Below are 103,013 nucleotides of genomic sequence, written 5' to 3'. Positions count from 1 at the left end.
GCTGGTTTTTTGTTCTGTGAGTGTGGGGGGGGGGTTTCCAGCACGTTCCCCCTCTCACCGGGGTATGGGGGGCGGGGGGGACCTCCGCGGCCAGCCACGTATTGCCTGCACATGACCACCGGCCGTGGCCGGGCCCGCCACCCGGGGTCTGGGGCGGAGCCCCAGTTTCGGGAAGGGGCGGGGAGGGGAGAGGCCCCGCGCAGCGGACCCCCACCCACCCCCGCACGGCTACTTTTCGTTCGGGTTCGGCTCCTCCGGTTCCTCCCGGGCCGGCGGGGACACCGGGTGGTGGGACGGGTAGGACGGGAACGTCGGGGTGCGGCGCGTGCGGCGCGGGGTCAGGCGCGGGGACAGTACGTGGCGCCAGAGCAAGTAGACGAGCGCCAGTGTCGCGGCGAACGGCGCCACCGCCCCCACCACCATCGCGATCCACCTGACCGTCGTCAGAAACGCCTGCCAGCCGCCGTCCAGCGCGTCCAGGAATCCCGGCTCGTCATCCACCGGCGGCGGAGTCGGCTTCTTCTTCGGCGGGGTCTCCGAGATGACCAGCGTGATCGTCGCCATGCCGGTGCGGTCCTTCAGCGAGGCCTGCTGGGCCAGCAGGGAGTCCAACTCCGACTGGCGGGTGGCCAGTTCCGCCTCCAGGGACACCACGTCCGTCAGCTTCGTCGCGCGGTTCATGAACTCCTGGACCCGCGCCACACTCACCCGCTGCGACTTGATGCGGCTGTCGATGTCCACCACCTCACTGGTGACGTCCTTCGCGTCCGCCTTCCGGGCGAGGAGCTTCCCGCCGCTGTTCTCCAGAGTGGTGAGCGTCTCCGAGTACTTGTCCTGGGGGACGCGCAGCGTGATGCGCGAGTAGACGTGGCCGGTCGAGTCGCGTTCGGTGGACTCGTTGCCGACCAGGCCGCCCGCCGTCTCCGCCGTCGTACGCGCCCTGGCGAGCGCCTGCGTCGCGTTGGACACCTGGATCTGGAGCTCCGCGGTGCGGATGACGTGGAGTTGGGGCTGGGAGGGGGCCTTGGGAGCGTTCGGAGCGTTCGGAGCGTTCGGGGCGTTCGGCTGTTGGGGCTTTTGGGCTTCGGCTCCCTCGTTGCCGGGCTTGGCCTTGTCGGCGGCGCCCGCGCCCGCTCCCGGGTTCGGTGCCGCGGCGCCCTCCGGGCGTTTGGCGGCGGAGTCGCTGCTGGTGGCCCTGTCACCGCTCGCCCCGCACCCGCCGATCGCGAGCGTGGCCGCCACCACCGCCGCGCCCACGTAGGAAATGCGCCGTCGGCGTCCTGCCGTACGGGCTGTTGTACGTACTGCTGCACGCATTTCGGTCCCCCCGAAAGTGGTGAAGGATGTTGCAGGTTCGACGTACGGGACGGGGGCGCGGGTTGCCCTTTTCCGGTTCCGAAGCGGCTCCGAAGCGGTCACGGTCGGGATACGCATGCGCGTTTGAGACAGTGGGGGTATGAACCACGGTACGGACAGCACGCCGCCCCACGTCGTCGTCATCGGCGGCGGCATCTCCGGTCTCGCCGCCGCTCACCGGCTGGTCGTCGCGGGCGGGGTCCGGGTGACCGTCCTGGAGGCCACGGACCGGCTCGGCGGCAAGCTCCAGGCAGGCGAAATCGCCGGTGCGCCGGTGGACTTCGGGGCCGAGTCGATGCTCGCCAGACGGCCCGAGGCGGTGGCGCTGGCGAAGGCGGTCGGGCTCGGGGAGCGGATGGCGCCGCCGTCCACCGCCTCCGCCTCGCTGTGGAACCGGGACGTGCTGACCCCGATGCCCAAGGGGCATGTGATGGGGGTTCCCGGTGATCCGGGTGTGTTGAGTGGGGTGCTGTCAGAGGGCGGGCTCGCGCGGGTCTCGATGGATCGGGAGCTGCCTCGTACCGACGTCGGCGACGACATGGCGATCGGGGAGTACGTCGCCGCCAGGCTGGGGCGGGAGGTCGTCGACCGGCTCGTGGAACCGCTGCTCGGCGGGGTGTACGCCGGGGACGTCTACCGGACCTCGATGCGGGCCGCCGTACCGGCGCTGTACGAGGTGGCGGCCTCGTACGACTCCCTCCTGGAGGGTGTGCGCGAGGTGCAGCGGCGGGCTGCCGCCAACCAGCAGGACGGGCCCGTGTTCATGGGCATCGACGGGGGGATCGGCACCCTTCCCGACGCCGTCGCCGCAGCCGTACGGGCCGGGGGCGGGCGCATCCTCACCGAGACGCCCGTGCTCGGGATGGCCAGGAGCGGGGACGAGGGAAGCGGGGACGAGGGCGGGGGCGGGTGCTGGCGCATCCGTACCGACGAAGGGGTGGTGGAGGCCGCCGGGGTCGTGCTCGCCGCGCCCGCCTGGTCCGCGTCCGCCCTGCTCGCCGACGAGGCGCCGGTCGCCTCGGCCGAGCTCTCCTCGGTCGAGTACGCGTCCATGGCCCTGGTGACCATGGCCTTCGCCCGCAAGGACGTGGACGCCGTACTGCCGGACGGGTCGGGGTTCCTGGTGCCGCCCGTGGACGGGCACACCATCAAGGCGTCCACCTTCTCCACCCGCAAGTGGGGGTGGGTCGACCGGCACGCCCCTGATCTCTTCGTGCTGCGGACCTCGGTCGGGCGTTACGGCGAGGAGGAGCACCTGCACCGGGACGACCACGACCTCGTCGACGTCTCGCTGCGGGACCTCGGGGCCGCCACCGGGCTCGCCGCCAAGCCCGTCGAGACCCGGGTGACCCGGTGGATCGGCGGACTGCCGCAGTACCCCGTCGGCCACCTCGGCCGTGTCGCGCGGGTCCGCGAGGCCGTCGCGAAGCTGCCCGGACTGCGGGTCTGCGGGGCCGCGTACGACGGTGTCGGGATCCCCGCCTGCGTCGGCAGCGGCGAGCGCGCCGCCACGGAGATCATCGAGGAGATTTTGGCCACGCCCACCCTGGTGGAGGGCACGGCGAAGGGCACGGGACAATAGCCACATGACTGCTCAGGAGAACGCCGCCACCGAGGCTGCCGCCGGCGCCCCCGCCAAGGCCCCGAACGCGGGCAAGAAGGCCAAGGACCTCAACGAGGTCATCCGCTACACCCTGTGGTCCGTCTTCAAACTGCGCGACGTGCTGCCGGAGGACCGCGACGGCTACGCCGACGAGGTCCAGGCGCTCTTCGACAAGCTGGCCGCCGAGGACGTCACCGTCCGCGGTACGTACGACGTCTCCGGGCTGCGCGCCGACGCCGACGTGATGATCTGGTGGCACGCCGAGACCTCCGACGAGCTCCAGACCGCGTACAACCTCTTCCGTCGTACGAAGCTCGGGCGTGCGCTGGAGCCGGTCTGGTCGAACATGGCGCTGCACCGGCCCGCCGAGTTCAACAAGTCCCACATCCCGGCCTTCCTGGCCGACGAGACGCCGCGCGACTACGTCTCGGTGTACCCCTTCGTGCGGTCGTACGACTGGTACCTGCTGCCCGACGAGGACCGTCGCCGCATGCTCAAGGACCACGGCATGATGGCCCGCGGCTACCCCGATGTGCGCGCCAACACCGTCGCCTCGTTCTCGCTCGGCGACTACGAGTGGCTGCTCGCCTTCGAGGCCGACGAGCTCTACCGCATCGTCGACCTCATGCGTCACCTGCGCGCCTCCGAGGCCCGCATGCACGTCCGCGAGGAGGTGCCCTTCTACACCGGGCGCCGCAAGAGCGTCGCGGACCTGGTGGCGGGGCTGGCGTAAGCACGCCCCCGCGTACGGGTTTCCCGTACGGCTCGTACGGTGACACGTACGGAAATGACTTGGTGGCGGGGACGAGGACCATGGGTGCGTGGTCCCGACGTCTCCCGCCACCCCAGCCCGGAAGATCAGACGACGGCCGGAATCCCCTCGGGGAGGGCCCTGTCGTCCAGCGACACCGGGTTCGGCTCCCGGTGCGGCGCGCACGCAGCGCGCCGCACCGGTGTTTCACCGGTCAGCAGGTACTTCTCCATGTGGCCGTTGACGCAGGCGTTCGCGCCGCCGCCGATGCCGTGCGTACCGGCGTCCTCCTCGGTGACCACGACCGCGCCGGGCAGCCGCTTCCGCAGCTCCAGGGCGCCCTTGTACGGGGTCGCCGCATCACGCTCGGCGGCCAGGATCAGGATCGGCGGCAGCGCCCCCTTCGCGGCCCGCACGTCCACCGGCTCCTGCTGGGGCTGCGTCCAGTACGCGCACGGCAGGTTCATCCAGACGTTGTCCCAGGTCTCGAACGGGGCGCGCTTCGCGAGCCGGGTGTTGTCCCGGTCCCAGGTGGCGAAGTCGGTGGGCCAGCGGGCGTCGTTGCACTCCACGGCTGTGTAGACGGCATTGCCGTTCTCGTCGTCCTTGGCCGCTTCGGGGCGCGGTGCGGCCTGGTCGATCAGCGGCTTCCGGTTGCCCTTGAGGAACTCGGAGAGCGCGGTGGCGCGCATCGGCCACACGTCGTCGTAGTAGCCCGTCTTGAGGTACGCCGCCTGGAGCTGGCCGGGGCCCACGGTTCCGCCGGCCGGCTTGTGGGTCAGCTCGGCGCGCACCCTCGCGTAGCTGTGCGCGACCTCCTCGGGGGTGGAGCCCAGGCCGTACACCTTGTCGTGCTTGGCGACCCAGGTGCGGAAGTCCTCCCAGCGCTGCTCGAAGGCGGCCGACTGGTCGAGGTTGTTGCGGTACCAGATCTGGCTCGGGTCGGGGTTGACCACCGAGTCGAAGACCATGCGGCGCACGTGCGAGGGGTAGAGCGTCGCGTAGAGCGCGCCGAAGTAGGTGCCGTACGAGGCGCCCATGAAGTTGAGCTTGCGCTCGCCGAGGGCGGCGCGCAGGACTTCGAGGTCGCGGACGTTGTTGAGCGAGTGGTAGTGGCGCAGCGCCTTGCCCGCCTTGCGTGCACAGCCCTGCGCATAGGTCTTCGCGCGGGCGATCCGCTCCTTCTTGTACGCCTCGGAGGGGTGCGTGGGCGCCTGGCTGGGGGCCTCGGCGAAGTCCTTGGGGTCCATGCAGGACAGCGGGGCGGAGCGGGCCACTCCGCGCGGTGAGTAGCCGACCGTGTCGTACGCCGCCGCGATCCGCTTCCACTCCTGGAGGCGCGAGACCAGGGGGAAGTACATGCTGGAGGCGCCGGGGCCGCCGGGGTTGAAGATCAGGGCGCCCTGGCGGGGGACGGGCTTGTTCTTGTTCTTGTTCTTGTCCTTGGTGCCGCCGGTGGTGCCGCCGGTGGTGCCGCCGGTTGATGTGCCCGTCGCCTTCAGGCGGCTGACGGTCAGTTCGATCTGCTTGCCGTGCGGGGCGGCGTAGTCGAGCGGGACCTTGACCGTGCCGCACTGGATCGGGGCGGGCAGGTCCTCCGAGGCAGGGCACTCGCCGAACTTGATGCCGGAGCGCAGGGCCCGCTCGGCGGCGAGCGCGGTGCCGCGCGCCTCGGGGGAATCCCGGAGCGACGGGGGAGTGCCTGTCACGCTGCCCGCAGGGGCCGCGGCGAGGGCGGTCAGAACCAGGGAGCCGAGGGTGGTGGCGGCTCCGTACAGCGCAAGTGCTCTCATCGCGATCCCTTGGTCTTGTGCGGTGACAACTGCTGCGGATGATCTCCGTAGCGGACAATAGGGATACTTGGCAAGGTAGTTGACGATGTAAAGCACCTGTGTGCGGTGTCGGGGTCATTGACTCCGATGCGCGACGGGGCGGGCGGTGCGGGGGCGCGCGAGGGCGGTGCGCAGCTCGGGGTCGGGTATCGCGCGGATGCCGGAGAGGGCCACGGCGGTCAGGAGGGCCTGGTCGGGGTGGGGGCCCGAGTCCGTGGTCAGGTCTTCCGGCAGGGTGCGGAGCAGTTGTCTGCCCGAGGCGGAGGCCCAGCGGGTGTACGGGTGGACCTCCATGCGCGCGACGGCGAGGGTGCCGAGCGTCAGCAGCAGCGGCAGGGTGAACCAGAGGGCGACCCGGCCGCGTTCGGCGGGTTCCTGCGTGAGGCCGAGGGCCGCGAAGGTGCCGAGCAGCAGGACGAGGACGCTCGCGTTGCGCACCGCCCGGACGCCGCCCGCCATCGCGTGCCTGGTCCGCGCCGGGACGGCGAGGCCCGTGGCGACCAGCCGGTCCGAGAGGGCCCGCACCGTGTCGGAGCCCGCCACCGCGGAACGTACCGCTGTCGTACGGGACTGGCCCTCGGGTCCGGCGGCCGCGATCGCGGCCCGGTCGAGGGCGTCCTCGCCGTGCGGGGCGACGACGGTGGTCCAGCCGGTGTGGGCGAGCAGCACCAGGCGGCGGGCGTGCAGCGACAGCAGGGTCAGGTCGGCCACCCGGCCGGGGCCGCCGCTGAGGAAGGCGGCCTCGGGGAGCGTCAGTGCGCCCACGTGGGGCGGTGCGTCGGGAACGGCCGTGTCGGCGGCGTCGACCGAGGCGGCGGCGACGCACAGCCGGGCGCAGGAGGCGATGGCCGCGACCCAGGAGAGCAGCAGGAACAGGACCCAGAACATGTCGGAGTTCTATGCGAGGCGAGTGGCGGGGCGCCATGGCATGTGCATGGTGTGGGCGGAGTGTTGTGGAGCTGTGACCGAGGGTCGAGGGAAGTGGGGGGCAGTGGGCGTTTTGCGAGGTCAGAAGCCTCCGCCGCCTCCGCCGCCGCCTCCTCCACAACCGCCGCCTCCGCCGCAGCTCGACCCTCCGCCGCCTCCGCCCCCACCGCCGCCGCAGCTCGACCCTCCGCCCGAGCCGCCGCAGCCACCCCCGCCCCCGCCTCCTCCGCCGGAGCAAGTGCCTCCGCTGCCACCGGTGTTGCCGGCGCACCCCGACGAGGTGCCACAACCCGTGCCTCCGTCACCCCCGCCACCTCCGCCATCGCCCGCGGCCGCACCGGAGCACCAGGTGACCGGGAACAGGTAGGGCGTGTTGTTCGACGGCGTGTGGCCGGGCGTCGGACGGTGGCCGACGGCTGCGCGGAGCTGGTCCCGGAGTTCGGTGTCGAGCAGGACCCGGATGCCGCCGATGGCCACCTGCTGGGCAGGGGTGACGGCGTTCGCCGGGTCGCCGCGGTACGTACGGATGGCCTGTCGGCCCTGGGCGGTGACGCGGCGTTTGGCGCGGGCGTACATGACGAATCCGGTCACCGCGCCGATCAGGAGAACGGGCAGCACCCGCAGGACGAAGGGAGTCGACGGGAAGAATTCCCAGGTGTCCGCGTACCGGTAGCGCGACTCGGAGACCCGGTAGACGAAGGTGAGCGCGATGGCGGGGGGCAGCGCGACCAGGCAGCCGATCCCCTGGATCAGACCCCAGCGGCGCCAGTTGCGGGTCGCCTGCGGCTCCAGGAGCAGTCCGCGCGCCGCGAGCCCGTCGCCGATCTCCTGTACGGCGGGACTGCGCATCGCCGCCAGACGGAGGCTGTGCAGGGCCCCGTTGGGCGCGGCGTCGTACTCGTGGAGCACCGCCCGCTCCACGGTGTCGCGGGCCGTCCTGCTCCGTACGACGATGATGCCGGGGCCGCCGATGGTCAGCCGTCCGTCCGTGTGCAGGGCGGTCAGCGCGGTGTCCACGGTGCGCGCGGGGCCGCCGATCAGGAACGCCGCGTCCATGAGGTCGTGCAGGGTGGCGTGTCCCCGGCCCCGGCGGCGGTCGGTGACGGTGTGGGTGAGGACGAGGAGGAAGGCGGAGCCGCCGACGAGGACGTTGACGACGACGGTGAGGTCTGCCGAGTTCATGCCGGGTGCACCTCCCCGGTGGCCCGGGCGCGCCGCCGGGGCTTCGCCCGGGTCGCCGCCGCCCGGGCCGCGCGCAGGAGCCGGGTGGTGCGGGTCGGGGGCCGGGCGGAGGCGCGGTCCTCCCACCAGTGGGTGAGCGCGCGGCGGGCCGCCGGGTCCAGGGTGCCGTGTACGAGGGTGTGTTCGGCGAAGTCGAGGGCGTCGCGGCGGTAGCCGGAGCGGAGCGGGCGGGTCAGGGCGTACGCGAAGAAGGTCCGGCGGAAGTCGTCACCGAGGAGGGCGGGGAGCTCCGGGGCGACCTTGGCGACGATGTCGGCGCGCTTGCCGGTGAGCGCGCGGGTCTGGACGCGGAGCCGCGGCCCGTCGAATCCCTCGGGCACGGGCCCGGCGGCGACGAGGGCATCGAGGAGGGCGGCCTGGGCGAGGGCGAGGCGTTGGCGGGCGGCGGGGTCGGAGGAGAGGGCAGGACCGGCGGAAGGGCCGGCGGCAGGGGGTTCAGTGAGTGCGGGGCGCCCGTCGTGGGTGCTCACCGTCGTGCGGATCAGGTCGAGTTCGGCGGCGAGGGTTGCCGGGGGTGGGAAGTTCTCGTCCCGTTCCAGCAGGACGCCCGGCGGGGTCACCCGGGAGCGGAGTTCGGACAGGACGTTCAGTACGGGCTGGGTCACCGGGTGGGCGTGCGTGTCGTGCCAGACGCCGTCCTTCTCGATTCCGCCCGCCACGTGGACGTACGCGATGGCCTCCACCGGGAGCTCGTCCAGGGCCTTGGCGGGGTCCTCGCCGCGGTTGACGTGGTTCGTGTGGAGGTTGGCCACGTCGATGAGGAGGTGGACACCGGTGCGCTCGACCAGTTCCGCGAGGAACTGGCCCTCGGTCAGTTCCTCGCCCGGCCAGTTGATCAGGGCCGCGATGTTCTCCAGGGCCAGCGGGACCGGCAGCTGGTCCTGGGCGATGCGCACGTTCTCGCACAGCACGCGCAGGGCGTCCCAGGTGCGCGGGACGGGGAGCAGGTGGCCCGCCTCCAGGAGCGGGGACGCCGTCTGCGTGCCGCCCGCGCGGACGAACGCGATGTGTTCGGTGATCAGCGGTGCGCCCAGCGCCTGCGCCCGTGCCGCCAGGTCCGCCAGCCGCGCCGGGTCCGGGCGGTCCGCGCCGCCGATGCCCAGCGAGACGCCGTGCGGGATCACCTTCGTACCCCTGGCGCGCAGCCGGACGAGGGAGTCGGGGAGGTGGCCGGGGCAGATGTTCTCCGCGACCACCTCCACCCAGTCGACGCCGGGCAGTGCCTCGATGGTGTCGGCGATCTCGGGCCGCCAGCCGATTCCCACGCCGAGGCGCGGCAGCCGCCCGGTGGCTGTGGTCGGCCGGGCGTCGGGCAGTCGTGTGCGCTGATTCATGTTCGTCCCCCTACTGGTGCTGTGCAGGGGTCATGGCCCCGGCAGGTGGCGCTGAATCCACCGAGGGGGACGTTCAGAGGTTGATTTGAGGTTCCGCGAGTCCCTCGGACGGCGGAACTACGGCTGTGTGGCGGGGCTGCCGATCTCACCGGACGCGGGCACGGCGGGCGCCGAGGGCAGTGACGTGAAGTCCTGGGTGCCGGTCGGCGCGGCCGGTACCGGCACCGGGACCCGGACGCCGGGGACCGGCGCGGGCGGGCCCGTGGGGCTGGCCGTCGCGCCGCCCGCCGCCTCGTTGGCGATGGCGTCGAAGTCGACCAGACCGGTCGCCTCCAGCATGGTGATGTGGTCCAGGACGGTCTGGTTCGAGGCGTCCGCGAGCTGGCGGATCAGTGCGTTGCGGGTGCTGTTGCGGACCTGGGCGATCACGGCGAACACCTTGCCGTGCGCCCGCCGGAGCAGGTTCGCGAAGAGCCGTTCGTACGTGGTCCCGGAGGCGGCCGTCAGCTGCCGCAGCCAGCCCTGCTGTTCGTCGGTCGGCTGGTTCGGCAGCTCGATGCCCAGCTGGGAGGCGACCGAACGGGCCCGGGCGTCCAGGTCCGTGTGGCCGACCACGAGGTGGTCGCCGGCCGCCTTGACCGACTGGCTCGGCGCCCGCTCGATGGCCTGCTGCCCGGCCGGGAGCTCCCACAGCCCGGCCAGCCGTACCTTCACCAGGAGGTCCCGGTCGGCGGCCGACAGCGGCCCCCACTTGGTGCTGACCGTGGACGCGGCCAGATTGGCCTGGCCGGTGCCGGAGCGGTCGGCGTACGACCAGACCGGGAAGGCGAGCGCGGCCAGGGTGGCCACCAGCGCCGTGATGACGAGTGCGGTGCCGTTGACGCGCCGTAACAGTGCGAAGGCGGTGCTGGACATGGAGGTGGAGATGGACAAGTTCGCTCCCGGGCCCTGTGCGTCGTACCAGTCGTGCGGTTCGTACGGGACGACTCCATCGCCAAGTGCCTTGATCCTTCAGGCGCTTGGCCGCATTCATGGGTACGTGTGACGCACCTGACGTGTTCAGCCCGGGACTGGAGTTCCGCTAGGGGTGCGGTGTGCCCACCCGGTGGTGACCCTCGACCGCGACCGTCTTCCCCGGTGCGATCTCGGTGAACCCCGCATCCCGCACGACCGGCAGCCCCGGGTCCGCGGCGAGCTCCCGCCACTTCTCTGCCGAAGCCGTCCGTACGGACAGCGGGAAGCCCGTCGCGCGCCAGGCGTCGCGCTCCGCGTCCGAGAGCTCCCACCAGCCGAGCTGTGCACCGTGCCCGGCCTGGGCCATCGTCTTGCCCGCCGACATGTCGAGCTCCGGGTTCACCCACAGCACCGGGTGCGCCGGGTCCGGCTCGCCCGGCTCCTCGGGGTCGTCCAGGTCCGTCCCCGACACCTGGAGCTTGGCCAGCTCCTTGGGCCAGCCGTCCAGCGGCACCGGCGGGAAGACCCGTACCTCGGCCTCCTTGCCGGTCACCGTGATGCCCGGCAGCGCCGACGCCTTGCGCCACTCCGCACCGCGCGCCCGCCGCACCACCTTGCGGATCCGCGCGTCCTGCCAGTTCCGTACCGCCTCGGCCCATTCGCCGTCACCCAGCGAACGCTCGTCGGACAGCATCACGAGGACCGCGCGGGCCGCCGTCTCCAGCGCGTCGGTACGGGCCGGCGGGTCCGCCTTCTCGATGTGGACCACCAGGGGCAGGACGAACTGGGGGGCCGCGTCGCGCTCGTCCGAAAGGTCCGCGGGGGTGTCTTGGCTGCTCATCCGGACAAGTTTGCCAGGGCTCGACAGGGATCCCGTCGGGTACCGCACTTGTGGTACCGAATCATCCCTTGCCAGGATGTTCGGCATGAAGAGTGACCTGTTCGCAGCGGAAAACATGGCCCAGCCGGCGGCTGCGCCCGGCATGACCCTCCAGAACGCCAAGTCGGTGAAGTACGCGGTCAACGGTGAGATGCACGCCCGGCAGGGCGCCATGATCGCCTACCGGGGCAACCTCCAGTTCGAGCGCAAGAGCCAGGGCATCGGCGGCATGCTCAAGCGGGCCGTCACCGGCGAGGGACTGCCGCTGATGGCCGTGCGCGGGCAGGGCGAGGCATGGTTCGCGCACGAGGCGCAGAACTGCTTCATCATCGACATCGAGCAGGGCGACGCCCTCACCGTCAACGGCCGCAACGTGCTGTGCTTCGACGCGACGCTCACCTACGAGATCAAGATGGTCAAGGGCGCCGGCATGACCGGCGGCGGTCTCTTCAACAGCCTCTTCACCGGGTACGGCAAGCTGGCCGTCGTGTGCGAGGGCAACCCCCTGATCATTCCGGTCACCGGCCAGGCCCCAGTGTACGTCGACACGGACGCGGTCGTCGGCTGGAGCGCCCAGCTCAGCACCTCGCTGCACCGCTCGCAGTCGGCGGGCTCGATGATCCGGGGCGGCTCGGGCGAAGCGGTCCAACTGATGCTCCAGGGCGAGGGGTTCGTGATCGTACGGCCCAGCGAGCTGACCGCGCAGAAGGCGGCGAACTGAAACTCGACCGAGTAGGACGACGTTACGGACTCAGCGGGGCGTGGGTGCTCCGCCGGGTCGACCTGGAACTCCCGCCGGGCGCCCTGGTCCGCTTCCGGGGCGCCAACGGGTCGGGAAAGTCAACCCTGTTGAGGGTCGTCGCCGGGATCGACACCCCGAGCGAGGGCCGGGTGGAGGGCCGCCCGGCCCGCGTCGCCTACGTCCCCGAACGCTTCCCCGGCGCCCTTCCCTTCACCGCCCTGGGCTATCTGACGCACCTCGGCCGCATCCACGGTCTCGGGCGCGCGGAGGCGAAGGCGCGGGCGGGGGAGTGGCTGGAGCGGTTCGGGGCCGGGGGACACGCCCGTACGCCCGTCTCGGAACTCTCCAAGGGCACCGCGCAGAAGGTCGCGGTTGCCCAAGCGCTGCTGGCCGCACCGGAGTTGCTCGTACTCGACGAGGCCTGGACCGGACTCGACGAGGCGGCCAGGGGAGAGCTGGACCGCGCGGTGGCCGAGCGGGTCGCGGCGGGCGCGAGGGTGGCCTTCGTGGACCACGACCCACGACGGCTCGCGGAGGTCGTGGACGTGGCCTACCTGGTGGACGGTACGCAGGTCGTTCCCGTCAACTCCTCTGATGCTGAGGCGGATTCGGGTCCTCGCGTACGCATCGTCGCGGTCGGTCCGCACGGCGCGGCGGTCCCTGCGGGGCTGCCCGGCGCGCCGAAGGCCGAGGCGGAGCCCGACGGGGCCACGGCGCTGACGGTGGCGGCGGTGCACTCCGACGGGGTGCTGCGCGGCCTGCTCGGCGCGCGCCCGCCGTGGCACGTGCGGGCAGTATCGACGTACCAGGACCAGGACCAGGTGCGACAGGACGACCGGGAACAGCAGGGACAGGAACACGTGTGAACGCTCTTCTGCGCTATCAACTCGCCCTGCTCGCAAGGTCGCAGCGATGGCTCGCCCCCGTACTCCTCTACGCGGCCTTCCTCGCCGTCGGAGTGCAGAGCGGTCAGCCCGTTCTCGACTCGCTCGGGTACGGGTCCGCCGCCCTGCTGCCCGTCGCCGTCTGGCTCGTGCGGGTCTGCGTCAGCAACGAGCCCCCGGCCGCCCGGCACTGTGCCTCGGCCGCCACCTCGCCCTCGCGCACGCACCTCGCCGCGCTGCTCACCGCGTTCGGGTGCACGGCGGCGCTGGGGGTGCTGGCCACCGCCTTCGTCATGCTGGTCAGCAAGTGGGCCGACACCGAGGGGCAGGTACGGATCTCTCCGTGGGCCGCCGCCGGAGCGGGTCTCTTCGCGGCTCTCACCTGCGCCCTGCTGGGCACGGCGGTGGGCGCCCTGTGCAGCCGTCCGGTGCTGCACGGCACCGGCTGGGGCATCGCCCTCTCGGCGGCGGGCGCCCTGCTGGCCCTCGTCGCCGTGGGCTCCCCGGCCCGGACGGCCGTGGCTGCCCTGGTCGGCGGCTCGCACACGGGAGCGGTGACCGTACCGCTGCTGCCGTTCGCCGTGGCGGTGGTGCTGGCATGCGGGGTGGGGGCGGTGGTGTGCGGACTGAGCGGCCGCCGAGCGGGTTAGGCCCCCTCACTCCACACACCCGTTCCCTCAGCGCCGCCCGATCAGCTCCGACACCTTCACGAAGCGGTAGCCCTTCTTCCGCAGCTCCGGCACGATCCGCCGGATCGCCCGCTCCGTCGTCGGCGCCGCACTGCGCGTGCAGTGCATGACGACGAGCGAGCCGGGCCGCACCCCGGCGAGCACCTGTTCCGCCACCGCGTCCGCGTCCGTGGCGAAGGCGTCCCCGCTGACCACGTCCCACTGGACGGCCGTCACCTTGGCGGGCCCGAGGTTGCGCAGCGCCCGGTCGTCGTAACACCCGCCGGGGAAGCGGAAGTACGGCACCACGTTGCGCGCCCCGGCCTTGCGGAACGCGCCGAACGCCCGGTCCACGTCCGCGCGCATCTCCTTCGGCGCGACGGTCGGCAGGCCGTAGCAGTCGGACTTGAAGGCGTGGTGGCTGTAGGAGTGGTTGGCGATCTCGAAGTTCGGGTCGGTGCCGATCGAACGCGCCTGGTCCGGGTACTCCTCGGCCCACCGGCCGGTCATGAAGACGGTCGAGGGCACCTTGGCCCGGCGCAGTGCGTCGATCAGCCCCGGATTGTCGAACCGTTCGCCGCGTGCCGCGCGCGGCCCCTGGTCGGCGGTCATGTCCGCGTCGAAGGTGAGCGCGACGACCTTCTCCCGGGTCCCCTTCGGGGCCCGCTCGAAGACCGGCGTCAGCCCACCGGGCCCGGCGGCGACGGTCGGCGGAGCGGTCGGAGCGGAGGCCGGAGGGGGAGGAGTGGCACCGGTGGCACCGGTGGACTTCGACGGTACGGAGCCGGCGGGCGTGCGGCGCGCCTCGGCGCCACCCTCGCCGCCCCGGTTCTCCGTTCCGCACCCCGCCAGGGCCGCCCCCACCACCGCCACCGCGAGCATTCTTCGTACAAAAGTGGTCACTGACGGAAAGTATCCGATCAAGTGCGAAGGGTCGGACAGCGGCGCGGCCTCCGTCCGGTGAGTAATACTCTCCTGGTGACCTCAGTTATTACCGTCCGCCGTGCCACCGCCCGCGACGCCAAGCGCCTCACCCGTATCGTCCGCACCTCGCGTGCGTACGAGGCACCGTACGAGTCGATGGTGGCGGGCTACCGGGTCGGCCCGGACTACATCGAGGCCCACGAGGTGTACGTGGCCGTCGACCCGGCGGACGACCCGGCCGACGACACGGTCCTGGGCTTCTACTCCCTCCTGCTCGACCCGCCGGAACTGGACCTCCTCTTCGTCGCCGACGCCGCCCAGGGCCGGGGCATCGGCCGCCACCTGATCACCCACCTCACCTCCCGCGCCCGTGAGGCGGGCATCGCATCGGTTCGGGTGGTCTCCCACCCGCCGTCGGAGGGCTTCTACCGCAGCGTCGGCGCCGAGCCGGTCGGCACGGTCCGGGCGACCCCGCCCGCAGTCGCCTGGGACCGCCCGGAACTGGCACTTCCGATTCACTGAGCCCCGGCTGCCGGGAGCGGGGCCCCGGGGCTCAGCCCTGCCCGAGCCCGGTCCACGGGCGGAGCTTCTCCGGGTTGCGCACGGCCCAGATGCGGGTGACGCGGCCGTCGTCGGTGAGGTCGAAGGCCGCCACCGTCACGGTCACGCCGGTGTGCTGGGCGACCAGGCCGGGACGGCCGTTGACCGTACGCTCCAGGAGGGTGAGGCCGGGGGCCTTGTCGGCTATGTGGACGAGGTACGCGGCGATGTTCTCGTGGCCCTCGACCGGGTGGAGGACGGTGCCGACCAGTCCGCCGCCGTCGGCGACCATGGTGGCCTCCGGGTCCAGGAGACCGACCAGCGCCTGGATGTCCTTGGCCTCCCAAGCCTGCTTGAACTCCCGTACGAGAACGGCCTGTCTGGCCTGTCCGGCCTGCCCTGCCTGTCCGGGTGCCGGGGCGGGCGGTACCTTCGCGGCGTCCACGCGGCGGCGGGCCGAGGTGGCCAGCTGTCGGCAGGCCGCGGCCGTACGTCCGACGATCTCCGCGATCTCGGGGAAGGGGTAGCGGAAGACGTCGTGCAGCACGAACGCCACGCGCTCCGCCGGAGTCATTGATTCCAGTACGACGAGGAACGCCATGTTCACCGACTCGTCCAGGGTGACCCGGTCGGCCGGGTCCACGGCATCGGTCCTGCCGCCGCCCGCCCACCCGCCTGCCCACTCCCTGCTGTCGGGCAGCGGCTCGGGCAGCCACGTGCCCACGTAACGCTCGCGCCGGGCGCGCGCCGAGCCGAGCTGGTCCAGACAGATCCGCCCGGCCACCGTCGTCAGCCACGCACCGGGCGACGCGATGGCCGCCTGCTGCCGCGACGACATCGCGTACCAGCGGGCGTACGTCTCCTGTACGGCGTCCTCGGCCTCGGCCAGTGAACCGAGCAGCCGGTAGGCGAGGTTGATCAGCCTCCGGCGCTCGCCGACGACCACACCGGGCTCCGGCTCCGTTCCCGACAGCGTGCTCATGCTGGTGATCGCCCCCCGATTCCCCGACGTCCGGCCTCACACTTCGCGGGCCTGCGTCGTCAAGCTGCCGAGACAGTACCGACCCACCGCCGCGAGGCAGAACAGGGGACCACGGCATGGCCACCCAGACGATGACAGAGCACCGCAAGATCACCTTCGTACAGGTCGCGACAGCCCTGCAGACCCTGTCCCTCTTCTTCCAGGCGACCACCGCGGGGGTGCTCCTGACCTCGCCCACCGGCGCGATGCTGCACGACGTCGGATCGCGGGTGATGTACGGCGCGGCGATGCTGTACGTCCTCGCCGCGGTCCTCGCGTGGCGGCCGGGCGGCGGGTCGCCCCGCCCGATCCTGTACGCGAGCGGGTTCCTGGTGCTGGCGTCGGTGCAGGTGGTGCTCGGCATCGCGCACGTACCGGCGCTGCACGTGCCCCTGGGCATCCTGATGTTCGGCCTGAGCCTGCTGGTGCTGTGGCGCCCGGGCCGCCGGAACTGACCGGGTCCCGTCCCCTTGCCCTGTCCGGCTCCTCAGGGGCTGTTCAGCAGCCTCCTCCTGCACTCCTCGACGTCGAAGCCGGCCTTCGGGTACTGCGGGTCGAGGGCCTCCAGGTGCTCGTGGAGGAGACTGCTGATGGCCCAGTTGCGGTACCACTTGCGGTCGGCGGGGACCAGGTACCAGGGGGCGGCGGGCGTCGAGCAGCGCTGGAGGGCGATCTCGTACGCCTCCTGGTAGGCGGGCCACAGGGCGCGCTCGTCGATGTCGCCCGGGTTGAACTTCCAGTGCTTCTCGGGGTTGTCGAGCCGTTCGAGCAGTCGGCGCTTCTGCTGCTCGTAACTGATGTGCAGGAAGACCTTGACGATCGTGACGCCACTGTCGGTGAGCGACTTCTCGAAGTTGTTGATGTGCTCGTAGCGGCGTTCGATCTCGTCCGGCGGGGCCAGCTCGCGGACCCGGCCGATCAGTACGTCCTCGTAGTGCGAACGGTCGAAGATGCCGATCTCACCGGCCTCGGGCAGGGCCTTGGTGATGCGCCAGAGGAAGGAGTGGCTGAGCTCTTCCTCGGTCGGCGCCTTGAAGGCGCGGATCCGGCAGCCGGACGGATTGAACTGCCCGATGACGTGCTTGACGGTGCCGCCCTTGCCGCTGGTGTCCATGCCTTGCAGGACGAGCAGTACGCGCCGGGGGTCGCCGGCGGTGCTCGCGGCGTACAGGCGTTCCTGGAGGTTGCCGAGGGCGGGGGCGAGGGCGGCGGTGGCGGCCACGCCGGTGAGTTTTTCGCGGGGGCCGAGGGGGGTGGAGTCGGCGGGGTGGTCGGAGAGGCGGACGGGCTCACCGGGAGGCAGCCGAAGCCCTTCGCGCACGGAAGCGCGCCCCTTGGATTTCTGCTCAGCGTGCCGCTTGGCCACAACGCACCCCATCCCACTAGCCCGAACCAACCCCCCGATACTCCCCCCTCTCCCCCCAACCCGCGACCCCTCAACCCTCTGTGCCCTAGCCCCCTTGGGCGGCGCCCCCGCCCCCACCCGTTGCCCCGCCTCCTTGGGCGGCGGGGCCGCCCCCCGGGGGCGGGACGGGCGGGCAAGGGGGCGGCCCCCGGCGGAGCCGAACCCTCCGGGCCGTGCCACCTCCGCCTCCGTACCGCTTCAGCGCACTTCAGGGGCCTGCCGTACTGGCTCGCCGGGGTGGGCCGGGAGCGAGGCAGTGGGGCGGGGTCGGGGGGCCGCCCCCCTTGCCCACCCGTTCCGCCCCCGGGGGGCGGCCCCGGTGCCCAAGGGAGGCGGCGGCGGGGGTAGCGCCCCCGTGCTCAAGGGAAGCGGCGGGGGCGGGGGCGGGGGCAGCGCCCCCGTGCCCGAGGGGTTAGTCGGTCCAGGGGCCGGTGATGGCGAAGGTGGTGCCTGGGGTGTAGCAGTTGAGGTACATCGTCGACTCGTCCGGCGAGAAGGTGACTCCCGCGAACTCGCCCCACTCCGGCTCCTCCGGAGTACCGATGTTCTGCCGCCCCCGCGCCATCTCGTACACCTTCCCCCGCCGGCTCAGCCCATAGACGTGCTGCGCCCCGTCCCCGTCCTCGCACACCATCAGCCCCCCGCTCGGCGCGAGACAGATGTTGTCCGGGGACTCGCCCGGCAGCTGGATGTCGGTCGCAGGCCCGAAGACCACGACCAGCGTCAGCCGCCGGCGCCTCGGCTCGTACTTCCACACCTGGCCGAAGTGGTCCCGCGCGGACCCCTCCTTGGAGCGGGCGAAGCTGGAGACGAAGTACACGGCGTCGTCGCCCCAGTAGCAGCCCTCCAGCTTCTGGGCGTGGGTGATGCCCTTGGGCCCGAAGTCCTGGAGCCGGATGGGGGTCTGCTTGGCGAGCGGGTCGGGAACCGGCACCCACTCCACCCCGCCGAAGCTCTTCCCGGTCTCGTGCACGGCGGACAGGTCCGGCACCCCCGGCACCCGCATCGCCTCCAGCTCGCCCCCGGCGCGCAGCGAACCGACGCCGCCGTGCGGCTTCTCGGGCAGGAAGCGGTAGAAGAGGCCGAAGGGGCGCTGGAACGCGTCCTCCGTCTCGTACACGATCCCGCTCCTGGGGTCGATGGCGATCGCCTCGTGCTGGAAGCGGCCCATCGCGGTCAGCGGGACCGCGCCGGTGCGGTGCGGGTCGGCCGGGTCGACCTCGAAGATGAAGCCGTGGTCCTTGGTGTAGCCGCCCGTGCCGGCCTTGTCCTCGTTCTCCTCGCAGGTGAGCCAGGTGCCCCAAGGGGTGGGCCCGCCAGCGCAGTTGACGGCCGTACCGGCGATCCCGACACGCTCCTGAAGGACGTTGTTGCGGCCGTCCAGGGTGAGGGCGGTGCAGCCGCCCTTGGCCGCCGGGTCGTAGGTGAGGCCCTCGACCGTCGGGACGCCCAGCTTGGCGGACATCCGGTTCTCGTGGTTACGGACGAGGTGGACGCGGCCGCGCCTGCCTCTGAGGGCGGTCATGCCGTCGTGGTTGCTCGGTACGGGGCCCTCGCCGGAGCGCAGCGGATCGCCCTCGCGGGAGAGGACCTTGTAGCGGAACCCCCGGGGGAGGTCCAGGAGGCCCTTGGGGTCGGGCACCAGCGGCCCGTACCCGGCATTGCCGTGGCCCCCACCGCGCTGCGCGGCCAGCGCCGTACCCGCGAAGATCTCGGAGAGCGCGCCGGTGAAGGCGATCCCCGCGCCCAACGCACCCGTACGGGCGAGGACTTGACGCCTGGAGGCGCCGTCGGGGGAGGAACTGTGCGAAGACGTGTCGGACGTGTCGATCGAAGACGAAGACATGGGGAACTCCCTGCTGGCGGACAGGAACGCGACCCGCACGTGTGTAGCACGCAACCGGTGACACGTGAACCGGTCGCGCACGAAACATGCGGGTCAACGCACCTCAGCAGGTACCAACCAGCCCCGAAATCAGGAGGATTCGACCGTCAGTGTGATGGTCGTGCCCGTCAGTGCCTGGCTCACCGGGCAGTTCTTCTTGGCGTCCTCGGCAGCCGCCTCGAAGCCCGCCGCGTCCAGGCCGGGGACCTCGCCGCGCACGGTGAGGTGGATGCCGGTGATGCCCTCGCCGGGCTGGAAGGTGACGTCCGCCTTGGTCTCCAGACGGGTGGGCGGGGTGCCCGCGCCGGTCAGCCCGTGCGACAGCGCCATCGAGAAGCAGCTGGAGTGCGCGGCGGCGATCAGCTCCTCGGGGCTGGTCCTCCCGTTCGCGGCCTCGGCGCGCGAGGGCCAGGAGACGGCCTGGTCGGCGATGCCGGAGGAGTCGAAGGAAACGGTGCCGGAGCCCTTGAGGAGCTCGCCTTCCCAGACGGTGTGCGCGGTACGGACGGTGGCCATGACAGCGGTCCCTTCATGCAGGCAGCTCGGTATCGCCACCCAACCTACTGCGCCACCAAACCCTTCGCGTCCCGTGCGAGTGCCGTCAGCCGGGAGATGGCGCGGAAGTACTTCTTGCGGTAGCCGCCGTTCAGCATCTCGTCACTGAAGAGCTCGTCGAACGGCAGTCCGGACGCGAGCACCGGCACCTCGCGGTCGTACAGCCGGTCCGCGAGGACCACGAGCCGCAGTGCCGTCGACTGGTCGGGCACCGCCGTCACCCCGGTCAGGCAGACCGCCGCCAGATCGTCGGTGAGCGCCCCGTACCGGCTCGGATGGACCTTCGCGAGGTGGGCGAGCAGCGCGGGGAACGCGTCCAGGCTGGCGCCGGGCGTCGCGTGCGCCGCCCGCTCGACCTGCTCGTCGCTGTACGGAGGCGGAGCTTCCGGCAGCCCCCGGTGGCGGTAGTCCTCGCCGTCGATGCGCAGCGGCCGGAAGTGGGCGGACAGGCCCTGGATCTCGCGCAGGAAGTCGGCGGAGGCGAACCGGCCCTCGCCCAGCTTGCCGGGCAGCGTGTTGGAGGTCGCGGCCAGTGCCACGCCCGCCTCGACCAGCCTGCTGAGCAGCGAGGACACCAGCACCGTGTCACCCGGGTCGTCGAGCTCGAACTCGTCGATGCACAGCAGCCGGTGCCCGCTGAGGGTGGCCACCGTCTGCTGGAAGCCCAGCGCGCCGACCAGATTGGTCAGCTCCACGAACGTGCCGAAGGCCTTGAGCGAGGGCTCGGCGGGCGTCGCGTGCCAGAGCGAGGCGAGCAGGTGGGTCTTGCCGACGCCGTAACCGCCGTCGAGGTAGACCCCGCGCGGCCCGGCCGGCTTCTTCTCGGGCTTCTTGGCGAACCAGCGGCGCTTCCCGGCGTCGGCGGGGGCGCCGAGTCCGGCGGCGAAGCCGCTGAGCACCCGTACCGCTTCGGGCTGGCTGGGCTGGTTCGGGTCCGGGATGTACGTGTCGAAGCGCACGGCGTCGAAACGCGGCGGCGGCACCATCTCGGCGACCAGACGGTCGGCGGGGACGTGCGGCTCGCGGGCGCACAGGGACAGCGGAGCCGCTTCGGATATGGGGCTGGGCCCCTGAGCAGCGGTGGAGGACGACACAACGGTCCACCATAAGGGCCGTGCCAGACTGCCTTCCATGCGACGCCTGTTCCCTGTGACCGAAGAGACATCCGCAGCCGGTGCCCGCGAGTGGGGGCTCGACGAGCTGGCAGAGGCCTATGCGTACCCCTCGGACGCCGAGGTCTGGGTACGCGCCAACATGGTTTCCTCACTGGACGGGGCGGCCCAGCACGACGGTCGTTCCCAGCCGATTTCCAGCGACACCGACATGCGCGTCTTCGGCACCCTGCGGGGCCTCGCCGACGTGGTCGTGGTCGGTGCGGAAACGGTACGCCTGGAGGGCTACCGCCCGGCACGCGCGCGTGAGGCGTTCGCGGAGCGGCGCAGGGCGGCGGGGCAGGCCCCGGCACCCGCCATCGCCGTCGTCAGCGCGAGCCTGGACCTGGATTTCTCGCTTCCGCTTTTCGTCTCGCCCCTCGTGCCGACGCTGCTCCTGACCGGCGCCACGGCGCCGCTGGAGCGCATCCGCGCGGCCAGGGAGGCCGGGGCCGAGGTGCTGATCGCCGGGGACGGCGGCCGGGTGGAGATGGGCAAGGCGGTACGGGCGCTGGCGGAGCGGGGCCTGACCAGGCAGCTCACCGAGGGCGGGCCGAGGCTGCTGGCCCAGTTCATCGCGGACCGGGCGCTCGACGAGCTGTGCCTGACGGTGTCCCCGGTGCTCACCGCGGGGCGGGCCCAGCGGATCACGGACGGACCGGGGCTCACGGTTCCGGATCGCTTCTCCCTGGCCTCCGTACTGGAAGAGGCCGGGTTCCTGTTCACCCAGTACCGTCGGAATTGACCCGGTAGTGGATCATTCGACACTGTAAGTCCGAGGTTGCTGGGTGACGGCAAAAGGCGGAATTTGTCGTTCCGCTTAGCTTCCGCTGGGCACACTTACCTCGCGGTCCCCGTGCGCGCACGGCGTGCGGGCACGGGGAAGGATGGTTTCCGCAACGTTTCGCGGCGGCCGGAACGCACAGGTGTTCCGGTCAGGGATCGGGGCGTGCAGACGTACCGGTCAGAGAATGGAGAAAGGGCGCCCGACGTGTTCACGAGCGTATTGATGATCGAGAAGCCCCTCACTGCGGCCGACGTGGAGTTCGTGACGACCCTGCACGGCGATGAGGCCGTCTCGTTCGTGGTGCTGATGCAGCCGCGCGGCGACCAGGCGGACGTACTGCTGAGAGCCATCGACGACGTGGCCATGGGGGAGCTGGAAGAGGCGGTGCACGAGGGCGACGAACCCGAGGGCGCCCAGGCCAGGCTGCCGGCCGAGCAGTCGCTCGCGGTGTCGCTGACGGCGCTGCGCCAGGCGGGCAGCGAGGCGGTGGGCCGGGTCGTCGAGGAGCACCCGCTCGACGTCCTGAAGTCGGTGGTCGACGAGACCGGCGCGGACGAGGTGATCGTCCTGACGGCGCCGCACTACGTCGAGGAGTTCTTCCACCGCGACTGGGCCTCGCGGGCGCGCCACAAGGTCGGCGTACCGGTGCTCAAGCTCTTCTCCCACAGCGAATAGGCTGGGCACTCCTTACCAGCCGCACCACCTGGGAGACAGACGAATGGCACCCGGTATCCCCACCGCCATGGACCGACCGCACTTCATCGGCATCGGCGGGGCCGGAATGTCGGGCATCGCCAAGATCCTCGCCCAGCGGGGTGCGAAGGTCGCGGGCAGCGACGCGAAGGAGTCCGGCACCGCCGAGTCGCTGCGCGCCCTGGGCGCCACGGTCCACATCGGGCACGCGGCGGGCAACCTCGCGGACGACGCCACCAGTGTCGTGGTGTCGTCCGCGATCCGCGCCGACAACCCGGAGCTGGTCCGCGCCGCCGAGCTGGACATCCCGGTCGTCCACCGCTCCGACGCCCTCGCCTCCCTGATGGACGGCACGCGCGCCATCGCGGTGGCCGGCACCCACGGCAAGACCACGACCACCTCGATGCTGGCCGTGGCCCTGACCGAGCTGGACCTGGACCCCTCGTACGCGATCGGCGGCGACCTCGCGGGCCCCGGCACCAACGCCCTGCACGGCGAGGGCGACATCTTCGTCGCCGAGGCCGACGAGAGCGACCGCAGCTTCCAGAAGTACGACCCCCAGGTCGCCATCGTCCTCAACGTCGAGCTGGACCACCACGCCAACTACGCCTCGATGGACGAGATCTACGAGTCCTTCGAGACCTTCGCGGGCAAGATCGTCCCCGGCGGCACCCTGGTGATCAACGCCGACCAGGCGGGCGCGGTCGAACTCGCCACCCGGCTGTGCTGCAACGAGATGCTCAACATCGTCACCTACGGCGACTCCGCCCAGGCCGACGTACGCGTCCACAAGATCACCCCGCGCGGTCTGACCAGCGAGGTGACGGTCCTGCTCAACGGCAAGTTCCTCACCTTCACGGTCTCGGTCCCCGGCGCCCACTACGCGCACAACGCGGTCGCCGCCCTGGCCGCGGGCGTGGCTCTCGGCCTGCCGGCCCACAACCTCGCGTCCGCCCTCGGCAAGTACACCGGCGTCAAGCGCCGCCTCCAGCTCAAGGGCGAGGAGCAGGGCGTCCAGGTGATCGACTCCTACGCCCACCACCCCACCGAGATGACCGCCGACCTGGAGGCCATGCGCGGAGCGGTCCCCGGCGAGGCCCGCCTCCTGGTCGTCTTCCAGCCCCACCTCTTCTCCCGCACCCAGGAACTCGGCAAGGAGATGGGCGACGCCCTCGCCCTCGCGGACGCCTCGGTCGTCCTCGACATCTACCCGGCCCGCGAGGACCCGATCCCGGGCATCACCAGCGCCCTGATCATCGACGCGGCGAAGGCCGCGGGCGCGGACGTCACCCCGGTCCCGGACAAGTCGGCGATCCCCGAGGTGATCGCGGGAATGTCCCGCCCCGGCGACCTGGTTCTCACCATGGGCGCGGGCGACGTGACGGACCTGGGCCCCCACATCTTGAAGAAGCTCAGCCTGACCCGCCTCGCTCAGAAGTAGGTCCAGAAGCAAGGGGACACCTTCCATGCCGTACGACATCGAAAAGCCCGACGAGCAGTGGCGCGAGGAACTGACCCCGGCCGAGTACGCGGTACTCCGCCAGGCCGGTACCGAGCCCGCCTTCGTCGGCGAATACACCGACACCAAGACGACGGGCGTCTACTCCTGCCGCGCCTGCGACGCGGAGCTGTTCCGCTCGGACACGAAGTTCGAGTCGCACTGCGGCTGGCCGTCCTTCTACGACCCCAAGGACACCGACGCCGTCGAGCTGATCTCCGACACCTCCCACGGCATGGTCCGCACGGAGGTCCGCTGCGCGAAGTGCGGCTCGCACCTGGGCCACGTCTTCGAGGGCGAGGGCTACCCGACGCCGACGGACCAGCGGTACTGCATCAACTCGATCTCGTTGCGGCTGACGCCGGACGAGAAGTGAGACTCAGAGGTTCACGGAGCGGTGCCCCGCACGCGGAATGCGTGCGGGGCACCGGCGGTTTCGTGTGCGCCGGTACGGTCAGGCCGCGCTTTGTACGACGGACCAGGGCCAGGGCCCGCGGGGCGGGATGCTTCCGGTCCGGCGGACCGTGGAGCCGTCCTGCGCGGTCAGTTCGTCCTGGCTCTCGTGGACTTCGGAGAGCAGCAGGGCCACCTCCTGGTCGCGGTACGGGCCGTCGGCTCCTTGCGGGAGAGTGATCCAGACAGGTCCGTCGTCCCGCGTGTCCCCGATGGCGTGGCCACGGAAATCCGGGTCGTGGACCGGGTGCTCGACGATGTGCGCGTCGCAGTAGTCGATCAGCTCCTGGACGGAGGGCACGGATTGCGGCATCGCGTACTCGCGTCCCTGGGCCAGGAACTCGGCCAGCGCGGAGCGGAGTTGTCCGGCCTCGTCGAACGTCAGGGAGACGTGCGCGCGTTGCTGACTTGAGCCGACTGTGATGTCGATCTGCGGCCACTGGGAGTACGGCATGTGTTCCATTCCCATGTCGATGGTCGTGGACTCGTCCCCGTACCGGGTCCGCTGCATACGGTGCAGTCCGAGGTTGATGCTCTCCTCCTCGGTGGCATGGAAGTACTCGGACAGCAGCCCCGTGGGTGTGTGGGCGTCGCCCGCCGGCCGGTATTGGCACCAGGGCGGGCAGGGGGCGACGAGCTCAAGGGGATGGGTCGGTGACGGGCGGGCATCGACGGACTCGGCGGCGCCACCGGCGATGACGCTGCCGTACCGGTGACGCAGGCCACGAAGGCGCAGGCTGAAGCTCTCCAGCCCGTCGATGAGTTCGCTGAGAGCAGGGATGCCGAGTTCGGCGGCATCGTCGGCTCCCGCGAGCCAGAGACGCGGCAGCTCGCCGCGGGATTGCTCCTCGTAGCTCAGCGCGAGCTGGACGGTGAGGAACGGTACATCGGGCGTCGGCTCCAGACCGCTCGGGGCCGTGAGTGCGACAGGCGTGCTGATGTGGCTGCCGGTCGCCTCGGCATGCGGTTCACGAGCACACCAGGCCGGGCAGTCCTGGGTGGCGGCCTGGCGGGGCAGAACGGTTGCGTTGGACATGATCTCTCCTTGGGTCGGAGTGGTGTCTTGTCCGGCAGTTTGTGTCTGTCCGGTTCACCCGCGGACCTACACTCCCGTTTCGGGCATTGCGCCCCGGATGCAGTGCCGGGCTGGAGCCCATGACCTGGTGTGCGAGGGACTCGGGACCAGGTGGGCGGCAGCCATCGGGAAGCGGCTTGAACCTTCGTAATACGCGTCTTACGATGGCGGTATGGCGAAGACGCGGATCAGTATCAGCCTGGAGCGGGAGCAGGCTGAGTGCATCAAGCATCACGCGGAGCGGGCGGGGATGGATGTCTCGGCCTATCTGGTGCATGCGGCCACCCGCCAGATGGCTGAGAGCGACGCCATAGAGGCGCAGTTCGCCGAGGTGGACACCTTGATCGCACGTGCCGAGGCAGAGGCCGGTGCGCTCCACGACGACCCTGCCGGGGCGGGCCCGGAGCTGACGGAGCAGGAGCGGCGGGACGTGGAAGCAGCGCTCGGCCTGGTGCTCGGCGAGGACCAGCAGGGGCATCGCCCTGGTTTTGCCGCGTGAGCGTACGGGTGCCGGTCTACGACACCGGCATGCTGATCGCGCTCGCCGACCGCAAGGCGAAGGCGGTCGCCCTGCACGAGGGGCTGCGGGCCGCGCCACACCGGGCGCTGGTGCTCGGCCCGGTCCTGGCCCAGGTCTGGCGTCCGAACCCCGCGCTGGTGCATGCGCTGTCCGGTGCACTCAAGGACTGTACGGTGCCTCAGGCGCGCTCGGCCGAGCCGCAGATGCGGGAGACCAAGGCGGGGCGCCCGGAGTGCCTGGCCTGCGCGACGGGCCCCGATCTGGCCGACTGGCGCCGGATCGGCACCGCCCTCGGGCGGGCGGCGCTGCCGGCCAAGAAGCGGCCGGACGCGGTGGATGCCTGGGTGGCCCTGGCCGCAGCCCGGCACGGCAGCGCGGTGATCTTTACGAGCGATCCCGGCGACATCGAGGCTTACCTCGCCGTGCTGTCACCGGCGGACGTGCACGTGGTCGCCGTCTGAGGGGGTAGCCCCTGGGCCATGGCGGAGTGCACATCTTGTGGCTGGAGTGACTGGCGATGCTGAAGTCATGCAGGGAGCTGCGCCTGACGCCGGACGCGGACTGAAGGGGCCTGGCCCCGGGCCGAGAGCGTCAACCGTTGCCGGATGGAAGCAGCCGGGACAGATCCTCCACGAGCAGGTCCGCCACTTGTTCCTCCAGGACCGCGGTCCGGTGCTTCGCGAGAGCCGGGGCGAGCCCGGCGTCCCAAGGAGCGTCGGTGATGCGGCCCGGATCAGGGCCGGTGGCGGAAGAGGCGTGGGCGGCAAGGTAGTCGGCCGTCGACATGCGCCAGAGGCCGGCACCCGTGGTGGTCCGTACGTACGCCGCGATACGCAGCCCCTCGCCGTCGAAGTCGCCGTGGTAGCGGAGGGCAGCACCGGTCGAGGCGAGCAGGCGCAGCAGCAGGATGGCCGCGCTGTTGGGCCAGCCCGCCGTGCAGACGAGGGGAGGGCAACGGGGGCCGAGACGTTGTACCGCGAGCGCGAGGATGCTCGGGTTCTCCGTGATGTGGACGGGGTACACGGGGCCTGGTTCGGGCAGGAACTCGCCCGGGGCGCGGAGTTGGGCGAGCGTGAGGTGCGAGGCGTGCCCCGCCACGGTGAGGGTGGTCAGGGCGCGGGCCACCGCACCGGTGCCGCCGGGACGCAGCCCGGCGGTCAGCACCGTCGAGGAGAGGGCATCGTCGGCGACTCCGGCGAGGGCCCACAGACCGCGCCGGTCCTCCGCGGAGGCGGGCGGACCGGAGTCGTACAGCACGGCCAGCGCGCGCAGCACCGTACCGGAGAGACGGGTGCCGTCGTCGAGGGCATGCGAGTCGCCGAAGAGGCTGTGGGCGAATACGGGGAGGGGCTTGTTCTGGGCCGGGAGCGCCGCGAGGACCTTCAGTGCGTCGTCGAGGAAGCTTCGGGTGGCGGGAACGGAACCCTGGAGCAGTCCGGCTCGGCGCAGTTGAACAGTCCAGGGGGCGAGGGCGGGCCGGCCGGTGAGTACGGGGTGTGTCTCCAGCCATCCCCACAGCGCTGCCCGCTCGGCCTCGGCGCTCTCGCGTGCCGCCGCGCGGTTGCCCAGCGGGCCGACGACGGCTTCGGTGACGGTGTGGGCGTCCTGGCCGACGCTGTCGCGCAGCGCTTCGTCGAGACGGGCGAGCGCGAGGGTCGTACGGGTGGCGGGCAGCCGGGCCAGGCCGAGCAGGTCGGCCAGTGCTTCGCGCGAGGCGTCGGACAGGGGGCCGAGCGTGATCCGGGAGACGGGGCGGCCGGAGGAGAGGCGGGTGTGCAACTCGCCCCACAGTGGAGCCAGTTCGGGGCGATCCAGGGGATGGCGGGCTGTCACTGCGGGGCGTCCTCCTCGGCGAGCAGGCCTGTGCCGTCCCAGACGAACCGGGCGGTGGTTATGGCGTCGTCGTCCCCGTCGGCGATGAGCTGGTGGACGGCGATGCCGTCCAGCTCGCGGTAGGTGCACCACTCGTGGTCGGAGGTGAGGAGCAGATCGAGGTCGAGCGAGGCGAGGAGGGCGAACACCTGGCCCCTGTTGGTGCTGTCCACGCCGACGAAGACCTCGTCGAGCAGGATCAGGCGGGGAGCCTCCGGGACCGAGTGGTAGTGCGAGGCGACCGCGGCGAACAGGGGGAGGTGGAGGGCGATGGCCTTCTCGCCGCCGGAGAGCGCGCCGTGCAGCTTCTTCGTCAGCAGCTTCCAGCCCTGACCGTCGGCCCGGTCGAGCTTCACCACGAACTGGTGCCATGCCGTGTAGTCCAGTACCTGTGCCAACTGCTCCTCCCAACTACCGGCGAGGCGACCCTCCTTGGCCTCCTCGATACGGGTGCGGAAGAACTGGTGCAGTGCCTCGTGGTCGGAGTCGGTCAGGCGCACCGGGTCCTTGAGGAGGAGGTCGCGTGCGGCCCGGGTGCCTGCAGGGAGGGCGGAGTCGACCTGCCACACCAGGCGGACGGCGACCCGGGAAGCGGTGCGTACCCTCTCCAGCCGGGCGTTCATGGCGTCGACGAGTTCGGTGGCCTGGCGGATGCGGGAGGCGAGGTGGCGGCGGGTGTCGCCGGTCAGGATGCGGTCGAACAGGCCGCGTTCGGATGCGGTGATGTCGTCGCGGCTGTGGTCCCGTTCCTCGCGGAGGGCGGTCAGCAGTTGGCCTGCGCCGAGCGAGGTGCCGTCCATGGTGGCGGTCAGGACCTGTAGGTCGTCGTCGGCGTCGGGGGAAGGTTCGAGGGAGAGGTCGGCGCGATCGCTCAGCGCCTGGCGGGTGACGTGCGCGGTTTCGGCGAGCCGGTTCAGCGCGTCGGCGATGTTCTTCGCGGAGTACGGCAGGGTCGGCCAGCGGGACGCGAGGGCGCGTGCCGTCTCCAGGGTCGCGGTGACTCCGGAGTCCTCGGGTAGGACGGGGCTGTCGGGGTGGGCGGTGCCCTTGGTGGCACCGAGGCCGGATTCGGACCTGGCCTCGGTGCCGGTTCCGGTTTCGCGTCCGACCCCGGCCTCGTCGGCGAATCCCAGGTGTAGGCAGCGGCGCAGCCGCCCGGCGGCGAGGTCTCGTTGTTCGACGGCCCGGGTGTGCTTCTTGGCGGCCTCGGTCAGTCTGGCTTCCAACGAGCCGACCTTGGTGGAGAGTTCGGTCAGGTCCTTGCGGAGCGACCGCACGGTCTGCTCGGCACTGTCCCGGTCGGCGCGCAGCTCCGTGATCCGGTTCAGTACGTCCCGGTAGGAGACACCGATGGTGGCCTCGGCCTCTGCCAGGGCCGCCGCGGCGGTACGCAGCGAGGTTTCGGACGTTCTGGCGTCCGCCTCGCGGTCCCCGGCCGTATGTCCCGCCCGGTCCGCGCGTCGGCGGGCCTCGGCCGCCCCCGCGCGGCTGGCGGCGCTCCGTACCGAGGCCATGACCCAGTGGCTCGCCGCCTCCCGGAAGGCCTCGGTGTGCTCTACGAGCCGACCCAGCGCGGCCTCTTCGGTCGGAAGGCCGTGTTCCGCGGCCAGTGCGTCCAGCGCGTCCAGGGCCCTGGCGACGTCCTCCTCCCGGAGGCCGAGCGCGGTCACGGCGCCGCGTACGGCGTCGTCGCGGGTCGCCGTATCGGCCTCGGCCCGGTCCAGGGTGCGCTGCGCCATCGCCACGGGGGAGTGGGCGGGCCTGCTGCGCAGGTCGAGGCGGAGGGCGCGGCGGCGCTCGTCGAGCGTGCCGAGCGCGGTGTCGCACTCGCGGATGCCGATGTCCAACTCGGCCACACGATCGGCCAGTTCGGCGATGCGCCGAATGCGGGCGCGCTGCCGGGCGGACGCTCCGATGTGTGCCGATTCCGGCTTCGACCAGCTTCCCCTGGCGGCGGCGAGCCTCCAGGTGCCGTCCGCTCCCACGGCCGCAACGCCTTCCGCGGGCAGCGTGCCGCCGTACGCGACGGCCGCCAGCAGCTGAGTGATCCGCTCGGCGGGGACGGGCGAACCGGGCTCGGGCCGCAGCACGTCCGCGAGCGTGCGGTCGGGCCGGGGTGCGGGTGGCCCGCCGGGCGAACCCCCGAACGACCCTCCGGCCTCGGCGAAGGTGTCGTGCCCCTGGTGCAGCGGCAGGCCGGGCAGTGGTCCTTCTTCCGGTCCCATCCAGGCGTCGAGCAGCCCCGAGGCCTCCAACGCGGCTTCGACCGCGGCCTGTTCGGCAGCGGGCACCGTGTCCTGGAAGGCGATCAGCTTCCACAGCGGGGCGCCGGGTAGCGCGCTCCGGTCGCTCGTGCGGGTGTGCGGCGGCCGCGGCGGAATCTCTTCGGCGCGCTCCAATCGGCCGGCCTCGGCCACCGCCTCGCCCCGGTCCGCCACCAGCGCCAGGCGTTGCTGCTTGGTCACGGTCTCCGCCGTGGTCAGTTCGTGCTCCACCGGCCGGCTGTGTGCTTCGGCGAGGGCCAGTACCTCGGTCTCGTCGGCGGCCTGCGCAGCCAGTTCCTCGACGGCCTCGGCGTCGAAGTGCAACTCCGTGCAGTCCCGTGCCCAGGTGCGCAGCCGCGTCGACTGCGCGTCGACCGCCGCCGCGGAGTCGGCCGCCGCCCGGTCGCGCTTGCCGATGGCCTCGGTCAGTCGCGTACGGGCCTCCTCCAGCGTGGTCTCGGCCCCGGTGCGCGCGTGCACGGCGACACGGTGGTCAGCGAGTGCGCTCCGCACCCCGGCGACCTGGCGGAGCCGGCTCCGTACCGCTGCGGACACCAACTGCCGGGCCTGCTTCTCGTCGCCTGCCCCTATCGCGGCCGACGCCTCCGAACAGACCGAAGTCAGCCGGGCCGTACGGGCCGTCGACCACGTGTCGTCCTCCGCCGACCGGGCCTGCTCCGCCAGGTCGGCGGCCTCCGTCTCCGCTTCGGCGGCCTGGGCGGCGTCCTGCTCGGCGTCCTGGCGGGCCTCGTCGGCCGTGGTACGCAGCCCCTCGGCCCTGCGACGTGCCTCGGCGACCTTCGTGCGCAGCCGGTCGAGCTCCTTGCCCTCGCGGTACTCCTCGGAATCGGCCAGCGCCTCGATCTGCGCGGCCCGCTCCGCACCGAGGGTCTCTGCCGCCGTCTGTCGTTCCTCCGCGGCGGCCCTCTCCGCGAGGGCGACGCTGTGCGCCTCCTCGGTCTCCCGGGCGGCACGGGTGGTGTTGTCCGTCTCCGTGGTCGCGGTGATCAGGATCCCGGCGCGGGATCGTAACACCCGTTGGGCATAGGTGCGTTGCCGGGCTGCGAGGGATTCCGCCGACCGCACCCGCTCGTCCATCAGCGCCAGGTCCTCGCGCTGACGGTCCAACCGCTCGAAGCCGTCCGCCAGTTCGGAGATCTCGCCCCGGTCCAGCGGAGGCAGCGCGCGGGAGAGCAGGTTGGACAGGAGGGACGGGTCGAGCCGCTCCGACAGCTTGGGGGTACGGAGCTGGAGCAGGGCGGTGATCAACGCCTCGTACCGCTGTGCGGTCAGCCCCGGGAACAGCGTCTGGCGCACGACGGCCTTGTAGTCGGCGGCTGTCGCGTACACCTCGCCGCGTCCCGCGAGCACCTCGGTCAGGGCCGCGCGGGTCAACGGCTGCCCCGTCTCACCGACCAGCGGGATCCGGGGGGCGCCTCCTGTGGCGCCCTCGGCGTCGGCTCCGGCCGCCACTCGTCCTCGTACGGTGAAGAAGTCGGCACCCACCGACGTGGTGCGGGAGGTGGCCTGGAGGCGCGAACCGATCGTGAACCACTCCACGGATGCACCCCGCCCGATGCGGAACTCCAGCCAGACGTAACCGACCCGGGTGACTCCGGTGGCGCCCTCGCCCATCAGGTTCCAGTGCATGGTGCGTTCGTTGCCGCCGAAGGTGGAGAGCCGGTTGGGTTTGAGGCTCGCGTCGAGCAGGAACGGCAGCAGCACTTCCAGGGCCTTCGACTTGCCCGTGCCGTTGGCGCCGCGCAGTAGCAGCCGGCCCCGGTGGAAGGTGAACACCTCGTCGTAGTACCGCCATACGTTGAGGACACCGGCCCGGGACGGGACCCAGCGGTCCGGCCCCGCCGAGCTTTCGGCCGCGGGCGTCCCGTCGAAGGACGTCTCCAGCGGGGTCGCCTCGGCAGCGGTCGCCTCGGTCACAGGGTGTTCCTCTCTTGCGCGGAACCGTGCTGGACGGCGACGGCCTCGGTGATGCGGTAGCGGGCGGCGGCGGGCCGTGCGGTGATCAGGTGGTTGTGGTGCCGTACCAGACCGAAGGCGACCAGCACCCGCAGTGCGTCCTCGGCCAGCCTGGCAGCCCCGTCGTCCGAGCGGTACGCCTTGCCCCAGGCGGGGAAGCGCCCGAGGATCCCTCCCGCTTCGGCGGTGAGCTGCTCGGGCGTGCAGCCGTCGGCGGCGCCGGTCACCGTGTCGAGCAGCAACAGCGCGGCGATCTTGGCGTGCGAGGAATCGTCGGGGAACTTCTCGTCGGTGGCCAGGGCCTCCGGGTCGGCCAGCAGCCAGCCGTCCGCACGTTCCTCCAGTACGAATCCGGCCTGGTCGGCGGCGCGCCGCATGACCTGTCGCCCGGTGAGGGAGGAGAGGTAGCCGAGCTGGGCCCCGGTGAGGTCCGCACGGTGCACCACCGGATCGTCGAAGAGCCGGCGCAGCACCGAGTGGCGCAGCCAGAGATTCCGTTGGGCCGAGGGAATGTCGTCGTCGGTCCCCGTGCCGTACCGCCGTTCCGTCACGAGGGCGGCGAGCAGCGCGTCGAACGCCCCCGCCACACCCTCCGACGTGAGCGACGCCTCGGCGGCGATACGGGACGCGCCGACCGGCGCCGCCGACAGCCGCAGCAGCACACCGGGCTGCACCCGGTACAGCACCTTGGCCTCCGCGGACTCGGCGAACGACTCCGTCGCTCCGTCCAAGGTGGTCAGCACCCCGTACGACTCCAGGAGCCGCAGTACGTCCACGAAGGCGGTTCTGGCAGCACGCTGCGTGGTGTCGAACGGAGGCAGCGCACCGTCGGCGGCCACGGCCCGCGCCACCCGGTCGGCGAGCAGGCCCACCGTGGTTACCGGCACGGACAGCAGCTCGGCGCAGCTCACGCAGAACAGTACGTAGCGCAGGCGGTCCAGCGGTGCGCGGCCGGAGCGGAGCCGACGGGCGGGCCGGTCCCCGCTCTCTCCCGTGCCGTAGGCGCGCACCTTGGTCAGGCGTGCGTACCCCTGGCGCGGTTCGACGACCAAGGACCAGCCGAGGGTGTAGTCGAACCAGCTTGTCAACGGCTCGCGCCGGCGCCGCACCAACTCGAACGCCACCGGGTCGTGCCGCTCGGTGAGCAACGGACGGGCCAGCAGGGTGCGGATGCCGCGCGCGACCTCCTCCCGCTCGGCGACGACCAGCTGATTGGCGAGATTGCTCATCGGGACACCGCCCCTCCCGCAGGGCGGATCTCCACCTGATAGTCCGGTGCGGTCAACAATCCCCGGGGCGTACGGAGTCGGGCCCGCGCTCCCGTTGGCCCCGCCGCGCCCAGCAGCACCTCCACCCGGCCGTCCCCGGTGACCGCACGCCGCAGCCCCGCTGTGTCGGGCCGCACTGCCAGCGCCCGGCCGAGCAGATCGAGGAGCCGCTCGAACACCTCGTGGTCGAGCGTCCCAAAGTCGGACAGCCGCACCGGCGCCCCGGTCCGCAGCAGATCCCACGCGGCCTCCAGCTCCGCCCGCTCCTTCCTCGCGCGCTCCGCCCTCGCCGCCTTGACGGCGCCCACGTCCCGCACCCGCCCGGTCCGCGTGAACCGCTCCGCACGACCGCTGCTGCGCAGCAGGGGCGACACCTCCACCGGTGGTGCCTCCCGCCAGCTGTCGGACGCCGGAACCGTCTCCGGGTCCGGATGCACCAGGTGGGCGTGGCGGGCGGACGCCAGTCCGAAGGCGGTGGCCCACAGCCGGTGCATGTCCTCCTGGGAGGGCGCGGCGGAAAACCAGCGCGCCAGCTCCCGGAAGTCCTCGGCGGCACTCGACGACTTCCGGCGGGCCTCGGTGATCCGGTCGAGGGCCTGGAGCAGCGTGACGATCGCCCGCCGCGCCACGTCGTGCAGCTGCTCCACCCTGGCGGGCGAGCCGTCCTCGGGCAGGAACCAGACCCGCAGCCCTTCCCAGCGCGCCCGCCGCACCCGCAGCCACTCGGGCCCCGGATCGCCGCCCCCCAGCGGCGGCAGCTCGGCGCCGGCGAGCGCCCGGGACCACAGCCCCGCCACGCCCAGTTCCTCCACCCGGGCCACCGCGCCCGCGATGGTGTGCGCCCGCTGGTCGAGATGGCTGAGGAACTCCTGGAGGTAGGCGACGGTGGCCGCCTTCACCTCCCGGAAGACGGCCAGGCCCGTCCCCTCGGCAAGCATCAGGCGCTGAAGTTCGCCGTTGAACTGCTTGGTGTTCGCGCGCAGCGAGTCGAGGTGCCCCTCCAATTCCTGGAGCGTGCTGAAGATCCGGCGGTCCGCCGTCCCCGGCTCGGCGAGCAACGAGGCGAGGGCGGAAAGCCGGTCGGCTATCGCGTCCAGCACCGCGGTCTGCAACGCCCCCGACGAGGCGAGCACCGACAGCGCGTGCTGCACTCCCGCAAAGGCGGCTTCGCCCCGCCGGGTCAGGGAGTACTGGAGGTTGCGCCGCTCGTACTCCTGGGCCGTGCGGTAGTTCCCCGCGTGGTTTTGCACGGCGTCCAGCAGCTGCCAGTCCCGCAGCTGCCCGAGCACCGCCACCAGGTCGCTGTCCGGGAGCGCGTCGAACCACCCCTCCCCGCGCAGCCGCTCCCGCACCTCGTCCAGCGACAGGGCGGTCACCAGCCGCTCGTTGGCCTCGCCGAAGGCGCGCAGGATCGCCCCGTACAACGGTGCACGCTCACCGATGGTGAACCGGAACATGTCCGCCGGCACCCGCCATGTCTGCTCCACCACCCAGGCCTCCTCCGCCCATCCCGGAATTGCCGCAATCGGACGATTTTCGACTCTGCCCAGAGTAAGGGGCACCACTGACAGCCCGAGCGGGAACGGCAGGACGGGGCGGTTCGGCAGCGGCACCGAGCGGCTCGCACCCGGGCCACGTCTTCGGGGGCGACGGCCGGCCGATGGGCGAGTAGGTTGCCGGGACATGGCCGATGAGCGTGCTCGTACGCCGCGCGAGGAGACGACCCTGGAGCGGGCTGACCGCAACTACGGTGAGTTGCTCCAGGAGTTGAGGATCGTCCAGGCGGGTGTCCAGATCCTGTTCGCGTTCCTGCTGACGATAGCCTTCACCGCCCGGTTCCCCTCGCTGGATACGGTGCAGCGGTCGACGTATGTCACGACGCTGCTGCTGACGGTGGTGGCGGCGGCTCTGTTCGCCGCACCGGCCGCTTTACATCGCGTGCTCTTCCAGAGCGGTTCCAAGCCGGAGATCGTACGCACGTCGGCACGGCTGGCCGGGGCGGGCATGGCGCTTCTGGTACTGATCCTCAGCGGTTCTGTGCTGCTGGTGGTCGACGTGGTGCTCGGGCGGGTGGAAGGGGCCGTCGCCGGGGGCGCGACGCTGCTGGTGTGCGGCGGGCTGTGGGTGCTGCTGCCGCAGCTCGTCCGACGGCATGTGGGGCGGGCGAGGGACGGGGCGGGGTCCAAGCGCTGATCGAACCGGTCCGTCCGGCGCCGGTACCGGCGTTCGCCGCCGGCTCCCCGTGCGGGAGACAGACACTGCTCTGCAGGCCTGGCGGCGAGCATGGGCACCACGTCCTGGTGGGGTGGCGGGGTGCCGGTTCTTGGAGCCGGGTGAGGGGCGCCCGGAGGGGCGCCCCCTCATTTGAGTGCCGTCGGCAGTCCGGTGGCCGGTCTGCGGCGGGTGTTCACATCCGCAGCAGTTGTTCCGTGGAGTCCTGGTACTGGCGCAGGGCGAGCCGCAGTTCCTCGGTCTGCGCGTCGGTGTCCTGGTCCTGCCAGCTCGCGCGCAGGGTGCGGCGGCGTTCGGCAAGGGTCTCGGTGAGTTGGGTGACGGCCTCGTCGAAGACGCTGTCGGCTTCCCGGACCGATTTGCCGGGGTCGGCGACGAAGGTGTTGAGGGCCTGCTGGAGGCGCAGGGTGAGCTCGTCCCGGTCGCCCTGCGGGAGCAGTACCGAGCTCTGGGCGCGGCCTGCGGGGCCGGGAGAGCCGTCTGTGGGGACTGGGGCTGCCGGGTCTCGGGGGGCGTGTGCCGGGTCGGTTCCGGGTGCGCCGGGCGGGGTACCGGGGGCCTGCGGGGCTCGCTGTTGTACGGCGCCCGGAGGGCCGGCGTGGGGCTGTTGTGCGCGTTCCTGGTCGTAGTGCATCAGGTGCTGCTTCCCGTCGGGTGGTGCGGGTCGGTGTCGTGGGATCGCGGGGCGAGGAGCGCGTCGAAGAGGCCCTGCGCCTGGAGGAGGGCATCGCGCAACTCCTCGGTGCTGCCCCGGGTGCGTACCGCTGTGTGCAGGGTGCGGTATCCGCGTACGTGGGGGGCGTGGTGGACGGAGAGCGCGGCCGTCTGCTCCTCGAAGCGCGCGCCCTGGTCCCTGCTGGGGAAGCCGCGCTCCCCGGCGAGCTGGGCAAGCAGGGCGTCGGCCTGGGCGACCGCCTTCTGCGGCGAGGCGACGAACTGGTCCTGGATGTCGGCCCATTGGGCCGTGTAGTGCGCGCGGGTCTCGGGTGTGAGCGGTTGCTGCCCGAGCGAGTCGTACCGCTGGACGCGTGTGCCGAGTGCGCGGTCGGTGGCCCTGGTGTCCCCGTCGTGGTCGGCGAGGGCCCGCTCGTACTCGGGCCCGAAGCGTTGCTTCAGACCGCGCCCGCCGGCTGATCCGCCCCGGGCCTTCCCGCGTCGTGCGAGGAAGAAGGCGGCGCATGCCGCGAGGACGAGTACGGCGATGACGGCGACGGCGATCATGGCGTACCGCTTCGGCCCGGTGTGTGTGGTGCTTGGTGCTGCTGCATGCTCCTCGACCCTTCGGTCTGGTCGTTCCGTCTCGGTCAGGTGTGGTCGGTCGGGCGTTGTTCCGGTTCGGGCGCCCGGTCGCACGGTCGGTGCGGCTTTCCACGCTCATGGCTTCTCTGTACGTCGACGGAGAGGGGAGCTACCTGCTGCTGTGCGTGCGACTGCGACTGCGACTGCGACTGCGACTGCGACCGCGACCGCGGCCGAACCGAAGTCCGCGTGTGCCGCCAGAACGTCCGCTGCCGCCGCGTCCCCGTACGAAGAAGCCGACGAGCCAGACGGCCAACAGGACGGCTGCGACCCACCACAGGATCTGCGAGGCGAAGCCGAACCCGAAAATCACCAGGATCAGCAGAAGGAGAAGGATCCACAACATCGCCGGGCCTCCGGATCGCGGAAGTGTTCCTGTTATCCGCGGGGTCAGGGCGAAGCGGGAAGGCGGAATGTGCCGCCCGGAACGTCCGGAGCGGCGATGCCCACGCCGTGATGTCAGTCAACGCCCGGCGATCCCGTCTGTCAACGCCCCCTGATGGCCAGGAGGTTGAACGTTCACTGGCGGGCCAAGGAGGTAGGCGGAGGGGCCGCCGGGCGACGACGAAACCACCCGGCAGGGCTACGCTGGCCGCAGGCCCGAGACCCCGGCATCGGCATGGTGTCGGCACCCCACGCCGACACTCCGACCCGCCAGAGTCCAGGAGGTGTCTGTCATGCAGAGGGCAGAAGGCAGTACGCGCGAAGAGCGGTGGAACGTGACCGCCGAGGTCATCTGGGGAACTCTCCCACCGGAACCCGGCGTCGCCGAACTCCGCGCCGAGAACGACCATCTGCGCCGGGTAATGGCTGGGCGAGCCGTGGTCGACCAGGCATGCGGCATGGTCATGGCGCTGGCCCCGTGCCGGCGGGGAGCCGCACGAGCCCTGCTGGTGGACATCTCCCGGCAGTGTGACGTCACACTCCGAGAGGTCGCGGCGGCACTGGTCGCTACCTCGGAGGGCAAAGCCTTCCCGCTGTCGATGCGGCAGCCACTGCGCCGCGCACTGGAACGGATGTACACAACTCAGCCCCGCTGAAAGCTCCCAGGAGACTCAAGTCGCCCAAGAAGCCACCTTCAGCCCTGCCCTTTCCATCCGGCTCCGGCTACTCGGGGCGTTGGGTCCGGTCGTCGTGGGTGAGACCGTCCCGGGCGCTCGGCCGTGCGTCCGCCGAGGGTTTCGGTGATCGCGCAGACGTGCCCGGACGCGGTGCGCTGCTCCGGGTTCTGCGGCAGCGGCCCGTCGAATCCCGGCTGCTGCACGGTTTCCGCCAGCCGGTGCAGGAATTCCTCCAGGCGGTGGAAGTCCTCTCCCGGCGGGCCGGAGGAGACTCGACGTAGAGGTCCGCGAGGTCCTCCCGCAGTTCCTCGGCCTGCCATCGGTTCAGCCTGCGCAGCCGTACGGCGTCCAGCGCGGACGGACGTTCGGCCGGAAGTGCGGGCTGGATGTGGGTGGTCTGCGGTTCTTGGGGGTGCTTAGCGGCGAGGCCGATCACCCCTGCTCGTTTTCGAGGGAGTTGAGGGGGCCCAGGCCGAGAACGGTGGCTTTGGGTTCGAGGTCGAGGTCGACGACGAGGTTGTTGAAGTCGGCTGGGCCCAGGCCGTCACTGCAGGTGAAGCGGTGCGAGGTGGGGCTGGGGGAGGTCAGGGTGAAGCCCGCGTTGCCGGTCCAGGAATGGCGTACTCCGCGCTCGTCGCGCCAGCAGTTCCAGACGAGCAGGGTCGAGGCAGCGGTCGGGGCCTTGAGGAGTTCCAGGTGGACGAGCGGGGGTGTGGTGTCGGCCCACAGGGTGATCCCGGACGCCTGGAGTCCGTTGACCAGGAGATCGCCCTCCGACATGTCCAGGCAGAATCCCTGGACCGGGCGCTTGATCGAGGAGACGAAGCGAAGGGCCACCCGCGCCGAGGTCCACTTGACGGGGATGCCGAAGGAGAGGTGAACCGTCTGGCCGTCCACCACGATGGGACGGCCGTTCGTCGTCCGGAATTCCTGCTCGAAGTTGGGCGGAAGGTGAGGGCTGTGCAGCATCTGCTTCTCCTCGGGGGTGCGTGCTGCGGGGAGCCGTCGGTGGGACGGCGGCCATCTGTCACCGGCAGGCGGGTTTCAACGGGCCGTGTCCGGGCGTCACGTATCCACCGAGCCACAGGACGAACAGGACGGCGGCGAAGTGCCGGAGGGACTGCCGCACGGCGAAGCCGAATCCGAAGGTGATCAGAGCGGCGGCGGGGAGGAGCAGGATCCACAACGGCACGGCCGGACCTCCAGCAGGCGAACGGGGCGTTCCTGGCTTCCGCGGGGTCCGGGCGAAGCGGACAGGGGCGGTGCACCGCACCGTGACGCTCCTGCGGTGGGGCACAGCCCTTTGCCGTACTGCCAGTGAACGCCTGGCGTCACCGACTGTCAACGAACGGCCGCAGCACCGGAGGCGGGGGAGTCCGGCCGCTTCCCGACCGGCGAGGTCCGCGCGTCCACGCCGGGGGATTCGTCAGGGCGGGCTGTCGGAAGCATCAGGTCCTCCCAGGGGCTGCCATGCGCACGTCAGTGCTGTCTGCCTCCTCTGGCCGGAGGGCAAGGAGCGCTGCGCACAGGGAAGTAGCCATCGCACGGCGACACTGTCGCAATGGTCGGAACGGGGCTACGTTGGTGAGGACAAGGCCCTGGCCCCCGGCTGTGTGCACTTCTTCGCTTCTGGTGGGCTGTCATGGCGCTTCTCCTCCTCCTTTTCGCCGTTCTCTTCGGCCTGGGATTCCTGAACTCGCTCTGGTGGGTGGCCGCTGCCGTCCTGGCCTTCGGCCTCGCGCACTACGGGCGCAGCGGGCGCCGCCACAGCCGTGGCGGCTACCGGCACTACGAGGAGTACCGGGACGACAGGGAGCGCGAGGACCGCTGGGGCCGCCGGTACAACAGGCAGCATCGCGGATGGCGGACACGCCGCGACCATGATCACTGGCGCTGAGTCCGCCCGACGTTCATATCGTGTCAGTGCGACGCGTGGAGTGCGTTGACACCCGGCGAGCGGAAGCTGTGCTGACGGACGAAGTCCGCTTCGAGGGGTCATGGTGCCGAGGTCCGGAAGCGTGCCCGGTAGGCCGAGGGGGTCACGCCGAGGTGGCGCAGGAATACCCGGCGCAGGGTTTCGTCGCTGCCGAGGCCGCTGCGGCGGGCTGCGGAGGTGACGGTCTCGCCCGTGTCGAGGAGGGCCTGGGCGGCTTCGAGGCGGACCGATTCCACGTAGCCGCCGGGGGTATCGCGGATCTCCTCGTTGAACAGCCGGGTGAGATGGCGGGCGCTGAGGCCGGCCCGGCGGGCGAGCTCCGGCAGGGAGTGGTCCGCCGCCGGGTCCGCGGAGATCGATCTGAGCAGTGCGGCGAGCGAGTGGTGGCGTGGCGCGGGAGTGCGCGCGGCGACGGAGAACTGCGACTGCCCACCGGGGCGTTGCAGGAAGACCACCAGGTCACGCGCCACTTCCCGGGCCAGGTCCGACCCTTCGTCGGCCTCGACGAGAGCCAGGGAGAGGTCGAGCCCGGCGCTCACGCCTGCCGAGGTGTAGATCCGCCCGTCCCGTACGAAGATCGCGTCGTCGTGCACGTCGATGTCCGGGTGGTGCCGGGTCAGCGTCGCCGCGTACCGCCAGTGTGTGGTGGCGCGTCGGCCTCGCAGCAGTCCCGCCTCGGCGAGGGCGAACGCGCCCGTGCAGACGGATGCGGTGCGCCAGGACGAGGAGTGCAGGGTGCGGACGGTGTCGACGAGGCCGGCCGGCCGCTGCTGCGGGAGGGCGGGAGAGCCGGGCACGATCAGGGTGTGCACGCGTCCGGCCAGGCTGTCGACGGGGTCCGTGAGCAGCCGGGTCCCGGCCGAGGTGGTGACAGGCCCGCCGTGCGGGGACAGCAGTACCACCGAGTAGCGGGCGCCCAGCGAGGCCGCGGTGCTGAACACCTCCAGAGGGGCGGTGACATCGAGCAGACGGACGCCGTCGTAGGCGAGTACGGCGATGGTCCGCGAGGGGGTGTGCCGAGGTCTGCTCATACCCCCAGGTTAGCGGTGTGCGATGTCCAGATGTGTGGGATTCCTGTCTGGATGGACATGGGGGAGGTGGGGGCTCGGATGGGAGGTTGAAGGCCATGCGGCAACCGGCACCGGCCGGACCGCGGCAATGGCAGAGGAGCCGACCATGTCCACGCGCATCGCCGATGTCGAGATTCCCGACAGCGCACTCGCCAGGGAGGCGACCGAGCTCGTCCGCGACACCGCGGGCCCGCTCCTGTACGAGCATTCGCGCCGTGTCTTCCTCTTCGGGGCATTGCGCGGCCGTCGTCGCGACCTCGGCTTCGACCCGGAACTCCTTTATGTGGCAGCCCTGTTCCACGACCTCGGGCTCACACCGAAGTACGCCACCTCCGCACAGCGCTTCGAGATCGACGGCGCGGACGCGGCTCGTGACTTCCTTCTGCGGCACGGCCTGACGTCCGAGCGCGCACGGATCGCCTGGACGGCGATCGCCCTGCACACCACTCCTGGGATCCCGTACCGGATGGAGCCGGAAGTGGCCCTGGTCACCGCGGGAGTCGAAGTCGACGTCCTCGGCCTCGGGTTCGACGAGGTGGACGAAGCACAGCGCGCCGCCGTCGTGGCCGCGCACCCCCGGCCCGATTTCAAGCGCCGGATCCTTGAGGCGTTCACCGAGGGCATCGCGCACCGTCCCGACAGTGCGTTCGGCAACGTCAAGTCCGATGTGCTCGCCCACTTCTCCCCGGGCTTCGTCCGTACCGACTTCGTGACGGTCATCGAGAACTCGGGGTGGGAGGAATGAGCGCCATGCGAGGAATGAGTGCCACCGGGGACGCGCTGATGCGTCCGAGCAGCCAAGTCCGCCTTCCCGTACCGCCGTTCACCGAAGCAGACGCACTGGCCAAGGTGCAGGCCGCCGAGGATGCGTGGAACACCCGTGACCCCGACCGCGTTGCGCTCGCGTACACACGGGACTCCGTGTGGCGCAATCGCGACACCTTCCTGAAGGGGAGGGAGGAGATCCGTGCGTTCCTCGCCGCGAAGTGGCGCAGGGAGCTCGACTACGCACTGCGCAAGGAGCTGTGGTCCTTCGGCGACGACAGGATCGCCGTCCGGTTCCAGTACGAATGGCGGGACGCGGACGGCGGGCACTGGCGTTCCTACGGAAACGAGCTGTGGGAGTTCGACGCCCACGGCCTGATGAAGCGGCGCGAGGCCAGTATCAACGACATACCCATCCGCGAGGAGGAGCGGCGCATCCTCGGCCCCCGCAGCGGGCGTCCGGGGCCGGGTCCGGGGCCGGCCCCGGGCCCGTCAGGAGCCGATGCCGGAGAGGAAGGTGTGCAGGTGCGGGTTGACCTCATCGGGGTGGGTGAAGCTGAGGAAGTGGGCACCGCCTTCGATGACTACGGCGGGCCGGGCACCGGGAACGAGTGAGGCTATCTGCTCCGCGTGCGCCACGGGATAGGCGGCGTCCTCGGTGCCGTGGAGAACCAGCGTGGGGCAGGTGATCTCAGGGAGCCGGGAGACGATGTCGTCCCGGCCGACCAGCGCGTCGGTGGCCGCGCGGGCACGCTCGCCGGAGGTGGCCCGCCACTTGGCGCGCCACTCCGGGGCTGCCCTGCCGCCCAGGCAGATGGCGGCCGTGGCGTCCAGGAGTTCGTCGCTCGGGCCGTGGGCGACCCAGCTGTCGGTCGACTGGCTGTAGGCGGCGGCTACTTGCGGGTCTTCCGCGGCAGCCGACGTGCCCATCACCGCGAGGGCGGTGATCCGCTCAGGGGCGAGCAGCGCCATGCGCATCGCGATGAAGCCGCCCTGGCTGGTGCCGACCACCGCGGCCCGGGGCAGGCCCAGCTCCTTGAGGAGGGCCAGGGCGTCGCGCGCCACGTCCCAGTAGTCGAAGGGGGACTCCGCCGGGGTCCCGCCGTGGGCGCGCTCGTCCATCGTGATGAGCCTGAACTCGCTGCCGAGTTCCTTGAGTTGCGGGGCGAACATGTCGCCGTCCATGAAGTAGCTGTGCAGCAGCAGCACAGCCGGTCCTTCGCCCCCGTGGTCGACGTACCGGATGAGCTGACCGTGTTCCGTGGTCATCGTGGGCATGAGAGGCATGGCTCCTTCGACTGCTTGGCAGGGGCTCATCAAATCCCGGCTCCTGTGGGATGTCCACCGAAAGGTCGCTCAGCCGGGGCAGGTCCCGTTCTTCCCCTGGTGCGTCAGGTATGCCTGCGGCGGGCGGTAGCCCTTCGGGCGGGGGTATTCGACCACCGGGACCGGCTTGCAGACGGGCCAGTTGCCGTTGCCCGCGATGAAGCCGAAGTTGCCGCTCGCACCCCTCACGCAGCCCTGGCACTTGTTGCCCGGCAGGATGCGCATGTTCCTGATCGTGTTGGTGATGTCGTGGGTGGAGGGCACGCGCCGTTCGGGGAGGCCCTGCCGGGCCTTGGCGAGGGATTCGGAGAGGACCTGGAAGGCGTCGTAGTGCATGATCGCGTAACCGTCGTCCAGGGCGGTGCCGTCGAGCCCGGCCACCTTGCTCACGGAATCGGCGAACGGGGCGAACTGGGAGGGCGCGCCCTGGCCCGCCCGCCACGAAGGGCCGTCCGTGGGCGCCGCGTTGAGGATGACGACCCTGGCCTGCTCAAGCTGCTTGCGGGTTTCGTCGGTGAGGATCCGCGAGGTCAGCCCGGTGGCCACGCGCAGGATCCGGATGACGGCCTTCCCCTCGCGCTCCTGGCACTCGGGTTCGTTGGCGATCGCCTCCACCAGGTACGGCAGGTCCCAGTCCCGGCCCGCCAGGAACACCGTGTCCGAGCCCGTCTTGCAGATGCCCTCGGCGGCGGTGTCCACGGTGTGCGTCGCGCCCTCGTAGGGGCCCATGGTGCCGACGTACGAGCTCTGGCGGATGTCCAGCCGGTAGGTCTTGCCGAACCGCGCCTCGATCTCCGCCTTGGTGTTGGTGACGTAGTTGTCCTTGGCGCGTGAGTCCCAGACCAGATAGCCCTGTTTCCTGCCCGGGTTGACCTGGAGGTACTCGGCGAGGGCGGTGACGGAGTTGCGGTTGTTGGGGGCCGTCTTGAAGAGGGTGTCCGCCTGGATGTCGGGGGAGCTGAGCACCCCGCTGACGGCCGGGATGCCCGCGGCGCTCAGGGCGTTCGCCGCGTCCTGGGTGTCCTGTTCGCTGTTGGGCAGGCCCATCGCGCCGACCAGCGGCGTGTCGCTGTCCTTCGGCTCCTGGACCTGCGCGAGTTCCACCGCCCTGGTCACGGCGGGACGCCACAGCGAGAGGTCCGTGCCGATGTTGCCGAGCAGCAGCTGGAAGTTGATGCCGGTGTGTCCGCTGTTGGCCTTGAGCTGCGCGGTGAGGGCGCCCGCCAGACTGTGCTCGATGAGTTCGGCGGCCATCGCCCCGGACTCGGAGGCGTTGAACGGAAGCAGCAGGGCGACCTTCACGTAGGGCCTCTTGCGGGCTTCGTTCTCAGGGTGCTCCCAGGCGTCGCGCACCCGCCGGTTCTCCTCGGCGACGGCTGCCACCAAGCGGGAGAACCGCGGATCGGGGCCCTTCGCGCCGGGCTTGAAGGACGGTGCCGAGGCCGTGGCGTCCAGCAGGCCCACACACTCGTTCTCCTGCTCCTCCAGACCCTGCGCGCAGTCGTCGCTGGTGATCCACCGCACCACGAAGAACACCGCGACGGCCAGCAGGACGAGGGCCAGTAAGCCCGCCACGGCCTTGTCCACCGTCCCTGGCGGCCGGCGGAAGAGACGGAAGAAGGGCCGCTCGAAGAGCAGCGCGCCCAGCCCCCGGCCTCGGCGGGCGAAGGACTCAGTGGTTTTCATCGCGGCTCCCTTCGGGGCCCGGGGACGGTGCTGCGGAGGGCGGGGTGCGCAGTTCACGCAGTTCGTCGTGCCACTCCTGGGCGGCGTCGTAGAGCGTCCCCGCACCCGTGGAGTGCTCCGCCGACAGGAGCTGGAGCTCCCACTTGATCCGCCCGCACAGCGCCTCGTCCGGCGCGGTCAGCGGGTCGGCCGCCAGCCACACCGCATGCAGCAGACGGTGTACGGACCGCTGTACGGAGTCCCGGTGTACGGAGTCCCCGGCGAGCTCCGTCCCCGGCATCCCCATCGCGACCGACCGGCACTCGCCCGCCCAGCCGAAGCGCGGCGGATGCGGGGCGGACGCCACCTGCCACAGGACACGCAGCCACTCCCGCGCGGAGGCGGGCGGCCGGAACAGTTCCGCCAGCCGCAGCGCCACCTGCTCGGCCCGGTCGTTCGCGAGCGCGTGGTGCAGGGCGTCCGTCCACTGCCCCTTGCTCTCGTGGTGCCGGGTCAGCAGGGCGTGTACGTCGGACCAGGACCAGGTCTGCGGCGGATGCGAGGACTCCGCCCCGCGGCGGCGCAGTTCGTGGACGAGCACGGCCCGCAGGAACGGGTCGGCGACGAACGGCTTCGGCGCCGGTACCTCGTACTCGGAACGCAGGAAACCGTACTCGGAGCGCAGGAAGCCGTACGCGGTCTCGACCGCCGCCCGGTCGGCGTCGGAAGCCAGATAGCGGTCCGCCAGGGCGCGTGCCGCCGCGCCGTCCCTGGCCACCGAGAGCAGCACCAGGTTGCGGCGCAGCCGCGGGTCAGGCACGAGCTGGGACGCGATCTGATGGGTCACTGACTGCCCGGCCAGTTGCAGCGACCCCACGTCCTGCCCGGTCGTGGACGCGGCACGCGGATCGGCCACCACGGCGTCCCGGATCAGCCCGCACCCCAACGGGGAGCCATGGGTGAACCGGCGTACGGAACGCGGCAGTTCGGACCTCGGGGGCGGATCGACGGACATCATCATCGATACGATGTCGGCGCGCTCCAGCGGTGGCAGCGGCAGCGCGATGAGCCCCGCGGACGCGGACCCGCCGGACGGCCGCTGCCAGTCGCCCGCACCGCCCGCGACCTGCGCCGGCGTACGTATCGCCGCGTCGGGCCCGGCCCGGTGGCGGACGTCGCCGCGCGCGGTGGCCACCACGATCAGCGGGTCCCGGGCACCCTCCGCCCGGCAGTCCAGCAACTGCCCGAGCAGCCGGGAGCCCGGTGCGGCGTGCACGTTGTCGAGCAGCAGCAGCGGCCTGGGGTCGCGGTTGCGGCGCGCCCAGCCGCTGTAGTGGGACCGCAGGTCCGCCAGGAGCGCCGCCGCGAGCGACGCCTCGGACTCCTCCCGCAGATCGTCCCCCAGGTGGAAGGAGCGGCACAGCTCGTTCCACGGCTCCGCGCCCCGGTCGGGCCCGAGCCGGTCCGCGTAGAAGGCGTGCGCGTCCTGGGCCTCCCGATGCTTCAGATGGCGTGCGGTGAACAGCTCGACGGAGGCCCTGGCGACCGGAGCGAGCTCCCCCTGGTCGCCCACGGGCAGCCGCTCGTTGACGTCCCGCACCCAGTGGTCCGCGTCGGCGGAACCCTCGGGGACCAGGCCGCACCGGGTGAGCAGCAGCCGCATCCGGACCTGGGCGACCCGCTGCTCCTGCTCGTCGCCGCGGTGCCAGGAGGAGACGGCCGCGAGGCCGGTCCACAGCCGGGGCAGCCGCACCCGCCGGTACGCGGTGATCCGGGCGCAGAGCCCGCACGCCACCTCGGTCAGGAGCCCGGCGCCCGGTGAGGTGTTGGACACCCTCGCCTCGTGGGCGACAGGGGCCACGTTCCGCGCACAGTTCACCTCGGCCACCGGCAGCCGCTTGTGGTACGTGTCGAACAGGGCGTCCAGGACGGCGGTGCGGCCACTGCCGTGCGGCCCGGTCAGCAGAAGAGCGGGCGGGTCGGCGGGGTGCGCCTGCCGCAGCAGCTTCGGCCCCGTGGCGTCGAGGCCCACCAGGCGCGGCACCAGATCGTGCAGAAGGACGTCCCGGCCGTACAGTCTGCTCACATTCTCCCTCCCCGCTCCGCAAACGTCCCGTTCAGCCTGTGGACGCACGAACCTACCCCCGATGCCGGGCATTCCCAAGAGGCATATGGGGAGAGGGCTTTGACTTTCCGTCAGTCATCTTTCAGTGGGTGGCTCCTTCGGGGACGCGCAGGTCCGTTTCCGTCGACAGGGCGGCTGTGACGATTGCCCGCAGGCCGTCCGCCATCGACGCGACCGGAAGCGAGGGGAGGGCTCGGGAGGTGACCTGTTCCGGGGCGTAAGGGACGTGGACGAAGCCCCCGCGCAGGGCGGGGAATTCGGTGGCGGCGAGGTGCGCCAGGCCGTAGAAGACGTGGTTGCAGACGAAGGTCCCGGCGGTCTGCGAGACCGAGGCGGGCAGGCCGATCTCCCGTACGGCCGCGACGCACGCCTTGACCGGGAGCGGGGCGAAGTAGGCGGCCGGGCCGTTCGGGGCGATCGGCTCGTCGACGGGCTGGTTGCCCGCGTTGTCGGGGATGCGGGCGTCGTCGATGTTCACCGCGACGCGCTCGACGGTGAGGTCGGGGCGGCCGCCCGCCTGGCCCACGCAGAGGACCAGGTCGGGGGCGAAGTCCCGTACCGCTTCCCGGAGTTCCTCGTTGGCGCGGCCGAAGACGCAGCTGAGGCGTACGGCCCGGAGTTCGACGCCCTCCGGCGGGGCGTCCCGTACGAGGGAGACCGCCTGCCAGGAGGGGTTCACCTCCTCGCCGCCGAAGGGCTCGAAGCCGGTGAGCAGGACGCGGGGGAGGGGCTGGGCGTGGGAGAGGGGGGACATGGTGGAGTCCTGTCAGAAGGCGAAGAGCGAGATGATCGCGATGTTGCAGACCAGCAGCGCGCCCGCCGTGGGGATCTGGGCCTTGATCGGGCCGTACTGGTCCTTGAGTTCGAGGAGCGCGGCCGGCACCAGGTTGAAGTTGGCCGCCATCGGCGTGCACAGCGTGCCGCAGAAGCCCGACAGCATGCCGAGGGCCAGGACCACCGCGGGGTCGCCGCCGCCCGACTGGATCAGGACCGGCCAGCCGATGGCTGCCGTCATCACCGGGAAGGCCGCGAAGGCGTTGCCCATGATGATCGTGAAGAGCGCCATGCCCAGGCAGTAGACGAGGACCGAGACGTGGATCATGCCGCTCGGCAGCACGGCCTCGGTGATCTTGCCGACCTGCGCGCCGACGCCCGTCTTCTGGAAGATCGAGCCGAGTACGGCGAGGAGCTGGGGCAGCAGCATGGCCCAGCCCATGGTCTCCAGCATGTTGCGGCCCGCGTGCACGGGGACACTGATCTTCTTCTCGCGGAGCAGGATCATCCCGACGGCGAGCGCGACCAGTGCGCCGATGCCGAGGCCGAGGATGGTTTCGCTGCCCTCCTGGAAGAGGGGCCCGCCGTTGAGGTGGATGTTCTTCAGCAGCGTCGCGCACAGCATCGCCACCACCGGGATCGTCAGCGCCGGGATGAAGAGCCTGCTGCCGTAGCGGACGGCCGAGGCGGTGCGCTGCTCGGGCGTGGTGGTGCTGACCTTGCCGCGTCCGGTGAAGCAGAAGCCCGCCAGGACGATCATGATCAGGACCAGGGCGCCGAGGGGCTCGGCGGGTGCCGACTTGTCGACCACCCAGCTGCTGTAGACGAAGCCGACGCCGAGCAGGCCCCAGAAGGAGGCGGTGCCGAACCGCTTGGGGTTCGTACGGTCGACGAGCATCTGCGCGGCCATCACGAGGAAGATCGCGCCGATCAGCCAGTAGAACCACTCTGCCTTGATCACTTGGCCGTCTCCTTGTCGGTGTCGGTGCCGGTTCCGATGGCAGAGGCGGCCGGGAGGGGCTTGAGTTCGCGGGCCATCTGGTGGTCGAGGCGCAGCAGCCGCGCGCCGTGGATGAAGAAGGCGCAGACGGCGGTCGGGATCGCCCACAGGGCCAGGTGCAGCGGTTCGAGGTGCTGGTTGTACGTGGTGTTCACGAAGCCCGTGATGAGGAGGATCGAGCCGATGGCGAGGAAGCAGTCCTCGCCGAAGAAGAGGCCGACGGTGTCGGAGCCCGAGGAGTGCGAACGGACCTTCTCCCGCCACTTCTCCGGCAGCGGCCCGTACTTCTTCTCCGCCGCGGCCTCTGCCATCGGCGCGACCAGCGGGCGCACGGTCTGCGCAGGGCCGCCGAGGCTGACGAGGCCGAGCGCGGCGGTGAGCTGGCGCAGCCCGAGGTAGAGGGTGAGGAAGCGGCCCGTGGTGAGCTTGGCGAAGCGGGATATGAGGCGGCGGGCCTGCTCCTGGAGCCCGTACCGCTCCAGGAGGCCGATCACCGGCAGTGTGATCACGAAGATCGTCACGGAACGGCTGGAGGCGAAGCCCTCGCCGAACGAGGCGAGCACCTCGCGCGGCGACAGGCCGCCGAGCAGGCCGGTGGCTATGCCGGCCACGCCCACCACCAGCAGGGGGTTGCGTCGAGTGGCGAATCCCGCGATCACCACGACGACGCCGAGAAGGACGATCATGCGTCGCACGCCTTCCGGTCGGTCGGTCTCGGTCCGGGCCGGCTGAGCAGCAGGCTTACGGACTAGCGGATTCCGGCGACAGTAAGGTATTGCTCAACAATCCCACAATGGTTTCCGTCATACGGACTTTCGGCGGATGGCCGAGAGTGGTCGGTGACAGCCGATGGCGGCGGGGGAACGGCGAGCGATTCAGGAGGGGCCTTGAGGTTTGGTGAGGGCGGAGACGGCGGCGCCGGGACCGGGACCGCGCAGCGTGTCGCCGAGTCCCTGCGGGACCGCATCGCCGACGGCGGCCTGCGGCCCGGCGAGCAGCTGCCCGAGGCGGCGCTCGCCCAGGAGTACGGGGTCTCGCGCAACACGGTGCGCGAGGCGTTCCGGCTGTTGGTGCACGAGCGGCTGGTGGTGCACGAGTTCAACCGGGGTGTGTTCGTACGGGTCCCGGGCCCGGCCGACATCGTCGACATCTACGCGGTGCGGTTCGCGCTGGAGACGGCGGGCGTACGAGCGGCGGGCACGGCGGCGCCCCGGCTGGTCGCCGACGTGCTCAGGGCCGTCGAGGACGGCGAGCGGGCGGCCGACGCCGACGACTGGCCGCGCGTCGCGGACGCGGGCATCCACTTCCACCGCGCCCTCGCCGCACTCGCGGGCAGCCCGCGCACCGACTCCTACATGAGCGCGATCCTCGCCGAACTCCGCCTGGTCTTCCAGGCGATGCCGTCCCCGGCGCACCTCCACACGCCCTTCGTGGGCCGCAACCGGGTGATCGCGGAGAAGGTCCAGGGCGGCGAACTGGCAACAGCGGAAGCCGACTTGAGGAACTACCTCGCCGATTCCCGGCAACTGATCCTCGACACACTCACGTCCCAGGCGGAGGTATGAGCATGAGTACGAACAGGACGCAGGCCGAGCCCCGGGCCGAGGCTGCCGTCATCGACCTCAACGCCGACCTCGGCGAAGGCTTCGGACGCTGGACACTCACCGACGACGAGGCCCTGCTGTCCGTCGTGACCAGCGCGAACGTCGCCTGTGGCTTCCACGCGGGCGACCCGGTGACCATGCGCCGGGTGTGCGAGCTGGCCGCCGAGCGCGGCGTACGGATCGGCGCCCAGGTCTCGTACCGCGACCTGGCGGGCTTCGGGCGGCGCGCGATGGACGTTCCGCCGGACGAGTTGGCGGCCGAAGTCGCGTACCAGATCGGCGCGTTGGAGGTCTTCGCACGGGCGGCGGGTTCCCGGGTCTCGTACGTGAAGCCGCACGGCGCGCTCTACAACCGCACGGTCGACGACGCGGAGCAGGCTGCGGCGGTCGTCGCGGGCGTACGGATGGCGGGCGGAGACCTGCCCGTCCTCGGGCTCGCGGGTTCGGAGCTGCTCGCGGAGGCGGAGCTGGCCCAACTCACCCCAGTGGCGGAGGCGTTCGCGGACCGGGCGTACACCGTGCACGGCACCCTCGTGTCCCGCCGGGAGCCGGGTGCGGTGATCCACGACCCCGACGCGGTGGTCGCCCGCTCGGTCGAGATGGTCACGCAGGGCGGGGCGACGGCGCTGACCGGCGAGCTGATCCCGGTCGAAGCGCGCTCCCTCTGTCTGCACGGCGACACCCCGGGCGCGGCGGAACTCGCCGCACGTGTACGGGCCGAACTGCTGCGCGCGGGAGTCAAGTTGGAGGCGTTCGCGTGAGTCCCCGCATGCGCACGGCTGTGACGGTGCCGACCGGGTGCGCACGGGGTCGGGCCCTTGCGCCCGGCCGCCGCCGCACGGAGGCAGCAGCCCCACCGATCCCCTCGCACGTACTGTCGGAGGTCATCGCATGAGCACCACTGATGCCGCAGCCCCACCCTCCTCCCTGCGCACCCGCCCCATGGGCCGTCACGCCCTCCTCGTCGAGTTCGACGGGCTCCCCGAGGCCCAGGCCTTCCACGCCGAGCTCCTCCGGCGCCGTGCCGCCGCCGATGCTGCCCACGATGCCGACGCCCTGCCCGCCGTCCGCGACATCGTTCCCGCCGCCAGGACCGTCCTCCTCGACGGGCTCGCCGAGCCGCAGGCCCTCGCCGCCGAGCTCCGCACCTGGGAGATCCCGCCGCTCACCGCCGACGACGGCCCGCTGATCGAGATCCCGGTGCGTTACGACGGGCCCGACCTCGCCGAGGTGGCCGCCCTCTGGGGCATGCCCGCCGACCGCATCCCCACCACCCTCGGCGCGCTCGAACTCCGCGTCGCCTTCTGCGGGTTCGCCCCCGGCTTCGGCTATCTCACCGGTCTGCCGCCCGCCCTCCACCTGCCCCGCCGGGCCACCCCGCGCACTGCCGTACCCGCCGGATCGGTGGCCCTCGCGGGTGAGTACGCGGGCGTCTACCCCCGCTCGTCCCCCGGCGGCTGGCAGCTCATCGGCACCACCAACGCCACTCTGTGGGACCCGCGTCGCGACCCCGCCGCCCTGCTCGCCCCCGGCACCCGGGTGCGTTTCACCGAGGAGCCCCGCACGTGATGACCGTGGACACCCCGACCGAGGTGCCCGAAGCGCTCGAAGCTCTCGAAGTCGTACGGCCCGGAGCCCTCACCACCGTCCAGGACGAGGGCCGCCCCGGCCACGCCCACCTGGGCGTTCCCCGCTCCGGCGCCCTCGACGCGCACGCCCACCGGCTGGCCAACCGCCTCGTCGGCAACCCCTCCGACGCGGCCACCCTGGAGACCACCCTCGACGGCGTCACCCTCCGCGCCCTCACCCCGGTGACGGTCGCGGTCACCGGCGCCCCGTGCCCGGTACGGGTCGACGGCCGGCCCGTCGCGTGGGCATCCCCGGTACACGTACCGGCGGGCGCACTCCTCGACATCGGCCGCCCAACTGCCGGACTGCGTACGTATGTTGCCGTCTCCGGCGGCATCGCTGTCGAACCCGTACTCGGCAGCCGCTCCACCGACCTCCTCTCCGGCCTCGGCCCCGACCCGCTCGCCTCCGGCACGCTGCTCCCCGTCGGCACTCCGCAGCCGCTCCCGCCCGCCGTGGACACGGTGCCCTGGCAGGCCCCGCCCGCCGAGCTGGTCCTGCCGCTGCTCCTCGGCCCCCGCGACGACTGGTTCACCGCCGAGGCGCTCCGCGTACTGGCCGCCCCCGGCTACCGGGTCTCCCCGGCCGCCAACCGCATCGGCCTGCGTACCGAGGGCCCTGCGCTCACCCGTACGAACAACGACGAACTCCCCAGCGAGGGAATGGTGTTGGGTGCGGTCCAGGTGCCCCCGGACGGCCTCCCGGTGGTTTTCCTCGCCGACCACCCGGTGACCGGCGGCTACCCGGTGATCGGCGTGGTCCCCGAAGAACACCTCCCGGCGGCGGCCCAGGCGGTACCGGGCACACCGATCCGGTTCGCGGTGCGGACCTCTGCGGGTACGGGGCTCAGGCGCGTGTGGAGTAGGTGAGGAAGTCGGTCCAGGCGGTGGGGGAGAGGGCGAGCTCGGGGCTGTCGGTGAGCTTGGAGTCGCGGACGTGGATGGTGGTGGGGCAGGTGGCTACCTCGACGCAGTCGCCGTCACCGCCGCTGCTGTAGCTGGACTTGCGCCAGGAGAGGGCGACTTCCACGCAGCTGTCGCCCTGGCTGCTGCTGTAGCTGCTCTTGAACCACGCCAGTTCGGTGGTGCTCATGTTTCTCCTCGCGTCATCCGCTGCATCAAGCTCAGAGAGTCCTGGGCAGTCAGAGCCTGTGAGGTCATCCTGGCATACCGCAACTTGAGAGTGCTGACCACTTTGGAGTCGGTGAGCATGAGACCGCTCGCCTGTCCCTCCACGTATCCGAGCCACTTGTTGTCAGGTGTCTCCAGTAGGTGCAAGGACCCCTGGAGGCCCGCATGTTCGCCCTGTGCGAGCGGCATGATCTGGATCGTGATATTCCGCCGCCGGGCCAGCTGGATGAGGTGCGTGAGCAGTTCCTGCCGCGCCTCCTCTCCGCCCAGGCCCCGAAGGAACAGGTGCTCCTCCAGAATGAAGGCGAAGGTCGTGTTCGGCCGCTCCTGGAGTAGTTGCTGACGTTCAGTACGCGCCCTCTGCTGGTCTTCGATCTGCTCGTCGCTCAGCGGTGGCAAGTGCTCCGAGTGCAACGCTTTGCTGTACTTCTCGGTCTGCAACAGGCCCGGGATGACACGGCATTCGTACGTGTAGAGAGTGATCGCCCCTTTCTCCAACTCCGCCCACTGCCGGAACCAGCTCGCCAACCCCGGCTTCCGCGACAAGTGCTTCGCGGCACCCCTGATCGTCCCGAACGCATCCAGCACCTCCTCCGCCCGCTCTACGAACGACCCGGACGGAAACCTCCGCCCCTGCTCGATCGAAGCGACCGTCGGGACCGAGTACCCGACCACATGGGCAAACTCCTCCTGCGTCAGATTGGCCCGTTTCCGGAAGGCCTTGACGACTTCGCCGAACGCCTTGAGGCTGTCCGTGGTCTCCGGTTCCGCCCCGCCGTTGCCCGCCGCACCGTCCGTGTCGTACGTCATTCCGCTCACCTCTCGCGCCGTACGTCTCCCCGCGCACCACCAACACGCCCATGGTTACGGCCTGTTACTGATCGTGTCTACGGTGCGTACCCGTACGCTGCCGCAGCGTACGGGTCGGCAATCTGGTGAACAGCCTCTGGTCAGCGTCACATTGGCCACATGACGCCACCCCTGACCCAGCAGAACGCCGTCACCGTACGTACGTTCTCCCAACTGCTCAGCCCGACCGAGCGAGGTGCACGCCTCGCCCGGCAACTCGCGGTCCACCAGTGCCACGAGTGGGGAATCCCGTACGGGAGCGAGCCCTCCGACACCGTCGCGCAGATCGTCGCGGAACTGGCCGCGAACGCCGTGACCCACGGCCGCGTCAGAGGCCGCGACTTCGAGCTCCGCCTCGTACACCTCGACCGCGCACACGAAACAGGCGCCGTCCTGCGAATCGAGGTCTCCGACGCACGCGGCGAGCGCTGGCCCCCGGAGCCCGGAAAGCTTCCCGAGCCCGGACTCGACGATGCGTCCGGTCGAGGCCTGCTCCTGGTCGAGGCACTGGCCGACCGGTGGTCCGTACGGGACCGGGAGCCCGGCGGGAAGACGGTCCGCGCCGAGATCGACCGGGTGTAGCTCCCGGCCCGTGCGGGCGGGGGTGCGGTGCGATGCGGTCAGTTCTCGGTGGGGAGGAGGAAGTCCTGGGGCGGATTGTTGTCGATGATCAGCGAGGCGAGGTCGATGATCCGCATCTGGTGACGGCGGGCGTAGGAGCGCAGTGCGTCGAAGGCGGAGTCGAGTTCGAGCGCGTGGCGTTCCGCGAGGATGCCCTTGGCCTGCTCGATGGCGATCCGGGAGTGCAGGGCGCTCTGCAGCTGGGCGCGTTCGACGTCGCCTCGGGCGATGGTGCGATGCTGGAGGATCGCGATGGTGGCGACGTCCGCGAGGGCCTGGCCGACGGTGAGGTCCTGGGTGCTGATGTCCTGCCGGCGGGTGCCGAAGAGGTTGAGGGCGCCGATGACCTGTTCGCGCAGCCGCAGGGGCAGCGCGTGCGTGCTGGTGAACCCGCGTTCGCGGGCCCGGCCGGCGAAGGGGCTGAAGGCGGCGGTGACGACGGGCGAGGTGAGGTCGATGTTCAGCTGGGCGTTGCCGGTGCGGTAGCAGGCGACGCACGGGCCCTGCTCGTGCTGGAGCGCGAAGAGCTCCAGCAACCGGGTGCGCTCGTCGGAGGCGGCGATCAGCTGGAGCTGCCCGAACTCGTCGACGAGCAGGACGCCCGCCGCTTCCACGTCGAGGAGTTCCACGCACCGGCTGCTGAGCCGGTGCAGGAAGTCGATCAGATCGAAGTCGGCGGTGAGCGTGTCCACGGCTTCGACCAGGATGTCCATCACACGTTGTTGGCTGATCATCGCCGTCATCTCTCTGTCCCGGACGGCGATGCCGTCCCCTCGTAAGTGTCCCGGAAATGCAGTCGGCGTGCCACCACGTCCCCCGCCACGTCCCCCAGCGGCCGCTCCTTGCGGTACGCGTGGGCACGCAGCAGGGCCAGCGCCTGGTCCAGCGGAATCGAAGCCTGAGCACTGATCATTCCGGTGGCCTGGTGGACCGCCGCCCGGTGCAGCCCGCCCGCGGTGCCGTCCTGCTGGACGAAGGGCTGGTCCGGTCCCGTACCCGCGGTCAGGACCGCGGTGAGCGAGGCGGCGATGATCAGCGCGTCGTCGGTCTGCGCGGGTGTCAACGGGCCGGGGGCAGCCCGCTGTGCGGTGAACACTCCCAGCGAAGCACCCCCGATCCGCAAGGGGAAGCAGAACAGCGCCCGCACCCCCTCCTCCTGCACGGCCGGGAGCAGCAGCGGCCACCGGCCGGCCGGGACCTCGGAGAGGTCGGGGATCAGGACGAGCGAGCGGGAGCGGGCGGCGTCCGCCGCCGGTCCCTCGCCGAGCGTGTACTGGATGTCCTCCAGCCGGGTACTGGGCCCCGGGCTCGACCACACCCGCTCGAACCGGTCGGTGTCCGTGAGGACCGACACCGCGACCCCGTCCACTCCCAGCACCGTCGCGCACATTTGCGGGTCCCCGCCCACCAGGTCGAGGTGAGCGGGCGAGCCCAGGGCGGCCAGTACGGCGGCCAGTCGTGCGTCCTGCCCCACCGTGTCACCGCTTCCCAGGCCGCCGAGCGCCCCGCTCCCATCGAGCAGCCCGCACCACGACCCTACCGCCCCCTGCACCTACTTGACCGGTTTCGGCGGCTTGCTGTGGAAGGCGTTGGTGACCCGTACCAGCGAGTCAGCGTCCTCCTTCACCCGTACCACCCCGTCCGTCGCACCGCCCCCGGTGCCCGCGTCCGAGTCGTGGGTCGTCACCTTGGCCCCGTGCGGTACGGGGGTCTCCCTGGCCGAGCAGACGGAGCCCGCCGGGACGATGAAGGTGTGGCTGCGGCCGGGGGCGAGGGTGAAGCGCCGGTCGAGGAGGGGCGTCCGCGTGCCCGGCTTCGTACAGACCGCGTGGAAGCTGAACGGGCCCGCGCCGTGGCCCACCACCTGCTTGGCCACGGTGAAGCGGCCCGGCTTCGGCGGCTTCGGGGTGAAGCTGTTGGTGGCGGTGATGGTGACGGCGGGATCGTCCTTGCCGCCGACCGTGACCGCCGTCGCCGGGCTGCTGTGGTCGATGGTGGTGCTGGTCGCTCCGCCGTTGTCCGGCTCCGTCGCCCAGCAGCGGGTGCCCTTGGGGAGCGGGAAGCCGAGGTCGTCGACCGGGCGGGAGTCCGCCGCCGCGAAGGTGTAGCGGCGCCGGTCGACCACGGTCAGGTCCCGGCCGTCCTTGGTGCGCAGGATGCAGGAGAGGGCGAGGACGAAGGGGCGGCCGGAGGGGCGGCCGACGACCTTCTTGGCGAGGCGGAGGGTGCCCGACTCGTACGAGTTCTTGGCGGTGATGGACACCTTGGGGGCGTCCTTCGTCACGACGACCGCGCTGCCGTGACTGCCGTGGTCGATGTCCGTGTGGGTGGCTCCGCCGTCGCTCATCTCCTCCGCCCAGCAGCGGGCCCCGATCGGCAGGTCGCCCGGCACGTTCAGGGTTTCGCCCGCCTTGACGGTGTAGCGCTTGCGGATCACGAAGGCGACCACCGGGTCACCGTCCGCGCTCTCCGCCTCGCGGATGCAGGTGACGCGGAAGACGTAGTCCTTGGCGTACGGGGCGTCGGCAGGCGCGCCCTCGATCTCCTTGCTGAGCGTGAGGCTGCCGAGGGAGAAGGTGTTGGTGAATTCGACGGCGGCCGTGGGCGTCGGGCCGCCCTTGGTGATGGTGATCGGGCCGACCGGCGGCGGAGTGCCGTCCGCGCCCGCCGGGTCGATCTCCTCGACCGTGCACTCGGCGCCGACCGGGATGCCGTCGATCTGGCCGGTGAGGGACGGGGCACGGGCCGTGACCGTACGGGAGACGACCTCCTTGCGGCCGTTGAAGTCGCACAGGACCTGGAAGCGGAAGGTCCGGTCCGCGTAGGCGGTGCCCTCGCCACGGACCTGCTTGAGCACCCGCAGCGAGCCGGTCGGGAAGTCGTTGGTGACGGTCAGACCGGCCGTCCTGCCCGTGACCGAGCCGATCACGGCGACGTCGGTCTCGGACGAGTCCGTCGCCGTCACCTCCACCGAGGCCGCGCCGCCCCGGTCCGGTTCGGTGGCCGTGCAGCGGGCGCCCGCGGGCAGGCCGTCGACGGGGAGCTCGCCGTCACCTTCGAAGGTGAGGTCCTTGGGGAAGCCGGGCAGCTGGGTGTCCCGGAACGCACAGTCGACCCGCACCGTGAACGGCCCCTTGCCGAACTCCGCCGCCGCCGCGCCCGTGGTCCTCTTCCGGACCTTCAGCGACGCGTCCACATAGGTGTTGGTGATGTCGATGTGCTCGCCGCGCTCGTCGGGCGAGGCCGGAGTGATGATCACGACCTGGGCGTTGGGAGCACCGAAGCTGCTGCTCACCGCGCCCTTGGAGTCGATCTCCCAGACCTCGCAGCGGGCCCCGGCGGGCACGCCCACCAGTGCCATCGGGGTGTACGGGGAGAACTCGAAGACACCCTCGCGCACCACCTGCGGCGTACCGCCGTCCGGAGTGACCGTGCAGCGGTAACCCGCCTTGTAGAGGCCGACGGGGACGCCCTCCGGCGGGTTCACCTCGATCTTGTCGACGCGCAGGTTGCCGAACCGCATGCCGATGCCGACCTTGGGCGGTTCGGTGACCGGCAGGTCGTGCTTGCTGCCGTTCTGGATGACGGTCTCGGAGTGCGCGAAGGAGTTCCAGGCGACGGCGGGGTCGGCGGGCTGGTCGAGGTCGACCGGCGAGGACATCGGCATCTCGATGAACACCTCGCCACCGGGCGGCAGTTCGGTGTTGAAGGTGACGCGCATCTCGACGCCGGTGGCCTCGGCGGTGTGCCCGGCCCGCCAGTCGGCCTTGGCGCAGTTGCGGCGCGGGGTGGCGATCAGGTCCGAGCAGGGGTTGGTGACCGTGGCGTACTTGGTGTCCAGGGTGCCGGGACCGGTCAGCACGGGCGGCCCGGACAGCCGGGGGCGCGGGCTCCACTTGGTGTCGCGGCTCTGGTTGCCGAGCAGCACCCCGGTGTCACCCTGATAGGGGAACACGTCCAGGAGCCGGATCTCGGTGGTCGGATCGGTACCGGAGTTGACGGCCCGCAGCAGGTACCGGAAGCTGTCGCCCGGCTTGACGAGCGCGATGCACGGGTACTGGGTGTAGCTGCGCCCGCCCTGCTTCAGCATCGGGCAGGCCGGCGAGTCCAGCCCCACGTACTTCTTCGTCACCGTGTTGTAGAAGCCGAGGCCCGGGTCACCGGTGACCCACTTGCTGGCCTCGAACGCGGTGCCGGGCAGGGTGGTGATCTCGGCCCGGGAGGTGCAGTAGCGGCCCGCGCCGAAGTCCGTCAGGTCGTCGACGCGCTCGCCGTCGCGCGGCGAGTTGTTGAGGCACTCCAGGTCCTTGTCGACCTCGGACCCGGCGCCGAACACGTTCTGGATGACGGAGTCGCCCGGTACCCCCGGCGCCAGCTTCACCTGGAACGTCAGCTTGACCTCGGCGCCCGGCAGCATCACCCAGTCGGGGAAGCGCCAGCGGACGTGCGTGACGCGCCCGTCGGGCCCGCGCGTCGGCTCGTACACCGGGGCGGGCGGCTCCGGCGTACCGGCGGGGACCTTGAACGTCATCCGGAACGGCAGCCCGCCGTCACCCGCGTACGACTCGTCGAAGCGCAGCAGCTCCGGGATCGGGTCGGCGAGCACCAGCGCATTGACGCCGCCGGTGCCGCTGTTGCGGACGGTCAGCGTGAACGGGGCGCTCTCGCCGGGCCCGATGCGCGAGTCGGGGCCCTTGGCCACGTCCAGCTTGCCGCGCCCGTCCTGCACCTTGAGGGTCGCGGTGCTGTCCCCGAACGGGAACGTGCTGCCCGGCGTCTGGAGCCTGCTCTCGCCCGCCGCGGACGCCGTGTCCTCCAGGGTGTCGGGGATCCGGGTGCCGGGCGCCGAGCGCAGATCCTGCCGCGCCGCCACCTTGAAGCAGACGATGGTCGGGCAGGCGCCCCGGCGGACCGGCGCGCCGGGCGTCAGCACGTAACCGCCGCTGGAGTGCGAGAAAGTGAAGCGCACCCCGCGTACATCGGCCGCGTTGACACCGGCCGGCAGGCCCGGGGTGGCGGAGCTGACCGTCGTGCCGTTGACGAAGACCGGCGGGGTGCTCGTGCACCCGTCCGTACAGGCGTCGACGCGGACCTGGTTGGCGCCCGGCGGGAAGGTGACGCCGGTGACGCGGACGAAGTCGGCCGCGTCGAAGAAGTCGGCGTCGATGTCCGTGACGACCATTTCCCTGAGGTTGATGTTGCCGGTGTTGCGGGCCTCGATGCGTACGTCGGGCTCCTGGCGGGGGACGCCCGGCAGGGTCCTGGCGACCAGCGCCGGCGAGATCGTCTTCTGTACGGAGCCGCCGCTGCGGGCGGGCTTGGTGACGTTCTCCTCGCCCGTACAGACCTTGTCCTGGACGACCCGGCTGCCCGAGGTGATCTGCGCGCAGTTGCGGAAGGTCACGTCGTCGGCGACCCCGGCCCGGCGCTCCACCACCACATCGACCATGATCCGCCCGTTCGGCGGCAGGCTGCCGCCCGCGAGCCGGGCCCTGACCCCCTTGGCGCGGGTCAGCAGTGCCGTGTCGGCGGCGTCGTACGCGACCCAGGCAGAGGCCGTCGGGTCGTACACCTCAAGCAGTACGGGCAGACCGGACGGCTCGCGGTAGCGGAGCTTCAGCTCGGTGAGGCGTACGACGTCGAAGGGGTTGCCCGCGGCCCTCGGGTCCGCCGGGTCGGTGATGGCGGGCCGGTCGAGCGGGGTGGTACCGGCGTTGGCCAGGTCGAGGGTGAAGGTCACCGGGGTGCCGGGCGGGACCTCCTGCTGGTCCACGGACTTCGAGGTGCGGATGTCGTCGACCGGGTTGGCCGGGCGCAGGCTCTGGCAGGCGGTGCCGGAGCCGGACCCGGAGCCGTCCACCGGGTTGGTGGCGGAGACGTCCGCACAGTTGGAGATCCCGTCGGTGGCGTCGGCGGCGACGGCCTTGCTGTTGAGCGTGCCGTGCACGGAGAGCTTGCCCACCGCGTTGGGGACGATGGTGCCGCTGCCCTTGGCGTCGGTGCCCCGGAAGGTGACGGAGACGCTCTTGGCGGGGCTGCCGGGCGGGCAGCCGGTGTCGGGGAAGTCCTGGAGGGCCGGGGTCGGGGACAGCTGGCGCGGCGCCGGGGTGGAGCCGTCCCGGCAGACCACGGTGAGGGTGGCCGAGGCGGCGCCCTGGGGGAACTCCACCCGCATCCTGGACGCGTCGAACTTGTCGAACTCGCTGGTGGCGGTCGTCGAAGGCTCGGTGATGGTCAGCGTGGCCACCGGGAAGGAGGCGGTGTTGCGGGCGCCGATGACCATGGAGACGGGCGCCTTGGTGCCGATGATGGCCGTGCCGTCGGCGCGGTAGTTGCCGTCGGTGTCGGAGAAGTAGGACTTGGTGCCCTGCACGGACGCGATGTTCGGCAGGATGTCGTACGTGGCACAGGCCTGCGGGCCGGTGACCGTACCCGCGACGGTGTCCTTGGCGCTCACCGTCGAGCAGTTGCGCACCTGCTGGCGGGTGGTCGGATCCAGCGGTGCACCGCTCGACCGGACGGTGTCGCGCAGCTTGACGCCCAGGGCGACCGCGCCGCCGGTCGGGTCGTACGGGAGTTTCGCGCCGGAAGCGGCGGTGAACTCGAACTTCACCCCGGTGATCCGGCCCGGGTCGATTCCGGGCGGCAGCGCCACCGCCGGGCCGGGACCGACCGGGCCGACCGTGAACTCACCGTCCGCACATGGGGAGTTGATCGGCTTGGTGCACACCAGTACCCGTACCCGGTCGGCGCCGGCCGGGAAGCGGGAGACCGGCCCGACACCCGTCACGTCGAAGTTCTCGTAGGTGGCCGGGGTGGTGTCGCCGACGGTGAGCGAGGTGACCTCGGCGGAGGTGGAGGAGCCGTTGCGCACCCCAAGGGTGAGGGTGGAGGTGGCCTGGGACTGGGCGACGGCGGAGGTCTGCGACCACTTCTTGGTGGTGACGGGGCGCACCACGCGCGGGATGCGGACGGTCACCTCGGCGGTGGAGCTCTCCGGGTCCGCGTTGTCGGCGTCGATGCTCGCCGTGTTCGGGACCTTCGCCCCGTCGGTGAGCGTCGTCTCGGCGGGCACCCGCATGCCGATCGACACCTGGCGGCTGACCCCGGCGGGCAGCCCGGCCGCCCCCGGCTCGGCGGGCGGACTCGGCAGCGACTCGGTGAACCGGATCGTCAGCTTCCGGGTGGCGGCGTCATAGGTGACGGTGCGGGTGTCGGTCGACTTGGGCAGCGAGGTGATGTCGAATTCGGCCGGCAGCACGTCCTCGACCACCGGGTTCACACAGGCCGTCGTCAGCGACGAACAGGAGGCGGTGAGGTTGTACGAGAAGGTCTTGCCGGGTTCGAGCGGCATCGTCGCCCCGGTGACCTCCTTCGTGATGCCCACCTCGGCCTCGGCGGCCAGCGCGGCGGCGCCCGGGGCCGCTGCGAGCAGCCCCGCCAGGGAGGACAGCAGCAGGGCCGTGGCCACGCCGCTCCGCATGATCCGTGCTCGCAACTCTGCTCCCTGGGCCGCTCCGGTCTACAGCGGCCCAAGGTCTCATCCGTAACGCCCGAAAGTATGCTTATTGGGCGCGAGTGGGGCGGATTCTGACTAAATGGGTCAAGGGTGATGTCGGCCGAGTGGGCCGGGCGGGTGGGGTCACCGCCGCCCGAAGCGGCGCGCCAGCCTGCCGAAGGTGCCGCCCCCCGGCCGGTGCCAGGCCCGGAAGTCCGCCGCGTGCGTGCCGCCCGCCCGCTCCAAGTGGTCCGTCACCGCGCCGATCTCACGGCTCGTCAGATGCTGGAGCGCGGTCCGCAGCACCTCCTCCAGGAGTGCGGCCCGCACCTCGTCCCACGGCCTGCTCGCGCCCGGGTGCGAGGTCCAGGCGGTGAAGCAGTCGGCCAGATAGGAGGGGGTGGTGCGGATCCGGTCCTGGAGCGTGGCGGTGCGGGCGGTGGCGTCGTACGCGGCCAGCAGGTCGGGGTCGGCGGAGCGGGCCAGCGCGTTGAGCTCGCCCAGGGGGCGCTGCTCGGACAGCAGGTCCCGGGAGAGCAGGCCGAAGACGCGTTGCAGGACCGTCGGCTCCACCGGGTGCGCCGCCGACCGCAGTGTCAGCGCGGTGGCCACCGGACCCGCGCCCGCGCGGCCCTCGGCCAGCGACTCCGCGAACTCCAGCATCCGCAGCGCCCCCAGCTGGCGGGCGTCGATCTCGTGCGGGAAGCAGCGGATCAGATCGGCGGCCAGCGGGGTCACGTCCGGGTCGTCCGCCGGGCCCTCCAGGGCGGCCCGGATCAGCTCCGGGTAGGTGCCTGCCGTGCGGTGCGCGTCGGAGCCCGTCTCGCCGAGGATCCAGCGGGCCTCCTGCGGGGTGGGCAGGGCGGTGTCGGGCCAGACCAGCCGGAACCCGGTGCGCAGGACCAGCGGCTCGACCATCGGGGAGACCCCGGCGGCGCGCAGCACGGTGTGCAGGGTGGACTCCCGGTCGGCGCCGCCCGCCGCCGCGCCCGGCTGCGGGTACGCGGCGCACATCCGCAGATGCGGCAGCCCCTCCGGCTCGCCCGGAATCAGGTCCGCCGTGTGCAGCAGCCGTACCAGCGAGAAGGGATTGTCCGGCGCCAGCTCATCGAGGTGTACGAGGAGTTGGGCGTGCAGCGCCGAGTGCTGGGCGAGTGCCTCGCGGACGGCGGCACTGCGGGCCCGCTCCGGGTCGGCCAGGAGTTCGTGGGCGAGCTGGCGGGCCAGCTCGGGGACGGCGGCGGGGTTGTCGTCCTCAGCGGCCAGCAGGGCGGCCAGCGGGGCCAGCACCTCGGCGGGCACCTTGCCGTCGATGCGGACGGCCAGCCGCTCCAGGGCGTCGAGTTCACCGTCCGGGCGGGAGCCGGGGACCGGGGCGCAGAGCGCGCCCAGGAGGGCGGGCCAGTCGCCCGCGCTCAGCCCGTCGGCGTGCTCCTCGGCCCAGGCGGCGGCTGCCGTACGGCCGTGGGAGTCGAGCGGCACGCCCGCGCCGAGTGCGGTCGCGGCGAGCGGGCCTGCCTCGAACTCACCCCCGGACAGGGTGGGTTGGGCCGCAGCCCGCTTGAAGAGCTCGGGGCGTCCGGCCAGCCAGATCTGTGCGGCGACCCCGGCCCAGGAGTCGGCGTGCGCCGCGGTCCTTGCCGAAGCCGCCCCGTGCACCCGGAAGTCCGCCGCCGGGAACACCACGTCCGGCGAGGTCCCCACGATCTGCTGGAGCGCATGCTCCGGGCGCTCCGCGTACGTGGTGAAGGTCAGCCCGTGCGCGTGCTCGCGGGGGAGTGCGGCGCCGACGACCGCGACCCAGCGCGCGATGTCCGCCGGGTCCTCCTCGATCAGGACGACCTGCTCCGCCCCCGGGTCCTCGCAGAGCCTGCGCACATCGGCCAGCACGCCCGCGAGCCGCGATCCGCACGCCGTGGCGAACTCCGCGAGCCCGTCCCGGTCGAAGAAGCCCGCCGCCGGGGTCAGGATCTCCAGCGCGGCGAGGGGCTCGCCCGGCGCCGGGGGCACCTGTGTCCAGCGCGGGGAGTCCCACGCGGTGACCGGCAGCGCACCGCCAGGCAGTCTGGTCCCGGCGGGCAGGTGGACGGCGTGGGTGTACGCGCCGCCGGTCTCCGGGTCCGTGGTCGTACGGCTCAACAGGCGGCTGCCGTCGGAGAGTTGGCTCAGCGAGAAGGCGGTGGCGGGGAAGGCGGCGAGCACTTCCTCCGCCTCGTCGAGCAGCTCGGGCGGCACGTCGGGGCCGACCGCCGTGAACCCGGCGGCCGAGGTGTAGTGAAGCTGGGCCAGGCTCATCGGTTCGTTCGCTCCCTATGGTGCGTGGTGCGGTGGGTGGGGCGACAGGGATGCCGTGCCCGCTTCAGCTCGTACCCCGTCTCCGGTCTGTTCAAGATCACTATTCCCTGCGACGGACCCCATACCAGCAGATCCAGGCGCGATGTGCTGCGCTTTGCGGGATTTTCATGCCCGGAAGAGGGGGTGAACCGGGTCGCCCCGGCCCTTGTGGGCGCCCCCGCACCCGCTTATCGTTTGGACTCAAATGGATATGCGGTGCGACCCGCTCGTTCCGGAGGTGCCCACGGTGGACATTTCATACGAAGGCTGGCTGCTGCGGGTCAAGGACCTCCGGTATCCGGCCTCCCATCACATCGACGGCCGCGAGGAGCCGGGCGGGGGCGAGGGGTTCGCGGTCGTGTCTCCGCGCGACGGACAGCAGTTGACGCGTGTCGCCGACGCGGGTGCCGCTGAGATCGACCTTGCCGTGGCCGCCGCCCGCCGTGCCTTCGACCACGGACCGTGGCCCCGCCTCGCCCCCGCCGACCGGGGCCGCGTCCTGCTCCGGATCGCGGATCTGATCGAGGAGCGGCGCGCCGACCTCGCGCTGACCCTCAGCCTGGAGATGGGCAAGACGATCTCGGACGCGTACGGCATCGAACTGCGCGCCCTCGTCAGCACCTTCCGCTACTACGGCGCGCTCGCCGACAAGCTCACCGACGAGTCCCCGCACACCTCGCCCGACGCCCTCGCCCTGGTCACCCGCGAGCCCGCCGGGGTCGTCGGCGCCGTCGTCCCGTGGAACTTCCCGCTCACCCTGGCGGGCTGGAAGATCGCCCCGGCGCTGGCCGCCGGCTGCACCGTCGTACTCAAGCCGTCCGAACTCTCCCCCCTGTCCGCCCTGTTGCTCGGCCGGCTCGGCACGGAGGCCGGGCTGCCGGACGGGGCGCTCAACGTGGTCGCCGGGGACGGGCCCACGGCAGGGCGGGCGCTCGGGCTGCACCCGGACGTCGACGTCCTCGCGTTCACCGGATCGGCCGCCGTCGGCCGCCACTTCCTGCACTACGCCGCCGACTCCAACCTCAAGCGGGTCTGGCTGGAACTGGGCGGCAAGTCGCCCAACATCGTGCTCCCCGACGCCCCCGACCTGGCGCAGGCCGCCGCGACCGCCGCCTGGGGCATCTTCTTCAACCAGGGCGAGATGTGCACCGCCCCCTCCCGGCTGCTGGTGCACTCCTCGGTCGCCGAACAGGTGGTGGACGCGGTCGTCGCACGGGCCGAGGAGATCAAGGTGGGCGACCCGCTCGACCCGGCCACCGAAATGGGCGCGCTCGTGGGAGAGCCGCACCTCGCCCGGGTGACGGAACACGTGGCGGCGGGCGAGGCGGGCGGCGCCCGGCTGCGGACCGGCGGCACCCGCATCCACCCCAAACCCGGCGGGAGTTACTTCGCCCCGACCGTCTTCGACCGGGTGGCCGAGGACTCGCGGCTGGCCCGCGAGGAGATCTTCGGCCCCGTACTGTCCGTCTTCACCTTCGACACCGTCGAGGAGGCGGTACGCCTGGCCAACGACACCGAGTACGGCCTCGCCGCCGGACTCTGGACCGCCGACCTGACCACCGCCCACCGCGTCTCGCGCCTCCTCAGGGCGGGCACGGTGTGGGTCAACTGCTACGAGGAGGGCGACCTCACCGTCCCCTTCGGCGGAATGAAGCAGTCCGGCAACGGGCGGGACAAATCGGCGCACGCGATGGAGAAGTACACCGAGTTGAAGACGACCTGGATGCAGCTGTGAGTGCTTCGGTGGAGCCCGTGAGCACCTCTGACGAATCCGCCGAATCCGCCGAATCCGCCGAATCCGCCGCATCCGCTGCATCCGCGCGCTTCGCCGCCGCGCCGCCCCGTCCGCTGATCGCCCTGCCCAACCGCTTCGCCGCCTCGACCTCCGCACTGCGCTACGCGGCCGAGGTGACGGCCCGCGCCCTGGTGGACGCCGTCTGGCGGGCGGGCGGCGAGCCGTTCATGCTGCACCCGTACGCGCCCGGGGGCGTGGCCGACCCGGCCGAGGTGGCGGCCCGGCTGGCCCGCTGCGACGGGCTGCTGCTGCCCGGCGGCGGCGACCTCGCGCCGCACCGCTACGGCGCCACCGGCACCCACGAGAGCGTGTACGACGTCGACGACGAGCAGGACGCCTTCGACCTGGCCGTGGCCCGCGCCGCCCTCGACGCGGAACTGCCGTCCCTGGCGGTCTGCCGGGGCCTCCAGATCGTCAACGTCGCCCTCGGCGGCACCCTCCGGCAGGACATGGGCGGCCCCGGGCGCGAACACCGGCACTTCGTCCACCCGGTGGCCCTGGAGCGCGGCTCCACCGTGGCCGCCGCCGCGGGCACGGAGAAGGTGGAGGCCTCCTGCTACCACCACCAGTGCGTCGAGGCGCTCGGCGAAGGGCTGGCGGTCACCGCGCGCGCCCCCGACGGAACGGTCGAAGCCCTCGAACTCGCGGACGCCCGGGGCTGGTTCGCCGCCGTCCAGTGGCACCCGGAGGACACCGCGGCGCACGACCCGGCACAGCAGGGCCTGTTCGACGCGCTGATCCGAGCGGCAGCGTACGTCAACTCGGCCCGCCGCTGAGGGAGTTACGGCTTCGCGCGGCGGCCGCTCCGGCGCGGGGCGGGCTGCTCGCCGTTCAGCAGTTCGCGCCGCCGCTCCTCGCCGTGTTCCTCCACCTGTACGACAATGCGACGCAGCGCGTCCGCCGTCTGCTTGCACTCGTCGGCGTCCAACCGCTGGGAGACGAAGGCCTCTTCGGCGTTCAGCTCGGGGAAGACGCGGCGCATTAGCGTCTCGCCCTCGTCGGTGAGGCTGAGCAGGACCCGGCGTCCGTCGGACGGGTGGTCGGTTCTCCGCACCAGCCCGCGCCCTTCGAGGGTGCGGGCCACACCCGTCAGCGTGCCCTTGGAGATGCCCGCCTCCTCCGCCACGAACCGGGTCTCGCGCTCGCCCCAGATCCACACCACCCACAGAACCACGAACGCGGTCCAGGTGAGGTCGGAGCCGCGCAGCACCGAGTTCTCGAAGTGGCTGCGGACGGCGGCGGCCGCGCGGTGGATGTTGGCGATGACGGCCATCTGCTCGTGCTGGATGGGGATACCGCCGAGCTTGGCCTCGACCAGCTTCTCGGTCTCGATGATGGAACGCTGGCCGGGCACAGGCTCTCCTTCGGACTAAGCGGGAGGTTCGGTCGTTCGGTACCAAATTGTACGGTGGTCAAAGCCCCTGGCCAGGGCCCCGGCCATCGAGCGCGTACGAGGTCCGCACAGGTCAGCGGCGTACCCCCGCCGCCCGCCGTGCGTACGGCAGCCGGGAGAGCCCCGCACACAGGAGCAGCGCGGCCGGCACGGTCAGCGCCAGCCAGGTCGCGGTCGTCGTGTCCCCGCCGATCAGGGTGGGGAAGTTGACGACCACGAGCCAGATCGCCCCCGCGATGCCGAGGGCACCGAGGAGCGGTGCGACCAGGGTGTTCCAGAGGCGGGTGTCCTGCCGGGTCCTGAGGAAGAAGACGATCACCGCGACCGAGGTCAGGAAGTACAGGAAGGTGATCGCGAGCGCCGCGATCCCGCTGAACCACGAGAACATCGTCAGCACCGGGTCCATGCCCAGCGCGGGGAACGGCAGCATCAGCACGGCAGCCGTCACCGTCTGGACGAGACCCGCGGCCACCGGCTGCTGCCGCTTGTTGAGCACGGACAGCCGGTGCGGCAGCAGCCCGTCGCGGCTCAGCGAGTACAGATAGCGGTTGGCGGAGTTGTGAAAGGCCAGGATCCCGGCGAAGAGGGAGGTGGCCAGGAGGACGGGCAGGACGTCGTTCACCCACGTACCGAACTGTGCGGCCACCGGCCCGAACACGAAGGCCGCCCCGTCCCCGCCGTCCAGTGCGGCCCCGGCCGCCGCCCGGCTCTTCGACGCCCCGTACGCGGAGATCAGCATCCAGGTCGTGAAGGCGAAGAAGCAGGTCACGACCGCGACGGCGAGATAGGTGGCGCGCGGCACCGTCTTCCTCGGGTCGCGCGCCTCCTCCCCGTAGATCGCCGTCGCCTCGAAGCCGAGCATCGACGCGAGCGCGAAGACGAGCGCCACCCCGGGCGCCCCTTCGAGCAGCGCCGGGACCGAGAACGACGCCCCCGGGGCCAGCCCCTCGGGGCCGCCGCCCTGGAACAGCGTGACCACCCCGAAGGCCAGCAGGACGGAGAACTCGGCCAGCACGAACACGGCCAGGATCCGCGCCCCCACCTCGATGCCCGCCACCCCGAGCACCCGTACGACGGCCATCGTCACCAACGAGCAGACCCACCAGGGCACTTCGAGCCCCGCCAGCTCGTCGAAGAGACCGCTGACGGTCGCCCCGTAGAGCCCGTACATCGCACCCTGGACGACGTGGTACGCGAGCAGGGCCACGCCCGCGCCGCCGATGCCGGTGCTCCGGCCGAGACCCTTGCCGATGTACGCGTAGAACGCGCCCGCGTCCACCACGTACCGCCCCATCGCGACGAATCCGACGGAGAACAGCAGCACGATCCCGCCCGCCACGGCATACGTGGCCGGGGTGCCGGGACCGTTGCCGATGGCTATCGCGATCGGCGCGGCCCCGGCGATGCCGGTCAGCGGGGCCTGCGCGGAGAGGACGAAGAAGAGGATGCCGAAGGCACCCAGGGCGCCCCGCCTGAGGGTGCGGGGCGCCTCTCTCGGTGGTGAGGTCACGGCGGGTCAGCCCTTCTTCGGCGCGCGGATGCCGCGGAACTCCCAGTCGCCGCCGAAGGCCGTCGAGACGACCTCCTCGGACTCGCCCGGCTGCGCACCGCAGTCGGCGCGGACCGGGACGGGACCTGAGACGATGTGGTTCGTCAGCCTGCCGAGCCCTTCGACCTCGACCTCGACGACGTCACCCGGCTGTACGGGGCGGGAGTTGGCCGGCGTACCGGAGAGCAGGACGTCGCCCGGGTTGAGGGTGATGGTGCGGGCGATGTCGGCGACCAGGTAGTGCATGTCCCACTCCATCTCGGAGGTGGAACCGTCCTGCACGACGACGCCGTTGACGTACGTACGCAGGTACTTGTCGCGGAAGTCCCAGTCGGTGACGAGCCCGGGGCCGAGCGGGCACAGCGTGTCCGAGCCCTTGACCCGCAGCATCGAACCGGCGTCGGTGTCGCGGAAGTCGTGCAGGCCGTAGTCGTTGCCGATGGTGTATCCGGCGATGTAGTCACCGGCCTGGGCGGGGGAGATGTTGCGGGCGGTCCGGCCGATGACGATGGCGACCTCGCCCTCGTAGTTGAGGTACTTGCAGCCCTCGGGGCGGACGACGGCGCCGCCGTGGGCGTTGAGGGCGGAGGTCGGCTTGTGGAAGTACGTGGGGGTGGGGGCCAGCGCGATCCGGAACTCCTCCACGCGGCTGCGGTGGTTGAGGTGCACGGCGACGACCTTGGAGGGGACCACCGGCGGCAGGTGGTGGGCCTCGGCGGTCTTGACGCGGCGGCCGTCGGCGGAGACGAGTTCGTCGTCCTCGCGGGTGACCTGGACGACGGCGCCGTCGAGGAGGATGCGGCGGTACTCAGGCACGGGAGGGCTCCTGGGGGGTGAGGGGGTGGGTGCTGCTCGTGCCGACCTTTCGGTCGCTGGTCCAACCGTCAGCCGGGCGGTCGAACCAGAGGTGGATCTGTCCCGTCCCGACGGCGTTCTCGTACTCGCTGTAGCGGCGGCCGGGGGCGGTGCAGCGCTCCTCGCCGAGGGCGCCGGCCATCATGAGGTAGTGGCCGAACCTGGCCTCGGGCTTGAAGCGGTAGAACTCCGGCATGGTGCGCAGGACCTCGTCGTGGCGACCCTGCTCGAACCAGGCGATCCGCTCCAGGTCGGCCTCGCGCGCACCGGCGCTGAAGATGTGGCTCGGGTCGCTGGACTCGTGGGAGCGGAGTTCGCGCAGCGACCAGAAGGTGTGCGAGAGCGCGCCGGAGGCGATGACGAGCACCTTGCGGTCGGTGGCGGCGACCGCGTCGGCGAGGGCGCGGCCGAGCCGCAGGTTGTCCTCGGTGTCGGCGGTCTGGCAGACACCGATCGACACCCACTTCTTCTCCGGGAGCCCCTCGCCGAGGTACTTCCACAGATTGATCGTGGCGTAGTGGACGGGCAGGTAAGGGTCGTCGATCGGAGTGATCCACGTCTGGTGCCGGTCCGCGAACTCGGCCAGCTCGTAGGCGAGTTCGGGGTCGCCGGGATAGTCGTAGGGCATCCGGCACATGCCGCGCGGGAGCTCTTCGGAGGTGAAGAGTCCGGCGCGGCGGTCCTGGGCGGCGACGACGTACTCGACGGTGGTCGCCCAGTGGGAGTCCAGTACGACCACGGTGTCGTAGTCGACCGTCTCGAAGACCTCCTCGCGGAGCCTGCGGAGCCCGGGGACGAGGCTGATTTCCTGGCCCTCGTTGAGCTCCCTGCGGGTCTCCTCGGGCAGAACGATGGTCGGGACGTGCGAGAGGATTCCCGCGCCGACGATTTCACCCATGGTGGGTCCACCCTGCTTCCTGAGCGGTGACGGTGTTCTTGACGTCGCAGTAGAAGTCGAAGCTCCAGGTACCGCCCTCCCGGCCGATCCCGGACTGGCGGGAGCCGCCGAACGGGGCGCGGAGGTCGCGCACGTAGAAGCAGTTGACCCAGACGGTGCCCGCGACGAGGCGGGCGGTGATGCGGTCGGCGTGGTCCGGGTCCCCGGTGACGACGGTGGCGGCGAGGCCGAAGCGGGTGCCGTTGGCGAGGGCGATCGCTTCGTCGTCGGTGGCGAAGGTCTGGAGGGTGAGGACGGGCCCGAAGATCTCCTCCTGGACGGCCTCGGCGTCCTGGGGGAGGCCGGTGAGGAGGGTGGGCCGGTAGTACAGCCCCCCGAGCTGTTCGTTCGGCGCCCCGCCGACGAGGGCGGTGGCCCCCGCATCGAGGGCCCGCCGCACGAACCCGTCGATCTTCTCCAGTTGCCGGGGGTGGATGTTGGGCCCGATGTCGGTGGCCGGGTCACGCGGGTCGCCCTGCACGAGGGCGCTCGCCTTCTCGACGAAGCGGCGGGTGAACTCCTGCGCGACGGTCTCGTGCACCAGGAGGCGGGTGCCGGCGAGGCAGACCTGCCCGGCGTTGTCGTACTGCTCGACGGCGAGCTCGACGGCGAGGTCGAGGTCCGCGTCCGCGAGGACGAGGAGCGGGGACTTGCCGCCGAGTTCGAGGGAGGTGGGGGTGAGGCGGGCGGCAGCGGCGGCCTGGATGGCGCGGGCGGTCGGCACGGAGCCGGTGAAGCTGATGCGGCGCACGTCGGGGTGCTCGACGAGGGCCTGGCCGACTTCGGCGCCGTACCCCTGGACGACGTTGAGCACTCCGGCGGGCAGGCCGGCCTCGTGGGCGATGTCGGCGAGGAGGGAGGCGGTGAGGGGGGACCACTCGGCGGGCTTGAGGACGACGGTGTTGCCTGCGGCGAGGGCGGGGGCGACCTTCCAGCTCTCCATCATGAGGGGTGCGTTCCACGGGGTGATGAGGACGCACGGCCCGGCCGGGTCCCAACTCACTTGGTTCCTGCGGGTGTTGGTGTCGAAGGGTGGGTGGGCGAGGTCCTGGGTGAGCCAGTCGGCGAAGAAGCGGAAGTTGTGCGCGACACGGGGCATGACGCCGCGGCGGTGGGAACGGAGGAGGGCCCCGTTGTCGAGGGTCTCGACCTGAGCCAGCTCTTCGAGCCGCTTTTCGACTCCGTCGGCGATGGCGTGCAGGATCCGGGCTCGGTGGGCGGGGGGCGTCGCGGCCCACGCGGGAAACGCGGCTGTGGCGGCGGCCACGGCGGCGTGGGCGTCGGCGGGGCGGCCGCGGGAGATTTGGGCGAGGGGGGTGCCGTCGATGGGGGAGTGATCGGTAAATGTCTCCCCGGAAACGGAGTCCACCCGCTGGCCACCGATCCAGTGGCGGGGGTCGATGGGGGTGGGGGTGGGTGTGGGGTGGGGCACGGGTGCTCCTTGGGGGTTGGGAGGGGTGGGACAGGGAGTGGGCGGCATCGCTGCCGGGCCGTGGCTTGGTAGGGGTGCGGTGCGGGGCTCTGTGTGCGAGGCCGGGGCACGGTGCGGCTCGGCTGCGCTGGGCGGGCACGACCACTCGCACACCCCCGCAGGGGTAGGCCCCGCCAGTGGCGCGGGGCTGTGCCCCTGTGCGGCTCCGCCGCGCGGGCGCGACCAGCCACACGTACCCGCCCCTTTAGGGGCGCGGGGAACTGCGCGGCCAGCCACACTCGACCCGCACCTCCCCCACCCACCCCAACCGGGCTGCCACCCCGGGGTCCGGGGCGGAGCCCCGGTTTCGGGAAGGGGCGGGGTGGGGTGAAGCCCCGCGCAGCGGACCACTCGGGTGTGGAGCGCGGGGCGGGGGCGGAGCTGGGGCGGGGCCGGAGGGTTCGGCTCCGCCGGGGGCCGCCCCCTTGCCCGCCCGTTCCGCCCCCGGGGGGCGGCCCCGCCGCCCAAGGGGGCTCGGCGGGGGCCGCCGCCCGAGGGGGCTTGGCGGGGTCTATTCGGATGCGGAGGTGGTGGATTCCAAGAGGTGGCCGCCGTCCCACACCACCCCCACCTGCCGGTAGTACGCCCCAATCACCTCCCCCACCTCCAATCTCGCCAACTCCTCCGTAGGAGACGAGAAGAGCGAGAACTCCACGTCCGCCCCCCACGCCCGCCCCGCCTCGAACTCCGCCGCCCCCGTCTCCACCAACTCGTCCAGCGCCAGCCCCTTCCCCTTCTCGACCGAGGGCAGCCACCGGTTGTGGATCATCGGATGCGCATTCACGAACCCATTGCCCGCACTCTCCTCGCGAAGCGTGAAGACCGCCTCCGCCAACCGCCGGTCCGCCGCCGCCAGCGTCGCCCCGAACCGCGCCCCCGCCTCGATCCGAGGCGCGGGACCGTACGGATGCGGCCGGGTCTGGTGGATCGACCCCAGCTTCTTCGGATACCCCTGGTGCAGCCCCCGCGCGATCGCGAAGTCCTTGTCGACCCAGATGTAGACGCACCGCGAGTAGACCCGCCCCCGGTACGAGCACCGCACCACCGCGAACGCCTCCTTGTACTGCGCCCGCACCGGATCCAGCAGCTCGTCGCCCGATGCCGAGCAGGACTGCCAGTCCGCCCAGATGAACGCGACCGCACCGGGATCCTCGTCCGCCAACTCCAGTGGCGCGGGCAGCAGTTCAAGTACCCGCGCCGGATCGGTCCGGTACTCGACGGTCAGCAGGTCGCCGGAGTACCGCCACGGCGGCGCCGGAATCAGCGACGACGCACCGCTCGCGGTCTTGGGGTAGAAGAAGCCCCGGACATTCGCGCTCACGAAAGTGCTCCTAGAGAGAGGTCCTGCGTGGAGGGGGACTGGGCAAGGAGGGCCGCGCGGTGGTCCGCAGCCCTGGCGACCACCGCAGGGCCGCCCATCGCCACCACACCGACCAGCCGCCCGCCGGCATCGTGGTAACCCATCAGCAGATCGCCGTGAGCAGCGCAGTCAGCCGCGCCCTCCAGCACCCGCACGTCCCCGACCCCCAGCGCGGGCGCGCCGAAGGACTGGATCCGCTCCGCGTACTGATCGCTCCAGAACGAGGGCAACGGCGAGAAGGGCCCGACCCCGGCACCCACCAGCACCCGCGCCGCATGCCGCGCACTGTCCCCCGGCACCGACCAGTGCTCGACCCGCCGGGCCACCCCGTCGTACCGGGGGTTCGGGAAGCGCGCCACGTCGCCGACCGCGACGACGTCTGCCGCACCCTCGACCCTCAACTGCCCGTCGCACAGCACCCCGTCGCTGAGATCGAGCCCGTTGCCCGCCAGCCATTCGACGTTCGGCAACGACCCGACGGCCTCGACGACCACGTCCGCGCGCACCAGACACTCGTCGTCCAGCACGACACCGGTGACCCGGTCGTTGCGCCCGATGAAACGGGCCACCGTACGCCCGAGGGCGAAGCGCACCCCCTGCGCGCGGTGCCGCTCCAGGAGCACCCCGGCGAGCACCTCACCGAGCGCGCGCCGCAACGGCAGCGGTTCCGGCTCCACGACGGTCACGTCCGCGCCGAGCCCCCTTGCCGTCGCCGCGACCTCGCAGCCGACGAACCCCGCGCCGACGACGACCACCCGGACGCCAGGCCGGAGCCCGCCCCGCAGGGCCCGTACGTCGTCGATCGTACGAATGACGTGGCGGCCCTGCGCGGGACCCGGTACGTCGAGTCGACGCGGACGCAGCCCGGTGGCGACGACGAGCCCGCCGTACGCGAACTCCTCGCCGTCACTGAGCCGTACGACCCTGGCGGCGAGGTCCGCGGACACGACCGCCGTGCCGAGCCGCCACACCACATCGGCGGCGGCGGGCTTCGGCCGGAAGGTCAGCGACTCGAAGGTGGCGGTCCCGGCCAGCACCTCCTTGGACAACGGGGGCCGGTTGTACGGCATATGGGGCTCGTCGCCGATGACGACGAGCTCGCCCTTGAAGCCCGCCCGGCGCAGCTGCTCGGCGGTGCGCAGGCCACCGAGGGAGGCCCCGGCGACGACGACCCGGTCGACGGCCACCGGTTCAGTCCTCAAGGGTGATGGCCTGGAGCGGGCAGACGTCCGCCGCGTCCTCGATGTCCTCGCGCAGCGACTCGTCCGGCTCGGCGACGTACAACAGCCTTCCGTCCTGGTCGAGTTGGAAGACGTCGGGGGCGGAGAAGACGCACTGACCGTGGTTCTGGCAGATGTCCATGTCCACGACGACCTTCATGAGCGGTCCTCCCGAAAGCGTGCACAGGGTGAATTCGTTTGAGTTCAAACAAGTTAATCCCCGCACGGCGCCCGGTCAACCGTCGTGTGAAGGTGAGGAATCCCGGGGGAAGTTGACGGGCGCCCTTGTGCCGGACCCTGGCTCTGCATACCTTTTGGAGTCAAACGACATGGAGGAGCCACGGTGAGCGCATCGCAGTCCGGGCCGCAGCCGCCACTGCCGCCCGAGATCAGCCAGCACCTCGAACGTCTTGCCGCGCAGGGTCACGACATCGACGTGGTCCGGGTGACGTTCCCCGATCTCCTCGGCACCGACCGGGCCCGCGACATCCTGATCAGCCACCTGCCGTCGGCCGTCGGGCACGGACTCGCCTTCTGTCGTGCCGTCTACCACACGTCGCCGCGCGGTGACACGGTCGACGTCGCGGGCGGACTGGACGCCGGACTCCCGGACATCGTCGTCCGCCCCGACCTCTCCACCCTCGTCGCCCTGCCCTGGGAGCCCGGCGTCGCCTGGTGTCTCGGCGACGTCAGTGATCCGGCAACCCACGCCGCCGCGCCCGAATCACCGCGCGGCGTACTCCAGAAGGTGCTGGACGCCTGGACCGAGTTCGGCCTGGCCCCGGTCGTCGGGCCCGAACTCGAATACTTCCTCTGCGAACCCGACCCCACCCCCAACTCGCCCACCGGCTGGCGCCGTTACGCCGAAGCCACCGGGAACATCTACACGGCCGGCCTGCGCGGCGACCCGGAGCGCCACCTCCTGCGCACCCTCCGCGAGCTGAGGGACCTCGGACTCGGTGTCACGGCGGGCAACCACGAGTACGCCAGCGGCCAGTTCGAGATCAACCTCGATCACTCCGAGGCACTCGACGCCGCCGACCGCGCCTTCCGCTTCAAGGCGGCCGTCAAGGAACTCGCCCGCAAGGAAGGGAAGTTGGCCACCTTCATGGCCAAACCCTTCAACGACGAGGGTGGCTCCGGCTTCCACGTGCACTTCTCCGCCGTCGAACCCGGCCGTCAGGGCCACAACCGGTTCGACGACCCCAAGGGCGAGCACGGACTCTCCGGCGTGGCCCGCCACGCGATCGCGGGCATCCTCACCCACGCCCCCGCGCTCGCCGCCCTGCAGAACCCCACCATCAACTCGTACAAGCGCTTCGGCCCGGACACCCTGGCCCCCTGGCTGATCGACTGGGGCCTCGACAACCGCAGCGCCATGGTCCGCATACCGCCGGAGCGCGGCGCGGCGAGCCGCCTGGAACTGCGCCTCGGCGACGCGAGCGCCAACCCCTACCTGCTGATCGCCAGCACCCTCGCCGCCGCCCTGCTGGGCATCATCGCCGAACTGGAGCCCCCCGCCCCGCTGTCCGGCTACGGCTACGACACCACCAAGGCGCCCCTGCTGCCGGCCACCCTCCCCGAAGCGCTGGACGCCCTGGTGGCCGACGGCCCGCTGACCGAGCTGCTCGGCAAGGAGTTCACCGCGTCCTTCCTCGCGTACAAGCGCAACGAGGTGGAACGGTTCCAACGGCACGTCACGGACTGGGAGTTCGGCGAGTACGCGTACCACGTCTGAGCCACGGGAGCCCCACAGCCATGCCTGCACCCACCCCTGCCTCCACCCCCGCCCCCATGCCCCTCACCGACGTGAACCTCGCCGACCCGGACAACTTCCTCGACGGCACGACCCCCTGGCGGATGTTCGACGCGCTCCGCCGCGAGGACCCCGTCCACTGGCAGCCCGAGCCCGCCCCCAACAGCGGCTTCTGGGCGGTCACCCGGCACGCCGACATCGTCAAGGTCGACCGCGACCCGGAAACGTACACCTCCACCCGCTTCACCAACCTGGAGGAGGTGGACGACGACCAGATCGCCCTCCGCCGCTCCCTCCTGGAAACGGACGGCCTCCGCCACCAGGCGATGCGCCGCCTCCTCCAGAAACCCTTCACACCGAGGGCAGTTGCCGCTTACGGCGACTTCCTCCGCGTCCTCACCCGCCGCACCCTGGACGCGGCCCTCGCCAAGGGCAGCTTCGACTTCGTCAACGAGGTCTCCGCCGACTTCCCCATCAACGTCCTGGCCCGCATGCTCGACGTCCCCGCCGACGATACCCAGCAGCTCATCGACTGGGGCAACCGCATCATCGGCAACACGGACCCCGACTACGCGGACGTACTCCTGCACTCCGAGGAGAGCGACCAGTACCGCGACCTCCCCTTCCGCAGCCCCGCCTCGCTCGAAGTCTTCGCGTACGGCCGCAAGCTGGCCGCCGAACGCAAGGGCGGCACCGGCACGGACCTGGTCAGCCTCCTGGTCAACCAGACCCCCCGCGACGGCATCCCCCTCACCCCCACCGACTTCGACAACTACTTCCTCCTCCTGGTGGTCGCCGGCAACGAAACCACCCGCCACGCCATCTCCCACTCCATGCTGGCCCTCATCCAGCACCCCACCGAACTTGCCAAACTCCAGTCGGACCCCACCCTCATCCCGGCCGCGGTGGAGGAGTTCCTCCGCTGGGCATCCCCCGTCTACCACTTCCGCCGCACCGCCACCCGCGACACGGAACTGGGCGGCAAGCACATCAAGAAGGGCGACAAGGTCGTCCTCTGGTTCGCCTCGGGAAACCGCGACGAAACGGTCTTCCCCGCCCCCTACGACTTCGACGTCACCCGCACCAACATCGACCACGTCACCTTCGGCAAGGGCAGCCCCCACTTCTGCCTGGGCAACTCCCTGGCCCGCCTGGAAATCCAGATCCTCTTCCAGGAACTCCTCCCACGCCTCACCTCCATCCGCCTGACGGGCGAAGTCCCGCGCGTACGCAGCAACTTCGTCAACGGCATCAAGAAACTCCCGGTGGAGGTCACGCTGGCGTGAGGCGTGAGACCGGAGTTCGCCCCTATGAACGAGGGGAATCCATGGGGGACGGTGACCGCCGGCAGCGCCTCGAAGTTGAGGCCACGAAGCTGACCAGGCTCGCCAACGACCTCGACGGCATGCAGGAATACCTCGACGGGCAAGTGCGGCGCATGGACGCGATTGTCGACCAGATGGAGACTCGGTGGCGCGGCTCAGCCGCAGATGAATACCGGGCGCGCCACCGGGAGGCGGCGGAGGATGCCGTACGCATTCGTGAATCGCTGAAGAAGCTGGCACAGGCCGTGCGTCTGAGCGAGGGAGGCTTCACGGCGCACGAACTGGAAGTCATGCAGCAGTTCCGGCGGGTCCGGGCAGACGTGGACATCAAGGCCGAGGTGGATGCCCTCTCGACGCCGCACACCGCTGCTGCGCCGGAAGCCGCATCGCGCAGCAACTTTGCCGATTTGTGAGCTTCCGTACGGACGTGTGGAGAAAGTCGTGCTGACCTGGGAGGGGGAAGCCCGCCGGGTGTTCGTCGACGAACTCGACCGGTGGGACAACTCCGCCTAGGACCTTGGAGGCCCTGCAGACCTGCTCCATGCGCGTGTGGTCAGCGGCCATGCCACTTGCGCGGCGGCCCACCGGGCTGTGCTGCAGGGCTGGGGTGCGGCCCGTAAGGGGCAACGACCTGCCACTCGGCCTGAGCCCGTGAGTGCTCGTCGAAGTTCGACATGGTCAAGGCGTGGCGGAACCTCAGCGGTGACGTTACGAAAGCGGGAAGTGAATTCACGCCAAGTCGCCACGGTGTCGACCAAGGGGCCGTTCGGTGGGTCTGAGGTAACGGGTCGGACCTCAGGGCAGATCGACAAGAGGACCCCCGCTCCGGTCGAGGACGCTCATGGTGTGACCACTCGCCTCAAGTACGACGAGAATCTCGATCCACCCTTTGTCGTCTTCACTTCAGCACCTGAGTAGAGGAGCAACCCATGGAAGATCTCAGTGCTGAGCAGTGGGCCGATGCACTCGAACTTTACGAGGCCAGTTACACCTTGGTCCGGGTCGCACCGCGCGCGCACGCCGAGTGGTGGCTCGATGTCATCGCGGTCATTCGAGGCGAGACGCAGGACCCGCGTGGGTGGAAGTCGGTGGATCCGGACGCCGAGGAACCGGAGCGCCTGGCAGATCCGCTCTTCCCCTGGGAGGCGACCATCCCCGTCCTGGAGGGAACGGAGCACTACCGCCCGCCGGTGAGGGAGCTTCCGCGGGTTTCGGTCCCCTCCCTTCTCGTTCTGCTCGGGATCGTCGGCTGGGACGTCCGCAGGACACACCGGTGGCAGGAACGACGACCGGCGATGGAGGGCCGAGCCGAGGTGATCATGGCGCGTTTCGGCGAGGGCACTCGCTTCTACTCCAACGTTGGATGGAAGGGGAACGAGCCGGACTTTTACGAACAGGCCATCGACGGGATGCATCCGTTCAGCCGATACGGTTGGGACGCCGGGCTGATCGCTGTGAATGACACAGAAGTGACACTGATCTGGGCATTCATGCCCATCTGACCCGCTGTTCGAGAGGCCCCTGTGCTCACCCGCTCCGCCACCTACCCTGACCGGGAAACCGCCCAATGGGCCACCCAGGAAGTGGTCAACCGTAACGAACAGGCCATTCACCGCTGGCTGGCTCAGGGCACCCGTCGGCGCCTGGTCACTGAAGGGGCCTGGCCGTCTCGCGTGGATCCGGTCGGCCGTGTGCTGCTCCAGGCCATGATCTTCGCCGGTCGTGGGCCGGTGGACGTGCGGGCCGCGCGCGTGGTGCTGCGACGGGACCCGGCAGCGCAGCATGCGTACGTCGGCCAGCCGGCCGATGACGCCGACTGGGGGAGTTCTACCCGCTGCCGGACACCGGGGTGCCCGTCGCGGACGTCGAGCAGTGGCTGCTCGTCGTGGCAGGTCACGTCCGGCGCAGCATCGAGGACGGTGAGGTGCCGCCGCCCGTACGGCTCCCGGAAACCCACTGGGAGTGGCACGCCGGGTTTCCCGAGCTGGCGCAGTTTCTCGGCGGATGGTTCTCGCAGGACATGCCCGACGAGTTCGGCGACCACGATGCAGCGGTCGACGACTACGGCGACACGACGGAACGCACGCTCGTGGCCCGGCTCGTCGGCGAACTCCGGGAACTGAGCGCCCTTGGCCTGGATGAACCCGACCTTGCCGTGGGCGCGGCGGAACTGGGAATGGAAGTGGAGCCTCCGGAGGCCTGCACGATGTCCGAGTGGCTGATCCGGGTCGCGGACCGGCTGAGCGGGTTCCGACCCGACTACGGAGAGAATTGCCTGGTGTGAATGGCGCGAGGGCGCCTACCTTGGCGCCGTGAAGACGCAGATGATCGTGCTCAACGGTGGGTCCAGTTCCGGGAAGTCCAGCATCGTCCGGAGTTTGCAGGCAGTGTTGCCGGGGTCGTGGCTGTCGCTCAGTCTGGACACCTTTGTCGACGCGCTGCCCGCGTCCCTGCGGGAAGGGGATGCGGGGATCGGGTTCGGCGACGACGGGGGAGTTGTCGTCGGGGACGAGTTCCGGCGGCTGGAGGAGGCGTGGATCGCCGGGGTCGTGGCGATGGCGCGGGCCGGGGCCGGTGTGGTGGTCGACGAGGTGTTTCTCGGGGGTGCCGGGTCGCAGGAGCGGTGGCTCAAGGCGATCGGGGGTGATGTCGAGGTGCTGTGGGTGGGGGTGCGGTGCGAGGTCGCTGTCGCTGTGGAGCGGGAGGCCGCGCGGGGGGACCGGATCGATGGAATGGCTGCCGCGCAGGCCGAGTTGGTGCATGACGGGGTGGCGTACGACCTTGAGGTCGACACCACGCACAGTGGGCCGGAGGAGTGTGCGCGGGTGATTGCCGGGCGGGTGGTGCTGGGGTGAGGGGCCCGCTTCAGGGGGCTGTAGGGGCCCCTCACCTTCGGGCTATAGGAGGCAGGACGGGCCCAGTAGGACCTTCAGGTCGCCGAAGAGTGCCGGGTCCGCCTTTACCCGGTGGCGGTCCAGGCGCAGGACCGTCGTCTTGCGGGGGCCCTGGAGCTTGATGCGGACCTCTGTGTCGCCCCTGTGGTGGGAGAGGATCTCGCCGAGTTTGCCGACCATGGGTGGGGTGACCTTGACGGTGGGGATGGTGAGGACCACGGGGGCGTTGGTGCCCGCGTCCGAGATGTCGGGGACCTGGAGTTCCATCGCGACCAGGCGGGGGATGTCCTCGCGCTTGTCGAGGCGGCCCTTGACGAACACGACGGTGTCCTCGACCAGTTGGGTCGAGATGAGCTGGTAGGTGGCGGGGAAGAACATGCACTCGATGGAGCCCGCCAGGTCCTCCACCGTGGCGATGGCCCAGGCGTTGCCCTGCTTGGTCATCTTGCGTTGCAGGCCGGTGATCAGGCCGCCGATCGTGACGACCGCGCCGTCCGAGAAGTCGCCGCTGGTGAGCTGGGCGATCGCCGCGTCGGACTTGTCGGAGAGTACGTGTTCCAGGCCGAAGAGCGGGTGGTCGGAGACGTACAGGCCGAGCATTTCGCGTTCCTGGGCGAGCAGGAACGACTTGTCCCACTCGATGTCCCCGATGGGGGTGTCGAGGCCGAAGCCGGGGGAGTCGTCGGGGCCTTCCGTACCCAGGTCGCCGAAGAGGTCGAACTGGCCCTCGGCCTCCTTGCGCTTCACCTGGACGACCGCGTCGACCATGTTCTCGAAGACGGCCGACAGACCCTTGCGGGTGTGGCCCATCGCGTCGAAGGCGCCCGCCTTGATGAGGGATTCCGTCGTGCGCTTGTTGCAGACGACCGATTCGACCTTGTCGAGGTAGTCGGGGAAGGAGGAGTACTTGCCCTTCGCCTTGCGGCACTTGACGATCGAGTCGACGACGTTCTGGCCGACGTTGCGGACCGCGGTGAGGCCGAAGACGATCACGTCGTCGCCCTGCGGGGTGAAGTTGCCCGCCGACTCGTTCACGTCCGGCGGGAGCACCTTGATGCCCATGCGGCGGCACTCGTTCAGGTACAGGGCCATTTTGTCCTTGTCGTCCTTGACGGACGTGAGGAGGCCGGCCATGTATTCGGCGGGGTAGTTGGCCTTGAGGTAGGCCGTCCAGTAGGAGACCAGGCCGTACGCCGCCGAGTGCGCCTTGTTGAACGCGTAGCCCGCGAAGGGGACCAGGACGTCCCACACCGCCTGGATCGCCTCGTCGGAGTAGCCGCGCTCCCGGCAGCCCTGCTGGAAGGGGACGAACTCCTTGTCGAGGACTTCCTTCTTCTTCTTGCCCATGGCGCGGCGCAGGAGGTCTGCCTGGCCCAGGGAGTAGCCCGCGAGGACCTGGGCCGCCTTCTGCACCTGCTCCTGATACACCACCAGGCCGTAGGTGATGCCCAGGACTTCGGAGAGCGGCTCCTCCAACTCCGGGTGGATCGGGGTGATTTCCTGCTGCTTGTTCTTGCGCAGGGCGTAGTTGGTGTGGGAGTTCATTCCCATCGGGCCTGGCCGGTAGAGCGCCGACACGGCGGAAATGTCCTCGAAGTTGTCGGGCTTCATCAGGCGCAGCAGGGACCGCATCGGGCCGCCGTCGAACTGGAACACGCCCAGGGTGTCGCCGCGCGCCAGCAGGTCGTACGTCGGACCGTCGTCGAGCGGGAGCGAGAGGAGCTCCAGGTCGATGCCCTTGTTCGCCTTGATGGCCTTCTGGGCGTCCTGCATGATCGTCAGGTTGCGCAGGCCCAGGAAGTCCATCTTGAGGAGGCCGAGCGACTCGCAGCTCGGGTAGTCCCACTGGGTGACGACCACGCCGTCGTTCTTGGGCGAGAAGACCGGGGCGTGGTCGATGACCGGCTCGCTCGACATGATGACGCCGGCCGCGTGCACGCCCATCTGGCGGACCAGGCCCTCGATGCCGCGCGCCGTGTCGATGACCTTCTTGACGTCGGGCTCGTTCTCGTACATCCCGCGCACCTCGCCCGCCTCGCTGTAGCGGGGGTGCTTGGGGTCGGTGATGCCGTTGAGGTCGATGCCCTTGCCCATGACGTCGGCGGGCATCGCCTTGGTGATGCGGTCGCCCATCGCGTACGGGTAGCCCAGCACGCGGGCCGAGTCCTTGATGGCGTTCTTCGCCTTGATGGTGCCGTACGTGCCGATCATGGCGACCTTGTCGGCGCCGTACTTCTCGGTGACGTACCGGATCACCTCACCGCGCCTGCGCTCGTCGAAGTCGATGTCGACATCGGGCATGGAGACGCGCTCGGGGTTGAGGAACCGCTCGAAGATCAGCCCGTGCGGGACGGGGTCGAGGTCGGTGATGCCCATGGCGTACGCGACGATCGAACCGGCCGCGGAGCCTCGGCCCGGGCCGACCGCGATGCCGTTGTTCTTGGCCCACATGATGAAGTCGGCGACCACGAGGAAGTACCCCGGGAAGCCCATCTCGATGATGATGCCCATCTCGTAGTCGGCGAGCTCCTGGCGGTCCTGCGGGACGTTGCCGTTGAAGCGCCGGTTCATGCCGATGCGCACTTCCTCGCGGAACCACGACACCTCGTCGTACCCCTCGGGCACGTCGAACTTCGGCATCAGGTTCTTCGGCTCGAACATGCCGGAGGTGTCCACCCGGTCGGCGATGAGGAGCTGGGTGTTGCGGCAGCCCTCCAGCCAGGCGTCCGACGAGTCGATCGCGTACATCTCGGCGGCGGTCTTGAGGTGGTAGCCGGAGCCGTCGAAGCGGAACCGGTCCTGGTCGGCGATGTTCGACCCGGTCTGGATGCAGAGCAGGGTGTCGTGCGCGGCGGCCTCGTTCGCGTACGTGTAGTGCGAGTCGTTGGTGACGACGAACGGCGCCTGGATCTTCTTCGCGACTTCGAGGAGACCGGAGCGGGCCCGCCGGTCGATGTCGATGTCGTGGTCCATCAGCTCGACGAAGAAGTTCTCCTTGCCGAAGATGTCCTGGAACTCGCCCGCCGCCTTGATCGCCTCGTCGAGCTGGCCGAGCCGGATCTTGGTGGAGATTTCGCCGGACGGGCATCCGGTGGTCGCCATCAGGCCCTCGCCGTACTCGGCCAGCAGCTCGCGGTCCATGCGCGGCTTGCGGAAGAAGCCCTCCAGGCTGGCCCGGGACTGGGCGCGGAAGAGGTTGTGCAGACCGGTGTTGTTCCGCGCCCACATCGTCATGTGCGTGTACGCGCCCGCACCCGCGACATCGTCGCCCTTCTGGTGCGGCGCACCCCACTTCACCGGCTTGTTGTGCCGCCGCGACTCCGGCGCGAGATACGCCTCGATGCCGATGATCGGGGTGATCTCCGCCTTCTTCGCCTGATGGAAGAAGTCGTACGCCCCGTGCAGATTGCCGTGGTCGGTCATGGCGATGTGCGACATCCCCATGTCGCCGCACGCCTTGAACATGTCCTTGAGCCGGGCCGCACCGTCCAGGAGCGAGTACTGGGTGTGAACGTGCAGGTGCGTGAACGGCTGGTCGGCCACAGTGAGGTGCCTACTTCCGGGAGCGGGGCGGCGGCTGGCGTACGACCGACACGGGGCACCCGCGCGTGGGCACAGCGGTGCCCCAGCGAGGTGGACGAGGTGTCGGAGACCCCCGACCCTACCTCTCCGAGCCCCTTGATCAAGGCCGTGCGCAGGACTGGTACGAATGGCATATCCGCAGCTCAGAGCCGTTTTTCCGGGAAGAAGGCGAGGTCAGAGAAGTGTGAGAAATACCTGTCGACCCGCCCGCCGGGCGCGCCTACCCTTTGCTCCCATGCCCCTTGATCCAAGCACCCTTGAGCTCCACCGCCGCTCGGTCGTCGCGGACGCCCACAACGACCTCCTGATAGCCGTCACCGCCCGTCCCCCGAGGCGCTGGGCGAGCTTCTTCCGCGAGCGCTGGCTGCCGCAGCTCCACGAGGGCGGAGTGAACCTCCAGGTGCTCCCGGTCTTCATCGGCGACGAGTACCGTCCCGAGGGCGCCCTCCGCCAGACCCTCCGCATGATCGAGTGCGCGCACACCCTCGCCGAGGGCAACCAGGACTCCGTACGCCTCTGCCTCGACGGCGACGACATCGACGCCGCGCACGCCGCCGGGAAGATCGCCCTCGTCCTCGCCCTGGAGAGCGCCCCGGGCGTCGACGCGAGCGTGGAGCTCTTCCCCACCCTCTTCCGGCTGGGGGTACGAGTGGCCTCCCTCGCCCACTGGAGCCGCACGCCACTGGCCGACGGCAGCGGCGAGGACGCCACCGGCAGCCGCCTCACCGAAGCGGGCGTCGAGGCTCTGAGGATCATGGAAAGCCTCGGCATGATCTACGACGTCTCGCACCTGAACGCCTCCGGCGTCGCCCACGTCACGGAACTGGCCACCCGCCCCGTGATGGCCACCCACTCCTCCGCCCGCGCCCTGCGCGACCACCACCGCAACCTGACCGACGACCAGCTGCGCTCCATCGCCGCCACCGGCGGCACGGTCTGCGTGAACTTCTTCCCGGAGTTCGTCGGTGCGAGCCCGGCAGAGCAGACGGTGGACCGCCTCGCCGACCACTTCCTGCACGTCCTGGACGTGGTGGGCCCCGACCACGTGGGCATCGGCGCCGACTTCATCGAGGAGGTCGACCACGACACGATGCCGCGCTGCTGCGAGGAGGAGATACCGGAGGACTTCCTGCTCTCGCTGCCCGGACTGAAGGGGCCGAGCGGACTGCCGCTGGTCACGGAGGCGCTGGTCGGGCGCGGCCTGCCGGAGGAGACCCTCCGCAAGGTCCTCGGCGGGAACGTGCTGGAGCTCTTCAGGAAGGAGCTGGGACGGGCGCGCTGAAGCCGGGGAGTGTGGTGCGGACCCCTCTGCACGCTGCCGCGCGTGGGGCCCACACCACACGATCGGCGGGTCCTAGGCCCGCGCCACCCGCAGCGTCAGGATCTGGAACGGGCGCAGCGACAGCTCCACCCCGCCCTCCGTACTCAGCGCGTACGCCGGTGCGTCGGCGAGCGGACGCTCCAGCAGGTCCGTCTCCGTGACCGTGGCCGCCGGGAAGCCGGCCGTCAGGGTGCCGGTGGCCCGGCCGCCGCCCGACTCGTAGAGCCGTACGACCACGTCCCCGCTGCCGTCCTCCGCCAGCTTCACCGCCTCGACGACGATGCGGTCGTCGTCGACCGTGAAGAGCGGGGCGACCGGGGCGCCCGAGCCGCCCGTGACCGTACGCTCCGGGAGGTTGATCCAGTGGCCCTCGCGGACCGCGTCGGTGACCGTGGCGCCGGGGGCCAGCGCGAAGCGCAGCCGGTGGGTGCCCTGGTCGGTCTCCGGGTCGGGGTAGCGGGGGGCGCGGAGCAGGGAGAGGCGCACGGTGGTGGTTTGGCCGCCGTCCGCGCGCATGTCGCGGGTGACGTCGTGGCCGTACGTGGAGTCGTTGACGACCGCCGCGCCCCAGCCCGGCTCCTCGACCTGGATCCAGCGGTGCGCGCAGATCTCGAACTTGGCGGCCTCCCACGAGGTGTTGGTGTGGGTCGCCCGGAAGACGTGGCCGAACTGGGTCTCGGCCGCCGACCGGTCCGCCTTCACGTCCAGCGGGAACGCCGCCTTGAGGAACTTCTCCGTCTCCCGCCAGTCGACGTCCGTCTCGATGTCGAGCACCTTGGCGCCCGAGCGGAGGGTGAGCCGCTGGGTGACCGAGGAGCCCGCGTCGCCGAAGGAGCGGACGACGGTGAGGGTCGCCAAGTCGTCGTCGGACGTGATCAGTTCGAGGGAGTCGAGGTCCGTCAGGTCGGTGACGTTGTGGCGGTAGAACTCGTCGATGTCCCAGGCGTCCCACATGTTCGGGAAGTCCGGGTGGATCTGGAGGAGGTTCGCGGCCAGCCCCGGCGCCACCGATTCCCGGCGGGCGCCGATGTCGTACGCCGAGACGACCAGGCCCCGGCCGTCGACGACGATCCGCAGCAGGCCGTTGGCGAGCTCGAAACCTCCGTCGCGGGCAACGGCCGTGACCGGCGCCGTCGTACGGGCGGGGGAGGTCGATGCGCCGCCCGCAGGGACCGAACGGCGGTCGTGCGGCGCCGAGTTGAAGACGACTTCCGCCGTCCCCCGGCCCGCGAGTGCGGTCTGCGCGGCGAGCGTGATCGACTCCAGCTCGGTACGGATCCGGGCGTACGTCTCACGGGCCTCGCGGTGTACCCAGGCGATCGACGAACCGGGCAGGATGTCGTGGAACTGGTGCAGCAGCACCGTCTTCCAGATCCGCTCCAACTCCGCCTGGGGATAGGTGTATCCGGGGACGCGGACCGCCGCCGTCGACGCCCAGAGCTCGGCCTCGCGGAGCAGCGACTCGCTGTGCCGGTTGCCCTGCTTGGTCTTGGCCTGGGAGGTGTACGTGCCCCGGTGCAGCTCCAGATAGAGCTCGCCCGCCCACACCGGGGCGTCCGGGTACTCGGCCTCCGCCTTGGCGAAGAAGGCGGACGGCTTCTCGACCGTCACCTTCGGGGAGCCCTCCAGGTCACGCAGCCGCTCCGCCCGCGCCAGCATCTCGCGCGTGGGACCGCCACCGCCGTCACCCCACCCGAAGGGAGCCAGCGACCGCGAACCCCGGCCCTTCTCGCGGTAGTTGCTCGCGGCGTGCGCCATCTGCTCGCCGCCCAGGTCGGAGTTGTAGGTGTCGACCGGCGGGAAGTGGGTGAAGACCCGGGTGCCGTCGATGCCCTCCCACCAGAAGGTGTGGTGCGGGAACTTGTTGATCTGCGACCACGAGATCTTCTGCGTCAGGAACCACTTCGACCCCGACAGCTTCACGAGCTGCGGCATCGCCGCCGTGTACCCGAAGGAGTCCGGCAGCCAGACCTCGTTGGTCTCGATACCGAACTCGTCCATGAAGAACTTCTTGCCGTACAGGAACTGACGTGCCATCGCCTCCCCGCCGACCATGTTGGTGTCCGACTCCACCCACATGCCGCCGACCGGCACGAACTGCCCGCCCGCGATCTTCTTCTTGACCTTCGCGAACACCTCAGGCCGGTGTTCCTTGATCCAGGCGAGCTGCTGCGCCTGCGACATCGCGAACACGAACTCCGGGTGGTCGTCCATCAGATGGACCATGTTGGAGGAGGTGCGCGCCACCTTCCGCACCGTCTCGCGCAGCGGCCACAGCCATGCCGAGTCGATGTGCGCGTGGCCGACCGCGCTGATCCGGTGCGCGGACCGGTTGGCGGGGGCGGCGAGGACCTCGGTCAGTTCGGTACGGGCGCGGGCGGCGGTGCCCGCGACGTCGGCTAGGTCGACCGCGTCCAGGGCGCGTTCGAGCGCGCGCAGGATCTCGTAGCGGCGGGCGTCGTCCCCCGGCAGGTTGCGCATCAGCGAGTCGAGCACCTCCAAGTCCTGCACCAGCTCCCAGACTTCGGTCTCGAAGACGGTCAGGTCCATCCGCTCGATGCGGTAGAGGGGGTGGCTCTGCGCGGTGAGCCGGTCGCCCTCGTACGTCGGCGCGTGGTCGACCAGGATCGGGTTCGACGACGCCTCCACGTACAGCAGCACCTCCTCGCCGCCCTCGGCGACACCGTCAGGCCCGGCTCCGACGCGGACCCAGTCGTTGCGCGGGTTGAGCGCCTTGACCGCCTCGCCGTCCGGCCGGTAGATCAGGCCCTCGCACTGGAAGCCCGGCATCTGCCGGTCGAACCCGAGGTCGATGACCGCCTCGACGGTCCGGCCCGCCCACTCGGCGGGCACCCGCCCGGTGACCCTGAACCAGGTGGTGCCCCAGGCCGGACCCCACGCCTGACCGGCAGCCGCCGGCTCGTACACGGCGGCCAGCCCCTCGGCGACGGGCACCGGCTCACCCGGAGCCTCCCAGCGCTCGATGGTCAGGGGAGTGGAGCGGGAGCGGATCGCGGGGCGGATGCGTTCCCCGAGTACCCGCCGGAGACGGTGTTCCACGATGCTGCGGTCGTCGTGCATGAGGGTGGCTCCGAGTGTGTGTGGGTGGGCTGCCGGGAGTGGGGTGGCGGAGTCGGGCCGTCGGGGGTGCGGCGGCTGAGGGGCGGGCCATCGGAGGTGCGGTCCGTCGGGGTGCGGCTGAGGGACGGGGGCGTTCGAGTAGGCGCTGCCCGCCGTGCCGCCGGGGAAACGCCGTTCGTCGCTCAGCGGACCTCGTCCACCCCCACCACCTCCTCGATCCCCCGTCCCGCCGGATGCCCCGCGTCCGACGCCAGGTCCGCCAGTACCGCCGTCGCCCGGACGCCGTCCGCGGCCAGGCGCGCCCATGCCTCGTAGAAGGCGCCTCCCGGTGCGCACACCCCGCGGCCCGGTGCCGTGTCCGAGTCGCCCACGTCGAGGACGAGCGCCGTGGTCCGCCGGACCGGAGCCGGGCCCCCTCCGCCCCGTACGCCTGCCGCGATCTCCGCCAGCACGCGCCCCGCCGGCTTGACCTCGCGGGCGTTGGTGAGCAGGCCCAGCGAGTACTCCAGCTCCGGGAAGTCCGCCAGTTCGCGCGAGACGTCGTGCGAGCACCACCAGGTAATGCCGTAGAGGTCCTCGCAGGTCAGGGCGTTCTCTACGGTCGCGGACACGAATTCCGCCACATGCTCGGCGGGAATCAGCGGGGCCGGTGCCCCCACCTCCTGCAACCACACCGGACGCCCCGGCTCCGCCCACGCCCGGGACAGTTCGATCAGGTACTCCGCGTGGTGGACGGTCGCCGCGCCGTCGCGTCCGTGGCGCTGCGCCGTGCCGTTGAAGACCCACGAGTGGATCGTCGTCGCACCGCCGAGCCGCGACGCGTGCGCCGGGGTGAAGGGATGGCCCGGCTGGAACCACACCGCGTCGTACTCGGAGTGGGTGTGCAGCTTCCCCGGCGCACCCTTCTCGCACGCGTCGAGCAGCCGCTCCAGCCAGCGCCCCGCCTGCTCGTACGTGCACGGGTCCGGGTCCGGGTGCGGCCAGCCCGAGAACTGGTTGACCTCGTTGCCGAGCGTCATTCCGATGAAGTTCGGCCGCTCGGCGAGCGATGCGGCGAGGGTCTCCACGTACCGTGCCTCGGCCTCCACCACGTTCACGTCCGTGAACATGTTCCGCCGGTGCCAGGTCGCCAGCCACGACGGTACGAAGTCGAAGCTGGACAGGTGCCCCTGGACCGCGTCCACCGATACGTCGAGCCCGCGTTCGCCCGCCGCGTCGACCAGCTGCCCCAGTTGCTCCACCGCGCGGGCCCGGATCAGTGTCCGGTTCGGCTGGAAGAGCGGCCAGAGGGCGAAGGCGCGGACGTGGTCGATGCCGAGGGCGGCCAGCGAGTCGAAGTCGCGCCTCACCTCGTCGAGATCGAAGTCGAGCCAGTGGTGGAACCACCCCACGGCGGGCGTGTAGTTGACACCGAAGCGCGGTCGCGGACGTACGTCTCCCATGGAACGGGCATCCCTTGGTCGGAAGGATCAGGACAGGACAGGACAGAGCGGGGAGGGGCAGGACATGGCAGCGCGGGCAGGGGCAGGCTCAGGACAGGGCATGGCGGCGCGACACCGCCCGCGTCACGTCTTGATGGCCCCCTCGCCCACCCCCTTGAAGAAGTACCTCTGGAGCGCGAAGAACATCAGCATCATCGGCAGCAGCGCCGCCATCGCCCCGGCCGCGATCAGCCGCTGGTCGTTCACGGTCGTCGCCCCGGCCAGCGTTTTCAGGCCGAGCTGAAGCGTGTAGTTGTCGCTGTTGGTGAGGACGATGAGCGGCCACAGGAAGTCGTCCCACGCACCCATGAAGCTGGTGATGCAGACAACTGCCAGCGCCCCCTTGGCACTTGGCAGGAACACCCGCCTGAACCGCTGCCACTCGTTCGCCCCGTCGAGCACCGCCGCCTCTTCCACCTCCTTGGGTACGGCGAGGAAGGCCGCGCGCATGATCATCAGGTTGAGCACCGACACCGCGCCCGGCAGCCACACCCCGATCAGGGTGTCCACCAGACCCATCTCACGGACCGTCAGGAACATCGAGATCATCACGGACTCGAACGGGAACATCAGCGTCGCCACCAGCACCGTGAAGACCGTCTTGCGCCCCCGCCACCCGGCCCGCGACAGCGCGTACCCGCCCATCGCGGCGAACAGGCAGTTGGAGGTGATGGCGAGCGCGGCCACGATCAGTGTGTTGCCGACGTACTGGAAGAGCGGGAAGGCGTCCGCGACCCGGACGAAGTTGTCCAGCGTCGGATCGCTCGGCAGCACGCCCGCGTAGACGTTCTCGCCGCGCCCCTTCAGCGAGGTCAGGAACTGCCAGACGATCGGGCCGAGCATGACGACCAGCATCAGTACGAGCGTGAGGTAGCGGCCGACCAGCCCGGGACGCAGCCGCTTGCGCGGGCGGCGCTCGGGGACAGGGGCGGCAGAGGCAGAGGCACCCGTGGCGGACCTTGGCCCGGTCCCGGGAGCACTGGTGGTGGTGCTCAACTCTCGTCACCCTTCGAGAGACGGTGCCCCAGCAGGCTGAACACCAGCGTGAGCAGGAACAGCAGGATCGAGATGGCTGCCGCGTACCCCGTCTCGCCGGCGAAGCCGAGGCCCACCTGACGGATCAGGAACGGCAGCGTCCGGGAGCCGCCGCCGGGGCCGCCGCTCTCGCCGCCCAGGATGTAGATCTCCGTGAACACCCGGAGCGCGGAGATCGCGGACAGCGTTCCGACCAGCAGCATCATCGGTTTCACGCTCGGTACGGTGATGCTGAAGAAGCGCCGCACAGGCCCCGCCCCGTCGATCGCCGCAGCCTCGTAGAGGGACGTCGGTACGTTCCCGAGCGCGGCCAGGTAGAAGACCATGTAGTAGCCGAGGCCCTTCCAGACCGTCACGATCATCGCCGAGACCAGCAGCATCGTGGAGTCGGTGAGGAACGGGATCGGCTCGCTGATCAGGCTCAGCTTCTGGAAGACGGTGTTGATCAGCCCGTCACTGCGCAGGATCCACTGCCACATCAGCCCGACGACCACCGCCGAGGCGATCACCGGTGTGTAGAAGGCGGACCGGAAGAAGCCGATGCCGGGGACCTTCTTCTGTACGAGCACGGCGAGCGCCAGCGGCAGGAACACCAGGCACGGCACCACCACGACCGTGTAGAGCACGCTGTTGAACAGGGCCAGCCAGAAGGTGTCGTCCGCCAGCGCGCGCCCGTAGTTCTCGAACCCCACGAAGTCGCCGCCGCGCAGGATCTGAGCGTCCGTCAGCGAAAGGATGACCGTATTGACGAACGGCCAGAGACTGAACAGCACCACCAGGGCGAGCCCCGGCAGCAGGAAGAGGTACGGCGCCCACCAGCGGCGGTGCACCAGCCCCGTTTCCGCGCCCATGGCCCGCTTGAGCCGCCGGGCCTCGCGCTTGCCGGAGGCCTTGCGAGGTGGGGTGGCGGAGGGGTCCGGCGAGGCGTCGGGCGAGGGGCCGGACGACCGGCCGGACGACGGGCCGCCGCCGCCCCGCGCGGCGAATCCCGCGCGGGGCCCGGCGCCCGTACCGCCGCCACCCTGGCCGGGGCCGGGCCCCGTACCGGTGATCTGTGACATGAGCGGTCCGCCGCCTACTTCTTCTTCTGCTTGGCCTGCTGGGCCAGGATCTTGTTGGCCTCGTCCTGCGCCTTGGCCAGCGCGGTCTTGGCGTCCGTCTCGCCCTTGATCGCCTTCTGCATCTCCAGGACCACCGCGTCACCGATCTGGCTGGTCCACTCGACCGGGGTGTTCGCGTCGAGCTGCGCCTCCTTCAGCTCCTCCGCGCCGAGCGCCCGTGCCAGGGTCTCCGGGTCCTTGCCGTCGCCCTTGTCGGCGAAGTACGGGTCGGCCAGGCCCTTCGCGTTCGACGGGTAGATCGCGACCTCCTTGGAGAAGGCGACCTGGTTGGGTCCGTTGGTCACCCACTTCGCGAACTCGGCTGCCGCGTCGGGGGACTTGGTGTCCTTGCGGACGCCGAGCGACTGCGTGTAGATGCCGATGTGGCCGAGCGTGCCGGTGACCGCCTTCTGCACCTGCGTCTTCGCGTACACCTTGGGCGCGTTCTGCTTCACGTCGCGGATGAAGCCGGGGGAGCCGGGGCCGAAGACGAGCTTGTCCGCGCCGTAGAGCTGGCTGATGTCGTCGGACTTGGTGAGCGACTCCTTGGGCATGGCGCCCTTGGCGTACAGCTCCTTCATCCGCTCGATCCAGGAGATCGCCTTCGGGGTGTCGAAGGTGAACTTGTCCTTGGCGCCGTTGAGGATCGGCACGCCCATCTTCTGCCAGTCACCGGGCAGCCGGGACTTGGGATCGGCCATGAACGCCGAGAACTTGCCGCCCGACTTCTCGGTGATCTGCTCCGCGTAGTCGAAGAACTGCTCCACCGTCGTCGGCGGCTTGTTCACGTCCAGGCCGGCCTTGGCGAAGAGCTCCTTGTTGTACGTGAGGATCTCCGGCGTCACGTACCAGGGGTACGCGAACACGCCCTCCTTCTTGGGAAGCTTGTACTGGTCCCAGGCGCCCGGCACGTACTCCTTCTGCACCGCCGGGTCCAGCTTGGCGACGTCCGCCAACATGCCCCGGTCCGCGAGGAGTTGGAAGGAGTCGGTGTTGAGGTTGACCACGTCCGGCAGGGCACCGGCCTGGGCGTCGGCGACCAGCTTCTCGTTGTAGCCCTCGCCCGGCACGTCCTCCCACTTGATCTTGACGTCCGGGTACTTCTTCTCGAACGCGTCGATCACGCCCTGGACGTACGTGGTGAAGGTCGGCTTGAGCTGGAGCGTGCGGAAGGTGATCTCGCCGGACACCTTGCCCGACTTCTCGGGCTGCTTGGCATCGTTGTCAGAGCCGCTGCCGCTCATGCCGCAGGCAGCCGTCGACATCAGGGCTGCCGCCATGGCGGTGGCGATGGAGATGCGGGACAGGCGCCCACGGGACATCGTCGTTCCTCCTCTTCGCACCGGCCACACTGCCGGATTGCGGAACACACAATGGAGCGGCGGAGTCAGTGGCGTCAACAGGCGTGCAGGCGTTGATTGTTGAGAGTCTCTGAGCTGGACTAAAGCGGTTGAGCAGGGAGTTGACACGGCATGTGGTGCGCGGTAATGCTTCTCCGCGCTAATGCGGTTTAGCCGAGTGATCGCTAATGCGGTTTAGCTTGCTACTCGGCCTGCTGTGAAGGCACTTGGGGAACGAGTGGGCCACGTGCGAGGTGCTGGTGCGGGTGGGGCCGGAGGGGGTGGAGGTGACGTGGTCGGGGTGGAAGTAGCCGGGGTGGAGTCGCCGGCCCTGGGCGCGCGACTGCCCGTCCTGTTCCACGCGCCGCGCAGCGACCTCCGCTGTGAGGCCATCTTGGTTTCCCCGTACGGTAGTTGGCGGCCGGACGGCCCTCGCAAGTGCGTCGTCGACGCCCCGGCGGACGGCACGGCCGAAGTCCGCTTCGCTCCGCACCCGCCCGCCGACACCCCGCCCGGCAGCTGCCGGGCGCTGGTCAGGACGGTCGGCCGGGACCACGCACAGTCGCACGAGAGGACAGCCGCTCCATGACCACAGCCGCGTCGGGCGACGGCATCCGGCCCCGGCCGGCCCGCAGGCCCACCATGAAGGACATCGCGCGCCGCGCCGGTGTCTCCGAGAGTGCGGTCTCCTTCGCCCTCAACGACCGCCCGGGGGTCTCCCCGGGCACGCGCGCGCGGGTGCGCAGGGTGGCCGAGGAACTCGGCTGGCAGGCCAACAGCGCCGCCCGCGCGCTCTCCGGCGAACGTGCGGGCTGTGCCGGACTCGTCCTCGCCCGTCCCGCCCACACCCTCGGCGTGGAGTCCTTCTTCCTCCAACTGGTGTCGGGCATCCAGGAGACGCTGTCCGCGCGCCAAGTGGCCCTGCTCTTCCAGGTGGTGGAGGACCTCGACACCGAACTCGCCGTACTGCGCCGCTGGTGGGCCGAGCGGCGGGTGGACGGCGTCCTCGTCGTGGACCCCAGGGTCGAGGACCCGCGCCCCGCCCTGCTCGCCTCGCTCGGCCTGCCCGCCGTCGTCATCGGCGGTCTGGAGGCCGACGAGCACCACGCCGAAACCCCGTTGCCGGTTTCGAACGTCTGGGCCGACGACTCGGGTGCCATGGCTTCCGTACTGGACCACCTGCACTCCCTCGGCCACCGGCGCATCGTGCACGTCGCGGGCATGCGCGGCCTCGCGCACACCGAGCGGCGCATCGTGTCGCTGCGCGCGGAGGCCGCCCGCCGCGACCTCGACGCGCGCGAGGTCCGCTCGGTGGCCACCGACTACTCCGACGCGGAGGGCGCCGAAGCCACCCGCCGCATCCTGGACGAACCGCCGTGCACCCGCCCGACCGCCATCGTCTACGACAACGACGTGATGGCCGTCGCGGGCGCCTCGGTCGCCGCCGGACGCGGCTTCTCGGTCCCCGGGGAGGTGTCGATCGTCGCGTGGGACGACTCCGCCCTCTGCCGGGTCACCCACCCCCGGCTCACCGCCCTCGTCCGCGACACCCCCGCCTTCGGCCGGCTCGCCGCACAGGAACTGCTCGCCGTCGTCGACGGTGCCCCGGTACGCAGCCTCCAGGGCGAACTCCCGCACCTGGAACCGAGGGAGAGCACTGGACCGCCGCCGAAAAGCCCGCACCGAGGGTGAGTTGGGGCGGTAGCTCCCGCTTTCTTCCCTCGATGTCGGGCTGTCGGTGACCGGCTATAGGATCTCGCGCGCGCATTCGACAACGGATGCGTCTGTCCGAGAGGAACTGTGCGGTGAGCGACAGACCACTGGCCGAGGGGGCCGAGGGAGCGGAAGGGGAACCTTCTCTTCCCGACGATGTGTGGCAGCGGTTCGAGGAGGACAGCGAGGCCAGGATCAGGGCCCAGGCTCCCAAGGAGCCGTCCGCCCGCGCCCGTATGGTCGCGGAGCGGCTGCGCCGCGAGGACGAGGAGGCCACCCGGCGACAGGGCCGCCGCCTGGGCCGCCGCAAGAAGCGCGTACGGGCACAGCCCGACGCCTGGCGGGCCTGGCCCGAGGGGCGGCGGCGCGGCGGCAGCAGGGACTGGGTGGCGACCGTGGTGATCCTCGGTGTGCTGGTGGCCGTGCTGGCGCTGATGTTCTACCCGTGGGGCGCTTCGTACCGGTAGGGAGGAGGGTGCGGCAGCCGCTTCAGGGCGCCTGCCGCACCGGAACCCGCGCTCGTACGGCTGCTTGTCGCCGGTCGCCCGTCGCTAATTGCGCTCGGTGACGCTGCGCAGGAAGTCGTACGGGTACGGCACCGGCCGTGCGCTCGCCGAGTCCAGCCTCGCCGTCTGCTCCGCCGTCAGCTCCCAGCCCACGACGCCCATGTTCTCGGTGAGCTGCTCGGCCGTGCGTGCCCCGACGATCGGCGCGCTCACCGCCTGCCGGGCCATCAGCCACCGCAGCGCCACCTGCGAAGGCGTCCGCCCCGCCTCCCCGGCGATCTCCAGGAGGGCGTCGACGACCCGCCAGGTCTCCTCGTTGTCCCGCTCGCGCCACTGCTCCTTGCCGGAGATCTGCTGGAACTGCGCCTCGCGCGAGTCCTCCGGTACGGAGGTGAGCCCGCGCCGGTACTTCCCCGTGAGCCAGCCGCCCTGCAACGGCTTGAAGGGGATCATTCCGATGCCCTCCTCGTCGCACAGGGGGCCGAGTTCCCACTCCACCTCGCGGTGGAGCAGGTTGTAGAGCGGCTGGAGGGCGCTGTACGTCTCCCAGCCGTGCTGCCGGGCCGTGTCCTGCGCCTTCTGGAGCTTGGCCGGCGTGATGTTGCTCGCGCCGAGGTAGCGGACCTTGCCCGCCCTGACCAGCGAGTCGAGGGTGGACAGGGTCTCCTCGACGGGCGTCGTCGCGTCCCAGATGTGCGTCTGGTAGAGGTCGATGTAGTCGGTGCCGAGCCGCCGCAGACTGGCCTCCACCGCCGACAGGATGTGCTTGCGGCTCAGACCGCTGTCGTTGGCCCCGTCGCCCATCCGCCCCCAGACCTTGGTGGCGATGACCAGGTCGTCCCGGCGCCGCCCCTTCAGCCAGCGGCCGAGCACCTCCTCGGAGACGCCCCGCCCGTACATGTCTGCCGTGTCGATGAAGGTGCCGCCCGCTTCGGCGAACGTGTCGAGCACACGGTGCGACTCGGCCTCGCCCTCGCCGTCGGTGAAGGTCAGTGCGCCGAGGCACAGTTCGCTGACCATGAGTCCGGTACGGCCCAGGTGTCGCTGCTTCAATGGATTCCCCTCCGTGATCGCGGCGCAGGGTACCCGTTGGAGCGCACACGAGGTCAAGGGCGCCAGCTCCCCCCTCAGCGCCAAGAGGCCGTACGGCGTCAGCTCCCCAGCACCACGCACGACTCAGGGGGCAGCACCAGCACGCCGTCCGTCCCCGGCGCCTCCACCGGCTCCCAGGCCGCCAGCACCCGGGTGCGGCCGTTGCGGCCCAGGGCGATGGCCGCCGAGTCCTTGGCGAGGTTCACCGCGACCCTGATGTCGCCCCTGCGGTACGCGATCCAGCGCCCGGCCCCGTTCGTCGCGTGAGCGGCCCGTACCGCCGCCAGGTCCTGGTCGGCCAGGTCCGGGTGGGCGTGGCGCAGTGCGATCAGCTCGCGGTACCAGGCCAGCACGCGCGCGTGGGGCTCACTGTCCGGCTCCGACCAGTCCAGGCAGGACCGCTCCCTGGTGCGCGGGTCCTGCGGGTCGGGCACGTCCTCCTCGGCCCAGCCGTGCTGTGCGAACTCCCGCCGCCTGCCGCGACGTACCGCCTCCGCGAGCTCCGGATCGGTGTGGTCGGTGAAGAACTGCCACGGGGTGCGCGCCCCCCACTCCTCGCCCATGAACAGCATCGGCGTGAACGGACTCGTCAGCACGAGCGCCGCCGCGCAGGCCAGCAGCCCGGGGGAGAGGGACGCCGAGAGCCGGTCGCCCAGGGCCCGGTTGCCGATCTGGTCGTGGGTCTGGGAGTACGCGAGGAAACGGCGCGCGGGCGTCGTCGTACGGTCGACGCGGCGGCCGTGCGTACGGCCCCTGAACGACGAGTACGTGCCGTCGTGGAAGAACGCCCCCGTCAGGGTCTTGGTGAGCGCCCGGAGCGGGTCCCGGGCGAAGTCCGCGTAGTAGCCCTGGGACTCGCCGGTGAGGGCGGTGTGCAGGGCGTGGTGGAAGTCGTCGTTCCACTGCGCGTGGAGACCGAGGCCGCCCGAGGCGCGCGGGGTGGTGGTGCGCGGGTCGCCGAGATCCGACTCCGCGATCAGGAAGAGCGGCCGGTGCAACTCGTCGGCCAGCTGGTCCACGGCGGCCGACAGCTCCTCCAGGAAGTGCGTCGCCCGGGTGTCCGCGAGGGCGTGCACGGCGTCCAGTCGCAACCCGTCGAGGCGGTAGTCCCGCAGCCACGACAGTGCCGACTCGCGCAAATACGTGCGCACTTCGTCGGAGCCGGGCGCGTCGAGGTTCACCGCCGAACCCCAGGGGGTGTGGTGGGTGTCCGTGAAGTACGGCCCGAACAGGGGGAGGTAGTTGCCGGACGGGCCGAGGTGGTTGTGCACCACGTCCAGTACGACGCCGAGCCCCAGCTCGTGCGCCGCGTCGACGAACCGTTTCAGCCCGGCGGGTCCGCCGTACGGCTCGTGCACCGCCCACAGGGAAACCCCCTCGTACCCCCACCCGTGCGTACCGGGGAACGGGCAGACCGGCATCAGCTCGACGTGGGTGATGCCCAGCTGGACCAGGTGCGAGAGCCGCTCGGCGGCCGCGTCGAAGGTGCCCTCGCGGGTGTACGTGCCGATGTGCAGCTCGTACAGCACGGCGCCCTTGAGCGGGCGGCCCGCCCATCCGGCGCTCCGCACGAAGGAGTCGGGGTCCACGACCGCGCTGAGGCCGTCGGGCCCGTCGGGCTGGCGGCGCGAGCGGGGGTCGGGGAGCACGGGCCCGTCGTCGAGCGCGAACCCGTACCGGCTGCCCTCCACCGCGTCGGCGAGCACGGTCCACCAGCCGGCGCGCCGCGGATCACGCTCCATGGGACGACCGGCGACAGCGGCCCCCGCCCCCTTGCCCCGGCCACTCCCCGCCAGATGCAGGGTGACCCGCTCCTCGGCTTCCGGTGCCCACACCTCGAACAGCACTGACGGCCCCTCTCGTCGGCGACAGGTCCTCCGTTGCCCCATGGTGCGACAGCCCCGGCCGATCCGTCCCGCCGATTCGTGCAGCGGGCAGCCGAAAACGGACTTACGGCCCGTCCGATTCGGGACGTTCGGCCGCCCGACCGGTACAGAACGCCGCATAGCCTCGCGAGAATGGGCAAACACCGGCGTACAGAACCCCTCACGGAGGCGGAGGCGGCCGCGATGCGGGAGTACTGCCGCCGCTGGGGACGCCCGGTGCCGGGCAGGCTCCGCACCTGGCGGTCGGCGCTCCTGGCGACCGGCTCGCTCGTCCTGCTGGGCGGGGTCACGTACGGGATGGTCGGCGACCTGCTGCTGGTCCACGACCTGGACCGGAACGGCCGGACCGCGCGGGCCCGGGTCACCGAGGTGACCCAGGGTGGGCGCTCCCACTGGCCGGAGAAGATCACCGTCCGCTACGAGGACGCCGCGACCGCTGTCGCCGAGGTGCCCGAGATCTACGGGGACACCCCCGACGGTCTCACCGTCGGGGACACCCTGACCGTGGTGCACGACCGGGCGGACCGTACGCGGATGGTGGCCGCGGAACAGCTCGACTACACGCCGCTGCCACCGTTCCGGTGGCTGTTCGGGTCCGCGGCCGCGGCCGCCGTACTCGCCACTTCGGTGAGCGACCTGCGCCGCCGCGTGGGGACGGGTGCCGGGAAGGGGGCGGGTACGGGGCCGAAGCGCTTCATCCGCTCCACGTCATGTTGAGCGCCCGCTCGAAGTTGACGTAACCGGCCCGCGCGAAGGCCTTCGCCATGGGGACGTTGGCGAGGTCGGTGGCGGCACGGATGCGCGGCACGTCCTCCGCGACCAGTACGCGGGTGCCCTCGGCGAGGATCTCGTCGATGTAGCCGTTGCCGCGGTGGGCGGGCAGTACGCCGAGGTAGGCGATGATCGGGTTGTACCTGTTCCTGGCGGGCACGACGAAGCCCACCGGCTCACCGCTGTCGGCGAGCTCGGCGATCCGCCACCAGGCCTGCGGTGACGTGAAGTGGGCGAACTCGTCGTCGTAGTGCAGCTCCGCCGCCTGGCGGGCGCTGAGCCCGGTCGCCAGGTCGGCCTGGCCGTGTGCGTCGAGGGTGCCTTCCATGACGGGCGTCATGAGCGCGAGGAGGTCCTCGCGGTCCCGTACGTTCCGGAAGACGAGCCGTCCGGTGGGCTCGGCGACGGGAGTCCCCGGCCGCCACTCCAGCCGCAGCCGCTCCACGAGGAACCGGGCCCCGGTCTCCTCCAGTACGCGCATCCGGGCCTCGACGGCCCCTCGTACGTCGGGGTCGTCGCGCCAGTCACCGGGCACGAACCGCCCGAACTCGGGCCACTCCTCCACCTTCTCGGGCAGCACGGCGCCTGCTGCCCGGCGGAACAACTCCCGTCCGACCGCGAGGCGTTCGTCCTCGGGGAGGGAGTCGTCGAGATCGAAGAAGTCGAGGGCCTGTGGGGCGCCTCCTTCGCCCCCCGTCCACCAGGCGATGCGGGCGAGCACGCGCCCGTCGTCGTGGAGGGCCACCCACATCCAGGAGGGGATGCGGCGGCCCTGGGCGAGGTCGTCGGCCAGTTCGTGGTCGAGAGAGTAGGAGAGCTGGTTGAAGAGGCCGAGCTCGGTGGGGGTGGTGAGGGGGCGGAAGGTTATGGACAAAGGGGCTCCAGGGGCGGGGCGTTCTGCTGGGGGGCTACAGAGGACGTGCTCGATGTCGACGGCATTCGCACCCAAGTCGCCCAAGCGCCGGTCACACGAGCAATTGTCGAGATCTGTGGATCGAGTCCTGGATCAGTGCTCGGCAGCGGCTCGTTCCAGCTGAGTGGTGATGCCCTGCCGGTCGATCTGGATCCAGTACTCGACGATCAGGCCGTCCACGACGCGGTAGACCGCACTGGTCATCGCGGTGAGTTGGGTGCCGGTGGGCGGGTACTGGTCGATCGGTCCGATGTGTTGGCCGACCTGGGTCCAGCGGGCGTAGACCCGGTCACCGTCGGCAAGGAGTTCGTCCACGCTCAGCGTGAAGGTGCCGTAGGCGTCGAGCATCTCCTGAACGTGCTCGGTGTACTGCTGCGGGGTTCGCTCCACGACCACCGGTGCTTCCGAGACGACTTGGTGTGCCTGGACCCGGTCGGCCATGTAGCGATCGGCCCGGTCGGGGTGCAGTCCCGATCGCACCTGCAGAAGGAACTGGTGGACTACTTCTTTTGCGCTGGTCATCGACGCATTCTGGCATCGTGGTCATACGGCGCCTGCCTCGGGGCGTTCGACGAGGTGGGGTGCGGTGAGGTCGCGCGCCAGCGCGTCGGGGCGGACTCCACGTGCTTGAAGACCATGGTGAGGGCGGCAGCCGGACTCGCGTCATATCGGGCCCTCTCCCGTGTTTGGTATTCGAGTGACGGGACCGTGCCTGACGACCGAGTCTGTCGTTCTCCGAAGCATGAAGAAGATCGCCGCAATCACTGTGCTCGCCCTTGCCGGCGTTGCCCTTGCTGCCCCCGCTCACGCCGATGACGACAGCAACTTCGGGGCAGGCATCAACGCCGCGAACAACTGGGCGTTTTCTGCTGCCGCTGTCTGTTTTCAGGAACTGGCCGTTGTTCCCGTGGGCAGCCCCTGGGTGGGCGACGCCGTGAACCACTGCGTCAACGGGAACGTCCTCAACCACGCCAACTAGATGCCGGTGGGGACCGCCGGCCCGTCTCCCCCTGCCCGCGAGCCCGGCTCAAAGGACAGGGGGTGTGCGGGCAGTGGCCCACCGGTGGACGTCAACCGCCCCCCCGCACGTAACACCCGTGCTGCAGGTCAACCCCCTGCTGGACACCCACCCGTTCCCGCCCGACAATCTTCCCGTGACGCCCCCCTACGAGCCGCCGACGTACTCGGCGCGAGTCTCCGATGCCGAACGGGACCGCGCGCTCGCCGTGCTGCGCGAGGGTGCCGCCCAAGGCAGGTTGTCCCACGACACGTTTCTGTACCGGATGGAACTGGCCCTCGCCGCCCGCCGGTCCGCCGATCTGGCCGCGGTCACCTCCGGTCTGGAGACCGACGGACGCTGGTCCCGCAGGATGTTCGGGGCGGTGAGCCGGGCCTCCGCGTTCACCGTACGGCTGCGCAGGGCGTGGACCTCCGAGAAGCTGCCCAAGCTGCTGTTCCCCGAGCCGGGACCCCTCCCGCTGCGGATCGGCCGCGAGTTGGGCAGCGGGCTTCGGCTCAGCCACGAGACCGTCTCGCGCCGGCATGCCGAACTCCTCCTCCAGGACGGCGTCTGGATGCTCCGCGACCTCGGCTCGACGAACGGCACCTGTGTCAACGGTCGCCGGGTGACGGGCACCGCCGTCGTCAACGACGGTGACCAGGTGAGCTTCGGCCAGATGTCCTTCCGGCTCTCCGACAGCTGACAGCTGACCGCTGGGCCATTCGGCCTATTGGCCGTCAAGTGCCGTACCGCCACGTGCCGATGCACGCACCGGCGCGGGCATCCGCCCGCGCGCACCCGTGCAGAGAACGGTGACAGACATGACGGACATGTCGGCAGTACGGACAGCAGTGCGCAAGACCCTCGTCGGCGTCATGGCGACGGCGGCACTCCTCGCCGGAGCGAGCGGCGCCACCGCCCAGGCCCAGAACGAGACCCTGGTCCCGACCGAGACCCAGCCCCAGACGCAGGCCACGAGCCAGGCCCGGCCCGGCAACTGGATGTACCTCCTGGTCGTCGAGGGAGAGGACCCCCGCAGCGTCAACAGCGCCAAGGGCACCCTCCTGCGCTGCCCGCCCCGCTCGGGGCGCGCCAGCGGTCACGACGCCGGGCACCCGACCCCCCACAAGGCGTGCCGCAAGCTGGACGCGGTCGACGGCGACATCTCGAAGATCAAGCGCGCCGACGTCGCCTGCCCGATGATCTACCGGCCCGTGACCGCCCTCGCGTACGGCAACTGGGACGGCCGCCGGATGGTGTTCGGGAAGACGTACCCCAACGAGTGCGTGATGCACGCATCGACGGGTCCGGTCTTCAAGTTGGGCTGATCGCACTGCGGTTGACCGCAAGAGAGCACTGGGGAAAACCCCAGGAGGATCTTGCGTTGCGGATGCCGGGCGCCGCACGCCCCAACTCCCGCGATGCGGTTGCCGGTTCAGCGGCGGGAGCGGGCAGGGGGACGGTCACGGCCGTACGCCGCTGATCCGTTCCGGGCCGCGCCGATCCGGCGGGCCAGGACCACGTACGGGCGGCGGGGGGGGGGGGGGGGGGCGCCCCCCCCCCCCCCCCCCCCCCTCCCCCCCCCCCCCCCCCCCCCTCCCCCCCCACCCCCCCCCCCCCCCCCCCCCCCCCCCCCCCCCCCCCCCCCCCCCCCCCCC

92 protein-coding genes and 2 pseudogenes are annotated in these 103,013 nt (G+C 71.0%); 41 read left to right on the top strand and 53 right to left on the bottom strand.

Annotation, left to right across the window (positions count from 1 at the left end; all coding sequences use genetic code 11):
• Nucleotides 1–228: 228 nt before the first annotated feature.
• Nucleotides 229–1,317 carry a DUF4349 domain-containing protein gene (locus tag ACZ5PB_RS03855; RefSeq protein ID WP_468687494.1) on the bottom strand — a complete coding sequence of 363 codons (1,089 nt, stop codon included), beginning with the start codon at nucleotides 1,315–1,317 and terminating at the stop codon, nucleotides 229–231.
• A gap of 139 nt (nucleotides 1,318–1,456) precedes the next feature.
• Here ACZ5PB_RS03855 and hemG point away from each other — a divergent pair, with 139 nt between their 5' ends.
• Together hemG and hemQ are read left to right on the top strand one after the other, a co-directional pair.
• Complete coding sequence (hemG, locus tag ACZ5PB_RS03850) at nucleotides 1,457–2,938, top strand: protoporphyrinogen oxidase (protein WP_468687492.1); 1,482 nt, start codon at nucleotides 1,457–1,459, stop codon at nucleotides 2,936–2,938.
• A 4-nt stretch (nucleotides 2,939–2,942) separates the two neighbouring features.
• On the top strand, nucleotides 2,943–3,692 hold the full coding sequence (hemQ, locus tag ACZ5PB_RS03845; protein ID WP_468687491.1) for a hydrogen peroxide-dependent heme synthase: 750 nt from the start codon (nucleotides 2,943–2,945) through the stop codon (nucleotides 3,690–3,692).
• Between the two features lie 125 nt (nucleotides 3,693–3,817).
• Here the strand turns inward: hemQ and ACZ5PB_RS03840 are convergent, their stop codons facing one another.
• The 6 genes from ACZ5PB_RS03840 to ACZ5PB_RS03815 all read right to left on the bottom strand — a co-directional run bounded on the left by ACZ5PB_RS03840 (nucleotide 3,818) and on the right by ACZ5PB_RS03815 (nucleotide 10,840).
• Nucleotides 3,818–5,503, bottom strand: a complete 1,686-nt coding sequence (locus tag ACZ5PB_RS03840; protein WP_468687489.1) for an alpha/beta hydrolase — start codon at nucleotides 5,501–5,503, stop codon at nucleotides 3,818–3,820.
• A 114-nt stretch (nucleotides 5,504–5,617) separates the two neighbouring features.
• Nucleotides 5,618–6,430 (bottom strand): TIGR04222 domain-containing membrane protein, encoded by an 813-nt coding sequence (locus tag ACZ5PB_RS03835; protein WP_468687487.1) that lies wholly within the window; start codon nucleotides 6,428–6,430, stop codon nucleotides 5,618–5,620.
• A 120-nt stretch (nucleotides 6,431–6,550) separates the two neighbouring features.
• Entirely contained in the window at nucleotides 6,551–7,651 is a 1,101-nt protein-coding gene (locus tag ACZ5PB_RS03830) for a TIGR04222 domain-containing membrane protein (RefSeq protein ID WP_468687485.1), read from the bottom strand.
• On the bottom strand, nucleotides 7,648–9,045 hold the full coding sequence (locus tag ACZ5PB_RS03825; RefSeq protein ID WP_468687483.1) for an MbnB/TglH/ChrH family RiPP precursor modification enzyme: 1,398 nt from the start codon (nucleotides 9,043–9,045) through the stop codon (nucleotides 7,648–7,650). The genes ACZ5PB_RS03830 and ACZ5PB_RS03825 overlap by 4 nt, the downstream gene beginning before the upstream one ends.
• 117 nt (nucleotides 9,046–9,162) lie before the next feature.
• Nucleotides 9,163–9,960: a DUF4142 domain-containing protein gene (locus tag ACZ5PB_RS03820; protein WP_468688270.1), complete on the bottom strand. Its 798-nt coding sequence runs from the start codon at nucleotides 9,958–9,960 to the stop codon at nucleotides 9,163–9,165.
• 166 nt (nucleotides 9,961–10,126) lie between these two features.
• A complete protein-coding gene (locus ACZ5PB_RS03815; protein ID WP_468687481.1) occupies nucleotides 10,127–10,840 on the bottom strand; it encodes a peptidyl-tRNA hydrolase in 714 nt (237 codons plus the stop codon).
• An 85-nt stretch (nucleotides 10,841–10,925) separates the two neighbouring features.
• Here ACZ5PB_RS03815 and ACZ5PB_RS03810 point away from each other — a divergent pair, with 85 nt between their 5' ends.
• From ACZ5PB_RS03810 to ACZ5PB_RS03800, 3 genes are read left to right on the top strand one after another with little or no spacing between them, the layout of a single operon-like run.
• On the top strand, nucleotides 10,926–11,600 hold the full coding sequence (locus tag ACZ5PB_RS03810) for an AIM24 family protein (protein ID WP_468687480.1): 675 nt from the start codon (nucleotides 10,926–10,928) through the stop codon (nucleotides 11,598–11,600).
• Nucleotides 11,597–12,487 (top strand): ATP-binding cassette domain-containing protein, encoded by an 891-nt coding sequence (locus ACZ5PB_RS03805; RefSeq protein WP_468688268.1) that lies wholly within the window; start codon nucleotides 11,597–11,599, stop codon nucleotides 12,485–12,487. The genes ACZ5PB_RS03810 and ACZ5PB_RS03805 overlap by 4 nt, the downstream gene beginning before the upstream one ends.
• A complete protein-coding gene (locus ACZ5PB_RS03800; protein WP_468687478.1) occupies nucleotides 12,484–13,155 on the top strand; it encodes an ABC transporter in 672 nt (223 codons plus the stop codon). Before ACZ5PB_RS03805 ends, ACZ5PB_RS03800 begins: the two co-directional genes overlap by 4 nt.
• 27 nt (nucleotides 13,156–13,182) lie before the next feature.
• Here the strand turns inward: ACZ5PB_RS03800 and ACZ5PB_RS03795 are convergent, their stop codons facing one another.
• The gene (locus ACZ5PB_RS03795; RefSeq protein WP_468687476.1) at nucleotides 13,183–14,076 is read right to left on the bottom strand and encodes a polysaccharide deacetylase family protein; all 894 of its coding nucleotides are present in this window, start codon (nucleotides 14,074–14,076) and stop codon (nucleotides 13,183–13,185) included.
• Nucleotides 14,077–14,151: 75 nt separating this feature from the next.
• Here ACZ5PB_RS03795 and ACZ5PB_RS03790 point away from each other — a divergent pair, with 75 nt between their 5' ends.
• Nucleotides 14,152–14,619 (top strand): GNAT family N-acetyltransferase, encoded by a 468-nt coding sequence (locus ACZ5PB_RS03790; RefSeq protein WP_468687474.1) that lies wholly within the window; start codon nucleotides 14,152–14,154, stop codon nucleotides 14,617–14,619.
• A gap of 31 nt (nucleotides 14,620–14,650) precedes the next feature.
• On the opposite strand, the gene sigJ is transcribed toward ACZ5PB_RS03790, so the two are convergent.
• Nucleotides 14,651–15,619 (bottom strand): RNA polymerase sigma factor SigJ, encoded by a 969-nt coding sequence (gene sigJ, locus ACZ5PB_RS03785; protein WP_468687473.1) that lies wholly within the window; start codon nucleotides 15,617–15,619, stop codon nucleotides 14,651–14,653.
• A 116-nt stretch (nucleotides 15,620–15,735) separates the two neighbouring features.
• Between sigJ and ACZ5PB_RS03780 the strand changes: the two genes are divergently transcribed.
• The gene (locus tag ACZ5PB_RS03780; protein ID WP_468687472.1) at nucleotides 15,736–16,113 is read left to right on the top strand and encodes a hypothetical protein; all 378 of its coding nucleotides are present in this window, start codon (nucleotides 15,736–15,738) and stop codon (nucleotides 16,111–16,113) included.
• Nucleotides 16,114–16,145: 32 nt separating this feature from the next.
• On the opposite strand, the gene ACZ5PB_RS03775 is transcribed toward ACZ5PB_RS03780, so the two are convergent.
• From ACZ5PB_RS03775 to zapE, 4 genes are all read right to left on the bottom strand, one after another.
• Complete coding sequence (locus ACZ5PB_RS03775) at nucleotides 16,146–17,036, bottom strand: polyphosphate kinase 2 family protein (protein WP_468687471.1); 891 nt, start codon at nucleotides 17,034–17,036, stop codon at nucleotides 16,146–16,148.
• Between the two features lie 439 nt (nucleotides 17,037–17,475).
• The gene (locus ACZ5PB_RS03770) at nucleotides 17,476–18,909 is read right to left on the bottom strand and encodes an alkaline phosphatase PhoX (RefSeq protein WP_468687469.1); all 1,434 of its coding nucleotides are present in this window, start codon (nucleotides 18,907–18,909) and stop codon (nucleotides 17,476–17,478) included.
• 129 nt (nucleotides 18,910–19,038) lie between these two features.
• On the bottom strand, nucleotides 19,039–19,464 hold the full coding sequence (locus ACZ5PB_RS03765) for an OsmC family protein (RefSeq protein WP_468687467.1): 426 nt from the start codon (nucleotides 19,462–19,464) through the stop codon (nucleotides 19,039–19,041).
• Between the two features lie 44 nt (nucleotides 19,465–19,508).
• On the bottom strand, nucleotides 19,509–20,597 hold the full coding sequence (gene zapE, locus ACZ5PB_RS03760) for a cell division protein ZapE (RefSeq protein ID WP_468687465.1): 1,089 nt from the start codon (nucleotides 20,595–20,597) through the stop codon (nucleotides 19,509–19,511).
• Nucleotides 20,598–20,634: 37 nt separating this feature from the next.
• Here zapE and ACZ5PB_RS03755 point away from each other — a divergent pair, with 37 nt between their 5' ends.
• From ACZ5PB_RS03755 to msrB, 4 genes are all read left to right on the top strand, one after another.
• Nucleotides 20,635–21,399: a pyrimidine reductase family protein gene (locus tag ACZ5PB_RS03755; protein ID WP_468687463.1), complete on the top strand. Its 765-nt coding sequence runs from the start codon at nucleotides 20,635–20,637 to the stop codon at nucleotides 21,397–21,399.
• Nucleotides 21,400–21,645: 246 nt separating this feature from the next.
• On the top strand, nucleotides 21,646–22,116 hold the full coding sequence (locus ACZ5PB_RS03750; RefSeq protein WP_468687462.1) for an indole-3-glycerol phosphate synthase: 471 nt from the start codon (nucleotides 21,646–21,648) through the stop codon (nucleotides 22,114–22,116).
• Between the two features lie 43 nt (nucleotides 22,117–22,159).
• Nucleotides 22,160–23,575, top strand: a complete 1,416-nt coding sequence (gene murC, locus ACZ5PB_RS03745) for a UDP-N-acetylmuramate--L-alanine ligase (protein WP_468687460.1) — start codon at nucleotides 22,160–22,162, stop codon at nucleotides 23,573–23,575.
• A 25-nt stretch (nucleotides 23,576–23,600) separates the two neighbouring features.
• A complete protein-coding gene (msrB, locus tag ACZ5PB_RS03740; RefSeq protein ID WP_468687458.1) occupies nucleotides 23,601–24,008 on the top strand; it encodes a peptide-methionine (R)-S-oxide reductase MsrB in 408 nt (135 codons plus the stop codon).
• A gap of 78 nt (nucleotides 24,009–24,086) precedes the next feature.
• Here the strand turns inward: msrB and ACZ5PB_RS03735 are convergent, their stop codons facing one another.
• Nucleotides 24,087–25,121, bottom strand: a complete 1,035-nt coding sequence (locus tag ACZ5PB_RS03735; RefSeq protein WP_468687456.1) for a DUF6907 domain-containing protein — start codon at nucleotides 25,119–25,121, stop codon at nucleotides 24,087–24,089.
• Between the two features lie 211 nt (nucleotides 25,122–25,332).
• Here ACZ5PB_RS03735 and ACZ5PB_RS03730 point away from each other — a divergent pair, with 211 nt between their 5' ends.
• Nucleotides 25,333–25,659, top strand: coding sequence for a hypothetical protein (locus ACZ5PB_RS03730; protein WP_468687454.1), 327 nt, complete (start codon nucleotides 25,333–25,335; stop codon nucleotides 25,657–25,659).
• Nucleotides 25,656–26,141, top strand: a complete 486-nt coding sequence (locus ACZ5PB_RS03725) for a hypothetical protein (protein WP_468687453.1) — start codon at nucleotides 25,656–25,658, stop codon at nucleotides 26,139–26,141. The genes ACZ5PB_RS03730 and ACZ5PB_RS03725 overlap by 4 nt, the downstream gene beginning before the upstream one ends.
• A gap of 130 nt (nucleotides 26,142–26,271) precedes the next feature.
• Here ACZ5PB_RS03725 and ACZ5PB_RS03720 read toward each other — a convergent pair whose 3' ends face one another.
• The 4 genes from ACZ5PB_RS03720 to ACZ5PB_RS03705 are packed head-to-tail and all read right to left on the bottom strand — an operon-like array spanning nucleotide 26,272 to nucleotide 34,518.
• Complete coding sequence (locus ACZ5PB_RS03720; RefSeq protein WP_468687451.1) at nucleotides 26,272–27,513, bottom strand: TIGR02679 family protein; 1,242 nt, start codon at nucleotides 27,511–27,513, stop codon at nucleotides 26,272–26,274.
• Nucleotides 27,510–31,754, bottom strand: coding sequence for a TIGR02680 family protein (locus tag ACZ5PB_RS03715; protein WP_468687450.1), 4,245 nt, complete (start codon nucleotides 31,752–31,754; stop codon nucleotides 27,510–27,512). The genes ACZ5PB_RS03720 and ACZ5PB_RS03715 overlap by 4 nt, the downstream gene beginning before the upstream one ends.
• Nucleotides 31,751–33,022 carry a TIGR02678 family protein gene (locus ACZ5PB_RS03710; RefSeq protein ID WP_468687448.1) on the bottom strand — a complete coding sequence of 424 codons (1,272 nt, stop codon included), beginning with the start codon at nucleotides 33,020–33,022 and terminating at the stop codon, nucleotides 31,751–31,753. The genes ACZ5PB_RS03715 and ACZ5PB_RS03710 overlap by 4 nt, the downstream gene beginning before the upstream one ends.
• Nucleotides 33,019–34,518 (bottom strand): TIGR02677 family protein, encoded by a 1,500-nt coding sequence (locus tag ACZ5PB_RS03705; protein WP_468688266.1) that lies wholly within the window; start codon nucleotides 34,516–34,518, stop codon nucleotides 33,019–33,021. Before ACZ5PB_RS03705 ends, ACZ5PB_RS03710 begins: the two co-directional genes overlap by 4 nt.
• Before the next feature lie 226 nt (nucleotides 34,519–34,744).
• Between ACZ5PB_RS03705 and ACZ5PB_RS03700 the strand changes: the two genes are divergently transcribed.
• Nucleotides 34,745–35,254: a DUF6328 family protein gene (locus tag ACZ5PB_RS03700; protein ID WP_468687446.1), complete on the top strand. Its 510-nt coding sequence runs from the start codon at nucleotides 34,745–34,747 to the stop codon at nucleotides 35,252–35,254.
• Nucleotides 35,255–35,468: 214 nt separating this feature from the next.
• Here ACZ5PB_RS03700 and ACZ5PB_RS03695 read toward each other — a convergent pair whose 3' ends face one another.
• Nucleotides 35,469–35,927, bottom strand: a complete 459-nt coding sequence (locus ACZ5PB_RS03695) for a hypothetical protein (protein WP_468687444.1) — start codon at nucleotides 35,925–35,927, stop codon at nucleotides 35,469–35,471.
• Nucleotides 35,927–36,514, bottom strand: coding sequence for a hypothetical protein (locus ACZ5PB_RS03690; RefSeq protein WP_468687443.1), 588 nt, complete (start codon nucleotides 36,512–36,514; stop codon nucleotides 35,927–35,929). The genes ACZ5PB_RS03695 and ACZ5PB_RS03690 overlap by 1 nt, the downstream gene beginning before the upstream one ends.
• Nucleotides 36,515–37,269: 755 nt before the next feature.
• Here ACZ5PB_RS03690 and ACZ5PB_RS03685 point away from each other — a divergent pair.
• Both ACZ5PB_RS03685 and ACZ5PB_RS03680 read left to right on the top strand, forming a co-directional pair.
• Complete coding sequence (locus tag ACZ5PB_RS03685; RefSeq protein ID WP_468687441.1) at nucleotides 37,270–37,632, top strand: ANTAR domain-containing protein; 363 nt, start codon at nucleotides 37,270–37,272, stop codon at nucleotides 37,630–37,632.
• 158 nt (nucleotides 37,633–37,790) lie between these two features.
• The gene (locus ACZ5PB_RS03680; protein ID WP_468687439.1) at nucleotides 37,791–37,934 is read left to right on the top strand and encodes a hypothetical protein; all 144 of its coding nucleotides are present in this window, start codon (nucleotides 37,791–37,793) and stop codon (nucleotides 37,932–37,934) included.
• Nucleotides 37,935–38,085: 151 nt separating this feature from the next.
• Here ACZ5PB_RS03680 and ACZ5PB_RS03675 read toward each other — a convergent pair whose 3' ends face one another.
• Both ACZ5PB_RS03675 and ACZ5PB_RS03670 read right to left on the bottom strand, forming a co-directional pair.
• A complete protein-coding gene (locus tag ACZ5PB_RS03675; protein WP_468687438.1) occupies nucleotides 38,086–38,622 on the bottom strand; it encodes a hypothetical protein in 537 nt (178 codons plus the stop codon).
• A 58-nt stretch (nucleotides 38,623–38,680) separates the two neighbouring features.
• On the bottom strand, nucleotides 38,681–38,845 hold the full coding sequence (locus ACZ5PB_RS03670; protein WP_468687437.1) for a hypothetical protein: 165 nt from the start codon (nucleotides 38,843–38,845) through the stop codon (nucleotides 38,681–38,683).
• A 450-nt stretch (nucleotides 38,846–39,295) separates the two neighbouring features.
• Here ACZ5PB_RS03670 and ACZ5PB_RS03665 point away from each other — a divergent pair, with 450 nt between their 5' ends.
• On the top strand, nucleotides 39,296–39,550 hold the full coding sequence (locus ACZ5PB_RS03665) for a hypothetical protein (protein WP_468687435.1): 255 nt from the start codon (nucleotides 39,296–39,298) through the stop codon (nucleotides 39,548–39,550).
• 98 nt (nucleotides 39,551–39,648) lie between these two features.
• Here the strand turns inward: ACZ5PB_RS03665 and ACZ5PB_RS03660 are convergent, their stop codons facing one another.
• Nucleotides 39,649–40,620: a GlxA family transcriptional regulator gene (locus ACZ5PB_RS03660; RefSeq protein WP_468687434.1), complete on the bottom strand. Its 972-nt coding sequence runs from the start codon at nucleotides 40,618–40,620 to the stop codon at nucleotides 39,649–39,651.
• Nucleotides 40,621–40,765: 145 nt separating this feature from the next.
• Here ACZ5PB_RS03660 and ACZ5PB_RS03655 point away from each other — a divergent pair, with 145 nt between their 5' ends.
• Together ACZ5PB_RS03655 and ACZ5PB_RS03650 are read left to right on the top strand one after the other, a co-directional pair.
• Entirely contained in the window at nucleotides 40,766–41,404 is a 639-nt protein-coding gene (locus tag ACZ5PB_RS03655; protein WP_468687432.1) for an HD domain-containing protein, read from the top strand.
• A 38-nt stretch (nucleotides 41,405–41,442) separates the two neighbouring features.
• Nucleotides 41,443–41,874, top strand: a pseudogene (locus tag ACZ5PB_RS03650) (nuclear transport factor 2 family protein); the annotation flags it as partial.
• A gap of 42 nt (nucleotides 41,875–41,916) precedes the next feature.
• Here ACZ5PB_RS03650 and ACZ5PB_RS03645 read toward each other — a convergent pair.
• The 6 genes from ACZ5PB_RS03645 to ACZ5PB_RS03620 all read right to left on the bottom strand — a co-directional run bounded on the left by ACZ5PB_RS03645 (nucleotide 41,917) and on the right by ACZ5PB_RS03620 (nucleotide 49,000).
• A complete protein-coding gene (locus ACZ5PB_RS03645) occupies nucleotides 41,917–42,702 on the bottom strand; it encodes an alpha/beta fold hydrolase (protein ID WP_468687431.1) in 786 nt (261 codons plus the stop codon).
• A gap of 78 nt (nucleotides 42,703–42,780) precedes the next feature.
• Complete coding sequence (locus ACZ5PB_RS03640) at nucleotides 42,781–44,436, bottom strand: type 1 periplasmic-binding domain-containing protein (RefSeq protein WP_468687429.1); 1,656 nt, start codon at nucleotides 44,434–44,436, stop codon at nucleotides 42,781–42,783.
• On the bottom strand, nucleotides 44,423–46,501 hold the full coding sequence (locus ACZ5PB_RS03635) for an ATP-binding protein (protein WP_468687428.1): 2,079 nt from the start codon (nucleotides 46,499–46,501) through the stop codon (nucleotides 44,423–44,425). Before ACZ5PB_RS03635 ends, ACZ5PB_RS03640 begins: the two co-directional genes overlap by 14 nt.
• A 121-nt stretch (nucleotides 46,502–46,622) precedes the next feature.
• Complete coding sequence (pcp, locus tag ACZ5PB_RS03630) at nucleotides 46,623–47,294, bottom strand: pyroglutamyl-peptidase I (RefSeq protein WP_468687425.1); 672 nt, start codon at nucleotides 47,292–47,294, stop codon at nucleotides 46,623–46,625.
• Between the two features lie 12 nt (nucleotides 47,295–47,306).
• The gene (locus ACZ5PB_RS03625; RefSeq protein WP_468687423.1) at nucleotides 47,307–48,275 is read right to left on the bottom strand and encodes a DUF979 domain-containing protein; all 969 of its coding nucleotides are present in this window, start codon (nucleotides 48,273–48,275) and stop codon (nucleotides 47,307–47,309) included.
• The gene (locus ACZ5PB_RS03620) at nucleotides 48,272–49,000 is read right to left on the bottom strand and encodes a DUF969 domain-containing protein (protein ID WP_468687422.1); all 729 of its coding nucleotides are present in this window, start codon (nucleotides 48,998–49,000) and stop codon (nucleotides 48,272–48,274) included. Before ACZ5PB_RS03620 ends, ACZ5PB_RS03625 begins: the two co-directional genes overlap by 4 nt.
• 201 nt (nucleotides 49,001–49,201) lie before the next feature.
• On the opposite strand from ACZ5PB_RS03620, the gene ACZ5PB_RS03615 reads away from it, so the two are divergent.
• The 4 genes from ACZ5PB_RS03615 (at nucleotide 49,202) to ACZ5PB_RS03600 (ending at nucleotide 52,416) form a co-directional block, all read left to right on the top strand.
• The gene (locus ACZ5PB_RS03615) at nucleotides 49,202–49,879 is read left to right on the top strand and encodes a GntR family transcriptional regulator (RefSeq protein WP_468687420.1); all 678 of its coding nucleotides are present in this window, start codon (nucleotides 49,202–49,204) and stop codon (nucleotides 49,877–49,879) included.
• A gap of 2 nt (nucleotides 49,880–49,881) precedes the next feature.
• Entirely contained in the window at nucleotides 49,882–50,679 is a 798-nt protein-coding gene (locus ACZ5PB_RS03610; RefSeq protein ID WP_468687418.1) for a LamB/YcsF family protein, read from the top strand.
• A gap of 130 nt (nucleotides 50,680–50,809) precedes the next feature.
• Entirely contained in the window at nucleotides 50,810–51,487 is a 678-nt protein-coding gene (locus ACZ5PB_RS03605; protein ID WP_468687416.1) for a 5-oxoprolinase subunit B family protein, read from the top strand.
• Complete coding sequence (locus tag ACZ5PB_RS03600; RefSeq protein WP_468687415.1) at nucleotides 51,487–52,416, top strand: 5-oxoprolinase subunit C family protein; 930 nt, start codon at nucleotides 51,487–51,489, stop codon at nucleotides 52,414–52,416. Before ACZ5PB_RS03605 ends, ACZ5PB_RS03600 begins: the two co-directional genes overlap by 1 nt.
• Here ACZ5PB_RS03600 and ACZ5PB_RS03595 read toward each other — a convergent pair.
• Together ACZ5PB_RS03595 and ACZ5PB_RS03590 are read right to left on the bottom strand one after the other, a co-directional pair.
• Nucleotides 52,394–52,639, bottom strand: a complete 246-nt coding sequence (locus ACZ5PB_RS03595; protein ID WP_468687413.1) for a DUF397 domain-containing protein — start codon at nucleotides 52,637–52,639, stop codon at nucleotides 52,394–52,396. The genes ACZ5PB_RS03600 and ACZ5PB_RS03595 overlap by 23 nt on opposite strands.
• The gene (locus ACZ5PB_RS03590) at nucleotides 52,636–53,487 is read right to left on the bottom strand and encodes a helix-turn-helix domain-containing protein (RefSeq protein ID WP_468687411.1); all 852 of its coding nucleotides are present in this window, start codon (nucleotides 53,485–53,487) and stop codon (nucleotides 52,636–52,638) included. The genes ACZ5PB_RS03595 and ACZ5PB_RS03590 overlap by 4 nt, the downstream gene beginning before the upstream one ends.
• Nucleotides 53,488–53,646: 159 nt before the next feature.
• Between ACZ5PB_RS03590 and ACZ5PB_RS03585 the strand changes: the two genes are divergently transcribed.
• Nucleotides 53,647–54,108, top strand: a complete 462-nt coding sequence (locus tag ACZ5PB_RS03585; protein WP_468687410.1) for an ATP-binding protein — start codon at nucleotides 53,647–53,649, stop codon at nucleotides 54,106–54,108.
• Nucleotides 54,109–54,146: 38 nt separating this feature from the next.
• Here the strand turns inward: ACZ5PB_RS03585 and ACZ5PB_RS03580 are convergent, their stop codons facing one another.
• From ACZ5PB_RS03580 to ACZ5PB_RS03565, 4 genes are all read right to left on the bottom strand, one after another.
• Nucleotides 54,147–54,890 carry an ANTAR domain-containing protein gene (locus tag ACZ5PB_RS03580; protein ID WP_468687408.1) on the bottom strand — a complete coding sequence of 248 codons (744 nt, stop codon included), beginning with the start codon at nucleotides 54,888–54,890 and terminating at the stop codon, nucleotides 54,147–54,149.
• The gene (locus ACZ5PB_RS03575; protein ID WP_468687407.1) at nucleotides 54,887–55,699 is read right to left on the bottom strand and encodes a GAF domain-containing protein; all 813 of its coding nucleotides are present in this window, start codon (nucleotides 55,697–55,699) and stop codon (nucleotides 54,887–54,889) included. The genes ACZ5PB_RS03580 and ACZ5PB_RS03575 overlap by 4 nt, the downstream gene beginning before the upstream one ends.
• Nucleotides 55,700–61,645: a DUF5979 domain-containing protein gene (locus tag ACZ5PB_RS03570; RefSeq protein WP_468687405.1), complete on the bottom strand. Its 5,946-nt coding sequence runs from the start codon at nucleotides 61,643–61,645 to the stop codon at nucleotides 55,700–55,702. It abuts the gene before it with no gap.
• 144 nt (nucleotides 61,646–61,789) lie between these two features.
• Nucleotides 61,790–63,940, bottom strand: a complete 2,151-nt coding sequence (locus ACZ5PB_RS03565; protein ID WP_468687403.1) for a GTPase-associated protein 1-related protein — start codon at nucleotides 63,938–63,940, stop codon at nucleotides 61,790–61,792.
• Nucleotides 63,941–64,226: 286 nt separating this feature from the next.
• Between ACZ5PB_RS03565 and ACZ5PB_RS03560 the strand changes: the two genes are divergently transcribed.
• The gene (locus ACZ5PB_RS03560) at nucleotides 64,227–65,714 is read left to right on the top strand and encodes an aldehyde dehydrogenase (RefSeq protein ID WP_468687400.1); all 1,488 of its coding nucleotides are present in this window, start codon (nucleotides 64,227–64,229) and stop codon (nucleotides 65,712–65,714) included.
• Nucleotides 65,715–65,827: 113 nt separating this feature from the next.
• Nucleotides 65,828–66,550, top strand: coding sequence for a gamma-glutamyl-gamma-aminobutyrate hydrolase family protein (locus tag ACZ5PB_RS03555; RefSeq protein ID WP_468688265.1), 723 nt, complete (start codon nucleotides 65,828–65,830; stop codon nucleotides 66,548–66,550).
• A 5-nt stretch (nucleotides 66,551–66,555) separates the two neighbouring features.
• On the opposite strand, the gene ACZ5PB_RS03550 is transcribed toward ACZ5PB_RS03555, so the two are convergent.
• The 8 genes from ACZ5PB_RS03550 to ACZ5PB_RS03515 all read right to left on the bottom strand — a co-directional run bounded on the left by ACZ5PB_RS03550 (nucleotide 66,556) and on the right by ACZ5PB_RS03515 (nucleotide 74,719).
• Nucleotides 66,556–67,128: a MarR family winged helix-turn-helix transcriptional regulator gene (locus ACZ5PB_RS03550; RefSeq protein ID WP_468687398.1), complete on the bottom strand. Its 573-nt coding sequence runs from the start codon at nucleotides 67,126–67,128 to the stop codon at nucleotides 66,556–66,558.
• A gap of 112 nt (nucleotides 67,129–67,240) precedes the next feature.
• Complete coding sequence (locus ACZ5PB_RS03545) at nucleotides 67,241–68,677, bottom strand: APC family permease (protein ID WP_468687396.1); 1,437 nt, start codon at nucleotides 68,675–68,677, stop codon at nucleotides 67,241–67,243.
• Nucleotides 68,678–68,683: 6 nt separating this feature from the next.
• A complete protein-coding gene (locus tag ACZ5PB_RS03540; RefSeq protein ID WP_468687394.1) occupies nucleotides 68,684–69,532 on the bottom strand; it encodes a fumarylacetoacetate hydrolase family protein in 849 nt (282 codons plus the stop codon).
• Nucleotides 69,525–70,469 carry a 3,4-dihydroxyphenylacetate 2,3-dioxygenase gene (locus ACZ5PB_RS03535; protein WP_468687393.1) on the bottom strand — a complete coding sequence of 315 codons (945 nt, stop codon included), beginning with the start codon at nucleotides 70,467–70,469 and terminating at the stop codon, nucleotides 69,525–69,527. Before ACZ5PB_RS03535 ends, ACZ5PB_RS03540 begins: the two co-directional genes overlap by 8 nt.
• Nucleotides 70,462–71,940 carry an aldehyde dehydrogenase gene (locus ACZ5PB_RS03530; protein WP_468687391.1) on the bottom strand — a complete coding sequence of 493 codons (1,479 nt, stop codon included), beginning with the start codon at nucleotides 71,938–71,940 and terminating at the stop codon, nucleotides 70,462–70,464. The genes ACZ5PB_RS03535 and ACZ5PB_RS03530 overlap by 8 nt, the downstream gene beginning before the upstream one ends.
• A 550-nt stretch (nucleotides 71,941–72,490) precedes the next feature.
• A complete protein-coding gene (locus ACZ5PB_RS03525; RefSeq protein WP_468687389.1) occupies nucleotides 72,491–73,300 on the bottom strand; it encodes an acetoacetate decarboxylase family protein in 810 nt (269 codons plus the stop codon).
• Nucleotides 73,297–74,541: an NAD(P)/FAD-dependent oxidoreductase gene (locus ACZ5PB_RS03520; protein WP_468687387.1), complete on the bottom strand. Its 1,245-nt coding sequence runs from the start codon at nucleotides 74,539–74,541 to the stop codon at nucleotides 73,297–73,299. Before ACZ5PB_RS03520 ends, ACZ5PB_RS03525 begins: the two co-directional genes overlap by 4 nt.
• A complete protein-coding gene (locus tag ACZ5PB_RS03515; protein ID WP_468687385.1) occupies nucleotides 74,531–74,719 on the bottom strand; it encodes a ferredoxin in 189 nt (62 codons plus the stop codon). Before ACZ5PB_RS03515 ends, ACZ5PB_RS03520 begins: the two co-directional genes overlap by 11 nt.
• Before the next feature lie 183 nt (nucleotides 74,720–74,902).
• On the opposite strand from ACZ5PB_RS03515, the gene ACZ5PB_RS03510 reads away from it, so the two are divergent.
• The 7 genes and pseudogenes from ACZ5PB_RS03510 to cpt all read left to right on the top strand — a co-directional run bounded on the left by ACZ5PB_RS03510 (nucleotide 74,903) and on the right by cpt (nucleotide 80,495).
• The gene (locus ACZ5PB_RS03510; RefSeq protein WP_468687383.1) at nucleotides 74,903–76,297 is read left to right on the top strand and encodes a glutamine synthetase family protein; all 1,395 of its coding nucleotides are present in this window, start codon (nucleotides 74,903–74,905) and stop codon (nucleotides 76,295–76,297) included.
• A 20-nt stretch (nucleotides 76,298–76,317) separates the two neighbouring features.
• On the top strand, nucleotides 76,318–77,601 hold the full coding sequence (locus ACZ5PB_RS03505) for a cytochrome P450 (RefSeq protein ID WP_468687382.1): 1,284 nt from the start codon (nucleotides 76,318–76,320) through the stop codon (nucleotides 77,599–77,601).
• A gap of 41 nt (nucleotides 77,602–77,642) precedes the next feature.
• On the top strand, nucleotides 77,643–78,053 hold the full coding sequence (locus ACZ5PB_RS03500; RefSeq protein ID WP_468687380.1) for a WXG100 family type VII secretion target: 411 nt from the start codon (nucleotides 77,643–77,645) through the stop codon (nucleotides 78,051–78,053).
• A gap of 516 nt (nucleotides 78,054–78,569) precedes the next feature.
• Nucleotides 78,570–79,142: a hypothetical protein gene (locus tag ACZ5PB_RS03495; protein WP_468687378.1), complete on the top strand. Its 573-nt coding sequence runs from the start codon at nucleotides 78,570–78,572 to the stop codon at nucleotides 79,140–79,142.
• Between the two features lie 21 nt (nucleotides 79,143–79,163).
• Nucleotides 79,164–79,433, top strand: a pseudogene (locus ACZ5PB_RS03490) (RNase A-like domain-containing protein); the annotation flags it as partial.
• Nucleotides 79,434–79,489: 56 nt separating this feature from the next.
• Entirely contained in the window at nucleotides 79,490–79,924 is a 435-nt protein-coding gene (locus tag ACZ5PB_RS03485; protein WP_468687377.1) for a contact-dependent growth inhibition system immunity protein, read from the top strand.
• 40 nt (nucleotides 79,925–79,964) lie between these two features.
• Nucleotides 79,965–80,495, top strand: coding sequence for a chloramphenicol phosphotransferase CPT (gene cpt / locus ACZ5PB_RS03480; RefSeq protein ID WP_468688264.1), 531 nt, complete (start codon nucleotides 79,965–79,967; stop codon nucleotides 80,493–80,495).
• A gap of 42 nt (nucleotides 80,496–80,537) precedes the next feature.
• On the opposite strand, the gene dnaE is transcribed toward cpt, so the two are convergent.
• Nucleotides 80,538–84,077, bottom strand: a complete 3,540-nt coding sequence (gene dnaE, locus ACZ5PB_RS03475) for a DNA polymerase III subunit alpha (RefSeq protein ID WP_468687375.1) — start codon at nucleotides 84,075–84,077, stop codon at nucleotides 80,538–80,540.
• 274 nt (nucleotides 84,078–84,351) lie between these two features.
• On the opposite strand from dnaE, the gene ACZ5PB_RS03470 reads away from it, so the two are divergent.
• Nucleotides 84,352–85,398, top strand: a complete 1,047-nt coding sequence (locus ACZ5PB_RS03470; RefSeq protein WP_468687373.1) for a dipeptidase — start codon at nucleotides 84,352–84,354, stop codon at nucleotides 85,396–85,398.
• Between the two features lie 72 nt (nucleotides 85,399–85,470).
• On the opposite strand, the gene ACZ5PB_RS03465 is transcribed toward ACZ5PB_RS03470, so the two are convergent.
• The 5 genes from ACZ5PB_RS03465 to ACZ5PB_RS03445 form a co-directional block, all read right to left on the bottom strand.
• Entirely contained in the window at nucleotides 85,471–88,518 is a 3,048-nt protein-coding gene (locus ACZ5PB_RS03465; protein ID WP_468687372.1) for an alpha-mannosidase, read from the bottom strand.
• 182 nt (nucleotides 88,519–88,700) lie between these two features.
• Nucleotides 88,701–89,960 (bottom strand): glycoside hydrolase 5 family protein, encoded by a 1,260-nt coding sequence (locus ACZ5PB_RS03460; RefSeq protein WP_468687370.1) that lies wholly within the window; start codon nucleotides 89,958–89,960, stop codon nucleotides 88,701–88,703.
• Nucleotides 89,961–90,083: 123 nt separating this feature from the next.
• Nucleotides 90,084–90,995, bottom strand: coding sequence for a carbohydrate ABC transporter permease (locus tag ACZ5PB_RS03455; RefSeq protein ID WP_468687368.1), 912 nt, complete (start codon nucleotides 90,993–90,995; stop codon nucleotides 90,084–90,086).
• Nucleotides 90,992–91,804 carry a carbohydrate ABC transporter permease gene (locus ACZ5PB_RS03450; RefSeq protein WP_468688263.1) on the bottom strand — a complete coding sequence of 271 codons (813 nt, stop codon included), beginning with the start codon at nucleotides 91,802–91,804 and terminating at the stop codon, nucleotides 90,992–90,994. The genes ACZ5PB_RS03455 and ACZ5PB_RS03450 overlap by 4 nt, the downstream gene beginning before the upstream one ends.
• Nucleotides 91,805–92,109: 305 nt before the next feature.
• Entirely contained in the window at nucleotides 92,110–93,456 is a 1,347-nt protein-coding gene (locus ACZ5PB_RS03445) for an ABC transporter substrate-binding protein (protein WP_468687366.1), read from the bottom strand.
• A gap of 310 nt (nucleotides 93,457–93,766) precedes the next feature.
• On the opposite strand from ACZ5PB_RS03445, the gene ACZ5PB_RS03440 reads away from it, so the two are divergent.
• The 3 genes from ACZ5PB_RS03440 (at nucleotide 93,767) to ACZ5PB_RS03430 (ending at nucleotide 95,654) form a co-directional block, all read left to right on the top strand.
• Nucleotides 93,767–94,063, top strand: a complete 297-nt coding sequence (locus ACZ5PB_RS03440; protein ID WP_468687364.1) for a hypothetical protein — start codon at nucleotides 93,767–93,769, stop codon at nucleotides 94,061–94,063.
• Complete coding sequence (locus tag ACZ5PB_RS03435; RefSeq protein WP_468687362.1) at nucleotides 94,060–95,166, top strand: LacI family DNA-binding transcriptional regulator; 1,107 nt, start codon at nucleotides 94,060–94,062, stop codon at nucleotides 95,164–95,166. Before ACZ5PB_RS03440 ends, ACZ5PB_RS03435 begins: the two co-directional genes overlap by 4 nt.
• Nucleotides 95,167–95,279: 113 nt before the next feature.
• On the top strand, nucleotides 95,280–95,654 hold the full coding sequence (locus ACZ5PB_RS03430; protein WP_468687360.1) for a hypothetical protein: 375 nt from the start codon (nucleotides 95,280–95,282) through the stop codon (nucleotides 95,652–95,654).
• 84 nt (nucleotides 95,655–95,738) lie between these two features.
• Here the strand turns inward: ACZ5PB_RS03430 and ACZ5PB_RS03425 are convergent, their stop codons facing one another.
• A complete protein-coding gene (locus ACZ5PB_RS03425) occupies nucleotides 95,739–96,746 on the bottom strand; it encodes an aldo/keto reductase (protein ID WP_468687358.1) in 1,008 nt (335 codons plus the stop codon).
• Between the two features lie 98 nt (nucleotides 96,747–96,844).
• On the bottom strand, nucleotides 96,845–98,632 hold the full coding sequence (gene treZ / locus ACZ5PB_RS03420) for a malto-oligosyltrehalose trehalohydrolase (RefSeq protein WP_468687356.1): 1,788 nt from the start codon (nucleotides 98,630–98,632) through the stop codon (nucleotides 96,845–96,847).
• A gap of 171 nt (nucleotides 98,633–98,803) precedes the next feature.
• Between treZ and ACZ5PB_RS03415 the strand changes: the two genes are divergently transcribed.
• Entirely contained in the window at nucleotides 98,804–99,388 is a 585-nt protein-coding gene (locus tag ACZ5PB_RS03415) for a DUF3592 domain-containing protein (RefSeq protein ID WP_468687354.1), read from the top strand.
• On the opposite strand, the gene ACZ5PB_RS03410 is transcribed toward ACZ5PB_RS03415, so the two are convergent.
• Both ACZ5PB_RS03410 and ACZ5PB_RS03405 read right to left on the bottom strand, forming a co-directional pair.
• Nucleotides 99,366–100,310 (bottom strand): GNAT family N-acetyltransferase, encoded by a 945-nt coding sequence (locus tag ACZ5PB_RS03410; RefSeq protein ID WP_468688262.1) that lies wholly within the window; start codon nucleotides 100,308–100,310, stop codon nucleotides 99,366–99,368. The genes ACZ5PB_RS03415 and ACZ5PB_RS03410 overlap by 23 nt on opposite strands.
• 138 nt (nucleotides 100,311–100,448) lie before the next feature.
• Nucleotides 100,449–100,877, bottom strand: a complete 429-nt coding sequence (locus ACZ5PB_RS03405; protein WP_468687353.1) for an ester cyclase — start codon at nucleotides 100,875–100,877, stop codon at nucleotides 100,449–100,451.
• Nucleotides 100,878–101,097: 220 nt separating this feature from the next.
• Between ACZ5PB_RS03405 and ACZ5PB_RS03400 the strand changes: the two genes are divergently transcribed.
• From ACZ5PB_RS03400 to ACZ5PB_RS03390, 3 genes are all read left to right on the top strand, one after another.
• Nucleotides 101,098–101,334 carry a hypothetical protein gene (locus tag ACZ5PB_RS03400; protein WP_468687351.1) on the top strand — a complete coding sequence of 79 codons (237 nt, stop codon included), beginning with the start codon at nucleotides 101,098–101,100 and terminating at the stop codon, nucleotides 101,332–101,334.
• Nucleotides 101,335–101,509: 175 nt separating this feature from the next.
• A complete protein-coding gene (locus ACZ5PB_RS03395) occupies nucleotides 101,510–102,058 on the top strand; it encodes an FHA domain-containing protein (RefSeq protein ID WP_468687349.1) in 549 nt (182 codons plus the stop codon).
• Nucleotides 102,059–102,176: 118 nt separating this feature from the next.
• Nucleotides 102,177–102,683, top strand: coding sequence for an SSI family serine proteinase inhibitor (locus ACZ5PB_RS03390; protein WP_468687347.1), 507 nt, complete (start codon nucleotides 102,177–102,179; stop codon nucleotides 102,681–102,683).
• The last annotated feature ends 330 nt before the right edge of the window (nucleotides 102,684–103,013 follow it).

This window comes from Streptomyces sp. NPDC032721 (assembly GCF_055579625.1).
The sequence above is the reverse complement of the archived record's forward strand: the minus strand, read 5'-3'. Positions and strand labels throughout refer to the sequence as shown.

Excerpts from the sequence above, each read along its gene's own strand:
- ACZ5PB_RS03605 (WP_468687416.1), top strand. The coding sequence starts at position 50,810 with ATGAGCACCACTGATGCCGCAGCCCCACCCTCCTCCCTGCGCACCCGC.
- ACZ5PB_RS03620 (WP_468687422.1), bottom strand. The coding sequence starts at position 49,000 with ATGATCGTCCTTCTCGGCGTCGTCGTGGTGATCGCGGGATTCGCCACT.
- ACZ5PB_RS03660 (WP_468687434.1), bottom strand. The coding sequence starts at position 40,620 with ATGAGCAGACCTCGGCACACCCCCTCGCGGACCATCGCCGTACTCGCC.
- hemG (WP_468687492.1), top strand. The coding sequence starts at position 1,457 with ATGAACCACGGTACGGACAGCACGCCGCCCCACGTCGTCGTCATCGGC.
- ACZ5PB_RS03495 (WP_468687378.1), top strand. The coding sequence starts at position 78,570 with ATGGAAGATCTCAGTGCTGAGCAGTGGGCCGATGCACTCGAACTTTAC.
- ACZ5PB_RS03855 (WP_468687494.1), bottom strand. The coding sequence starts at position 1,317 with ATGCGTGCAGCAGTACGTACAACAGCCCGTACGGCAGGACGCCGACGG.
- ACZ5PB_RS03840 (WP_468687489.1), bottom strand. The coding sequence starts at position 5,503 with ATGAGAGCACTTGCGCTGTACGGAGCCGCCACCACCCTCGGCTCCCTG.
- ACZ5PB_RS03730 (WP_468687454.1), top strand. The coding sequence starts at position 25,333 with ATGGCGAAGACGCGGATCAGTATCAGCCTGGAGCGGGAGCAGGCTGAG.
- pcp (WP_468687425.1), bottom strand. The coding sequence starts at position 47,294 with ATGTCCCCCCTCTCCCACGCCCAGCCCCTCCCCCGCGTCCTGCTCACC.
- ACZ5PB_RS03710 (WP_468687448.1), bottom strand. The coding sequence starts at position 33,022 with ATGAGCAATCTCGCCAATCAGCTGGTCGTCGCCGAGCGGGAGGAGGTC.
- ACZ5PB_RS03700 (WP_468687446.1), top strand. The coding sequence starts at position 34,745 with ATGGCCGATGAGCGTGCTCGTACGCCGCGCGAGGAGACGACCCTGGAG.
- ACZ5PB_RS03695 (WP_468687444.1), bottom strand. The coding sequence starts at position 35,927 with ATGCACTACGACCAGGAACGCGCACAACAGCCCCACGCCGGCCCTCCG.
- ACZ5PB_RS03535 (WP_468687393.1), bottom strand. The coding sequence starts at position 70,469 with ATGGGTGAAATCGTCGGCGCGGGAATCCTCTCGCACGTCCCGACCATC.
- ACZ5PB_RS03775 (WP_468687471.1), bottom strand. The coding sequence starts at position 17,036 with ATGGGGTGCGTTGTGGCCAAGCGGCACGCTGAGCAGAAATCCAAGGGG.
- ACZ5PB_RS03405 (WP_468687353.1), bottom strand. The coding sequence starts at position 100,877 with ATGACCAGCGCAAAAGAAGTAGTCCACCAGTTCCTTCTGCAGGTGCGA.
- ACZ5PB_RS03735 (WP_468687456.1), bottom strand. The coding sequence starts at position 25,121 with ATGTCCAACGCAACCGTTCTGCCCCGCCAGGCCGCCACCCAGGACTGC.
- ACZ5PB_RS03780 (WP_468687472.1), top strand. The coding sequence starts at position 15,736 with ATGGCCACCCAGACGATGACAGAGCACCGCAAGATCACCTTCGTACAG.
- hemQ (WP_468687491.1), top strand. The coding sequence starts at position 2,943 with ATGACTGCTCAGGAGAACGCCGCCACCGAGGCTGCCGCCGGCGCCCCC.
- murC (WP_468687460.1), top strand. The coding sequence starts at position 22,160 with ATGGCACCCGGTATCCCCACCGCCATGGACCGACCGCACTTCATCGGC.
- ACZ5PB_RS03460 (WP_468687370.1), bottom strand. The coding sequence starts at position 89,960 with ATGGGAGACGTACGTCCGCGACCGCGCTTCGGTGTCAACTACACGCCC.
- cpt (WP_468688264.1), top strand. The coding sequence starts at position 79,965 with ATGATCGTGCTCAACGGTGGGTCCAGTTCCGGGAAGTCCAGCATCGTC.
- ACZ5PB_RS03685 (WP_468687441.1), top strand. The coding sequence starts at position 37,270 with ATGCAGAGGGCAGAAGGCAGTACGCGCGAAGAGCGGTGGAACGTGACC.
- ACZ5PB_RS03415 (WP_468687354.1), top strand. The coding sequence starts at position 98,804 with ATGGGCAAACACCGGCGTACAGAACCCCTCACGGAGGCGGAGGCGGCC.
- ACZ5PB_RS03820 (WP_468688270.1), bottom strand. The coding sequence starts at position 9,960 with ATGTCCAGCACCGCCTTCGCACTGTTACGGCGCGTCAACGGCACCGCA.
- ACZ5PB_RS03445 (WP_468687366.1), bottom strand. The coding sequence starts at position 93,456 with ATGTCCCGTGGGCGCCTGTCCCGCATCTCCATCGCCACCGCCATGGCG.
- ACZ5PB_RS03465 (WP_468687372.1), bottom strand. The coding sequence starts at position 88,518 with ATGCACGACGACCGCAGCATCGTGGAACACCGTCTCCGGCGGGTACTC.
- ACZ5PB_RS03505 (WP_468687382.1), top strand. The coding sequence starts at position 76,318 with ATGCCTGCACCCACCCCTGCCTCCACCCCCGCCCCCATGCCCCTCACC.
- ACZ5PB_RS03640 (WP_468687429.1), bottom strand. The coding sequence starts at position 44,436 with ATGAAAACCACTGAGTCCTTCGCCCGCCGAGGCCGGGGGCTGGGCGCG.
- ACZ5PB_RS03690 (WP_468687443.1), bottom strand. The coding sequence starts at position 36,514 with ATGATCGCCGTCGCCGTCATCGCCGTACTCGTCCTCGCGGCATGCGCC.
- ACZ5PB_RS03835 (WP_468687487.1), bottom strand. The coding sequence starts at position 6,430 with ATGTTCTGGGTCCTGTTCCTGCTGCTCTCCTGGGTCGCGGCCATCGCC.
- ACZ5PB_RS03595 (WP_468687413.1), bottom strand. The coding sequence starts at position 52,639 with ATGAGCACCACCGAACTGGCGTGGTTCAAGAGCAGCTACAGCAGCAGC.
- ACZ5PB_RS03585 (WP_468687410.1), top strand. The coding sequence starts at position 53,647 with ATGACGCCACCCCTGACCCAGCAGAACGCCGTCACCGTACGTACGTTC.
- ACZ5PB_RS03610 (WP_468687418.1), top strand. The coding sequence starts at position 49,882 with ATGAGTACGAACAGGACGCAGGCCGAGCCCCGGGCCGAGGCTGCCGTC.
- ACZ5PB_RS03675 (WP_468687438.1), bottom strand. The coding sequence starts at position 38,622 with ATGCTGCACAGCCCTCACCTTCCGCCCAACTTCGAGCAGGAATTCCGG.
- ACZ5PB_RS03470 (WP_468687373.1), top strand. The coding sequence starts at position 84,352 with ATGCCCCTTGATCCAAGCACCCTTGAGCTCCACCGCCGCTCGGTCGTC.
- ACZ5PB_RS03390 (WP_468687347.1), top strand. The coding sequence starts at position 102,177 with ATGACGGACATGTCGGCAGTACGGACAGCAGTGCGCAAGACCCTCGTC.
- ACZ5PB_RS03590 (WP_468687411.1), bottom strand. The coding sequence starts at position 53,487 with ATGACGTACGACACGGACGGTGCGGCGGGCAACGGCGGGGCGGAACCG.
- ACZ5PB_RS03825 (WP_468687483.1), bottom strand. The coding sequence starts at position 9,045 with ATGAATCAGCGCACACGACTGCCCGACGCCCGGCCGACCACAGCCACC.
- ACZ5PB_RS03810 (WP_468687480.1), top strand. The coding sequence starts at position 10,926 with ATGAAGAGTGACCTGTTCGCAGCGGAAAACATGGCCCAGCCGGCGGCT.
- ACZ5PB_RS03705 (WP_468688266.1), bottom strand. The coding sequence starts at position 34,518 with ATGTTCCGGTTCACCATCGGTGAGCGTGCACCGTTGTACGGGGCGATC.
- ACZ5PB_RS03600 (WP_468687415.1), top strand. The coding sequence starts at position 51,487 with ATGACCGTGGACACCCCGACCGAGGTGCCCGAAGCGCTCGAAGCTCTC.
- ACZ5PB_RS03515 (WP_468687385.1), bottom strand. The coding sequence starts at position 74,719 with ATGAAGGTCGTCGTGGACATGGACATCTGCCAGAACCACGGTCAGTGC.
- ACZ5PB_RS03435 (WP_468687362.1), top strand. The coding sequence starts at position 94,060 with ATGACCACAGCCGCGTCGGGCGACGGCATCCGGCCCCGGCCGGCCCGC.
- ACZ5PB_RS03770 (WP_468687469.1), bottom strand. The coding sequence starts at position 18,909 with ATGTCTTCGTCTTCGATCGACACGTCCGACACGTCTTCGCACAGTTCC.
- ACZ5PB_RS03580 (WP_468687408.1), bottom strand. The coding sequence starts at position 54,890 with ATGACGGCGATGATCAGCCAACAACGTGTGATGGACATCCTGGTCGAA.
- ACZ5PB_RS03655 (WP_468687432.1), top strand. The coding sequence starts at position 40,766 with ATGTCCACGCGCATCGCCGATGTCGAGATTCCCGACAGCGCACTCGCC.
- msrB (WP_468687458.1), top strand. The coding sequence starts at position 23,601 with ATGCCGTACGACATCGAAAAGCCCGACGAGCAGTGGCGCGAGGAACTG.
- ACZ5PB_RS03815 (WP_468687481.1), bottom strand. The coding sequence starts at position 10,840 with ATGAGCAGCCAAGACACCCCCGCGGACCTTTCGGACGAGCGCGACGCG.
- ACZ5PB_RS03830 (WP_468687485.1), bottom strand. The coding sequence starts at position 7,651 with ATGAACTCGGCAGACCTCACCGTCGTCGTCAACGTCCTCGTCGGCGGC.
- ACZ5PB_RS03765 (WP_468687467.1), bottom strand. The coding sequence starts at position 19,464 with ATGGCCACCGTCCGTACCGCGCACACCGTCTGGGAAGGCGAGCTCCTC.
- ACZ5PB_RS03500 (WP_468687380.1), top strand. The coding sequence starts at position 77,643 with ATGGGGGACGGTGACCGCCGGCAGCGCCTCGAAGTTGAGGCCACGAAG.
- sigJ (WP_468687473.1), bottom strand. The coding sequence starts at position 15,619 with ATGAGCACGCTGTCGGGAACGGAGCCGGAGCCCGGTGTGGTCGTCGGC.
- ACZ5PB_RS03565 (WP_468687403.1), bottom strand. The coding sequence starts at position 63,940 with ATGAGCCTGGCCCAGCTTCACTACACCTCGGCCGCCGGGTTCACGGCG.
- ACZ5PB_RS03665 (WP_468687435.1), top strand. The coding sequence starts at position 39,296 with ATGGCGCTTCTCCTCCTCCTTTTCGCCGTTCTCTTCGGCCTGGGATTC.
- ACZ5PB_RS03400 (WP_468687351.1), top strand. The coding sequence starts at position 101,098 with ATGAAGAAGATCGCCGCAATCACTGTGCTCGCCCTTGCCGGCGTTGCC.
- ACZ5PB_RS03645 (WP_468687431.1), bottom strand. The coding sequence starts at position 42,702 with ATGCCCACGATGACCACGGAACACGGTCAGCTCATCCGGTACGTCGAC.
- ACZ5PB_RS03755 (WP_468687463.1), top strand. The coding sequence starts at position 20,635 with ATGCGACGCCTGTTCCCTGTGACCGAAGAGACATCCGCAGCCGGTGCC.